Origin of the sequence: Desulfuromonas thiophila, assembly GCF_900101955.1 — a bacterium.
GTDB lineage: Bacteria > Desulfobacterota > Desulfuromonadia > Desulfuromonadales > Desulfuromonadaceae > Pseudodesulfuromonas > Pseudodesulfuromonas thiophila.
In genome coordinates, this window is the sequence record NZ_FNAQ01000004.1 from 114,323 (window position 1) to 222,861 (window position 108,539).

Below are 108,539 nucleotides of genomic sequence, written 5' to 3' on the forward strand. Positions count from 1 at the left end.
GTGCCACCGGCTCAAGGCCCTCGTTTCCTACGCGAAACTTGGCGAAGCTCGCAGCCTCACGCGGATCGCCCTTGGCGAGCGCCTCACGCTGCCGGCGCAGGCCATACTCACTTAAAGCCTTGCCCATATTTACCCCCCCCCTTTTTTACGCATCTCCAGACTGCCCCTGATTAGCGTCGGATTGCGCCAGTTTGCCACCGCTGTTGTTGGTGTTGCCGCCACCACCACTGTTGTTGGTATTGCCACCACCGTTGTTGGCATTACCACCGCCTCCACCACCGCCTCCACCACCTGGCTTGGCCTTCATATTGCCGGCCATCATGAAGACGCGGTTCATGCGCTGTTCTTCGGCGGCTTCGTTGAAGCTGCCAGCGCCGCTGCCGATCCACGCCAGGACTTTTTCGGCCAGGTGGGTGATGATGGAGAACGCTTTGTGCGTGAGGTAAACGAACATGATGGTGGAAAGTACGATGAACGCAAGGATCGATATTGGCCCTAAGATGTGTGTGCCGGTGGCGCTGGCAATGTAAATCTTGAGTCCTTTGGCGACCAGCTGGATCAGGGCGGTGTAGGCCAGCATGGCGGCGAACATGCCGCAGAGCATCAGCGGCGCTCGCAGCAGGACGGCTATTCATGCGACCTCCATCGGCCTTTCAATGATTGACGCCACGCGGTTAAGTTCTTCTTCGGTTTTTTGCAGCTCATCAAGATACTTTGCGATGTTCTGCTCATTTTCCGTTTTTCCCTGCAGCAGCAGCTTGCGTAGCTCGTCAAGGTTTGACGTCCCGTATTTCTGCATCGCGATTTCGCGGCACTCGTTCAGCTCGCGCCTGAACAGATCAACATGCGCCAGAATCTTAGCCGACACCACGCCAAGCTCTGCCGCACGCTTCTTTTCGGCGATAATTACTTCGATAGCTTCTTCCTCGGAAATCCGCCGGTCTGTCATGATACTCTCCTCATGATGCTTTTGCCGCAAGGCAACGACGGCAAGCGGCTGCTCGAAGTTGCGTTGCGGGATTTAAGCGCTGAGCCGTGATTCTTCGGCATTTTCATCTTCCGGGCCGGCCGGGCTGGTTTCGGCCGGCCCGGTCGCGTCTGCTTCCTCGTGCATGTAAGGCAGTTGGGACTCAAACGGTTCCTGCTGCAGGCGATACCACTTGAGCTTGTTGTCGAGCGTCTGCAGCTGATCACTTGTCAGGTGTTTCCGGTCGATGGCGGCGTAAAAGGCTTCCACATTGGCGCCCTCGACATTGACGGCAAAGGAATAGCCTGCGCCTGCCGCGAATTGATTTTTGTTTTTCTCAAGGTATTTGAGCATCACCCCCTGCAGCAGCTTAACGTCCATGCCTTTGACATGCAGGGCAAAGGGCAGGGTGTAATATCCTTCGTCGGCGGGGAGACCCGAAAGTTCCTTTTCTATGGCTCTTAAATTGGCACCTTCGATGTCGCGGCCAAAAAGCATGACGTCGGGATATCTGCCCCACTCGTTGACGATCTTTTGTATCGCGGCGACATCGGCGCCGGGAACATCGCGAGCGAAGAGATAGAGCAGGTATGCCTCTTTCTTCTGCAGGCAGTAGCCGATGATGATCTGCTGCATTTCCGTGATGATCCCAGGCGGAGCGTCCACGCGCCGGGCGAAGTCGTAGGCCCGGAAAGGGTCTTTGGTCTTGCGGATTTCGGCCAATTCCTGGCTGGCCAAATCAAGAGGGATCTTCTCGGGCGTCGGGGTTTTGAGCCGGGATTGATCCTCAAGGGCCGATAGCAGGTTCAGCTGGGCGTGCGGTAAGGAGTCGGTGCCCACTATGTTGGGCAGTATTTTTGCGGGGTCTTCTGCATTGCACCCATAGATGCGGCTGATGGAGTCGCGCAGATGTTGCACCAAGTCCTTACTGTCCCACGGCCGCAGCGCCATATTGAGTTTTTCAAGAGTCGGGATGGCGCGGTGAAGGTTGCGGGCGAGGGCCTGTATTTGCTCTGAGCGAGTGATGTGCAAGTAATCGTTGGTGATGGATTGACGCACAGCAGTGATCAGGTAGGGCAATACCAGCCCCGGCGCCTGCTGCTTGAGAAACGCTAAAGACATGCGCACGATGTTGGCGGCGTCCTCTGCCGCTGCCGAGGTGTTGGGCAGCTTTTCAAGACGAGTGCGCAATGCCGCCACTTCGCCCTTGGTGCGCGGCAACGCTTGGCGCATCTCAAGCAACTCTTCTTTGGTATCCCGCAATTCATAGCGCATATCGGAGAGGTATTGCCGCCGATCCGCGAGGGTTTCCTGGGTCGAGGTCAACCGGCCTTCGAGCTGGCGGGCATAGTTGCGCCATCCGTCGCGGTCATTGACCAGATTGTTGATGGTCTCGTTGAGTTCCCAAATGGTGTTGTCGCGCTGGTTGAGCGCGTTTTGCCACGCCCGTTCATCGTCTATGCGCCTGCCCGCTTCAAGTGCCGCCGCGAGTCCATCCAGTGACATTGTTTGCCTCCCCTAGCAGGTTGTTGAAAAACAATTAGTCCAACCCCTTGATTTTACTATGGTTGAGGTTTGGACTTTGTTATAATTTTCGCATAACTATCTGACATTTCAGGAGAAACGTTATGCGCGGCGACGACCAGAATCAGCAGGCCTTGTTCAGCTATGTCTCACCGGAAGCACGGGTTCCAAAGAATCATCCTTTGCGACCTATCCGCATTTTGGTGGATCATGCCCTGCTGTCGATTTCTTCATCATTGAGCGCGCTATATTCTCATACAGGGCGTCCGTCCATAGCCCCGGAGCAGTTGCTGCGGGCGATGGTGATTCAGATTCTCTACTCCATTCGCAGTGAACGCATGCTGGTTGGGCAGTTGGATCATTTAAATCTAAATGTAAAAATTTTTCAATCAGAATATCTCTTTCTAGGTTGCCAACAAAACCTCGCAGCTCCGACCCTACAAGCAAAAAAATATCGATGTGACAACCTTCAGGTTGAAATAACTTTCATGCCGGGACAACACCTACAGCATGAAGACCCAAGACATTATCTGGGCAGGATTTCGGCACCGTGGAATCATAACCGGGGATAAGGCAGGGAAGACGCGAGGAAGCCAGGGCTTCAAGAACGGGGATGGGCACTGCAGGCATCTGAAAAAAAAAGACCCGGTCGCTTGACCGGGTCTTTATCTTTTTTTGGAGCGGGAAACGAGATTCGAACTCGCGACTTCAACCTTGGCAAGGTTGCACTCTACCACTGAGTTATTCCCGCATGTGCGAGCGGCTTTTTAACAAAAAAAAAACCGCGGGTCAAACAAAAAATCACCGCCACGGCCGGCCGGCGGCTGCTAGCGCGTCAGGAGACGGTAGAAGCGATAGAGGTAGTCGCCGCCGGACCAGAGGGTAAGAACCAGGGAAATATAGAAGAAGAACAGGCCGACGTTGTGCATCTGCACATGGAACAACTCCCACTTCAAACCGAACAGCCAGTAATAATCGTAGTGCAGCAGCAAGGCAACGATTGCTACCATCTGAAAAATGGTCTTGTACTTGCCCTGCGAGCTGGCATCGATAACGATACCTTCGGAGGAGGCTACCGAACGCAGACCAGTAATGAATACCTCGCGGGCGATGATCAGAAAAACGGCCCAGGCCGGCACACGCCCCAGCGGAATCATCATGATCAGGGCGGCCATTACAAGAAGCTTGTCCGCCAGCGGATCAAGAAACTTGCCCAGCACCGTCACCAGCTGCCATTTGCGCGCCAGATAGCCATCAAGCCAGTCGGTAATGCTGGCGAAACCAAAAACAACCGTAGCCCAGAAGCTGAGCAGGCGGCTGTCTTCGAGTAACAACATCACAACCACGGGGACACAGGCCATGCGGGCCATGGTCAGAAGATTCGGCAGATTAAACGGACCTTTTTTCAGCAGCATCAGCTGTCACTTTCCCGGTACAGGCGCTGATAGCGCTTGACCTTGTCAATATAGTTGCGCGTTTCCAGATAAGGTGGCACTCCGCCATGACGTTCGACCACACCCGGACCAGCATTGTAAGCCGCCAGCGCCAGATCGAGATTACCGTTAAAACGGTGCAGCATCTGCCGCAGGTAGCGGCTGCCTCCGGCGATATTCTGTTGTGGATCGTAAGGGTTGTTTACCTGCAGATCCGCGGCGGTTTGCGGATGCAATTGCATCAGCCCCATGGCGCCACGATGCGACAGGGCACGCGGATCGAAATTGCTTTCCGCCCGGATCACGGCCTTGAGCAACGCCGGATCGATGGCATTGTGGGCCGCATAACGGCTGATCAGCGCATCGACCGAACCCACATCGGTCTGCTTATCGCCCGGCTCTGCCAGAAAAAACTGGTACTGGCTGTGCACCGGAACGTTGGAAAAATGCATCCGGCCCTGGGCGTCGACATATCTGTATACCGCAGCCTGCCCCTCCGTGGGAAGCAGACTCAGCACACAAAGCAACAGAACGAATCCTGTGCGTCCAGGCATACGACCTCGCAAAATGACTCAACCGCTGCCGCCAGGAGCGGGCGGCAAAGAACTTGACAGGAGTTGACGCGGTGCAATAATGCCGGCCTGGTAGTTTTGCCGCTGCACCGTTGTTATTTTTTCCGCACCATTCTAGCGCATGGGGGCTGCAATGAAAATCACCTCTGACTTTTTGATTATCGGCAGCGGGATCGCCGGTCTGTCTTTTGCCCTGAAGGTTGCCGATCACGGCCGTGTCGCCATCGTGACCAAGCGCGAACTCAGCGAAACGGCAACCCATTATGCCCAGGGCGGTATCGCCGCCGTTTTTTCCGAAGAAGACTCCTTCGAGGCCCATGCTGAAGACACCATGGTAGCGGGCGCCCAGCTGCCCCACCGCGATATTGTCGATCTGGTGGTTCGCAGCGGCCCGGAAGCCATCAATGAACTGATCCGCATCGGCGCGGCCTTCACCAAAAAGGATGACGGCAGTTACGATCTCACCCGTGAAGGGGGCCACAGCCATCGCCGTATTCTGCATGCTGCCGATGTCACCGGCCGCGAGATTGAACGAGCCCTGGCTCACGCGGTGCGCAGCCATTCGAATATCACCGTCTATGAGGACCACTGCGCTGTCGATCTGATCACCGAAGCCAAGGTTCTGGGTCGGCGGCTCACCCGAAACCGTTGCCTTGGTGCCTATGTCCTCGATGTAAAAGCCAAGGAAGTCATCAGCTTCGGTGCCCGCATCACGGTTCTGGCAACCGGCGGCGCCGGCAAGGTTTATCTCTATACCTGCAACCCCGATATCGCCTCGGGTGATGGCGTTGCCATGGCCTATCGTGCGGGTGCGACCATCGCCAACATGGAATTCATGCAGTTCCACCCCACCACACTGTTTCATCCGCACGCCAAATCCTTCCTGATTTCCGAGGCGGTGCGCGGCGAGGGTGCCATTCTCAAACGGGCCGACGGCACCGCCTTCATGGCCAAGTATCATCCGCTGAAGGATCTGGCACCACGGGATATTGTCGCCCGCGCCATCGACAATGAAATGAAGAGCAACGGCGATGATTGTGTCTTCCTCGACATCACCCACAAGGGCGCCGACTACGTCAAGGATCGCTTCCCCAACATCTATGAAACTCTGCTGGGTTACGGTATCGACATGACGGTACAACCCATTCCGGTGGTACCGGCAGCCCATTATCTGTGCGGTGGCGTACAGGTGGATGACCAGGGCGAGACCGAAATCGAAAACCTCTTCGCCATTGGTGAGGTGGCCTGTACCGGCCTCCACGGTGCCAACCGCCTGGCCAGCAACAGCCTGCTGGAAGGCGCCGTGTTCGGCAACCGTGCGGCCGGCTGCGCCCTCACCCGACTGGATAAATCCTACCCGCCGGCGCCGGCTATCCGGCCTTGGGATTACGGTGAAGCCATCGCCAGCGACGAAGAGGTTATCGTTGCCCACAACTGGCATGAAATTCGTCTGTGCATGTGGAATTATGTCGGCATCGTGCGTTCCACCAAGCGCCTGACCCGCGCGCTGCGCCGCATCCAGATGATCCAGGAAGAGATCGCCGACTACTACTGGGATCACTACATTACCTCGGATCTGCTGGAACTGCGCAACCTGGCCACCGTAGCCGAACTGATCATCCGCTGCGCCCTGGAACGCAAGGAAAGTCGGGGGCTGCACTTCACCATCGACTACCCCCAGACCGACGATGTGCATTGGAAGAAAGACACCCTGATCCGCAAAACCTTCTGACCGGAGAACCGTCTTGACCATCGATGACATCCGCCGGGAAATTGACCGGCTGGACGACGAGCTGCTACGCATCTTCAATCAGCGCGCCGCCCTGGCCCTGCAAATCGGCCATCTGAAAAAAGAACTCGGGCTACCGGTCTACGATCCACAGCGGGAAAAACGCATCTTCGCCAAGATGACCGGAAACAACCCCGGCCCGCTGGACGACCAGGCCATCAAGCGGCTGTTTGAGCGCGTGATCGACGAATCCCGCACCCTGGAACGCATCAAATCGAAGGGAATCTGACCGCCATGCTGATTGTGATGAAAAAACAGGTCCGCGAACAGGATCTGGAACAGGTGAAACAGTTTTTGATTGATCAGGATTTCGACTTTCATCAGTCCACCGGTGCCAACCGCACCATCCTCGGCGTCATCGGCGATACCGCACGTCTCGATCCCCGCACCCTTGAAGCCCTGGCCGGGGTGCATGTGGTATTCCGCATACCCGACGAAGAGACTAGATAGCTGTATGACAAGCGCCGGCCGCAGGGGCCGGCGCTTTTTTAATGTATAAGCCACTTGCACATGAGTGCGGCATCCCTTATCTTCGCGTCGTTTTTGCTCTCCGCCTGAACAAGATAGATAAAAATCGGTTATCTGGTTCATTTTCGGCAAAAATCTAATCCGACAACGACACGTATGATTAACCGGCTGCTGCTTTTTTTTGCTCTAACCGTGCTGCTGGCTGCGGCACAGCCCTGTGCCGCCAGCGCAACACTGCGTTTCGCACCACAACCAACGCTCTCCCTCAGCCTGACAGAACGTAACTTTCGTCCTTTTGTACGTCTACTGGAAGAGATCTTGCAGCGTCCTGTTGAACTGGTACTCAAACGGGACTATGCCGAAATTATTGCCGCGCTGAAAAACGATCAGATCGATCTGGCCTATCTCGGGCCACTTCCTTACGTCATCGCCAGCAACAGCGATCCCGCTCTTGAGCCGCTGTTACGCTTTACCGAACCGGATGGCAGTGCCAGCTATCGTTGCGTCCTTGTCGTCTTTGGGGACACGCCAGCAACGGATCTGCCGCACCCCTGCCGGGTCGCACTTACCCAGCCCTATTCCACCTGCGGCTATTTCATGGCTTCGCAGCTTCTGCAACAAATCGGCCGAAATCTGGAAACCTGCGACTATTCCTATGCCGGCAGCCACGATAGCGCCGCCCTTGAGGTGGTGCGCGGCCACGCCGATCTTGCCGCTCTCAAGGATTCCATTGCCACCGATTACGGCAAGCTTGGCCTCAGGGTCATTGCCCAAAGTGAACCATTGCCAGGGTTCCTGCTGGTGGGCAACCGCCGTACCCTCGATGAAGCCAGCTTCAGTCAGCTGCGCCAGCAACTGCTGACACGACAGGCATTACCCGAAGTGGAACCTCTCCAACTCATTGGTAAAAATCTGATTGCTGTCAAGGCCGCAGATTACGCAACCCTCCGCCAACAATTGCAGCGGCAACCCGTTCCGGGGTTAGGTCAATGAAAGACCGCGTCGCCACATTTGGGTTGTTTACACTGTTGCTGCTGCTGTGCCTTGGTCTGATCTACAGTCGCCATCAAAGCCTGCTGAACAACCAGATGCAACAACGCCTGCGGGGTCAGCAAGCGGTCATTTCCTGTGCCAGCGGCACCTACCAGCTGCTGGCCCAGACCCTCTTCGAAGAGGCTATCCAGCAAGAAGAAATTCTCAGCCTTATTCATGACATGGTCACCACCGAAGAGGCAGAGCGCCGCAACCTGCTGCGTGGCTGGCTGTTCCGCAAACTTGATCCGCTCTATCAGCGCGTTCGCCAGCAACGTATCCGCCAACTGCATTTTCATTATCCTGACGGCCGTTCCTTGCTGCGCTTTCATGCCCCCCAGCTGGCCGACGACAGCCTGGACGGTGTGCGCCCATCAGTCCTGCTGGCCAACCGCCAGCTCCGGGCAGTTCATGGTTACGAAAGCGGTCGCATTTTTCACGGATTCCGCCATGTCTACCCGCTGTTTTACGCCGACCAGCATATTGGTTCCGTTGAACTGAGCACCTCCTTTCTGCAGATTCAGCAGGAAATGCATCAGCTGACTGAAAATCAGCAAACCCGTCTGGCCTTTGTGCTGTACAAGCCGGAGATGTGGGACAAACTGTTTCCGTCGCTACAGCCGTATTATCAGACAACACCGCTGAGTCCAGATTATGTGGTCGAATTCGAACAGCTCAGCAGCATCGCCTGCGACAAGGGCAGCCTCACCGACCCACTGGTCTGGCGCCTGCTGAAAAGATTGGGGGACCAGGCCAGCGCGCATAGGCACTTAAGACAGCAACAGAGCTTTATCCTGCCACTGTGGCATCAGGGTCAACCCTTCTCCGTCGCCTTTCATGCCATCCAGAATACCCTGGGAAAGCATGCCGGCTACATTGTGGCCGCCACACCTGAACCCTTTTTCAGCCAATTACGAATCGACAGCATCACCACCGCCAGCCTGGCCAGCCTGCTGCTGTTGATGGCGCTGCTGTTGCGACTGCGGTTCCTGGCCGGCCGGCGTCAGCAGCAACGCTCCAGCCAGTTGCTGCAGATGGTTTCGGACAGTATCGCCTGCGGCCTGTTTACTGCCGACCCGGAATGCCGGATTACCTATGTCAATGAAACCGCTGCACAGCTGCTCGGACAGGAACCGGCGCAGCTGATCGGCCGCATCGCCCATGAGATTTTCCATCTCGACAATGAGACGAATGAACCCTGCTGCTTCGATACCCTTCTGCAAAAAAAAGGAATCGCCCGCAGCGATACAATCATTGCCTTACACAGTCAGGGCCATCGCTTTCCCGTCGAAATGATCTGCAGCCCACTCCACGATGGCAACAAGCAGATCGGCACCAGCAATATCTTTCTCGACATCAGCACAAGGCGCCGGCAGGAACAGCAGCTGCTGGCCACCCAGCAGCAGCTGGAGCAGGCCAACCGCGAACTTCAGTTGCTGGCACGACGCGATGGCCTGACCGGTATTGCCAATCGTCGCTCGTTTGATGAAGCGCTGGATTCCCTCTGGCGTCAGGCAGCACGGAATCGCCAGCCCTTAAGCCTGTTGATGATCGATATTGACCATTTCAAGGTCTACAATGATCGGTTCGGCCATCCCCAGGGAGACCGCTGTCTGCAGGAGATTGCCCGACTGCTGCAGCAGTGTTGTCTGCGCCCCGCTGATCTGGTATGCCGCTACGGCGGCGAGGAATTCGCCATTCTGCTACCGGAAACCCGTGAAAACGATGCCCTGCAGGTTGCCCGACGCATCCAGCAGCAGCTGCGCCAAAGAGCCCTGCCCCATCCAACCAGCCCGTCGGGATACCTCAGCCTCAGTATTGGGCTCTGCTGCCTTGTACCTGAACCACAACACTGCTACCAGGAGCTCATCGATTGTGCCGATCACCGCCTGTATCAGGCCAAGGCTGCCGGTCGCGATTGTATCTGCGCCTCAGATGGCCCCTAACGATCCGCCACGACCGGTATGCCGTCATTGTGATTCCAAGCCGGGTATCCGCCCACCACAGGAGGGCAAACGGGCCTGCAGCCGCACTACCTCGCCAAACACCAGTACTGCCGGCCGGCAGGCCTGTCGGGCATCTTCCACCAACTGCGCCAGACTGCTGACAATCACCTGCTGGTTGTCACGGGTGGCATTGGCAACAATGGCAACCGGCAGATCAGGCCGTACCTGCCGGGCCAGGGCCGCCTCAACAATCTGAGCGGCAAAACTCAGCCCCATCAGCACCACCGTGGTGTGCTGAGGCAGATGCAACAACTCCAGCCATGCCTGATTGAAACGGTTCCCCGCCAGATGTGCCGACACGACGGAAAAACCGGTGGCATAACCCCGCGCGGTCAGGGCAATCCCAGCCAGCGCCGGCCCGGCCAGGGCCGAACTCAGCCCCGGCACCACCTGTACTCGAATGCCCTGTTGCGCCAGACACAGGGCCTCTTCCGCTCCCCGCCCGAACACATAGGGATCACCGCTTTTCAGTCGTGCCACCCGCAATCCCTGGGAGGCATGGTCGATCAGCAGCTGGTTGATCTCCTCCTGACTGCAGCTGTGCCGGTCCTTCTGTTTGCCGACATAGCGTCGTTTAACCCCTGCCGGTACCAGTGCCAGAATCTCATCGGAAATCAGATGATCGTACAGCACCAGATCCACCAGTTGCAGGGCCTCGTAGGCCTGCCGGGTCAGCAACGCCGCGGCGCCGGGACCGCAACCGATCAGCAGCACCTCACCCAGCAGACGATGGGCTTGAGTACGTAAAGCCATCGCATCGCTGTGTCCGGCCTGGCGGTCACGGCCTGCAACCGCAGTTAGTGCGGCAAGTTCGGCGGGCAGCAAGCGATCAATGCGGTCCCGCACGATCTGCGTCAGTGTCGGACTGGCCCCGCCGCTGGAAACCGCTACCTTGAGGTCACCCCGACGCAGCAATGCGGAAAAATAAAAATCGCAGCGCTCAGGCGCATCCACCGCATTGACCAGCAACAAACGCCGCTGTTTCTCCCGCGCCAGCAGCTGCGCCACCTCGCTGGCACCGGTGGCGTCGACCACCAAGGCAAAATCAGCGAGGTCTGCCGTCTCGATGCCCTTGACAATCCGAACCAGCGGCAGTTCGTCGAACCCAGCGCAGAACTCACGTGCAATGACGCAAAAATCGATCGCGTTATCAAGCAGAACCCGGGCCTTGTGGAGGGCGACGGCACCACCACCCAACAACAGTATCCGGGGATCCTTCAAAACGATGGGCAGTGTTGACATCGACCTTTCCCTGTACGCCCTATCCAGGGCGCAAAAGACAGAGGGCACCTCAACGGGTGCCCTCCAGAAACAATGGCGCTGGCGTGACGCCTATCAGCTGACAAACGCCTCGCGGTTTTCAGCGTACAAATTGGCAAATTCCATCTCCATGGCAGCCAGTTGATCAGCATCAAGCGAAAAATAGGCCGTACCGGCACAATCCACCAGATTGATGGCCTCATCGGGGGCACGACAACCAATGCCCAACTTGCGACAGAGTTCCACAGCCAGATTAACAGTGGCGGCCAAAAGCCGCACCTCCTCCGTCACCGTGCCGGCCGGCGGCAGGATTCTGTGATAGCAAACCGCTTCGACCAAAAGCGGTGCTATTTGCCAGGCATTCAGTACCGCCGCGCCAACCTGATAGTAGGGATAGTCAAAATACTCCGACTCCAGCGCCAGATAATCAAGCCGCTCATCGTTGTAAACCGCCTCGATCAGTTCACGGTAACGCTCCGGCTGATTATTGTTGCGAACTACCTTGCCGAGATTGCTGAACAGGCCAGCCAAAAAAGCCTCATCAGCGTCACCCCGTCCTACCAGCCGGCTGATATAGCGGCCTGCCAAGGCGGCCCCCACCGACTCCTCCCACAACATTTTTTCCAGCAGGCCGAACTTCTTGTTAACGCTGGCCATGCTTGAAGCCAGTACCAGGCTGCGCACGGTGCGCTCGCCGAGGATAACCAACGCATTGTGCAGCGTGGTGATCTGCCGCATCAGGCCATACATGGACGAGTTGGAAATCTTCAACATCCGCGCCGATACCGCCGGATCCAGCGCGATGGTCTCGGCCAGTTTTTTGATCGAGGTATCCGGATCCTGCAACAGCTCAAGAGTCCTGATCGCCACGATCGGCATCGGCGGCAAATCACCGATATTTCCAGCGATATCCTGATAGTTGATCATCACATTCCCTGCCAGAGATCCTAGAACTTGCCAAACTCGTCATCGTCCAGGGCAATGCGTGGCGGTGCAGCCGGCCCGCCCCCCCACTGTTCCGTCGACGGCGCGGGCGCAGCCGGCCGGGCCACGGGGCGTGCCTTGGCAGCCGCAGACAGAGCCCGCGACCGGGCCGGCGGAGCCAGCGACGGCCGGGAAGAGAGGTTCTTGAGTTTGAAATTGGTCAACAGTCCTTCCAACTGAGCGGCCTGGCTCGAAAGTTCCTGAGCTGCCGCCGCACTTTCCTCGGCACTGGAGGTATTCTGTTGGGTCACCTCATCAATCCGGGCCACACCCTCGTTGATCTGAGCAATTCCCTGGGCCTGCTCGTTACTTGATGCGGCAATCTCAGCCACCAGGTCATTGACCTTCTGGATTTCTCGCACGATTTCACTGAATGCTGCAGCCGTGCGGTCGGCAATGGAGGCACCATGCTCGGCCTTGGCGACAGAGTTTTCAATCAGGGCGGCGGTTTCCTGGGCCGCCTTGGCGCTACGGGCCGCCAGATTGCGCACCTCCTCCGCCACGACAGCAAAGCCTTTGCCATGCTGACCGGCACGGGCCGCCTCAACAGCGGCATTGAGCGCCAGCAGATTGGTCTGGAAGGCGATTTCGTCGATTACTTTAATAATCTTGGAAATGTTCTGGCCCGATTCGTTGATATCCGACATGGCGGTAATCATCTGTTGCATCTGATCACTGCCGCGATCAGCGGCCTTTTGCGCCTGGCCTGCCAGTTGACTGGCCTGGCTGGCGTTATCGGCACTGCCGCGGGTCTGTGAGGCCAGTTCGTTCATCGAAGCGCTGATCTGCTCCAGTGAACTGGCCGAACTGGTGGCGCCATCGGACAGCGACTGACTGGTATCGGAAATCTGCGCCGAACCGGCAGCAATTTGGCTGGCACCCTGACGCACCTGTTCGAGAACGTCGTTCAGGTCGGTACTGACCTTTTTCAGCGCCACACGCAACGAATCTTCTTGGTCGCGGGGCTGGATGTCAAAACTCAGATCGCCAGCAGCGAGCTTTTGCAGGGACACCAGTACATCCTGCTGCAGAAAATCAGCAAATCGATCAATGGTACGACCGATATGACCAATCTCATCGTTGCTCTTCATGTTCAGACGACCATCGAAACGGCCAGCTGCCATGTTGTCAAACATCTTCTCGACCGCCACCAAGGGCCGTCGCACCAGCACACCCAGGATAAAAAAGATTGCCAGTGAAGCCAGCAGAATACCCAGCACTCCGGTCAGCGCCATGGTGGTGAAACTCTGCCGCACACCCGCGGCGCGGGATTGTTCAACCTGCTTGCCCACCTGATGTAATTCGCTGAGATCATAGTGCAAATAAAGGACACCCGCCAGGTCGCCAGCCTTGTTGTCGAAATGACATTCCAGGCACTTGGGTTCGAGAATCGAAGCGTGCAGCAGGGTCAGGCGATCACCGGCCTCGTGCATGAATTCGGCATTGCCCAGGGTGGCGGCGCGAGCCTGACGCATCAATTCAGCATCAAACGAACGGCCAATATTCCCCTGCAGACTCGAATAATCAACGGCGCCAGTGGCACTGGCGAGACCAACCTCAGCCACGTTATGAACGGTGCCGAGTTCCTTGAGCAGATCGGCGAACACCTCCATCTCCCCCATCTCCACCGAGGTGCGGGTACCGATGTTCAGGCTCTGGAACACGCTTTTTGCCTGCTGGTGCTCGGCCTGCCGCAGCAGACGCATCTGCTCATCCGCCTGCTGCCGCAGCAGCCGCGATGTCTGCAGGTTGACAACCAGAATTGCCGTTCCCATCACGATCAGCAGCAAAACCGTCAGGATCGCCGCGACCTTGTTCCGAATGCTCATATTGCCCCCCTTGTCACACCACTTTGTGGACACCACCACGCAATAATGCAATCCTCAGCACTGCAATGCATAACAAATGACACGTTTGTGTCGTTAAAGTTCTATCTCTTCCAGATCTGAATCATAAAGCAATTTTGCCACATTTAACAGAATTTTGACACGGTCGCCCATCTTGCCCATGCCCTGGATATACTGGGAACTGCCACCAGCAGTTGAGCGGGGTGGCGGTTCGATATTCTCCGGCGGGATATCGGCAACCTCGTTGACCTTGTCAACCACCAGGCCGACAGAGGTTTCATTGAGCTGAACCACCACGATACAGGTGCGCTCATCGTAATCACGCGGCGGCAGGTTGAAACGGGCCCGCACATCCATGACCGGAATCACCTTGCCACGCAGGTTGATCACACCCTTGATATAGGGGGGCATGTCCGGCACTTCGGTAATTCGCTGAATGCCGATGATCTCGATCACATAGCGGATTTCAATGCCATAATCCTCATCACCCATATGAAAGGTCAAATACTTGCCTTCCTGGGTATCCTCGCGATTGCCGTCTTTTTCCACCAGAACCTGGCTCTCTGTCATCGGCTCCTCCTGCTCCCTGATGGCTCATGCACTGCATTGTGCGACGCAGACAAAAACTGTTTGAAAAACTCTGCGGAGTCTAGCGCAAAATGCTCCTGCCTGTACACTTTAATCTTGCAGAATCATATTCTAAGAGAACCATCGTAAGCCTTCAGGGAAACAGCGGCACCAGATCCAGACCAGCCGTTTCCTCGAAACCAAGCATCAGATTCATATTCTGCACGGCCTGACCAGCCGCACCCTTGACCAGATTGTCGATGGCACTCACAAGGATCACCCGCCCCGTGCGCGGATCAAGCGCAAGGCCGATATCGACATGGTTACTGCCCTGAACATAAGCCGTATTCGGCCAATCACCCGCCGGGCACAGACGAATAAAGGGTTCGTCCTGATAAAAATCGGCTACAACCCGGCGCAGACCGGCCTCGTCGACCGTGCCGCAGCGCTGCGCATAACAGGTGGAAAGAATACCCCGGTTGACCGGCAGCAAATGGGGTGTGAAATTGACCAGAACCGCGCAACCGGCCAATTGAGACAGGGTTTGTTCAATCTCCGGCGTATGACGGTGATTGGCAACGGCATAGGCCTTGAATCCCTCATTGACTTCACAGAACAAACTGGCTGTCTTGGCCGAGCGGCCGGCCCCACTGGCACCCGATTTGCTGTCGATGATCAAGCTGGCCGGATCGATCAGCCCAGCCCGCAGCAGTGGCGCCAGCGCCAGCGCCACACTGGTCGGATAGCAGCCCGGATTGGCCACCAACCGGGCCGGCCGGATCTGCTCGCGGTACAGCTCAGGCAAACCATAGACCGCCTCATCAAGCAACTGCGGACTGCTATGGGACTGATACCAGGCCTCGTAGACAGCCTGATCCCGCAAACGGTAATCAGCCGACAGATCGACCACCCGACAACCCGCCCGCAACAGACCCGGCACAAAATTCATCGCCGTCTTATGTGGCAAAGCAGTAAACACCAGCTGCGCCCGCTGACCCAGTTCTTCTGGCGTCAGTTCTTCGCATGTCAGATCACAGAAACCACGCAGCGAGGGAAAGACCATATCAAGCCGCTGCCCCTCATATTGACGTGAGGTCACTGCCGTGACAACAACCTGAGGGTGACGCGCCAGCAGACGCACCAATTCCACGCCGGTATAGCCCGTCGCCCCAACCACCGCAACCTGTATCATTGCCCTACCTCCCCTGCCAGCCATTCACGTTGGTTCCATCCCGCCGCCTTGGAAGAACGGCGCATCATCAAAAAAAGGGTGACCGTGACCGGCCACCCCTTGGTTGCTTCGGAACGGCCACACAGACCGTTGCGTATCGCAATTAACGCTTGGAGAACTGGAAGCTGCGCCGGGCAGCGGCACGGCCATATTTCTTGCGCTCCTTGATGCGGCTGTCACGGGTGATGAAGCCCGCTTTCTTCAGCACCGCCCGCAGCGACTCATCGACCTCCAGCAGGGCCTTGGTGATGCCGTGCTTGATGGCACCGGCCTGGCCGGAAGGACCACCACCACAGACATTGACGATAACATCGTACTTGCCGATGTTGTTGGTGAGCTCAAGGGGCTGACGAATCACCATCTTGGAGGTTTCACGACCGAAATACTCATCGATATCGCGCTTGTTGACGGTAATGCTGCCAGTGCCCGGTTTCATCCAGACCCGCGCAACTGAGGTTTTTCTCTTGCCGGTGGCATAAAAACGCTGTTCAGGCATAATCAAACGATCTCCCATTACTGAATTTCAAGAACTTTAGGCTGCTGGGCACCGTGCTGGTGCTCAGCACCGGCATAGACCTTGAGCTTCTTAAGCATCTGACGCCCGAGTTTGTTCTTCGGCAGCATGCCACGAACCGCCTTAATAATCAGATCTTCCGGTTTTTTCTGCAGGAGTTTGTCCGCCGTGATGGAGCGGATACCGCCCGGATAACCGGTATGATGGTAATACGTCTTGTCGCTGAGTTTATTGCCGGTCAGCTGCAGTTTTGCCGCATTGACCACAATAACAAAATCCCCCGTATCGACACTGGGGCTGTAAATGGCCTTATGCTTGCCGCGCAGAATCCGCGCGATTTCTGTCGCGATGCGACCAAGAATCTTGCCGTCCATGTCCACGACGAACCAGTCGCGCTTGACATCGGCTGCCTTAGCTGTTTGCGTGCTCATCATTATCCTCTCATCCTGTATAGAAATCTGCAGCTGTACGGGGCTCACAGAGACGTGGAAAATAACCGATCACCCGCTCAGCGTCAAGACATTTCCCCGTCCAGAGCTGTTTTTTCGTACCAGACCTCCATCAGGCACAATCCCTGCGGCGGCGCCGTGCGACCGGCCAGCTGCCGGTTCAGGCCGGCCAGAATCGTGCCGACCTGCTCAGGCGTCAGCCGGCCACGGCCAACATCCACCAGGGTGCCAACCAGTATCCGCACCATATTCTTGAGAAAGCCGCTTCCCCTGACATCAATGAGCAGTTCCGGCGCCTGCTCTGTCAGGATCAGGCTGAAAATTTCGCGCTCCGTGGTTCTGGCGACACAGGAGGAGGAGCGAAAGGCGGCGAAATCGTGCCGACCTTCAAGCAGTGCGGCCGCCTGGCGCATAGCGGCAACATCAAGAGAAGCAGCCACCTGCCAGCTGTAACGGCTAAGCAGGGGAGAACGGTGCGACGAGAGCAGCAACCGGTAGCGATACCATTTGCCGCGGGCATCAAAACGGGCATGAAAGGTCTGCGGCACCTGCCAGACCTGGCGAACCACGATATCCGGCGGCAGCAGGGCGTTCACCCCTTCACGATAGGCCTTGAGCGGCCGCGGTCGGTGTGTATCGAAATGGGCGTGCAGACCACGCGCATGAACACCGGCGTCGGTTCGGCCCGATCCATGAAGCCGCACCGGATGACCACAGATTTGCGCCAGAGCCTGCTCAACCACATACTGCACCGTCCGGTCACCGGCCTGCAGCTGCCAGCCCTGATAGGCCGTACCCTCGTATTCCAGTTGCAGCACAATCCGCGCCATGATCTTCTCCCGCTCCTCTGCCTGTCCCCTGTTCGTTCGCCAGTCCAGACCCTGGATTGGCAACAGCCTTCCCGCAAACCCGGCTGTCAAATCCCGCCCTGACCGACACGGCGACGCCCACCCACACAAACAGTACCATGGGCCACCATGGGCCGAGAACGGCAACAGGGCCGCCGGCATTTCCGGCGACCCTGTTGCACGTCCTCTACAACCTACAACGAATCAGCGTTCGAGCAGAATCCGCACCATGCGGCGCAGCGGCTCGGCGGCGCCCCACAGCAACTGATCGCCACAGGTAAAGGCTGAAACAAACTTCGGCCCCATCTTCATCTTGCGCACCCGGCCAACCGGCACGGCCAGGGAGCCCGATACCGCCGCCGGCGTCAGTTGCGCCAGACTGTCAGCCTTGGTGTTAGGCACCAACTTAACCCAGTCGTTATCAGCCGCCAGCAGGGCTTCAATGTCAGCCAGGGGCACATCCTTTTTAAGCTTGATGGTCAGCGCCTGGCTATGGCAACGCATGGCACCGACGCGAACACACAGACCATCGACCGGAATGGGCTCCCGGGTGCCGAGAATCTTGTTGGTTTCGACAAAGCCTTTCCACTCCTCGCGACTCTGACCGTCTTCGACCTCGCGATCGATCCAGGGCAGCAGGCTGCCGGCCAACGGAAAACCGAACTCTTTCTGCGGCAGGCTGCCGTCGCGCAGGCGCTCCGTCACTTGGCGATCGATTTCGAGAATGGCCGAAGCCGGGTCAGCCAGCAAACCGGCCACCGACGCATGCAAGCCACCCATCTGGGCCAGCAGTTCCCGCATATTGGGAGCACCGGCGCCAGAGGCCGCCTGATAGGTCATGGAGGACACCCACTTGACCAGATCGGCGCGGAACAGCCCTCCCAGCGCCATCAACATCAGACTCACCGTGCAATTGCCGCCGATAAAATCCTTGCCGCCTGCAGCCAAGGCCTTATCGATCACCTGGCGGTTGACCGGATCAAGGATGATAACGGCGTCGGATTCCATCCGCAGGGTGCTGGCGGCATCAATCCAGTAGCCCTGCCAGCCGGACTGTCGCAACGGGCCATGCACCGCCTTGGTATAGTCGCCACCCTGACAGGTCACCACCACATCAAGCTGCTTGAGCGCGGCCAGGTCATTGGCATCCTTAAGGGTGCCCGCCCCCAGGGGCGCATCACCACCCACTTGGGACGTAGAAAAGAATACCGGCTCGATTGCCGCAAAGTCGTTCTCCTGCTGCATGCGCTGCATCAGCACCGAACCAACCATCCCCCGCCACCCGACGAATCCGACTTTCATGTTGAGTTGCCCTCTCGCGTTGTTGTTACTGGCTGCCTGACGTCTGTCGCGTTACAAGGCCGCGACGATGGCGTCTCCCATCTCCACGGTGTTGACCCGTGTCTCACCGGAAGTTCCCTGATAGATATCACCCGTGCGATACCCCTGATCCAATACCTTTTCCACCGCTGCGTCCACCGCGTCGGCCGCCTGCTGCATACCGAAGGAATAACGCAGCATCATCGAGGCCGACAGAATCTGCGCAATGGGATTGGCGATCCCCTGCCCCGCAATATCCGGCGCGCTGCCGCCCGACGGTTCGTACATGCCGAAGCTGCCTTCAGCCAGCGATGCCGACGGCAGCATGCCAAGCGAACCGGTCAACATGGCCGCCTCGTCGGAAATGATGTCACCAAACATGTTGCCGCACAGCAGCACATCAAACTGTTTCGGCCAGCGCACCAGCTGCATGGCGGCATTGTCAACATACATGTGCGACAGGGCCACGTCAGGATACTCCTTGGCCACCCGCTCAACCACCTGGCGCCACAACACCGAGGTCGACAGCACATTGGCCTTGTCGATACTGCACACCTTGCTGGCCCGCTTGCGAGCGATGTCGAAGGCGACACGGGTAATGCGTTCGATCTCCGGTTCAGTGTAGAGCATGGTGTCAAAGCCGCGCCGTACACCATCGACCGTTTCAATACCCTTGGGCTCGGCAAAATAGATCCCGCCCGTCAGTTCGCGCACCACCAGCAGATTAAATCCCCCCTCGATGACCGACTCCTTCAGCGTCGAGCTGCCGGTCAGGGCCGGAAAAATAATCGCCGGGCGCAGGTTGCAGAACAGGCCGAAGATCTTGCGCAGGGGGAGCAGGGCGCCACGCTCGGGCTGCTCGTCAGGCGGCAGGCTCTCCCATTTGGGTCCGCCAACACTGCCAAACAGAATCGCATCGGCCGCCTTGCAGATATCGATTGTGGTCTGCGGCAGGGCCTTGCCTTCCAGATCAATACCGGCACCACCGACGTTGGCATGGCGCCGTTCAAACTGCACGTCGTATTTCTTCTCAATGGCATCAAGAACCTTCAGGGCTTCCGCCATAACCTCCGGTCCGATACCATCCCCCGGCAACACCGCTACCTTAAACGTTTCACTGGCCACGAAACTCTCTCCTTCTGCATCCATGACAAACCCCGCCAGGCCCTGCAAGCAGACAGCCTAACCGCCGGTTTTTGCGAGGTTTCTTCTCATTGAGGCGTTCGCCACTATAGGGACCGGCTCCCGAACTTGTCAAACGAATTAGCCACCGGCACAATTCCGGCGATCCAACTGTGTCATTTGCGTCTCATTCAATTGTGCCAAATCTGGCAGAGGCTGCCTCCACAAATGGAAAAAAGCCGGTAATTACCGGCTTTTCCGCTGCCAGAGAAACTGTTCCGATTCCACTCCGCTTTTCAGTAGCGGGCATCGGCGAATTCGACCCAGCCACCTGCCTGCACCAGCGCCTTATCAAAGGCCGACAGATCAAAGCTGAAGGTTTCCGACGTGCCATCGGCGCCATTGGCCGTCAGACATTGAGCCTCCACATCGACCGCGATCTCGACCTCGGTGCGGAGCGCCAGGGCAAACAACCGGTCGATCTGATCCTTTGGCAGTTCAATGGCCAGCATGCCGCCATTGAACATGTTCTGTCGGAAAATACGGGCATAGCTCTGGGCAATGATGGTGTGAACACCATTGACTTCAAACACCCAAGGGGCATGCTCACGCGACGAACCACAGCCGAAATTCTCCCGGGTTACCACCACCCGGGCACGGCGTACCGCAGGGCTTTTGGGGTCGAACCCCTCCAGTTTCAGATCCTCCAGCATGTAGGGCTGCAGGGCCTCCTTGGTGACCTCGGTCAGATATTTGGCCGGAATGATTTCGTCGGTATTGATATCACTGCGGTCGAGAAACAGGGCCGGACCTTTGAATACTTTTTCCATGGGTTCCTTCATCCTCGTAGCGACTTGGGGTTACAGGCTGCGCGCGTCGGTGATCCGGCCGGTGATGGCAGTGGCCGCGGCCGTGGCCGGACTCATCAGATGCACCATGCCACCCTTGCCCATGCGTCCGTTGAAATTGCGGTTACTGGTCGAGGCGCAGACCTCGCCTTCAGCCAATACCCCGTTGCTCATCCCCAGACAGGCCCCACAGGTCGGATTGGTGACGCAGAAACCGGCATCCATAAAGATCTGGATCAGACCCTCGCTCAGGGCATCACTGAAGATCTTCGGCGTCGCCGGTGACACGATGGCCCGCACCGAGTCGGCAATGCGACGACCTTTGAGCAAGGCAGCGGCCACCCGCAAATCCTCGATACGACCGTTGGTGCAGGTTCCGACATACACCTGATCGACCGGCGTACCGGCCAGTTCCGCCACCGGCTTGACACAGTCCGGCTTGTAACCGTAGGTCACCTGCGGTTCGAGGGCCGACAGATCGAAATCAAGCACCCGGTCATAGACCGCGTCGGCATCGGAATGCCAGCGGGTGAAATCGGCCAGGGCGGCGGCACGGTCAGCATAATCAGCGGCGATGAATGGCCACAGATAGTCAAGTGTGACGGCATCCGGCATACAGATACCGCAGGTGCCACCAGCCTCGATGGCCATGTTGCAGAGAGTCATGCGCGCTTCCATGCTCATGGCGTCGACAATCGGACCGCCGAATTCAATTACCCGGTCGGTCGCGCCATTGACACCCAGTTGGCCAATGACAAACAGGATGACGTCCTTGGCGTAGACCCCCGCCGGCAGGCTGCCATTCAGATTGACACGAATGGTAGCGGGCTTGCGAAAGGCGCAGACCCCCTTGAGAATACCGACTTCGAGATCTGTGGTTCCCACACCGGCGGCAAAAGCGCCAAAGGCACCATGGGTACAGGTGTGACTGTCACCCATGATAACGGTATAGCCGGGCCGGATATAACCCTTCTCCGGGAAAAGGGCATGACAGACGCCATTGCGGCCAACATCGAAGAAATCCTGCAGATCATGGCGGCGGGCCCAGTCCCGCAGCATCTTGGCCTGCAGAGCCGTCTTACTGTCTTTCGACGGGGTGACATGGTCGATCACCGCCTTGATTTTGGTCTTGTCGAAGACCCGATCCTTGCCACGCCATTCCAGATCGGCAATGGCTACCGGGGTGGTGATCTCGTGACAGAGCACACAATCGAGATCGAGCACAAAGGTGCCGGCAAATGGCTCGTCACGCAGATGGCGCTCAAAAATTTTCTCCGCTATCGTCTTCCCCATACCCTCTCCTTGGTCAGTAAATAAAGATGGTGTCGCTAAAAGCTCGCCAACGGCTGCGGCAGTCAACCGGCTGCGGCGGGACACCGGCTCCGGCGCCCCGCCGCAAACTGTCGGGCTATTCTACACAGCCCCCCCTAGAGGTCAACCGCCGTGCGCTTCTGCAGCGAGGCAATCTTGTTCAATGCATTAACGTAGGCCTTGGCCGCTGCGACAATAATGTCGGGATGCGCTCCCTGGCCGAGCTGTTCACGACCCTGCATTTCCAACCGCACGGTACATTCGCCCTGGGCGTCCGTACCCCCGGTGATGGCACCGACAGAAAAATGCAACAACCGGGCATCACTGCGAGTCAGTTTCTTAATGGCCTTGAAGGTGGCATCTACCGGTCCATCGCCCAGCTCGGCCGTCTTTTTCACCTCGCCATCGATCTCCATCTGCACCGTGGCCGTGGGCGCGGCAAAGGAACCGGAGGTCACACTCATCTCCATCAGCTTGAAACGCTCCGGCACACGAATGATCTCATCGGCCACGATGGCTTCGAGGTCCTCGTCAAAGATCTCCTTCTTCACATCGGCCAAGGCCTTGAAGCGCACGAAAGCCTTCTGCATGTCGTCTTTAGACAGCTCGTAACCCAGCTGTTGCAGCCGCTGATTAAAGGCATGGCGGCCCGAATGCTTGCCCAGCACCAACTTGTTCTGGTTCAGACCGATGGATTCCGGTGTCATGATTTCATAGGTACTCTTTTCCATCAGCACACCGTGCTGATGAATGCCAGCCTCATGGGCAAAGGCATTGGCTCCGACAATGGCCTTGTTAGGCTGCACCACAATACCGGTAATGGTGGTCAGCAGGCGGCTGGTGGCGTAGATATGCTCAGTGACCACGTTGGTCCGGTAAGGCAGAATGTCCTGACGGGTGCGCAGCGCCATCACCACCTCTTCCAGCGAACAGTTGCCAGCTCGCTCACCAATACCATTTATGGTACATTCTACCTGACCGGCACCCGCCTGCACCGCTGCCAGGGAGTTGGCCACCGCCAGTCCCAGATCGTTGTGGCAGTGAACCGACAGGACGGCCTTGTCGATGTTGGGCACATTTTGCTTCAGGTAGCTGATGATATTGAAATATTCTGACGGAATGGTGTAGCCGACGGTATCCGGAATATTGACAGTCCGGGCACCGGCGGCAATAACGGCTTCCACCACCCGGGCCAGAAACGGCAAACGGGTGCGCACGGCATCCTCGGCGGAAAACTCAACATTAGGGGTATAACCGACGGCCCGTTTGACGGCGCGGACCGCCGTTTCCACCACCTCGTCTTCCGTCATCTTCAGCTTGTACTTCATGTGGATATCACTGGTGGCGATAAAGGTGTGAATGCGGCCACGTTCGCCAGCATACTGCAACGCCTCCCAGGCCCGGTCGATGTCGGCGTCATTGGCTCGTGCCAGACCGGAAATCTGAGGTCCCTTGATGGTCTGGGCAATTTTCTTAACAGCTTCAAAATCGCCTTCGGAAGCAATGGGGAAGCCCGCTTCCATCACATCGACGCGCATTTTTTCCAGCTGATGGGCAATACGCAGTTTTTCCTCAATGGTCATGCTGGCGCCGGGCGACTGTTCTCCATCACGTAAGGTGGTATCGAAAATAATGATCTGTTTTTTATCTGTCATGATTTTACTCCTTTTTAAGGCAGTGGGCACCCCTGTGCGGAGGGTGCGATACTCTGGATGTCATGTATTCGCTTCCGAAGTTGTCGATAGGCCTGCCGCAGCAGGTCACTCAGGTCCGATTCCACCCAACCACCTCCTCCCGGGTGTCGGGACAAGCAGTCTGCAGCACGACCGCCGCCCGGTTGCAGTAAACAAAAAAAGCTCCCGCCCTTAAAACAGGGGCGAGAGCTGGTTGCTTCGCGGTACCACCCTGATTCCGACCGGATAATGCTGCCTCCAGTCGCTTCATTCGCCATTACGCGGCGCCACGGCAACGGCTGGCGGATCAGCTACGCGGCTGATGCGGTTCACCGTCACGGCTCCAAGGCGAGTTCGGCGTCGTCCTGTACTGGCTTGCAGCAACCGCCAGCTCTCTGAAACAGTCCAGAGCGCCTACTACTCCTCTTCACAGCCTTTTCGTCTATCTGTTGTTCTGGCACCAATACCCCAGCCCGAGCGACAAGTCAACGTCTGCCGCACCGATCAACCACAACGGACGACATTTTTTCAGCCCGGACAAACCCGGTTCGCGGCCACTAAACCCGATTCTGCCGGTATCGGCGCACATAGTTCATCAACGCCACCACCGGGGTAAACAGGATGTAGCTGATAAACATCAGAAACAGCATTTCCTCTGGCTGGGCGACAATCACGATAATCATCACAATGGCCAGCACCAGAATACCGAAGGGGCGCCGTTGCAGCAGTTCAGGATCCTTAAAAGAATAATAGGGCACGTTGCTGACCATCAAGGCCGCCAAGCCATAGATCAGCACCAGCACCGAAACCATGCGGATGGTACCGGTTCCGCCGAGGGAATAAAACAGCAGAACACAACAGGCCACCATGCAGGCTGCTGCCGGAATGGGCAAGCCGACAAAGTGCTTCGATTCCACAGTCGCCACCTGAACATTAAAGCGAGCCAGTCGCAAAGCACCACAGACCACATAGAGGAAAGCAGCCAGCCATCCCAGCCGGCCAAAGGGCTGCAACGCCCAGGAATACATCAGAATGGCTGGCGCCACACCGAAGGCCACCAGATCGGACAGCGAATCGTATTCCACGCCGAACTGACTGGTGGTGCCGGTCAGACGCGCCACCTTGCCGTCAAGGGTGTCAAAAACCGCCGACAGCAAAATAAACCAGGCGGCCACGTCAAAACGGTCGTTCATACTGGCAACCATGCCGTAGAAGCCGGCAAACAGGCTGCCCGTAGTGACCAGGTTGGGCAACACATAGACGCCACGGCGCAGGCCCTCACGCCGCGATTCAGTGCCTGAATTCATGACATCTGTCCCACTATCGTTTCACCACCAACACAGCGGTCCCCCAGGCTGACCTGCAAACGCACATCAGCAGGCATGTACAGATCCACCCGCGAACCGAACCGGATCAGGCCGTAACGCTGGCCACGCTGCAGCAGATCACCCACCACCGGATAGGTAACAATACGACGAGCAATCAGCCCGGCAATCTGCACCACCAGAAAACGCTGACCGGATGCAGTTTCCAGCACCATGCCAGCCTGCTCATTCTCGAGGCTGGCCTTATCCAACGCCGCATTAAGAAACTTTCCTTTATTGTAGAATTGATCCTTCACCGCACCACTGACCGGCACCCGGTTAACGTGCACATTAAATACCGACATGAAGATACTGACCTTACACATCGGCTGATGTAAAAAGCGTTCTTCCTGCACGGTTCCAACGAACACCACCTTGCCGTCCGCCGGGGCCACCACCAGATTCTCGTCCACGGGGATGGTACGATCGGGATTGCGAAAGAAATACACTGTGAACAGGGTCAAAAGCAGCAACAGTACCGCCAGAAAACTCCAGTCCAGCAAAGCGAACACCAGGGTAAGAAAGGCAAATATACCGATAAAGGGGTAGCCCTCAATGGCAACGGGCTGATTCTGATTGCGCATGGTATCCCTCGTCTGCTTCATAAAATTCCACAAAAAAACCGGCGCCTGCTGGCGCCGGCAGGATCAATCGGCCGAGCGCCAACCCTTCGATCCGCGACCAAGCACGATAGGGCCCGAGCGCACCAGCTCCTTGATGCCCAGCGGCCGCAGCAGTTCGATCATGGCATCGATCTTATCCGGCGCACCGGTCACCTCAACAGAAAAGGAGCGCGGCGTGACATCGACCACCTTGCCGCGGAAGATGTCGACGATGCGCAGCACTTCCGCACGCGTCGTCGCTTCTGTACTGACCTTGATCATGGCCATCTCGCGCTCGACAAAAGCCTGGTCGGTAAAGTCAATCACCTTGATGACATCGACCAGCTTGTTGAGCTGCTTGGTGATCTGTTCCAGCACCTGATCATCACCACTGGTAACGATTGTCATGCGGGAAATCGTGGTGTCAAGGGTCGGCGCTACCGACAGGCTTTCAATATTGAAGCCGCGACCGGAAAACAGTCCGGCCACCCGCGGCAGCACGCCAAATTCGTTCTCCACCAGAACGGTAATGGTATGTTTCATCGTTTTGTTCTCTCCTGTGGTCACCAGGGCGGCGCGGCGCGCCCGTCCCTGACGCCATTGCTGTCGGTCCAACCGGCGTTGCCGGTTACCTGCACGTTTCTATCAGGAAGCCAGCACCATCTCGTTCAGACCCGCCCCCGCCGGCACCATCGGCAACACATTTTCCTCACGGGCGATCTTGAACTCCATAATCACCGGCCCCGGTGTCGCCAGTCCCTGGCGGATAACCTCCTCCACCTCGTCGGGATGCGTCGCCTGGAAACCCTTGGCACCATAGGCCTCGGCCAGCTTGACAAAATCGATGGGCAGCTCCATGCAGGTCTGGCTGTAGCGCCGATCGAAAAACAGCTGCTGCCACTGGCGCACCATGCCGAGAAAATTGTTGTTCAGGATCACTATCTTCACCGGCAGACGGTACTGTACCAGTGTCGCCAGTTCCTGGGAGTTCATTTGAAAGGAACCATCACCGGAAACATCAATCACCTGCCGCTTGGGAAAGGCCGCTTGGGCGCCCAGCGCTGCGGGCAGACCGAACCCCATGGTGCCAAGACCACCAGAGGTAATAAAGGTGCGCGGCTGGGTAAAGTCGAAAAACTGGGCCGTCCACATCTGGTGTTGACCAACTTCGGTGGTAATAATGGCGTCATCCTCCGTCAGTTCACGCAGCTTTTCGATGACAAACTGCGGTTTGATGGTGGTTTTGGTCTTCTTGTAGGTCATCGGATGCTGTTCTTTCCACAGCTCAACCTGCTCACGCCAGCCCTGGGTTGCCTCGATGGCGTCCACAAGCCGTTCATTCTGCTGCTGCAGCCCTTCAACCAGCCGGGGCAACACATCAGGCAGCACACCAACCACCGGCAGATCGACACGGACGTTTTTCTTGATTGAAGTCGGATCGACATCGACATGAATAATACGGGCATGAGGAGCGAAGGTGGCAATCTTGCCGGTCACCCGGTCATCGAAACGGGCGCCAAGGGCTATCAGCAGATCGGCATTGGTCACAGCCATATTGGCATAAAAGGTGCCGTGCATGCCGAGCATGCCCAGTGACAGCGGATGTTTTTTGGGAAAGCTGGCCATGCCCATCAGCGTGGTGGTGACCGGCGCCTGTACCGTTTCGGCAAAGCGCAGCAGATCGTCGCTGACATCGGACAGGGTGGCACCACCACCGACATAGATCACCGGTTTGCGAGCGGCCAGAATCATCTCGACCGCTTTTTCCAACTGTCGCGGATTGGCGCTGACCGTCGGTTTGTAGCCGCGCAACTCAACACTTTGCGGATACTCGAAGATGGCGCTGTCAATCTGCACATCCTTGGGCAGATCAATCAGTACCGGCCCCGGCCGACCCGTTCGGGCAATATAAAAGGCTTGCTTGACGATACGGGCCAGATCCCGCACATCGCGTACCAGATAATTATGCTTGGTAATCGGCCGGGTGATGCCGACCATGTCGGCCTCCTGAAAGGCGTCGTTGCCAATCAGCGGCGTCGGCACCTGGCCGGTGATAATGACCAGGGGGATCGAATCCATGTAGGCGGTGGCGATACCGGTGATGGTGTTGGTGGCACCAGGGCCACTGGTGGCGATGGCGACACCTACCTTGCCGGTAGCGCGGGCATAGGCATCAGCGGCATGCACGGCAGCCTGCTCGTGACGCGTCAGGATGTGTTCGATGGGCGAATCCATCAAGTCATCATAGATGTTGATTACCGTGCCGCCAGGATAGCCAAAAACGGTTTCGACACCTTCCAGGCGCAAACATTCCAACAGAATCTGAGAACCGGTTTTCTTCACGTTGTCTCCTTCGTTACGCAGACCCAACAGCAACGTCGGGCTTAACACCTGTTGTCGGTACTGCAACCGCCCCCTTAGCGGGACAGCTGGGCAAGATCGCGCACGGCGCCACGCGCGGCGCTGGTCGTGGTTGCGGCATAGGCCTGCAAGGCAGCACTGATCTGACGCTGGCGACTCGCCGGCCGCCAGGCCTGCGGGCCACGCAGGGTCATTGCCTGCCGGCGGCGCTCCAGTTCGGCATCGCTCAACGCCAGCGTGATACGACGGGCCGGAATATCAATTTCGATCAGGTCACCATCCTCAACCAGGGCGATGGGGCCGCCTTCGGCCGCTTCGGGCGAAACATGGCCGATGGACAAACCTGAGGTGCCACCAGAGAAACGCCCGTCGGTAATCAGGGCACAGCTCTTGCCCAGACCGCGTGATTTCAGATAGCTGGTGGGATAAAGCATTTCCTGCATACCTGGTCCACCCTTGGGACCTTCGTAGCGGATAATCACCACATCTCCGGCAGCCACCTGCCCCTGCAGAATGCCATCGCTGGCATCTTCCTGACTTTCAAAGATACGTGCCGGCCCGGAAAAACTCAGGATTGAAGCATCGACACCTGCGGTTTTGACGATACAACCCTCCGGTGCCAGGTTGCCATACAGAACAGCCAGGCCACCGTCCTGGCTGTAGGCATGAGCCAGATCACGGATGCAACCCGCGCTGCGGTCAAGATCAAGCGACGGCCAGCGTTGCTCCTGGGCAAAAGGCTCCAGACAGGGCTGTCCGCCAGGAGCAGCACAGTAGAAACGCTGCACCGCCGCCTCCGCCGAGCGCCGCACGTCCCAGTGTTCCAGCGCCTCGCCCAGGCTGTCACTGTGAACCGTCATGACCTGGCGGTGTAGCAGGCCAGCCCGGTCCAGTTCGCCCAGAATGCCGAAGATGCCCCCGGCGCGATGAACATCCTCGATGTGATAGTGCTGTACTGCCGGAGCCACCTTACACAGGTTCGGCGTCTGGCGCGACAACCGGTTGATATCCGCCATGTCGAAGGCAACGCCGGCCTCACGCGCCACAGCCAGCAGATGCAGCACCGTATTGGTTGACCCTCCCATGGCGATATCGAGCCGCATGGCATTCTCAAAGGCTTCAAAGGTGGCAATCGAACGCGGCAGAACCCGGACATCGCCGGCCTCATAGTAGCGCCGGGTCAGTTCGACAATACGTTGCGCCGCCGTCACAAACAGACCACGCCGATCGGCATGGGTGGCCACCAGCGTCCCGTTGCCAGGCAAGCTCATCCCCAGGGCCTCGGTCAGGCAGTTCATCGAATTGGCCGTAAACATGCCCGAACACGAACCGCAGGTAGGACAGGAACTGCGTTCATAAACCGCGATATCGGTATCACTGACCCGTGCATCAGCAGCCGCCACCATGGCATCCACCAGGTCCAGCGCCACCATCTTGCCAGCCAGTTCGGCCCGACCGGCCTCCATAGGCCCTCCGGTAACAAAAATGGTCGGCAGATTCAGACGCATAGCGGCCATCAACATACCCGGTGTCACCTTGTCGCAGTTGGAAATGCACACCAAAGCATCAACACAGTGGGCATTGGCCATGTATTCAACCGTATCGGCGATCAGCTCACGCGACGGCAAACTGTAAAGCATCCCCTGATGCCCCATGGCGATACCGTCACAGATCGCCATTGTATTGAATTCCTTAGCAATTCCACCATTGGTAGCGATTTCACGGGCCACCAGCTGACCCAGTTCCTTCAGATGGACATGGCCCGGCACAAACTGGGTAAATGAATTGACAACAGCGATGATGGGCTTGCCAAAATCCGCAGCCTTCACGCCGGTCGCCTGCCACAGGGCCCGAGCCCCGGCCATGTTGCGACCGGCAACAGACTGCGCCGAACGGTATGCTGGCATGTGCATTCCTCTGCTAAATAAAAATGAAAAAGAAAAAGTTACTCCGGACCTGCCGCGCTGGCATCAGCACCACGGCTACCGAAGACGTCCGATCCGGCCAGTTCGACAACACCAGACCACTGTTTTATCCCGGTAAAAAAAAGCAAAAGCAGAAAAAGGGCTTGAGCGAACTCAAACCCTTTTTTACCTTAAAGCGGCGCGGGATTCATCCCCAAAATCACGACGGCTGCAGCCCCCGGATCATGCGTTCCATCTCGTCGCGACCAGCGAGTTTCATTTTCTGGATTTTCTTCTTCTGCAGCTCCTCTTCTACAGACAGATATGGGCTGTTGTTGAGCTGTTCCAGCTGCTTTTCAAGAATATGATGCTCCTCATAAAGCTTGCGAAAGCGGGCATCGTTCTCGAACAGCTGACTTATGATCTCCTGGTTTGCATCCATAGTGCACCTCCCTGAAAGAGTCACGGACAACAGCGTTCCTCATGCGAGACTAACCAATGGCCCAAACCTTGTCAACAATCGCCTTACCTCGGCTGCCGGGCACGCTCGGCGTCGCTGGCACGCACATAGAGAGCCCGCAGACAGGCAGCCGTCAGCAGAGCAAAATCATCTGGCTGCGCATGTACCAACAATGCCGCCGCCGCGGCAGTCGGACCGCCACAGGCCAAGCCGGCAAAGCACTGGCGACCCCCGGCAGTGGCCAGCGCCTCGCCATAAAACCGGGCAGCATCGCCTAGCAGCAGCACATCCTCAGGCAACTGGTACGCCAGCTGCGCCGGTGGCAAAACGCGGGGAGTCACATAGGACAGTGGCTGACCAGGCCGCCAGTAATAGAGCGCAGCATAAACCTCCTGCTTGCGCGCATCAATCAGGGCACAGAGAGGGCGCTCACAGGGGCCGTGCTGAAAGGCCAGAGCCCGCAGGGAATCCACCGCCCGGATCGGCCGCTTGAGGCTCAAGGCCAGCCCCTGCACAGTTGCCAAGCCAACACGCAGGCCGGTAAAGGAACCGGGACCCTGCACTACTACCAGTTCGTCAATGTCACGGGCGGCATAGCCACAACAGGCCAGCAAGGCTTCAGCCTGGGCCAGCAGGTGATCATTATGTCGCCCTCCCACAGACTGCAGGCGGGTCTCCGCCAACACCTGGTCATCCTGCAGCAGCGCGACACTGGCGCGGGGCGTGGAACTGTCGAACGCCAACCGCACGGTCATCAGCTGCCCCCCAGAAACAGGCGACTCAGGTCATTATAAAAGGCCAACAGCATCAGCAACAGCAGCAGGCCCAGCCCAATCTGCTGGGCAACCTCGCGGGCGCGCAGCGACAGAGGACGACGCCAAATCAGTTCAATCAGATAAAAAAACAGGTGCCCGCCATCGAGTACGGGTATCGGCAGCAGATTAAGAATACCCAGCTGAATACTGAGGAAAGCCAGCACCGTCAAAATGGTGCTGAAATCGGTCTGAGCCGCCTGGCCGGCGATCTGCATGACCATGATCGGACCGCCGATATTATCGGCCGGCACATGACCGGCAACCATCTTGCGCAAAAAAACCAGGGTCAGATCGATCAGCTCGGCCGTCCGTTCAAAACCGGCCTTCACCGCCTGACGCAGTGGGTACTGGCGCATTTCCAGAGGCTGTTGCGGCGTGATACCGACCAGCCATATCTGTCGCTTCGGATCCTGCTGTGGACTAAGTTCCACCGTAAAACGACGGCTTCCCCGCTCAATGGTGAACAGGGCGGCCTGGCCCTGCAACTGTTGAATCAGGCCATGCAGATCGTACCAGGAAGTTACCGCCTGACCGGCTATTTCCAGAATCCTGTCACCCACCTGCAAACCGGCCTGATAAGCCGGCATGGAAGGGTTCAGACTGCCGATCAACGCTGGCTGACGTGGCAGCAGGCCAAGGGACTGCAACCCTTCAAGGCTGCCGTTTTCCGCCGCCATGCGCAACTGCCGCGATGTCCCGCCACGTTCAACAACAAAGACCAGCTCCGAACCAACCGCCGGAATCAGCGTTTTGTCCGTCGCTGTCCAGCTATCCACCGCCAGACCATTGACCGCGACAATGCAGTCACCGACAACAAAACCAGCCCGTTCCGCGTCAGAGGCCGGCACCACATAGCCAACACAGGCAGGCTGGTGCAGATAGGCCGGGATCTGTACGCCAATCAGGTAGGCCAGCGGCAGCAGCAGCAGCGGCAGCAGCAGATTCATGGCCGGCCCGGCCGCAACAATCGCCATGCGCTGGCTCACCGGCCGCGAGGAGAAACAGCGGTCGGGCTCGGCCAGCTGGGCCGCGTCCGGCGTTTCCTCCGCCGCGACGCCCTCTCCCAGCATCTGCACGTAGCCACCCAGCGGAATCAGGCTGATCAGGTATTCGGTTTCGCCCCAGGTCCGCCCGAACAACTTAGGACCGAATCCCAGAGAAAACCGCAGAACCTTCACCCCGCACAGCTTGGCGATACAGAAATGTCCCAGTTCGTGAATGAACACCAGCACGCCCAGCATCAAAATGCCTGCGGCTATGGTTACCATCATGCCTGCACTCCCGCTTAAACCAGAAAAGCGATCTGTTCGCGTGCCTGGCGCCGGCATTGGGCATCCAGCGCCAGCACCTCTTCCACCGTAGCCAGTCCTCCACCGCCATGCCGCTGCAGCATTCGGTCGATCAGCCGGGCGATATCAGTAAAACGGATGGCACCGCTCAAAAATGCCTCTACCGCCACCTCGTTGACCGCATTCAGCACCACACAGGCCGATTCATCCGCCGCCAGCGCCTGGTAGGCCAGCGCCAGACAGGGAAACCGCTGTAGATCCGGCGCACAGAAACTCAGATCAGCCATGCGACACAGATCCAGTCGCGGCAGAGCCAGCGGCAAGCGCTCAGGCCAGGCCAGAGCATAAGCGATCGGGGTTTTCATGTCCGGCAGCCCCAGTTGGGCCAGCACCGAACCATCGACATACTCCACCATGGAATGGACAATGCTCTGGGGATGCACCTGCACAGCGATGCGTTCGGCGGGCATAGCGAACAGCCAGCGGGCCTCGATCACCTCAAGGCCCTTGTTCATCATGGTAGCAGAATCGATGGAAATCTTCGGGCCCATGGCCCAATTGGGGTGGGCCAGCGCCTGCTGCGGTGTCACCGCCGTGAGCTGCTCCGGCGCATGATTGCGAAAGGGACCGCCCGAAGCAGTCAGAATAAGACGGTGAATATCTTGCGGCCGTTGCCCGGCAATGGATTGAAAAATCGCGGAATGCTCGCTGTCAATCGGCAGGAGGCGCACCCCGTTGTCCGCCACGGCCCGCATCACCAGAGCACCGGCAGTTACCAGGGTTTCCTTGTTGGCCAGCGCCACATCAATGCCGGCATCGATCGCGGCCAGCGTCGGCAGCAACCCGGCAGCACCAACGATGGCCGACACCACCAGATCGACGCCCGCCAGCCGGGCACAGGCACAGGCTCCTTCCACCCCCGCCAGCACCTCGACTTTTTCGCCTGCCAGACTCTGACGCAGCTCTTGCGCCATGGCCTGATTGGCCACGGAAACCAGTTGTGGTCGAAAGCGCCGCACCTGTTGGCGCAGCAAGGCAAGGTTGGAGCCCGCCGCCAGCGCCGCCACGCGATAACGCTCGGGAAAAGCGGCGACAATTTCCAGGGTGTTGACTCCGATAGAGCCGGTCGCCCCCAGCACAGCCAATGTCTTCATGAAGCGCCCGTCAACCACAGGACATAGAGATAAACGACCGGAAAACTGAACAGCAGGCTATCGAGCCGATCAAGCATGCCACCATGGCCGGGAAACAGATGACCGGAGTCCTTGACACCGGCAGCCCGCTTGAGCAAAGACTCGAACAGATCACCCAGCGGACCAAAGATACCGGCCAAAAGGCCCGCACCGACCGCAGCCAGCCAGGAAATCTGCGGCACCACCGCCCCAAAGAATGCCGCGCCCAGCAGGGCCCCGGCCAGACCGCCAAAAGCGCCTTCGATACTTTTTTTCGGGCTGATCCGCGCGGCCAGCCGCCGGCGCCCCCAGGCGCTGCCGACAAAGTAGGCGGCCGAATCGGACAGCATGGTGGTCAGCAGCACCAGCAGCACCCACAGGCGGCCATGGGGCGCGGCATGCAACAGCACCAGGGAACTCAGCAGCAGGGGCAGATACAGCCAGCAGAAACTCACAGCGCCCAACAGGGGCAGAACCCGTTCGAAACACTGATAACGCGACAGCAGATAGCAGGCACACAACAACAGTGCCAGCACCAGAGCCAGCAGCAACTGGGCAGGCCACCAGACCGCCACCGTGAACAGGCCCAGGCCAGCACCAAGAGTAAGCCCACGCGCACCACGACTAAACAGACCCTCAAACAGGGCCATGGCCTCCTGTAGGGCCAGCAACAGCACCCCAGCAGTGACACAAAAAACCCATTGGCTGTCAAGGGCCAGGGTGACAAACAGCAGCAGGGGCAAAACGATCAGAGCCGTCAGGATACGTTGTTTGATCACGATTCTCCCAGGCGAGAAGTCGGCTCGAAGTCACCGGCCTGTCCGAAACGCCGGCTGCGGCGGGAAAAATCCGCCAGCGCCCGATCCAACGCCGCCACATCGAAATCCGGCCAGTAACAGGAACAGAAATACAGTTCAGTGTACGCCAGTTGCCACAACAGAAAATTGCTGATACGCATTTCGCCGCTGGTGCGGATCAGCAGGTCGGGATCAGGCATCGCTGCGGTATCGAGATAGGATGCCAGCAGGGTTTCATCGAGAGCCTCGGCAGAAATATCCTTGCGCCGAGCATCGGTGAGCAGGCGGCGGACGGCGCGCACCAGTTCGTCCCGCGCACCATAGGACAAAGCCAAGGTCAATACCATGCCGGGGTTGGTCGCAGTGCTGGCGACCTGCTGACGAACTCGCTGTGCCAGAGACGAAGGCAGGCGATCAAGATCGCCAATGACCTGCAGGCGAATACCCTGCTGCTGCAGCAGCGGCAGTTCGACATCCAGATAGTAGTCGAGCAGCCCCATCAGAGCGTCGACCTCTGTCATCGGCCGCTGCCAGTTCTCTGAACTGAAGGCATACAGGGTCAAATAGGCGATACCACGACGAGCGCATTCCTGCACCACGGTGCGGACCACCTTCACTCCCTGCTGGTGGCCGGCAATACGCGGCAACTGGCGCTGCTGCGCCCAACGGCCATTGCCGTCCATGATAATAGCCAGATGCTGTGGCAGACTCATAGCACCGCGCGTCATTTCGGGGAAAGGGGCACCTTTGGCATTGCCATCAGGAACACAAGCGGGAACCTCAGCCGGCGGGATCATACTGACAAGGTACTGACAAGGCTCAAGACAGCCGTTCCGGGCTGCTGGCGTCAAGCGCAGGCCTGCTTTTTAGACTCCCGGACACTAACACGCCGCGGGCTCAGCGGCAAGTCATGGCTGGTGCCACTAACGCCTAGACGAGCACAAACAGCAGCGCCGGGCTCCTGCCACTACGCTGCTGTTAATTTTCCAGGACAGGCGGTCTCTTCCGACAGGAAGATCAGACCTCCATCAGTTCCTTTTCCTTGGCAACAATGACTTCTTCACACAGATGGACATATTTGTCCGTCAGCTCCTGGATCAGCTTTTCACCGCGTTTGAGATCATCCTCGGTGATGTCCTTGTCCTTCTCCAGCTTTTTGAGAGCCTCATTAGCATCACGCCGGGCAGCGCGGATGCTGATCTTGGCATCCTCGGCTTTAGCCTTGATCACCTTGACCATCTCGCGCCGACGCTCCTCGTTCAGCGGCGGAATGACAATCCGCACCAACTCGCCATCCGAGGAAGGCGTCAGACCCAGATCCGACTTGAAAATCGCCTTTTCAATCTGGGGCAGCAGACTTTTTTCCCAAGGCTGAATGGTAATCATGCGGGGTTCCGGCACCACCAGAGTCCCCACCTGGTTGAGCGGCGTCGGCGTGCCATAATAATCCACCCGCACCTCATCAAGCAGATCGACCGACGCCCGTCCGGTGCGCACCTTGCGAAATTCACGCTTGAGGGCATCGATAGCCTTCTCCATGGCACTCTTGGCTTTTTTCTGCACATCCTGAATCATGATTGACCTCCCATGACAAGGGTTCCGATCTTCTCTCCCATGACCGCCTTTTTGATATTGCCCGGATGCGTCAGATTGAATACCAGAATGGGCAGCTGGTTATCCATACACAGGGAGGTCGCTGTTGCGTCCATCACCTGCAGGCCACGCTGCAACACATCCAGATAGGACAAGCGATCGAACTTGACGGCACTGGCATCCTTGGCCGGATCGGCATTGAAGACACCATCGACCTTGGTGGCCTTGAGAATAACTTCGGCACCGATTTCCATGGCCCGCAGGCTGGCCGCTGTATCGGTTGTGAAATAGGGATTACCGGTACCGGCGGCAAAGATCACCACCCGTCCCTTTTCCAGATGCCGCACGGCACGGCGGCGGATATAGGGTTCGGCGATTTCACGCATTTCGATGGCCGACTGTACTCGGGTGATGACTCCAACCTTTTCCAGCGCATCCTGCAGGGCCAGACTGTTCATCACCGTGGCCAGCATGCCCATGTAATCGGCACTGGCGCGATCCATGCCGGCCGACGAGGCCGCCAGCCCACGAAAGATATTGCCACCGCCGATCACCAGGGCCACCTGGACGCCCAGCTCGACCACCTCGCGCACCTCGTCGGCAATGCCATGAATCACCTTGGGATCGATGCCATAGCCGTGTTCACCGGCCAGGGCTTCGCCACTGAGTTTTAGCAGAATCTTGCTGTACTTCGGCCGGAGACTGTCGCTGCTCATAGGTTGCCTTTACCGGAAAGAGGCTCGATGAAATGGAGGAAGAGGCGGAAACCAGCAGGGTCAGGGCAGCATTACCGATTATCCGATGATGCTGCCCTGATCGACAAGCTGGCTACTTCTGCTGGGTCAGAGCGGCCACCTCGGCGGCAAAATCGTCATCACGCCGCTCCAGACCCTCGCCCAGCTGATAGCGGTCATAGCCGGTCAGGCTGACCGCGCTGCCAACCTCTTTAGCCAGGTTGGCCAACAAAGCACTGACACGAGTATCGGGGTCCATCACAAAGGCCTGTTCCAACAAGCAAACCTCGCCAAAGAACTTGTTGACCTGACCTTCAATGATCTTGTCGACAATGTTGGCCGGCTTGCCACTTTCGATGGCCTTGGTCCGCATGATGTCTTTTTCGCGCTCGACGACATCGGCCGGCACCTGCTCGCGGCACAGATACTGCGGATTGGCGGCGGCCACATGCATGGCCAGCTGCCGGGCAACATTCTGCACCGCCGCATTATCAGCCGATTCGGTCTGCAATTCAACCAGCACGCCGATCTTGCCGGCGCCATGGATGTAGGACTCCACCCGGCCCGCCGCGACGGCGCGACTGGCGAAACGACGGATGTTGATATTCTCACCGATGGTCGCAATCTGATGGACCTGTTCCTCACCGACATTGCGGTCGCTGCCAGGGAAGGGCAGTTCCAGCAACGCGGCAACATCCTGCGGCCGGTGCTGGAGGATGATCTCCGCCACGCCCTTGGCAAAGGCGCAAAAGGCGTCGTTCTTGGCCACGAAATCGGTTTCGGCGTTAACCTCGACGATCACACCCGCCGAACCGGCACCGGCAGCCACAATGGCGCCTTCGGCAGCAGCGCGGCCGGACTTCTTGGCCGCTGCGGAAAGCCCCTTCTTGCGCAGATAGTCGATGGCAGCTTCAAGATCGCCGCCCGTCTCGTTCAGCGCCTTTTTGCAGTCCATCATGCCCGCGCCGGTCTTGCTGCGCAGTTCCGCCACCATCGAAGCTGTAATCTGTGCCATCTGTCTCGTCTCCTGTTGTACGGCCGGAACGGGGCACGCTTGCCCCGGCTTCCGGCAAGAAAAAAATGCTCAAGCGAACATGAAAAAGCGACCAGCACGCCGGTCGCTTAAAAAGGTTTTTACAAGCCGCCGATCAGGCCTGCTGCGCAGCACCTTCGGCCGTCTTCTCCTGCTCCTGCTCGTCACGGCAGGCTGCCGCATCGTAGGCCTGACCGCCTTCAAGGCAGGCATCCGCCATGCTTGACACGAACAGTCGGATAGCGCGAATAGCGTCATCATTGCCGGGAATGATATAGTCGATCTCGTCCGGATCGCAATTGGTATCGACCACGGCAACCACCGGGATGCCAAGCTTTTTCGCCTCGCAGACGGCAATGGCTTCCTTTTTCGGATCGATCACGAACATGGCGCCAGGCAGTTTGCCCATGCCCTTGATGCCGCCAAGGTTTTTCTCCAGTTTGAGACGCTCGCGCTCGAGTTGCAGAACCTCTTTCTTGGTCAGCAACTCGAAGGTACCATCCTGCGCCATGGTTTCAATCTTCTTGAGCCGGTCAATACTGCCCTTGATGGTGGCGAAATTGGTCAACATACCACCAAGCCAACGATGGTTGACATAGTACTGGCCGCAGCGCTCGGCTTCCTCGCGGATGGCGTCCTGCGCCTGTTTCTTGGTACCAACAAACAGCACCGCGTCACCCTTCTCGATCACGCTCTTGACAAAGGCATAAGCGGTGCGGAAATAGCGCACGGTGCGCTGCAGATCGATAATGTAGATACCGTTACGGGCGCCAAAGATATAAGGCTTCATCTTCGGGTTCCAGCGCTTGGTCTGATGACCGAAATGAACGCCGGCTTCAAGCAGTTGTTTCATCGTGATTTTGCTGGACATGCTTTCCTCGCTTCGTTTGGAGTGGGTTTGAATCCTCCGCCTGGCCATAACCACAACCGGTCATCCACCCTTGAGTGAACACCCCACCGGCAGTGCGATCCAGGCGTGCGGGATAAAAAAGAAGTGAAACCGCGACTTCATAGCACAGCCGTCCGCCCACCTGCAAGTTAAAACCGAAGGAATCATTTACAATCCCCGTTGTCTGTACTACCATCGCCGGCCTATGCGAAACCTGCGAATCCACCGCTACCTGTTGCGTGAACTGCTGACCAGCCTGATGCTTGGCCTGGGCCTGTTTACCCTCGTCATCCTGTTGGGACGCCTGCTCAAACTGATGGAGCTGGTGGTCGACAGTCCTATCACGTTGACTGCCCTGCTGAGCCTGTTCGGCAGCCTGATGCCCTCCTTTCTGGTGATCACCCTGCCGCTGGCCTTTCTGCTGGCCGTGCTGTTACTGTTCGGTCGGCTCAGCGGCGACAGCGAACTGGTTGCTTTTCAAGCCGCCGGTATCGGTCTTTGGCGGCTGAGTTCTGGCGTGTTGCTGACCAGTCTGGTGGTTGCCCTGCTTACTGGCGGCCTGACGCTCTATGCCGAGCCGGCCGGTCAGGCCCACCTGCAGCGTCAGCTGCAGCAGCTGGCGCTTGAGGGCGTCACCTTGTCTCTCAAAGCCCAGCATTTCAGCCAGCCCCTGGCAGGCCTGACCCTGTATGCCGACCAGGTTGATCGCGCCAGCGGCCAGCTCAGCGGCATTTTTATCAGCGACGCCCGCAGCGGCCGTCAGCCACTGGTCGTGCTGGCCCGGCGCGGCCTGCTTCACAGCGACAGCAGCAGCGGTCATCTGCTGCTGCATCTGGAGCAAGGGGTTCTGCACCGCTCGGACGCTGAACGCTACCAGCTGCTGCGCTTTGCTCGCTACGACATCGACTTGTCACTGCGCCAGCCCGCCACAGACAGCGATGCTGAATCTGTCGACGTGCGCTACCAGAATCTGCCGCAACTGCTGGCCCGACTTCCGCAACTGCCGCCAGAAAAACAACGGAGCTGGCGCGCCGAACTGCACGAACGGCTCAGCCTGGCGTTGTGTCCGCCGGCCTTCGCCCTGCTCGGCATCGCCCTGGCGGTCCGCAACCAGCGCAGTTCACGCAGCGGCGGCTTCACCCTGGCTCTCTTGATTTTTCTGTTGTACTACCTGAGCCTTTCCGCCGCCAAGACACTGGCACTGGAGAAAAACTGGCCTCTTTTGGCCAGCCTATGGGCGCCAAACCTGCTGTTCTATCTGGCTGGAGGCCTGCTGTTTGGACGCGTCTGCCGTGAGCGGCCACTGCTGGGCCGCTGGCGCCGGCCGCGCTCCCTGACGCCGCCCCCCGCACGAAAGCCCGCGCCATGACCCTGATTCAACGCTATCTGCTGAGCCTGTTCGCCCGCGCTACGGGTCTGGCACTGGCTGCTTTCGGTGGTATCTATCTGTTGATCGATTTTTTCGAGAAGGTCGATGACTTTCTCGAACATCAGGCCCGTTTGCCGCTCTATCTTGCCTATTTTGCCAGCAAGCTGCCCCTGATCATCGCCCAGCTGTTTCCCCTGGCCCTGCTGCTGGGGGTCTTTCTGACCCTCGGTCAACTGGCGCGTTCCCAGGAGCTCACTGCCATGCGCGCCGGCGGCATCGGCCTGAAACGTCTGCTCGCCCCACTATTGCTGGCTACGGTGCTGCTGGCCGGCGGCCATTTCGCCCTGAGTGAATATCTGGTACCGGGCGGCGTCAAGCAAGCCAACTTCATCCTGCAGGTCGAGGTCAAGGGCAAAAGCGCCACCCCGACCCAGCGTGAAAACCTGTGGCTACGCAGTCCCACCAGCCTCTGCCACATTCAGCTGGCCCTGCCGGAACAAGCCCGGTTGCAGGGTCTGACCCTGTTTCTGGTTGACGATCAGCTACGCCTGCATGAGCGCATTGACGCGACCAGCGCCTCCTTCGTCGCCGGACAATGGCTGGCCAGCGGCGTTGTCAGCCGCCGATTCGATCCCGCCAGCGGCGGCCTGCTCGATGAGCGCCTGCTCGACCAGCTGATGTTGCCTATCGACTACCAACCCGCTGATTTTGCTGTCGAAAATGCCAAAACAGATGAACTCGACCTGGCCAGTCTGCGCCGGTTAAGTCACAAGATCGCCGCCCAGGGTCTCGATGCCGGCCGCTATCAGGTCGATTTCCACAGCCGCCTGGCAGCGCCTTTCACCTGCCTGATCATGGCACTGCTGGCCATCCCTTTTGCTTTGCAGAAATCACGCAATCTGCACCTGGCACTCGGCATCTCGATCAGCATCCTCATCGGCGCCGGGTATTTCGTGCTGCACTCCACCCTGCTGGCGCTCGGCTATGCCGGCCGGCTGCCACCCCTCGTCAGCGCCTGGGCCGCCAACCTGATCTTCCTGACCCTGGCCGGGCTGCTGATCCTGTCCACCCGCGACTAGCAACCGGCCCCGCAAACCACTAAAACAACCCAGGGGCGTCTGCCTTGCCGGCAGCGCCCCTGGGTTGTTTTAGTTCATGCGCGGATTCCAGAACAAACAGGTGGTTGAAAAACAGTCGGCAGTACCCATGGCTGGGCGACCAAAATCAATCATTGCTCCGTAATGGATTAATTTTGTGAGCAAGACGAAAAAACGCATTTACGGCTTGCGGCGTTGAAAAAGCCCCCGAGGATGACGTTTTCAACATCCGCTAATAGCGGTAATGCTCCGGCTTGTAAGGACCATCCAGCGGCAGGTCAAGATAGGCCGCCTGCTTGTCGGTCAGGCGGGTAAGCTTCGCTCCAAGCTTGGCCAGATGCAACCGCGCCACCTTTTCGTCAAGAATCTTCGGCAGCACATAAACCTGTTTGTCATAACGGGCATGATTCTGCCACAGCTCCATCTGCGCCAGCACCTGATTGGCAAAGCTATTGCTCATGACAAAGCTGGGGTGGCCGGTGGCACAACCCAGATTGACCAGCCGGCCTTTGGCCAGCAGGGTGATGCGTTTACCGTCGGGCCACTCGATCTGATCAACCTGCGGCTTGATTTCGTGCCACTTCAGGCGGGAATCGCCAATCAGGGAATCTACCTGAATTTCCGAGTCAAAGTGCCCGATATTGCAGACAATAGCCTGATCCTTCATCTGGTCCAGATGACTACGGGTAATGACATCGACATTGCCGGTGGTGGTTACAAAGATATCACCCCAGCGGCAGGCCTCGTCCATATCCACGACAGCGAAACCTTCCATGCATGCCTGCAGGGCGCAGATGGGATCAATCTCCGTCACACTTACCAGCGCCCCCATGCCACGGAAAGCCTGAGCGCAGCCCTTGCCGACATCACCATAACCGAGCACAACACAGCGCTTGCCAGCCACCATCACGTCCGTCGCCCGCTTGATGCCATCGATAAGGGATTCACGGCAGCCATAAAGATTGTCGAACTTGCTTTTGGTCACACTGTCGTTGACATTGAAGGCCGGGAACATCAGCTTGCCATCCCGCGCCATCTGATACAGGCGATGCACGCCGGTAGTGGTTTCTTCACTCACACCCATCAGGTTGCGCGCCAGTCGGCGCCAGTACTGCGGATCCTCCTGCAGGGTACGGTTAAGCAGGCGATCGACAATGGCCAGTTCCTCATGGCCGCTGCTGATTGCTGGCATCACACCAGAGGCCTCAAAGGCCTGCTCGCGCTCCACCCCGCGATGCACCAGCAGGGTGGCATCCCCGCCATCGTCGACAATCAGATTCGGCCCGTCGGGAAAGGACAGCGCCAACTTGGTAAACTCCCAGTACTCTTCGAGGGTTTCTCCCTTATAGGCGAACACCGGCACACCACTGGCGGCAATGGCGGCAGCGGCATGATCCTGAGTGGAAAAAATATTGCAGCTGGCCCAGCGCACCTCGGCACCCAGATCGACCAGGGTTTCGATCAATACCGCCGTCTGGATGGTCATGTGCAATGATCCGGCAATACGCGCACCCTTAAGAGGCTTGCTGCCACGGTACTCTTCACGTACGGCCATCAGGCCAGGCATTTCCGATTCGGCAATGGTGATTTCCTTACGCCCCCAGTCAGCCAGGGCCAGATCCCGGACATGATAGGCCGGTCGTTGAGTTGTCATGGGTGTCTCCCTTGGTTACAGGTGATGCCTGCCCGGACAGCCGGACAGGCCAGTAGATAAAAGCCCACAGGGCGCTGGCCAACCAGCACAGCAGAGCCAGCACCGTGGTGGTGGCCGGTGTCCGCGGTTGCCAGCAATCGGCGCTGGGGTGCCGACCGGTCAGCAGCCAGCGGGGATACCAGCCATAGCCAGCCAGTCGCTCCCCCCAGCGACACCAGAAAGCCCTCTGGGAAAAAAGCTGAGCCAGCGATGGAAGTGCCCCGTTGCCAGCGGTCTGCACCGCAGCAGTCGTATAACTGCCCAACCAGGGCCAGAGCCAGTCAGGGCGATCACTGGCAGCCAGCAAAAGCAGCATGGCATTACGCCAGCGCCGTCGCCAATAACCTTCGCGACGGTAACGACAGGCGCGGGTCTGAATTAAAGCCTCAAAACAGAACCAGCGGCCCTGACAACCGAGCCGCTGGGCCAGCTCGGCATCTTCCAGCACCGGCCAATCCTCGGCAAAGCCGCCCAGCCGCTGCCAGCAGGAGCGCTCAAGCATGAACCCCTGATCCCCCAGCACGGCACCGGGAGCCGCTATGGCCGCCTTGCGCGCCAGCTGGTGATAGCGCCAGCCCGGCTCATCGAAACTGAGGCGAAAACGGCCGGCCAGGGGCAGCGCAGGGTACTCCCGCCGCCACGCGCGATAAGCCGCCAGTGCCTGGCACAGCGCGGTGGCATCAGGCCAACGGCTGTCGGCATGCACAAAGAGCAACACGGCGGCCTGACTGTGGAGCGCCGCCCGGTTCAGCTGCGCGGCCCGGCCGCGGGCGCCACACACCAGACGGCAGGAATAGGGACAACGGACGGCAAAATGACGAATCAGCTGACAGCTAGCATCGCTGGAACCGCCATCACTGAACACCAGTTCCAGTGCCACCCCCTGCTGGCGCAGCACCTCATCGAACAAAACCGGCAGAACAACCGCCTCATTCCAGACCGGCACCAAAAGCGCCAGTTCGGGCGGCGCAGCAACCTTCATCAATACGTTCCTGACCCGGGAGGTACAGAAAAGGCGACCTTTGAGGGCCGCCTTGTCTGACTGGTAACCGTCGGCGGCCCGTCAGAGCCCGGCGCGGCTGCGCAGCGATTCGACGCGATCGGTCCGTTCCCAAGTGAAATCCGGCAACTCGCGACCAAAATGGCCGTAGGCGGCAGTCTGGCGATAAATCGGCCGCAGCAGATCGAGGGTACGGATGATGCCAGCTGGCCGCAGGTCGAACTCCTCCAGCACAATACGAGCGATTTCATTGGACGGAATGCGCCCGGTGCCGAAGGCGTTAACCATGACCGAAACCGGCTCGGCGACGCCAATGGCATAGGCCACCTGGACCTCACACTTGTCAGCCAGGCCGGCGGCGACCACATTCTTGGCAACGTAACGTCCCATGTAGGAGGCGCTACGGTCGACCTTGGACGGATCCTTGCCGGAAAAGGCCCCGCCACCATGGGAGCCCTGACCACCATAGGTGTCAACAATGATCTTGCGTCCGGTCAGGCCGCAGTCACCCATGGGGCCACCGATGACAAAGCGCCCCGTCGGATTCACAAAATATTTGGTCCCGCCATCGAGCAGCTGGGCCGGCAGTACCTTTTTGATCACCTCCTCCATCACAGCTTCCTCAATCTGGCGCTGAGAAACCTCGGGCGTATGCTGGGTGGAAAGCACTACGGCATCAATCCGCGTCGGCTTATCGTCAATATACTGGATGGAGACCTGTGACTTACTGTCTGGCCGCAGAAAATCGAGAATGCCTTCCTTGCGCACCTGGGCCAGCCGTTTGGTCAGTTCGTGGGCAAATACAATCGGCATCGGCATCAGCTGCGGTGTATCAATGCAGGCATAGCCGAACATCAAACCCTGATCGCCGGCGCCCTGCTCCAGATGCAGGCCCTGCCCCTCGGTCACGCCCTGGGAGATATCAGGTGACTGCCGATCAAGACTGGTCATCACGGCGCAGGTATCGGCATCGAATCCCATCTGCGAACTGACATAGCCGATTTCACGAATGGTCTGACGCACAACATCGGCGTGGTCGATACGGGCATGGGTGGTGATCTCACCGGCAAGCATGACCATGCCGGTGGTAATCAAGGTTTCACAGGCGACACGGGCTGTTTTATCCTGGGCCAGAATGGCATCGAGAATGGCGTCGGAGATCTGATCCGCCATCTTATCGGGATGGCCTTCACTGACGGATTCGGACGTGAACATGAAATCGGTCATTGGCATGGGCGCAAGTTCCTTTCTGTAGGGAAAATCAGACGGGGAGTATACGGGAACGGGCCGATGCCGGCAACAGCTTAATCGCGCCATCTCGCGAAGAAAAACGTCCCGGCAGCAACCAGCGGCAGTCCGGCCGGAATGGTCAAACAATAACTGGCCGGCGCACGATCCGACACCACCGCGACCTGGGTTTCAGCTGAAATCGCACGGGGACGGCAGCTGCTTGCACATGCTGATCAATCGCTGTCACGGCAGGCCGCCTGCTAATAATCCAGTTCCGGCACCGCCTCGGGGAAGGCACTCGCCAACTGCTGCTGCAGGCAGCGCAGTACATCAGCCGCCGTTTTCTGGCGCAGCAGGGTTTCACGCAAGACGCTGTTGCTGTGACTGTCCCATTGCCGCACCAGCTTTTTCACACGCGAAATACCACTGCTATTCATCGACAACTCACGATAACCCAACGCCAGCAATACAATACTGAACATGGGTTCTCCCGCCATTTCACCGCAGACACTCAGGCCAATACCGGCCTGATGAGCGGCGTCAGCCACCCGGGTGAGAGCACGCAGAATGGCCGGATGGAACGGTTCGTACAGGTAGGCGACATGTTCGTTACTGCGATCAACCGCCAGACAGTACTGAATCAAGTCATTGGTACCTATGGAGAAGAAATCGACCTCTTCGGCCAGAACATCCGCCAGAAAAACTGCTGAAGGGGTTTCCACCATGATACCGACGGGCAACCGGGCATCAAAGGGATGCCCCTCAAGACGCAGCTCCGCCATCACCTCATCGAGCAGGGCGCGACACTGGCGCACCTCAGACAAGCCGGAGATCATCGGGAACATCAGCCGCACCGGGCCCTCGGCCGAAGCGCGCAGGATGGCGCGCAACTGCTGTCGCAGCAGGCGCTGTTCCCATAGCGACAGACGGATAGAACGCAGCCCCATGGCCGGATTGGCCTCATCGGCCAGACAGATGCCGCTGGCAAACTTGTCACCACCGACATCCAGGGTACGGATGGTCACCGGATCGGGCCGGAAGCTGGCCAGAATCTGGCGATAAGCCTGCAGTTGTTCCTCCTCGTCCGGCGGCTGCTGCCGAGCCATGTACATAAATTCGGTGCGCAACAGCCCCACTCCTTCGGCACCATTGCGCCGTGCCGGTTCAGCCTCCTGTAAGAACTCCAGATTGGCCTGTAGGCGGATAGAGGCACCGTCGCGGGTACAGGCCGGTAAATCACGATAGACCTGTAATTGCTTCTGGTAAAACTCGTAGCGCCGCTTTTTTTCCAGGTACTGTCGCAGTGTTTCGGCCGTCGGATAGGCGATCAGCAGGCCACTGCTGCCGTCGATAATCACCGGTGCGCCAGCCGGCAGCTGCTGGGTAACACGTTCAAGGCCAACCACTGCGGGGATATCAAGAGAGCGAGCCAGAATGGCGGTATGGGAGGTACGACCTCCCAGGTCGGTCACGAAGGCGACCACCTGGACACGGTCAAGTTGACAGGTATCGGCGGGTGACAGATCGTGGGCAACAATGACCGAGCGGCGTTCCAGTCGGGCAACGCGCGGCTGCTCGTGACCCTGCAGGTTGCGCAAGATGCGTTCGCCCACCAACTCGACATCACTGCCACGCTCACGCAGGTATTCGTCCGCGATGCCTTCGAAGGTGCGCAGCAACTCCTGCAATACCTGTTTGAGCGCGCCGGCAGCGTTGATCTGCAGCTGACGAATACGCGCGATGGTCGCCTCATAAAGCAGGGGATCACGCAGAATCAACAGCTGGGTATCGATGATATGAAAGGGTTCCTGCTGACAGTTTTGTCGCAGTTGCTCCTGCACCTGTTCTAACTGAAGGCGGGTCAGTTCTACAGCCGCGCTGAAGGCAGCCACCTCGGCATCAAGATGCTCGGGTCCTATCTGCTGTTCCACCACGCTAATCCGCTGGCGGTCGAGCAGATAAACCTCACCAATGGCAATGCCGGGTGAGGCCGCTACCCCCTGCAAACAGAACTGCTCTTTAGTCTTCGCCGAACCGTTCACGAATCAGTGTCTCCAGCGCCGCCAGGGCCTCGTCGGCTTGCGGCCCTTCGGTGCGCACCTGAATGCGGGTCCCTTTGGGTGCGGCCAGCATCAAAATTCCCATGATACTTTTGCCGTTAACTTCAAAATCGTCCTTCTGCACGAACACTTCGGCCTTGAACTGACTGGCCAACTGAACAAACTGGGCCGCGGCACGGGCATGCAGTCCCAGGCGGTTGATGATTTCACATTCTTTTTCAGGCATGTTCACCTTCTTGGTCAAAAACCGGAATCAGCAGCAGGGCCTGGCTCTGTCCTGCCAACCACCAGGCGGCTTCAGTTGCCCCACTGCGACAAGGGAGGTACAGCTTCCGGCAAAAAAAGAATCAGCAGCAACAGCGCCAGCCACCACAGCAGCACAAGCGAAATCCCCCGGCGCAAAACCAGTGCCAGCAACGGAATCAGGGCAGCAAACAACAGCGGCACCAACCAGATCAGCAACCCGTTGGCAAGTTCGAGCTGATGCAGCAACAACGCGCAGCCCGCTCCCAACAACACCAGTGTTGCCTGCTTGCAACGAATTGCCAGATCGGCCAGACGCAGGTGCTGCAACAACATGACCACCTGATGCCCCCGTCCATAACCCTGCAGACTACCAAGCAGCCGCACCAACAGGGTCGGCAGAATAAAGCCGGCCAGAACCACCAGGGGCCAGCCCGGCCAGCCCAGCCAAGCCAGCAGCAAGGCGGCACAGAACACCAGCGGACGCAGACCGCCCCAGAACAACGCATCGCCAACGGCAGCAACCGGTGCCATGACCGCCCGCAGAAACGCCTCCGGCGCCATCAGGGTCGACTGACCCGAGAGGCGCTCTTCGTACAAACGCACCGCCGCCGCCAATACAGCTGGAGCCAGAAAAACATTGGTATTGAAATAACCAGCAAAGGGCTGCAAAGGTTCCTTCTGCTGAACCGTGGCCGGATAACGCAGCTGCCCGCGCAGCAGCCACAGACAGCCAAGCCCCTGGAAGGTCTTGTAATTCCAGCTCAATGGCAACAACAGGCTGGCAGCACTAAACCTTAACCAGCGCCCCAGGTCCTCGGGCAGAAGCCTCATGACAGTCTTGTCTCTCTTCAGCCCAGCAGCGCCAGCAGCAGGCTGGTCGCGGCAAAAGCACCAAAAAACAGCTGCGCGCCCCGCGGTACCGCTAGCTGCGGCACCAAGGCTGCGAGCCCGCACAGCAACAGGACTGTCGCCAACCGGCCATCGGGTACCAGCCTCAGCCAGACCAGCATCTCGCCCAGAAGCCAGGCGGTCAGCAGCCCCAGCAGCAACAGCAATGTAAAACTGCACAGACTGGCAAGAGCGAACAACACCGCGCCCCAGCCGTGGCAACGCAGCGCCGCATGTACCTGCCCAACAGCCAGGCAGTCCTGGGCCCGCTGCGCCAGACGGCCGTTGCAATGGCGGGCGAGAATATCGGGGCAGCGCCCCAAGGGGGCCAGACTGGCACAGAGCAATGCCAGCAGTGCCTGGCTGACAGGATCGGCCAGCGGAAAACTGACCAGGGAACCGGCATGAAGACTCACAGCAGCCAGCGTCGCCTGGGTATCGTCGGGAGCAACGGTGGCACCGACTGGCAAACGCAGCAGCCAAACGGGCTCAAGCAGCATACCGATCAGCAACCCGGCTTGCCAGTTCCCGACAATCAGACCTGCCACTGGGCCACACAACAACGGCCGGCACAGCTGCAACTGGGCCAGAGCCGTGCGATCAAGACCGGCCAGCACCGCCAGCCCCAGCATCAGGCTCCATTGCAGCACCGACATAGCCCTAGTCTCCCAGACAGTGGCACTGGCGGTTCCAGCGTCGAACCCGGTCGGTGGGAATGCACTGCGCCTGCACCGCCACACCAAGCTGCGACAAGCGATCAAACACCGCCATATCGGCTTCGTCCACCGCCAGGGTACAGGACAGGCACTGTTTGCCAGTCATCAGATGCATATTGCCCAAATTAAGTTCAGAAAAATGCAATCCCTGCTCGTAAGCCTGCAGGGCGTCCTGGGGCGTGGCGAACAGAATCAGCAGATTGTGATGATGCTCCAGGTGGCGTTGCACCAGGGCCGCCACCTGACTTTGGGAACAGATTTCAACTCGCAAATGCTGCGGCACCACCGCCAGCATCAGTTGGCTGCGAAACGGGTCGGCGGCCACCGTATCATCGACTACCACCAGGTAATCCGCCCGCACAAAAGGGACCCAGGCCTCCAGCACCTGACCATGAATCAGACGGTTATCAACCCGCGCCAGCACCAGCGCCATCCGTCACTCCCTGCGCCGCAGCACCGTACGGGTGCTGACAATGGCCTCACGGCCGTAACCCGCCAAATAATCAGCCAGCGCCTCAATCTCCATGTCCCCACGACAGGAGGCACACTTGAGCAACATCGGCAAATTGACACCATTGAGGATTTCCATCCGGCGCAACGGCAGATGACGGGCGGCCAGATTAGCGGGCGTGCCACCGAACATGTCCGTCAGCACCAGCACCCCTGCACCGCCGTCGCCAAGTTGCGTCAACAGCGTTTCAAAGCGCCGTTCCAGTTCGGCACTGTCGAGCCCGCGTTCAACCCCCAGCGCCGCCGCGGCCGGCAGCGGCCCGACGATGGTTGCAGCGGTATCGAGCAGGGATTGGGCCAGGGTACCATGGGTGATCACCAGCAATCCGATCATCCGTCCTCCTTGACCAGATCACGATGCACCAGACGCACGGTTGTCCCCTGCTCGGCCAGACATCTGTGCAACTCCTCAACCAGGGCGACACTGCGATGGCGACCGCCGGTACAGCCAATGGCCACCGTCAGGTAGCTCTTGCCCTCCTGCCGGTAATGCGGCAGCAAAAAACCCAGATAGTCGCGCGTGCGCTCAACAAAGGCCCGGCACAGGGGCTGCTGCAGCACAAATTCCCGCACCGGCGCGTCACGACCGGAAAAGGGCCGCAACTGGGGTTCATAATAGGGATTGGGCAGAAAACGCACGTCGATCACCAGATCGGCCTCAAGAGGCAGACCATAGCGAAAACCAAAGGATTCCAGGCGGACCATCAGAGGCACGGCCCGCTCGGCATGACCATGCAACTGGCGCAATACCGCGGCACGCAGTTCATGAACGGTCAGAGCACTGGTATCGAACACCACCGTGGCCTGGCGGCGTAAGGGCTGCAACATACTGCGTTCCCGCTCCAGCGCGGCCGGCAGCCCCTCACTGCCGCTCAGGGGATGGCGGCGGCGGGTTTCGGAAAAACGCCGCAACAGCACCTCGTCGCCGGCATCAAAAAAATAGACCTCCAGCACATAACCGGCCTGCTTCACCGCCGCCAGACCAGTGCCGGCGCCATCCATGAACTGAGGATTGCGCACATCCATCACCAGCGCTACCCCAACTTGGTGCGAAGCACCACCCTCCTGCTGCAACTGGAGAAACTGGGGCAACAACGCCAGCGGAAAATTGTCGATGACAGAAAAACCCTCATCTTCCAGCACCCGCGCCGCTGTCGATTTGCCACTGCCGGAGAGCCCGGTGATCACAATGAAACGCATCCCTTACTCCAGACTGTCACCGATAATCAGATGGGAATGCAGCTGGGCCATTTCGGCCATGCGTTTTTCCAGCCGGTCCTGGAACTCCCGTGCGCTGTTGTAGCCCATTTCCTTAAGGAGTTGGTTGCGGGCTGCCACCTCTATCAGTGTCGAGATGTTGCGACCGGGACAGACCGGTATCTTCAACAGCGGAATACGGATGTCGAGCAGCTCGTAAAACTGCTCATCAAGCCCCAGTCTGTCGTAGCTGGCACCTTCCTGCCATTCCAGCAGTTCGATGGCCAGATCGATCTTTTTACGCTCGCGAATGGCGGCGACACCAAACAGATGTTTGATATTGATGATGCCCAGACCACGCACCTCCATGTGGTAGTGCAGCAGATCACTGCCTTCGCCAAACAACACAGCCGGCAGTTTGGTGCGCACCCGCACCACATCGTCGGCCACCAGGCGATGACCACGCAACACCAGATCAAGGGCGCATTCGCTCTTGCCGATGCCGCTTTGGCCCACCAGCAACACGCCAACACCGAAGACATCGACCAGCACACCATGGACGCTGGTCGAGGGCAACAACCGCTCTTCGAGAAAACGGCTGATCAGGGAGATAAACGCCGAGCTTTTCATCTCGGTACGCAACAGGGGGATGGAATAGCGGGCGGTCTTTTCCAGCAAAACCGGCGGTGCCATCTGCCCCTTGGTAATGACAAAACAGGAAAAACCCAGGGCACACAGCTGCTCAACATTGCTCTCGGCAACCTCGGGCGAGAGTTTTTCCAGGTAGCTCAGTTCGGTGGAACCAAGGATCTGCAACCGATTCGGGTGCAGGTAGTTGTAATGGCCAGCCAGCGCCAGACCCGGCTTCTGAATGCGGTGGGAGGCAATATTCTTGTCCAACCCGTCGAAGCCGGAGAGCACCTCCAGCTCCAGGCCGGTATCCTCCTCCTCCAGCAACGACCGCACCGTCAGCTGTGCCATGATTCCGCTCCCCTTGCCGCTGCGACGTCCTAGGCCGGATCGCCGGTGCGGATGATTTCGTACAATTCCGCGGCGTCGCGGGCCGCCATCAGCTGCGCACGCACCTGCGCGTCCTTGAGCAATTTGGAAATACGCGCCAGGGTTTTCAGGTGAATACTGACCGAATCCTCCGGTGCCAGCAGCAGAAAAAACAGATGCGCCGGTTTGCCATCCATCGAGTCGAAATCAACCCCGGCGCGGCTGCGACCGAAAGCCAGCAAAAGGCGATCGACCGTTTTCAGCTTACCGTGGGGGATCGCCACCCCCTCGCCGATACCGGTGCTGCCAAGCCGTTCACGCTCCCGCAATACCTGCAGAACCGCCTCACGGCCAAGTGCGGGCGCGGCACGCAACAGCACCTCGGTCATCTGCTCCAGGGCCTGGTCCTTGCCCCGGCAACTGAGGTCGGCTTCAACAGCCACCGGGTCGAGCAATTCAACAATACGCATGGCTCATCTACAGAAAAAACGGGCTCCGGCACGCATCGTCCAGAGCCCGTGAGAAACAGATTACTTCTGGGGAACAATCAGGCCATAGTTGCCGTCCGCACGACGATAAATGACATTCACCTCTTCGGTGGCATCGTCGGTAAACACCAGAAAATCCTTGTGCATCAGATCCATCTGCATGACCGCCTCGTCGACGGACATGGGCTTGACAGAAAAGCTGCTGGTTTTGACCACACGCGGCTCGCCGCTGAAATCGTCGATGCTGGCCGCCTCGATAATGCTTTTGGTAACGTCACGGCTCTTGCCCTTGCGCGGCGTATGACTTTTCAGCTTTTCCTTGTAACGTTTGAGCTGGCGTTCGATTTTATCAACCACGGCATCAAGGGCGGCATACATGTCGTCAGTGACCTCGGCCGAAGCCTTGATCGTGATCCCTTTGGCCACCAGGGTCACCTCGGCATTGTGACGGATCTTCTTCTCCACCGTCAGCACAACCTGCGCATCGATGGGTTCATCGATGTACTTGTGAACACGGCCAAGCTTTTCCTCCGCATAGCTGCGCAGGGCATCACTGGAATCCATATGCCGGAACGTGACGGCAATCTGCATAAGGTCAACCTCCTGTCGGGCTTCCCGCAAGGGAAGATTAAAATAAGCGCCTACGCGCCGTTGATGAACGAATTCCCAGCATTTCCCGGTATTTTGTAACAGTTCGGCGGGCGATGTCAATTCCGTCGGCTCTGAGCAGCTCAACGATTTTCTGATCTGAATACGGCTTTTTCGGATTCTCGGCCGCAACCAGGTCGCGAATCCGGCATTTGACCGCCTCTGAAGCAATGGTATCGCCTTCGTCGGTATTGATACTGCTGTTGAAAAAATATTTCAGCTCAAACAGCCCTTGGGGGGTTTGAACGTATTTATTGGTGGTTACCCGGCTGATGGTCGACTCGTGCATCTCGACATCCTCGGCCACATCGCGCAACACCAGCGGCTTGAGATAACTGATGCCATGATCGAAAAAATCCCGCTGGAACTTGACGATACTTTTAGTCACACGGTAGATGGTGCGCTGACGCTGGTGAATACTTTTGATCAGCCACAGGGCACCACGCATCTTCTCCTGAATATACTCGTTGGTCTGCGCGTCAATCTGCTTGCCCGACAGATTGGCATAATAGGAGCTGATCCGCAGATTGGCCAAACCATCGTCATTCAGCGACACCAGGTACTCATCACCCACCTTATGAACGAAAATATCCGGAGTGATGTAGTGCACATCGCCACCGCCGAATTGACTGCCCGGTTGCGGATCGAGGGTGGCCAACAAACGAGCAGCATCAAGCACCTCTTCGACACTAACCCGGCACTGACGAGCAATGGCGCTATAACGGCGTTCCTCCAACTCACGAGCGTGACGACAGATGATGCGCTCGGCCAGGGAATCCTTCAGTCCCAGTGCCCGCAACTGCAACTGCAAACACTCAGCCAGATTGCGGGCAGCCACGCCTGGCGGATCGAACTGCTGCACCACGGCCAGCACCTGCTCCACCTGATGCAGTTCCGCCTGACACTGAGCCGCCAACTCATCAAGAGAGCAGCGCAGGTAGCCATTGTCATCAAGGTTACCGATCAATACCAGACCAATCTGCTGCAATGCGTCCGGCAGACGCGACAGCTTGAGCTGCCACTGCAGATGATCACACAGAGTGGTCTTGGTCGTCAGCAGGTTTTCATAAGACGGATAATCGTCATCGTCAAAATTCTCCGTCATACTGCCACCCTGGCTGAAGCCTTGCAGGTAGCTTTGCCAGTCATCGATCTGGGCCAGGCCGTCAGCTTCGCTGACCTCGCGGGTAGTTTCGGCCGCAGCCGCCTCTTCAGCGGCGCTTACCGCCTCGCCAACCACCGGCGTCTCGTCGCCACGGACGTCATCGTTGTCCTGCTGCTGACCGATTTCCAGTACCGGATTCTCTTCGAGTTCCTGGTTGACCACCTCCTCAAGCTCCAGCCGCGACATCTGCAGCAGCTTGATTGCCTGCTGCAGCTGCGGTGTCATGATCAGCTGCTGACTGAGTTTGAGTTGCTGACGCAGTTCGATGGCCATGGCGCTCCCTTGTTTACCCTCAGCCGGTCCAGGCCGGCGCAGCAAAGCCCATACAGAGCTCCTGCCACCATCCTAGTACGGCACCGCAACTTTTCACAGTCGGAAATCCTGGCCCAGATAGATTTCGCGGGCCCGGTCACTGGCGGCAATCTGCGCGGGCGTTCCCTGTTCCAGCACCGTGCCGGCGCTGAGGATGCAGGCCCGATCACAAACCCCGAGGGTTTCGCGCACATTGTGATCGGAGATCAGCACACCAATTCCACGGCTTTTCAGCCCGGCAATCAGAATCTGGATATCGTTGACAGCCAGCGGATCGATCCCGGCAAAGGGCTCATCGAGCAAAATAAAACGCGGGTCGATTACCAGTGCGCGCGCGATTTCCGTACGTCTTCGCTCACCACCCGACAGCGCGTACCCGTAACTGTCGGCAACCTGCTCCAGGCGGAACTCGCTCAGCAAGGCTTCAAGACGCTGCTGACGCTGCTGGCGATCGGCCACATGATATTCCAGAATGGCCAGCAGGTTCTGCCGCACCGTCATTTTGCGGAAAACCGAGGCTTCCTGCGGCAGATAAGCGACCCCGGCCAAGGCCCGGCGGTACATGGGCCAGTCGGTCATGTCCTGTTCATCCAGCAGGATACGCCCCTGATCGGGTCGTACCAGCCCGACAATCATGTAGAACGAGGTGGTTTTCCCCGCCCCGTTGGGCCCGAGCAGACCGACCACCTCGCCACTATGGAGGCACAGATCGACAGCCTGCACCACGCAGCGCCGGCGATAACACTTGTGCAGACCCTCGGCCCGCAGACAGCTGCGCGACGGCGAAACCGGCATCAGGAGGCGTCCCCGTGCTCCGGCACGAAGAGGGCCCGTACCCGTTGCTGGCTGCCTCCTTCCACCTGGCTGCGCCGCTCGTTGAGGTAGAGGCGGATGGTTTCGCCGGCCACCTCGTTTTCGCCCTGCACCACACGCGGGGCACCGCCAAGCTCAATGCGGGCCTCGGCAACAAAGAACTCGGCCCGTTCCCCATAAGCCACCCGATCAAGTTGCACAATCCGCACAGCCCCTTCAGCCAGTACCCGTTCGATCTGGCGCTTGCTGCCCTGCTGCTGATAGAACACCGTCAGCTTGTCGGCATAAATCGTCGCCTGATCCTGCCGTGCCTGCACCTGACCACTGAACACAAACAGACCGCGCACATCATCGACCTGCAGCTGATTGGCCACCACCTGCACCGGCAAACCGCTATCATGCTGAATCTGGCCCTCTTGTGCCGCCCAGCCGGGCCCGGCCAGCAATCCCAGCAAAACAACCGCCACCAGCCAAAACCGCCGTCGCACAGATTTTCCGCTTCCCATTCGCCCTATCTCCTTGCCTCTTAAGGGCGGGGAACCAGCGTCGCCCGCACCGTCTGTTGCAAGTGTAACTGGCGCTGCGCCAGATCGTAACGCAAACCGCTGCCACTCAATTGCAGTTGCGGCCCACTCAGTTCCACCGCCGCATCGCTGGACAGCTGCCCCTCACTACCAAGCTTGCCTTCAAAGATCAACCGGTCACAGCGTACCCGGTAGCCGTCCGGGCGGGTCAGTTCCACCGCGCCTTCCAGCGTGATCCGCTGTTCGTTCGGCCAGGCCGTGCCGTTTTGCGCCACAAGCCGCAGGATACCGTCGGCCCGCGGCAGAGTCAGTGTCACCGGCTGCAATTCCACCCGGTCCTGCTCCAGCTGGTACAGGGCCGTCTCGCCTTCGAGACTCCAGAAGGTCCGGCCATCACGGATTTCACTGTACTGGAAATGCTGCAGAGCGGCATCGGCCAGGATTTCTCCCTGTTCGACAGGATCAGACAGTGGCGGCACCCGGCGGCCAAGCAGCACCGTCACCAGGGTCGCGCCACAGAGCACAATAAACAGCCACAGCAGCACAAGCCGGACCCGTTGGCGCACCATGGCAGACTACTCCGCGACCTCGGCAAAATAGCGCGCCGTCACCTCGCCCCAGCAGCCGGACTGTTTCAGCAGCAGATCGCAGATTTCGCGCACGGCACCAGCGCCCCCCGGTCGACGGGTGACGTAATCGACATAGGGGAACAGCTCCTCGACCGCATCGGCCACAGTGAAGGCACAACCCACCTGCCGCAAAACCGGCAGATCGATCAGGTCGTCACCGGCATAGGCCACCTGCTCCGGCCGCAAACCGGTCTGCTGCAAAATCCGCCTGAAAGGTTCCAGCTTGTTCTTGGCCCCCTGAAACACCAGCTCGATACCCAGTTCGCGGGCCCGCAGGGCCACCACCTCCGACTGCCGGCCGGTAATGATGCCGACCTGAATGCCGGCCCGTTGCAGCAGTTTCAACCCATGCCCGTCACGCACATGGAACTGCTTGGTCTCCACGCCGTTATGGTCGTAGATGATGCGGCCATCGGTCAGTACGCCATCAACATCAAGCAGCAGCAGGCGGATGTTGCGCATACGTTCACGGATCATCAGACAACTCCCGCCTTGAGCAGATCGTGCAGATGCAGAATGCCGACCGGCCGCCGATCATCCGGCTGATCAAATACAAACAGTGAGGTAATCTGGTATTGTTCCATATGCTGCAAGGCCTTGGCCGCCAGATTGTCGCGCAGAATCCTTTTGGGCTGCCGACTCATGACCTGCTCCATGGTTTTCTCCAGGCAGCTCAGACTGTCCCTGAGACAGCGGCGCAGATCGCCATCGGTAAAAACACCAACCAGCGCGCCCACATCATCAATCACGCCGGTCACGCCCAGTTTTTTACTGGTGATCTCAAACAGCGCCTCCTGCACCGGAGTCTGCAGCCCCACCAGCGGGATGGCCTCACCGCTGTGCATCAGATCCTCCACCCGCAGCAGCAACCTCTTGCCCAGGGTACCGCCAGGATGAAACAGGGCGAAATCCTCCGGCTTGAAATCGTGCAGCTTCAGCAGCGCCACCGCCAGAGCATCACCCATGGCCAGGGTAGCGGTCGTGCTGGCCGTCGGTGCCAGCCCCAACGGACAGGCTTCACGCTCGACGGAGATATCGAGCGTCACATCGCCGGCGCGACCCAGGCTGCTGGCAGGATTACCGGTCATGGCCACCAGTTTCAGGCCCAAGCGTTTGATTACCGGCAGAATGCGGACGATTTCCTCGGTTTCGCCCGAATTCGATACCGCCACCACCACATCACCCTTCATCAGCATACCAAGGTCACCATGAATACCCTCGGCCGGATGAAGGAAAAAGGCCGGCGTGCCTGTCGAAGCCATGGTAGCGGCGATTTTCTGACAGATCAGCCCCGATTTGCCCATGCCGGTGATGACCACCCGCCCTTCACAGGCAGCAAGCAGCTCCACCGCTCGGCAGAAGCTCTCACCGATACGCTGCTGCAGGGCCAGCACGGCCTGTGCCTCGATGCGCAGGGTGTCGCAGGCATTGGTGATCAGCTCATCCCAGGCCATCATAGGCGCTTCACCAGCGCGTCAATCTCCAGCAGTGGCGCCAGTAAGCGCGGAAGATCGCGCAGATAAAGCGAATTTGGCCCGTCGCAGCGGGCGCAGTCGGGATCTTCGTACACCTCCCAGAACAGGCCATCGATCCCCGTGGCCACGGCCGCACGCGACAGAGCGCCAACATAGTCGCGCTGACCGCCGGAACTGCCATCATTGCCGCCCGGCAACTGCACCGCATGGGTGGCATCGAAGACCACGGGATAACCTAGCTGACGCATGATCAGAAGCGACCGCATATCCACCACCAGATTGTTATAACCAAAACTGGCACCCCGTTCCGTCAGAACAATCTGCTCATTACCGGTAGAGGCCAGCTTGCCCACCACATGCTTCATATCCCAGGGCGCCTGAAACTGCCCCTTCTTAACATTGACCACCTTGCCGCTGCGACCAGCCCGCACCAGCAAATCGGTCTGACGGCACAAAAAAGCCGGAATTTGAATCACATCCAGCACCTGTTCAGCACTATCGATCTGGCTGACCTCGTGCACATCCGACAGCACCGGCAAACCGAAGCGCTCCTTGACCTGCGCCAGGATGCGAAGCCCCTCTTCCAGACCGGGACCGCGATAGGCGTTCACCGAGGTGCGATTGGCCTTATCGTAGGAACCTTTGAAGATCAGCGGAATCCCCAAGCGCCCGCATTGCTCCTGCAGCGTCTCGGCGATACGACAGGCGGTATCGAGGTCCTCCAGCACACAGGGGCCGGCAATCAGCACCATCGGCCGGTTGCCGCCAAGGGTCAGCGATCCCACCTGCACAGGCGCGGGCGTGCTCATGACTTGCCTCCGCGACTGCGAGCCAGACAGGCACCGACAAAGGACTCGAACAACGGATGCGGCTCCATCGGCCGCGACCGGAACTCCGGATGAAACTGGCAGGCCAGAAACCAGCTATGGTCCGGCAGTTCGACAATCTCGACCAGGTCGTTTTCCGGGTTCAGGCCGGAGATCCGCAATCCGCCCTGCTGCAGTTGTTCACGATAGCTGTTATTGAATTCGTAGCGGTGACGATGGCGTTCGAAGATGGTTTTCTGGCCATAGATACGGCGCGCCAGGCTGTCCTCCGCCAGATCACACTGGTAGGCACCTAGCCGCATGGTACCGCCCTTGCCCGTCACCCGCTTTTGCTCCTCCATGATGTGGATCACCGGATTCTTGGCCTCGACGCGAAACTCGGCCGAATAGCTGTCTTCAAGTTTGCAGACATTGCGGGCAAACTCCACCACGGCCATCTGCATGCCAAGACAGATACCAAAAAACGGCAGATTGTTCTCGCGCGCATAGCGAATGGCCGCCGTCTTGCCCTCGCTGCCCCGTTCGCCGAAACCTCCCGGCACCAGAATCCCCTGCACATCGGCAAAGATATCTCCGATGCCATGACGCTCCAGTGCCTCGGAATCGACATACTTCAGCTCGACCCGGCAGTCATTGGCGATGCCGCCGTGAATCAACGCCTCGGCCAGCGATTTGTAGCTTTCGGTCAGTTCGACGTACTTGCCAACGATGGCAATGCTGGTGCGACCGGCCGGCTCCTTGATGCGCCGGACAATCTCCTTCCACGGATTCAGATCCGGCGCCTTGGTCCAGATGTTAAGCCCGTCGACGATACGCTCATCGAGCCCCTGATCGTGATAGACCACCGGCACCTCGTAGATAGAGGCAACATCGCGTGCGGTGATAACGGCCTCTTCGCGCACATTGCAGAACAGGGCGATCTTGCTCTTCATGTCGCGCGGTATCTCGCGATCACAACGACACAGCAGAATGTCCGGCTGAATGCCGATTTCGCGCAATTCCTTGACACTGTGCTGAGTCGGCTTGGTTTTGAGCTCGCCGGCACTGGCCAGATAGGGTACCAGGGTCAGGTGAATATAGAGCACATTTTCCGAACCCAAATCCGTCCGGAACTGGCGAATGGCCTCAAGAAACGGGAGCGATTCGATATCGCCAACGGTACCGCCCACCTCGACGATGGCCAGATCGACATCCTGGGCGTTGTCGATGATCTTGCTCTTGATTTCGTTGGTAATGTGCGGAATCACCTGCACCGTACCGCCCAGGTAATCGCCACGGCGTTCCTTGCGGATAACGCTGTCGTAAACCTGACCAGTGGTAAAGTTTGATTTGCGTGACAACCGGGCAGAGGTGTAACGCTCGTAATGCCCTAGATCCAGGTCGGTTTCGGCACCATCGTCCGTGACAAAAACCTCGCCGTGCTGGAACGGGCTCATGGTGCCAGGATCAACATTAATATAAGGATCCATTTTCTGCATGGATACCCGCAGGCCGCGCGCTTCCATCAGGGCGCCGATGGCGGCAGCCGCCAGACCCTTGCCAAGGGACGACACCACTCCGCCGGTTACGAACAGAAATTTTGTTTTCATCACCAGGTTCTCCCGTCTGCCACCATCATGAAAGCGGCCCTGAAGCCGCCTCTTTCGCACAAAGGGTCAAACATACCCGCAAACACGGTAAAATAAAAGCGCCAAAGACCGGCCGTCATCCTCCTCAACCCTGTCGGGCCTGCTCCTCTCGCAACAGCTGCCGTACGCGATCGAGATCCTCCGGTGTATCCACCCCCAAACTGACACAGGTCGTGCGAGCAACATAGATCCGCTCCCCCTGCTCCAGCACCCGCAACTGCTCAAGCTTTTCAACCTGCTCCAACGGCGTTGGTGCCAGATCGGCATAACGCAGCAGAAAATCCCGGCGGTAGACGTACAGGCCGACATGTCGCCCCAGCGCCGGTGCCGCCGCCGCGGCCAGCTGCGTGGGCGCGTCACGTTGCCAGGGTATGGGTGCGCGGGAAAAATACAGGGCGAACCCCCGGCGATCCGTCACCACCTTGACGACATTGGGGTTAAAAAGTTCTTCAGCCGTATGCAACGGGGCCATCAGGGTTCCCATGGTAATCGTTTCATCTGCCAGCAAAGGCGCAATGGCCTCGTCAATCATGGCCGGATCAATCAGCGGTTCATCCCCCTGCACGTTGACAATCAGCTGGGCATCCAGGGTTGCCGCCACCTCGGCCAGACGGTCGGTACCGGTTTCATGATCGGCTCGGGTCATTACCACCTCACCGCCAAACGCACGCACGGCAACGGCAATGCGCTCATCGTCAGTAGCCACCAGCACCCGCTGCACCAGGCGGGCCGAGGCCGTGCGGCGGTAAACCCGCTCGATCATGGTCTGACCAAGGATATCGGCCAGAGGCTTGCCCGGAAAACGCGTCGAAGCATAACGCGCCGGCAGAATGGCAACAACGCTCACAGAGAACTCCAGGGGATAGCAGGGAAGAAAAAGACGCTCAGCGGGTCTGGCATTTGGGGCATAGACCGTAGAGTTCCAGCCGCTGGTGATTGAGATGAAACTGGTGCGCCGACGCCACCTGCTGCAGCAGCTGCTCGATGCGTTCATCCTCGAATTCGACAATCTGGCCGCAACTTTCGCAGATCAGATGATAGTGGTGGTCTTCGCTGGTGCTTGGCTCGTAACGCGTCTGGCGGTCGCCGAAATGACGCTGGGCAGCGATGCCACATTCGGCCAGCAACTTCATGGTGCGATACACCGTGGCGTAGCCGATATTGGGATGCTCCTTGCGCAGGCGCAAATAGAGTTCCTCGGCAGACAGATGTGACGGCGACTGCAGAAAGGCTTCGAGAATTATCTCGCGCTGTCGCGTCACCTTCAGGTTGTGCTTGGCCAGATATTCACAGAACTGTTTTTTAACCGCCCCCATCAATCCCCCTCCGCAACAGCAGCATTCAAACCGCCTGACAAGCTAACAAAAGCTGTGCAGAGCGTCAAGAAAAGGCGCGGTCGCCTTCGGGCGCCGAACTGCAGCCCGGCCCGGATATCTGGCTTCTTCCCCCGGTTTGCGGCGTTACCATGATCTGTGTGCTGATCCGCTCCTTCAGGGCCGGCACATGCGAAATGACACCGATCAGCTTGCCGTCCTGCTGCAGGCCCGCAAGGGTTTCCAGAGCGGTGTCAAGGGCTTCCTCGTCCAGGGTGCCAAAGCCTTCATCCAGGAACAGCGAATCCACCCGGACGTTCTTGCTGGCCATATGGGACAAACCCAGAGCCAGAGACAGGCTGACGATAAAGCTCTCGCCGCCGGAAAGGTTCTTGGTGGAGCGGATCTCTCCAGCCTGGTAGTTGTCGACCACGTTGAGTTCCAGGGGCTGAGCGTCGTCGCGGACAAGCAGGTAGCGATCAGACATTTTCTGCAACTGCCGGTTGGCATGACCAACCATCATTTCAAAGGTCAGCCCCTGGGCAAAATTGCGGTACTTCTTGCCGTCCGCTGAGCCGATCAATGCGTGCAGGTTTTCCCACCTGCGGCACTCTTTTTTCTGGGCCTCGATAGCTGCCTGTTTTTCTTTTATCCGCTCTTTTGCAGCCGTATTCTCACTGAGCTTGTGCTTGAGACCGGCAATGGTGTCACGCAGCTCTTTCAGGGCTTCCTCGTGTTCCTTGAGTTGGGGCTCAAGCTCTTCCAGCGACTTGTCGGTGATCTTGCGGGCCATCTCCGTGGCCAGGCGCGTATCCCGATCCTTCTGTCTGGCTTTCAGGTCTGCCTGACGCTCATCCAGATCCTTGGCCGTAGCCGTCAACTCGGCCCGACCTTCAGAAGGCAATATGGCCGCCAGGAACTGTTCTTCATCTGAAAAGCCAAGGGGCGCGAGTGCTGCGGTGAAATCATTTTCCAGCTTAGTCAGTTCGGGTTCCCGCCCTTCGATGCGTTTCTTCAGAGATTCGACGTGGGCCTTCGCGGTATTCCAGTTTTGCTGGAGCTTACTGTGCCGTTCTCTGGCCTGCTTTTCGGCGCCTTCGGCAGCAGAAACAGCCTTGTTCAAACGGCGCTCCTCATCGTCGGGATTCTTGTCGCCGTACAGTCCATCACGCTCTTCACTGACCGTGGCGAGTTCCTTTTTCAAGGCACCCAGGCGTTCCAGCTTTTCGGCCAGGGCGGTGCTTTGCGTTTCGATAACCGCATCCAGCCGCTTCACCTCGCTGTCGATGTCGGCAATCTGTTTCTCGATGTCCGCCTTGTTCTTGACCTGGGCCTGCCACGCCTTCAGCCGCTTCTTAAGTGATTCTACCAGTGATGAAATGTCCGTTTCAGGGATGTCCGCAATGCCAAGCGGCTGAAGTTTGGTCGTAACGGCCTGCCTGCGTTCGGCAAAATCGGCACGCAGTTTCACCAGGCCGTCCCTCTCCTCGGCCTGGGCTTTCTCGGCAGCCTTCTTGTCATGAGCCGCTGCTGACTCCAGCTTTTCAGCCTCCGTCAGGTTGTTGCGGGCCAGGCTTTCAGTTTTTTCGAGTTTCCTGATGGCGGCTTCCTGATCCTCGGCTTTGCTGATCAGCCTGGTCAGGGAATCGATCTTCTTTTCGGTTTCATCGGCAACAGGGACATTCCCCTCCGCAAACGGGTGCTCGGTTGCGCCGCAGAGTGGACAGGGCTTGCCATCTTCCAGTTTTGCCCGATGATCTTCAAGCTCCGCAATCTTCGCCAGGAAGGCCATTTCACGCAGCAGGGTTTCCTTCTCGGTGCGGTATTCCCGCAGCAAGCGGTCCCCCAGGAGTTGGCTCAAACCATCCTTGCCCTGTTGAAGCTGTTTCGAGGCGTCCTCCAGTTCCTGCTTCCGAATGCCGGATAGCTTCTGACAGTCGTCGAGTGACTTTGCCGCCCGTTCCAGAGTCGTATTGGCGGTTTCTTGAGCGGCCTGTTTTTGAACGATTTCATTTTGCTTGGAGAGCAGGCCTCTCAGCTGTTCTTCAATGCCAGCCAGACCGCCGATCAGCCATTCATCCTGCGCATGCTCCTTGAGGTAGGCGCTCACAAGATCCAGCATTTCATGAGCCTTGGACCGTTTATCCCGTTCTTCAAGCCGGGCTTTTTTGTCAGTGTCAATCTTGGCCGCAGCCTTCTTACAGCCCTCATCTCCTTCCGAAACAGCTTTTTTCTGGTCGGCAAGTTTCTGATCCAGGGAGCGAACCTTCTGCAATGTGGGCGCGGCCGCTTTCAGCTCTTCTTTTGCGCTGGCGGTTTGGTGCTCAGCCGATTGCAGTACTCCGGCCTGTTCCCTGGCGGAGGATTCGATTCCGGGAAGAGCCTCTTGCTCGGTTTTCAGTGCGGCTCTGTCATCCGTCTGCTGCTTACGGGTGGCGGTGAGCGTCGCGAAGGCACCGGAGAGTTCGGCGGCACTTAAAGCCCGGCCCAGCTTTTCACGCTCCGGTTTGAACGCCTCGATATCGCCCTGCAGTTTGCTCGCTTCATCGCCCAGGTTGATGATTTCCTTCTTCAGCCCATCGATGGTGGTGAGCCAGGCAATGGCCTTCCCGGTCAGCGCGGATTCAGCCGCAAGTTCTGTCTCTTCCTTCTGCTTTGTCTCGAGGGCCTGCCGGGTCTCTTGTTCCTGCTCCGGCTCAAGAATCACGATGCCTGCCGTTTCCGCCTGGAGCAGGTTCAGCTTGTCCCGCTCTTGCTGCTTCCGTTCATGGACTCGGATGGATATCCGGCTGTAGATCTCTGTGCCCGTGATCTGCTCCAGGATCGGCGCCCGATCATCCGGCGCCGCCTGAAGAAACGCGGCGAAGCCGCCCTGGGCCAGCAACATGGAACGGGTGAAACGATCAAAGTCCATGCCGGTCGCCGACTCGATCTGGTCGGCTACACCTCTGATCCTGGATTCGAAAATCTCGCCGGAATCGGCATTGGCAATTTCGTGCTTCGGGGCCTGGAGTTCGCCATCCGGCTTCTTGCGTGCCCGGTGTTGGCTCCAGTGACAGCGGTAACGCCCAGACTGGGTTTCGAAGGTCACCTCGGCAAAGCATTCGCCGGTCTGGCGGGACATGATTTCGTTTCCGCTCTTGGTGACCTTATTCAGGCGCGGCGTCCGGCCGTAAAGGGCGAGGCAAACAGCGTCGAGGATCGTGGTCTTCCCCGCGCCGGTGGGACCGGTGATGGCAAAGATGCCATCAGACGCGAAGGCCGGGTGCATCAGGTCGATTTGCCATTCGCCGACCAGCGAGTTCAGATTCTTGAAACGTACCTGCAGTATTCTCATCGCCAGCCTCTCTATTCCGCCTGCACGTCGTCTTCGTAGAGAGACGAGACCGTTTCCTGGCAGGCTCGAAGCAGCTCCGGCCGCTGGTCTTCAGGCACCTCATGGACGGCGAGGCAGCGTTCGAACACGTCGTTCACGTTCAGATCGTCGAGTGTCTCCTCTTCATGGATTTGTCCCAGCACGCGGTCGATGATGCGGTTGTTCCTGATCCGGAGGATTTCCATGTGTGTCCCGGAAACAGCGGCCTCCAGCCGCTCACGCAGGTCGCCAATGACCTCAGTGCCGTCGTAGATGACTTCGAGCCAGAATCCTGGTCGCTCTGGATCGTCTATTGCCGACAATTCAATGATGCGGCTCCGGATACCGTCCCAGTCTCCCTTGATGCGCTCGAGTTTCTGAAACACCGGCACGTCGATCAGCTGTACCGATGCAGCCGTGCTTTTGAACTCAACCTGGCAAACGCTCTTCTGCTGTTTTGCCTCTCCGAACCCCATGGGCAAAGGAGAGCCGCTGTAGCGCATGGTTTCGGAGCCGCCCACCTTTTGCGGGACATGGAGGTGCCCAAGCGCCAGGTAATCAAAAATCGCAGGAAAAATCCCGGCCGTCACCTGAGCCAGGGAGCCGACATAAAGTTCACGCACGCCATCGCCGTCGACGGTTTGCCCGCCTGCGGTGAACAGATGCCCCGTGCCAACGATGGGAATATCGGCCCCGAGTTCCTCACGCTTCTGTTCGGCCAGGGCGGCGACGGTGGCGTAATGAGTGCGGATACCCTCAATAATCTTCCGCTCTTTGTCCTCGACGCTCTCACCAGCCTCCGCCACGCGGATATCCCTGTCGCGGAGGTAGGGCACGGCGCAGACAATCAATTCCGGATCGTCCTGCTCATTACGGAGCACCAGCACCTCGTCTTCCGGCGATGCGGTGCTACTACCGACCACGTGGACATTGAGGGCCTTGAGCAACTCCTTGGGAGCATTGAGAAAGGACGGTGAATCGTGGTTGCCCGCGACGACGACAACATGCCGACAGGACGAAGCAGCCACCCGGCACAGGAACCGGTAATAGAGTTCCTGAGCGCGATGGCTCGGAGCGCTGGTATCAAAGACATCACCCGCCACCAGCAATATCCCAATGTCCCGCTGGTTGATCGTTTTCAGCAGCCAATCAAGAAAGGCGGCGAATTCCTCATAGCGTTTACGACCATAGAGGGTTCGGCCCAGATGCCAGTCGGAGGTATGCAGAATGTTCATGCAGGGGGAAAAACCTTCGGAGAGAAACAGGCCGTGCCAGCAAAGGAAAGGCCCTGATTTCTCAGGGCCTGACACCAACATAAAAACAAACAGATCTCAACAAACAGATACGTGGTGCCCGGGACGGGGGTCGAACCCGTACAGCCTTACGGCCGAGGGATTTTAAGTCCCTTGCGTCTGCCAGTTCCGCCACCCGGGCACTGTTACCATGATGCTTTACTGATTTCGCTGCTCTGTTGAGCCAAAGGCCCGTACCGGCCACTGTCATAAACAACATAGAGAAAACAGAGGGAGCATTCTCGGTGTTTTCCGAACACCTGTCAAGAAAACTGCGCGGCGCTATCTGCCGCCGGTACGAAGCGCAAGGGGACCTGATGGGGCAGCAATCCATGACGCTGGCACAGGGTGAAAAACAGTTCCAGTCCTGCCAGATGGTCTTCGGCCAGATCGTAGGACATGGCTCGCCAATAGTTTTCCAGTTCTGCCGGTGCTATCCAATCGTGCTCTGACGCATACTGGCGAGCCAAGTGCGTCAGATCGGCAAAGGCGTGTTGGCGTGCCTGGTGCAGCTGCCCTGAAAGTTGCTGCAGAGCCGCCAACTGCCGGGTCATCAGATCACGCCGGACAATCCAGAGAGCAAACACAAAGGGCAACCCGGTATGCTCGACCCAAAGCTGCGCCAGATCGTAACAGATGCCGACACCACCCTGCCGCCGTGCCCGCAAGGCCCGATCACCAATCAGCAGTCCGGCCTTGCCCTGCGCCAGCAAATCCTCAACAGGCTGACGCGGCACCTCGGTATCGATCTGGCGCCAGCCATAGAATTCATGCAGCAGTACACGCAGCAGATTGACAGAGGTGGCCGACTCACCCGTCAGATACAGCCGCTGATTCTCCAGCGCCGACAACGGCCGGGGCGAGAAAAACAGGACACTCTGCACCGGCCCAAAGGCACTGATGGAATGACCCGGCAACAGGACATAGCGTTCAGGATCACGAGCGTATTCAAAACAGGACGAGGGACTGGCATCAAGCACTCCCTGAGCCAGGCGAGCATTCAGTTGTGCCGGCACTCCCCGCTCAACGGCCCCCAGAAAACCGGTCGAACGCAGGTAATGAAAAAAGGGAACGCAGTTGAGATAGTCGATATGACCGAGCCGTAAAGCGTTCATGTTATTCAGAAAGGCAGGGGTTCCGGCCCGCCGCCGCCAAGGGAAAAGGCCCTTGACGGGCCTCTTCATCCACAATCCAGTCTAATAAAAAATCGGGAAATATCCGAGGAATGGCCAAGCCATCAGCACCACATACATGCCACACCGTAAAACAGATCTTTAAGCTCACAAGCAGAGTGACGATGAAAGCCGTGTTGCCATTAAGGAATTTCTGCGCCGCCACCAAAACAGCATAGCGGCGCAAGCAACGGGGCAGTGCTGTTAAACCAGTTTTATCCGCTCAAGAAAACCGGTGTCGATCTGGCCCTCAATAAATTCCTTGTTGTTCATAATCTTCTGATGAAAAGGAATGGTCGTCTTGATGCCCTCGATGATGTATTCCTCCAACGCGCGATCCATCCGCCGAATAGCTTCCTCACGGGTCTCGGCATGCACAATCAGCTTGGCAATCATCGAATCATAGTGCGGCAGGACTTTATACTGATCGTACACCGCACTGTCGACCCGCACACCCAAACCACCGGGCGTATGATAACCGTTGATCAGGCCGGGAGAAGGTGTGAATTTTTCCGGATCTTCTGCGTTAATGCGACACTCGATGGCGTGGCCACGAATCTGGATATCTTCCTGTTTGAAACGCAGAGGCTGGCCAGCAGCAATAAGAATCTGTTCTTTGATGATATCAATGCCTGTCACCATTTCGGTCACAGGATGCTCAACCTGCACACGGGTATTCATTTCCATGAAGTAGAAATTGCTGTCCGCATCCAGCAGGAACTCAATGGTACCAACACTGGAATAACCAACCGTCCGGGCTGCCGCCACGGCGCATTCGCCCATTTTGCGGCGCACATCTTCAGTCAGGACACAACAGGGCGCCTCCTCGATCAGCTTCTGATGACGGCGCTGAATCGAACAGTCACGTTCACCCAGATGAATCACATTACCATGCTTGTCGGCCATGATCTGAATTTCGACATGACGTGGCCGCTCGCAATATTTTTCGATATAGACCTCAGGATTGCCAAACCCGGCCTGGGCCTCGGAGCGTGCTGCGGCAAAGGCATTGGGCAGCGAAGCCGGCGAATGAACGATCTTCATGCCACGACCACCACCACCGGCGGTGGCCTTGATGATCACAGGATAGCCGATCTCCCCGGCGATGCAGATGGCCTCGTCAACGGAGGTTACTGCTTCTTTGGTGCCCGGCAATATGGGCACGCCGGCTTTGGTAACCGTTTGGCGGGCACTGATCTTATCACCCATCAAGCGCATGTTCTCCGCCGTGGGGCCGATGAAGGTCAGACCACAATTGGTGCAGATTTCAGCAAATTCAGCATTTTCTGACAAAAAACCGTAGCCTGGGTGGATGGCGTCGGCATCGGTGACCTCGGCAGCGCTGAGAATGGCCTTCATGTTCAGATAGCTGTGGCTGCTCGGGGCCGGACCAATACAGACGCTCTGGTCAGCCAGCTTGACGTGCAACGCCTCGCTGTCGACATCCGAATGAACCGCAACGGTCTTGATGCCCAGTTCCTTGCAGGCGCGCAAAATGCGCAGGGCGATTTCTCCGCGGTTGGCTATGACGACCTTATGAATCATAAATACTCCGGCGAAACAGGCTCAACAGAGCCGTCTGTCAGGTTTGGACTCAGATTTTTTCCACCACAAACAGCACGTCACCATACTCGACCGGCTCGGCATTGGCCTTGACGATTTCGACAACCTTGCATTTGAATTCTGCCTCTATCTCGTTCATCAGCTTCATGGCTTCAACAATACAGAGGGTTTGGCCCGCTTCCACCACATCACCCACCTTGACATAGGGGGGAGACTCGGGTGAGGGCGCAGCATAAAAAGTGCCAACAATAGGTGAGGGAATCCGTTCATAACCATCCGCTACAGCTGCGGCAGGAGCAGTTGGCGCAAGCGGAGCCACTACCGGTGACGCCACGGGCTGAGGCATGGGAGCATACGCCGATGCCGCGACCTGTATGACCTCTTGGCTGCCACGCTTGATAAAAATACGCTCTTCGTCCTGTTCCAATTCAAACTCGGTGATATCGCTTTCCGTCACCAGCTTGATCAATGTCTTGATATCCTTCATTTCCATGCTTCATCATCTCCTGTGGTATGCGACAACATCCAACTGACAGAACGTCTTGGGCAAGCGCGTCAACAAGCGATAGCCATCGCTTGTCAGTACAACGGTATCCTCAATACGAACACCGCCGAGTTCGGGCACATAAATCCCTGGTTCGATGGTAAACACCATCCCTTCAGTCAGCAACACCTCGGAATGCGGCGACAGGGTCGGACCTTCATGAATCGCCAGCCCCACACCGTGCCCCAGACCGTGGCCAAAACAGGCACCATAGCCCTGGCTGGCAATATATTCACGCGCCACACGATCAACCTCACGGGCCGGTATTCCAGGCGTCAATACCGCCAAGGCCAGATCATGGGCCTGCAGTACGATGTCATGCAATCTGCGCAACACGTCCGGCACCGGCCCAAGCGCCAGCGTCAGGGTTTCGTCGGAATGGTAGCCCTGCACGCGGGTACCAAAATCGATGGTCAGCAATTCTCCACTGGCCAACGCCTTGGTCGAGGCCACACCATGTGGACAAGCCCCGCGCACCCCGGAGGCCACGATCAGATCAAAGGCGCGATCTTCGCCACCACCACAGCGCATGGCATGTTCCAGTGCCACGGCCAGATCGACCTCCCGCAGTCCGGGGCGAATCTGGTTCTGTACCGCCGTAAAGGCTTCGGCGTTGATCCGGGCCGCCTGTTCCAGAAACGCAACCTCGGAGGCATCCTTGACTTGTCGCAGGTGGGCCAGATCATCCAGCACCTGCCAGCGAACCGCAGGACAGGCTTTCTGCAACTGATCGAACTGCGTCAGAGTGACATAGTCCCCTTCGCAGCCAACCGCATTGGCCCCGAGTTCATTCAGGGCTTTGCGCACCCCTTGGGGCTTCTGGCGATAGGTCTGTTGTGCATCGGCACGCACCTGTTCACGCGCCTGGGTGGTATAGCGCGAATCGGTCAAAAAAAACGTCTGTGTCAAGCCGACGACCAAAACCCCATCAGAACCGGTAAAACCGGCATAGTAGCGCAAATGCAGCGGATTGAGCAGCACGACAGCATCCAGGCCAGCGTGATTGAGATGGCTGCGCAGGCGGTCAATGCGCAAAGCTAACATAAAGCCTCGTTTTAAAGCGAGAGTAAAAAAGCGGAATTAGAACAGTTTTTTAATTTTTCCGCAGATGGGCAACCAAGGCTTCCAGGCCAAGCAGATAACTATCGGCACCGAAGCCGCAGATCTGCCCCAGACAGACAGGTGCCAGATGGGAATGCTGACGGAACGCCTCGCGCGCATGAATATTGGACAGATGAACCTCGACACAGGGCAGCGCAACGGCGCTGATGGCGTCGCGCAGGGCGACACTGGTATGGGTATAGGCTGCCGGGTTAATGAGCAATCCGCCACAACCGACGTCACTGGCCTGATGAATGCAATCGACCAGGGCACCCTCATGGTTCGATTGAAAGATTGTCAGATGCACATCCAAGATAGCGGCACGTTGTAGCAACCGTTGATTAATCTGCTCCAGAGAAAGCTGACCATAGATACCCGGCTCGCGCCGACCAAGCAGGTTAAGATTGGGGCCATGCAGAACATGAATTTCTATCACAGCAGGACCTACTGGAGCGCCTGGCGCAATGCCAAGGCTTCACGTTTGAGCAAATAACGCGCCTTACCGCTGCAGGCAGCAGATGAAAGCAGGAGCAAAGCAAAATACTCGCCGCTCAGTGGCAAAAACAGAAACTGACGCTCTGTACAGGTCAGACTGACCTCCTGCACAGCACCAACCTCCAGCAGTTCGGCTGTTTGGCGCATCTCGCGCAGAAGACGGGCCAACTCGACAAAAAGAAGCTGAGTCTGCTCATCCGAGGCCAGCGTACCGACCTGTTCAACAGCGATGCCATCGTAACCAAGAACCACAGCGGCATCAACGCCTTCAGCCTCTTCCTGCACGCGGGCAAGTATTTGCCTAAACATGTCTCCTCCTTCGCTCTATGGCCTTGAGCCAGGCGGTCAGTGCCGCAACATAACCCGACGGGTTGTCGCTCACCGAAACCGGTTGTTCGAACCCGTCACCCACCTGATGCCCTTGCAATTGACTAAGCTGATCTCGCCAGCGGGGGTTGTCAGGCTGTTGCTGTATCAACAAACTCAAGGCCGCTTCAGCCTTTTCCGTCAGTCCCTGCCGCAGATACAGATCAACCAGTGTGGCATTAACAAAAGGACTTTGCTCCATCACCGGATCAGAAAAAGCTGTTGCTTGCTGCAGCAGACCACGCACAGCAACGACCTCAGGATGGGTACTGCCCAGCAGAGCCTGCGCCTGCTGCAGTGCACGCTGAGCCCGTTGCAAATGTCCCAGCGCACCATCAAGCCGGGCCAGTCCCAGCATGGCTTCAGCACAATCCGGCACACGGCTAAGCACCTGTTCAAAAAGGGTGCGCGCCTCATCGGGTTCATCGCGCTGCAACAGCACCTGCCCAAGCAGCAACAGCGCCTCGCGCTGATTCGGGTGCTGCTGCAAGCCACGCCGCAACAGATCATTGGCGGCATCCGTCAGGCCCTGTTGCAGATAGCAGCGGGCTAGAGGAATGAAATCCAGCGACGTCGGATCCTGCTGAAAAACCTGCTGATAGTGCCGCAAGCGGGTCAAGGCATCAGCCATGCAATAGCTCCGGCGCCAAGGCCACGGCAAAAACCTCTCCAGGATCGGCTATTTCTACCAGTTTGGCGCTACCGATCCCTTCGTTCAACACCATCCGGAGCCGACCGGCTGTCACCTTTTTATCCCGCAACATAACCTCAAGACAGGCTTCAAGAGACAGCGACGGTGGCTGCAGAGGCAATCCACAGGCCGCTATCAGTTCCCGAATGCGCTGAACGTCCTCCATCCGGCACAGCTGCTGACGCTCGGCAATCCGTGCCGCCACCAGCATTCCCATGGCGACCGCTTCGCCATGCAACACCTGCCCATAGCCACACAGCTGTTCGATGGCATGACCAAAGGTATGACCATAGTTGAGCAGTGCCCGTTGTCCCTGCTCCGTTTCATCCTCCGCCACCACCGCTGCCTTGATTCGGCAGCAACGCAAAACAGCCTCAATCAGAAATTCCTGCTCCAAACGGCGCAGATTGGCGCTGTGTAATTCGAGCCAATGAAAAAAATTCGCATCGGCAATCACCCCATACTTGATGACCTCTGCCAGTCCAGCGGAAAGTTCACGCGCCGGCAAGGTTTGCAATGTCTTGACATCAATCAAGACCAGGCGGGGCTGGTAAAAGGCTCCGATAAGATTTTTTCCCAGGGGGTGATTAATAGCCGTCTTCCCCCCCACCGAACTGTCCACCTGTGCCAGAAGGCTGGTAGGTAGCTGCACAAAAGGAACGCCACGCAAATAGGTTGCTGCGGCAAAACCAGTGATATCACCAACCACCCCACCTCCAAGAGCTACCAACAACGTTTGACGGTCACAATGCGACCTGATCAGAGAGGTATAGATTTGTTCAAGACTGGCGGCGTTTTTGCTGGCCTCGCCATCCGGCAGAATCACCGACAAAACCTGAAAATCCGCTGCCGCCAAACAGCACTCAACAGTTGAGAGGTACAACGGCGCCACTACCTGATTACTGACCAGCATAACGCGACGTGGCAGCTGCAGAGCCTTCAGCCAGTCAGGCAATGCTGTGAGCAGATCCGCTCCGACATGAATGGCGTAGCTGCGCGCACCCAGCCCAACCGTTAATGATTCCATAAATTTATCCTACCTGCAGCAAAACAACTCAAGGCACTCCGCATAGCCAATAGCCGCTAAACGCAATCCGGAACAGACTCCTCTCGAATCAAATGCGGATCAGCCTCCAGGCGTTTAATCAGCGTTTCGACTACCTGCACTGCCGTTAAATTCTGCGTATCGATAACAAAATCAGCCTGACGATACAAGGGCAAACGTTGCCGCCACAAAGCCTGCAGCTGTGCATTGGCACCATCCTGGGCCAGGGGCCGTTGGGACAGGTCGACAAGACGTTGTTGAAGTGTCGGCCAGTCGGCGTGCAAATAAACAATGGTCCCAGCACTGCGCATCAATTGCCAGTTTTCCGGTCGTCCGACAATACCGCCACCAGTGGCCACCACTGCGGATCGACAAGCGGCGTTATCGCTCAGCACCTCAGTTTCCAAAACACGAAATCCCGGTTCGCCAACAGCAGCAAAGATCTGCGGAATTGTCTGCCCCGCCCGGACAATAATCTGTTCGTCCAGATCAATAAACGATCTTTTTAGCCGACGGGCTAGCAACCGACCGACTGTCGACTTGCCAACCCCCATAAAGCCGATCAGGAACAATGTGCCCATAAATATTCCCTCAAGACTGCCACTTAGCAGACAAAAAAAGGACAGGAAAACCTGTCCTTTTTTTGTCTGCTGAAAAATTTCAGCAGCTTATTTGACAATATGTGGTGTAATAAAAATCAAAAGCTCGTTACGTTCACGGCTATCACTATTTGATTCAAACAACCTTCCCAGAAAAGGGATATCTTTCAAATAGGGTGTTCCAGTATTGTTGTTATATTCGGCTTCCACATAAATGCCACCGATAACTGTGGTTTCACCATCCTTAAGAAGAAGTTTAGTTTCAGCCTCTTTCGTGTCAATAGAGGGTGCACTACCAGCTCCAGTCGCCACCGTTGAACCGATAGTACTGTTCGACGCCTTGATTTGCAGTATTACCGTATCATCGGGATTGACCTCAGGTGTCACCTCCAAAGACAGGGTTGCATCCTCAAATTCCGTAGTTGTTCCCTGATCACTGACAGACTGGTAGGGAATCGCGGTGCCCTGTTCGATTTTGGCAGCTTCACCATCAAGGGTCATGATCTTGGGTGAAGAAATCACCTTTGCCTTGCCCGATGCCTCCAAGGCCGACAAGCGCAAATTGATAATGGTCGAATCGAGCCCGACACGGCCAAAATTCAGTACACCGCCAAGGCCTGAGGTGCCCAGAGTGGTCGGCAGCAGAAAGGCGCCGCCCAAGCCCATGGCCATATCGTTGAGGGTATTAGTACCGATACCTATCAGGCTGGTATCTGTCGAACTGTTTTTGTTGCCAGCGCTATCCGTCTGGCTTGTCGTCACGGTTTCAATGCCATCTGTTCGCACCTTGCTAAATTCATATTTATTACCCGCACTGTCGGTTAGCGTATATGAATTATTAATGTCTTTCGTCTTGACATCATTATTATAACTAAAACCCCAGTTTACCCCCAGATCCATGCCTTCGGTTTCGCGCATTTCAACAATCCGCGCTTCGATCATAACCTGCGGAACAGGCTCATCAAGAACTCTGAGCAGATCACGCACCTCAGCCAGCTTGGACGGAATGTCGTTGACCATGATTTTTTTACTGCCTTCGATAACCTTGACCTCGCCCTGATCAGACAGGATGTCATCAATCACATCTTCGAGGGTATCCGTATCCTTATAGGAAACGGAGAAAATCTCGGTCCGCGTTTCTTCGTACCTCTTGATATCCTGCCGCGCCTTAAGCTTTTCAGTTTCCCTTGAGAAATGCTGCTTCTCCGTCATAATGTGGACAATGTTGCCTTTCTGGATCATCTTCAGGTTTTTCAGTTCAAGAATCGTATCCAAAGCCTGGTCCCAAGGCACATCCTGCAACGACAGGGTCAGGCTACCGCTAACACCCTCATCAAGAATAAAATTCTTGCCGCTGATTTCATGCAGAATTGCCATGACATCACGCAACTCGGCATCGGAAAATGTCATGGAAACCGGTTCTCCAGTATAAACCTTTTCCGGCTCCTCCTGGGCTCCGATCACACCAGCGATAGATGGAACGCGAGTAGCTGGCTCACTCAAAGAATCGAAGACAGCATCAAGACCAGCGCCTGTAGAACCGGGGATCGTTGGCACAACCACTGGTCGCTGTTCATCGGCCGTAACTACTTCGGCAAAAGGACCATCCTGGGTTCTGAACACCAGCTGATTTCCTTCCAGCGCCACGCTGTATTCGACCGGACCCTTGAGTTCGGCCGCGAACATGACATTGCGCTGCTGGCCAGGCTGGCTGCCATAGGGTACGATCTGTCGCACCGCACTGGGAAATGCCGAAGCATCAATCACTCGCCGCAAGCTACGGGAAATAACCGCCGGCCGCACACCAAAAAGAATCCGGTCTCCATCGCGACGCGGCGGGATCAGTTCTGCATTGCCTTCAAGAGTCACCAGCAACTGAGACATCCCCTGTCCGCTGCCAAAGTCAACCTGAGTAACCGTTGCCGGCGTTCCCGGAGCAGGAACGACTCCTTTTGCGCCATCGGCCCAATCGACAACAATTTCGCCACCCTCCTGAAACACCCGCGCGGCCGGCAGAGTGCCACGAGCATCAAAAACAAAACGGGTCTTGTTGGGATACAACCCGACCCGCACTGCCGAAAATCCCCCATCAATAGCAAACTGGCGCTGGGTAAATGTCGGCAATGCCCCCTCGACATCCACCACCAGCCGCGCCGGCGCGCCAAGGGTCTGGGTACTGAATGTGACGCCGGCACCACTGACCAGCAGGGATACCGATTGCACCCCCACCTGCACCGAATCAATGCGGCCACTGGCTGCCATGACGACACCAGCCATCATGGCCACCGAAAGCATTCCTGCCAGGACGCCAGACAGCCTCCGTGACAATCCCATTTTACGCATAACCGTCCGTACGCCCATGTTACACCCCTTCCCTCTGCGGCAGCGTAATCCGCTTCACTTCTGTCCGTGTGGCACCGGAGAAATCACGAAAACGCTCTTCGATTATCACTTCCTCGTCCTGGATGGCGGTCACCTCACCCTTGTTACGACCAACCTTGACGCCCTTTGTCAGAGTGTAGGCCTTCTTGTCAGGCGCCAGCACCATCGCACGCGCTTCTCCCTTACCCAGGATTACGGCTATCAATCGCAGTTCCTTAAGGCCAAAATTCTGCAGCGGCGTCAGGGGCTCGTCACTATCCTCCTCCGGCTCACGGATGGTCAGCAACGAAACAAAGGGATCGCGTCTGTCACGCGCCTGATAGCTGAACTCGGGCGGCTGCGTTTCCGGCGTTTTTTCCATCTGAGGTTCGGGTCGCGCCGGCGGTTTCTGAGCCACAGCCCTGGTGCGTGTTTGAACCGGACGGGCCGGCTGCGGAGGAGCATCCTGGCAGGCCGTCAGCAACACCAACAGCACAATAAAAAGAAGGATCAGCCGCGCTGTCATTTTTTCTTCCCTTTCTTTTTATCCCCCGGTGAAGGCGTTGCAGCCTCAACAAACCGATAGGTCACCGCCCGGCAGTTAATTGAGAGCAACGTCTCGCCGTCCACCATTTGTGGCTTGGTGAGCTTGATATCCACCACATTCACGATACGGGCCAGGCGGCTGACTGCCTGACAAAAAAACGCCATCTGATGGTATGTTCCCCGCAAAGCCAGACTGACCGGCACCTCGGCATAAAACTGCTTTACTGCTTCCTTTTCAGGCTTGAACAACAGCACCTCCAGTCCATTATCACGTGCCAGACCGGCAATGCTTTTAAGCAACGAGGGGATTTCCTTCTGATTGGGAAGTTCATTAAGTGCCAACTCCAGTTGCTTCTGCATTTGCTCATATTCCGCCTTAAAGCGCGGCAGATTGTTGGCAATGCGCTGTTTTTCCTGCAACTGCACCTGCAGACGGTCGAGTTCAGCCTGACGTTTGACCAGTTCTTCGCGAGCTGGGTTATATAAAAAGTAAACAAAAGCGGCCACCAGCAGTCCTAAAACAACAAACAACAGGAGAAAACGCTGGTAGAGAGGCAGCTTGAACAATTTTTCCATCTTCGGATTCATGCGTGCCTCCTATTTCCCGGCTGAAAGCTTTTTCGGCTGTTCCATACGACACGAAAGCTCGAAATTCTGCAGCCGCAGCCCGTCCTGCACCTTCTGCTTAGTGACCTTCAATTCGACGCTCCGGTAGTAGGGTGAAGCCTCCAGACGGGTCATGAACGTGGCCACGTCATCTTCGGTCAGACCAACGCCGGCCAGACTGATGCTATCACCTTTCTGAACCAACTGATTCACCCAAAGTTTATCAGGGAGAGCTTCGATCAACTCATCCATAAGGTGCACCGGGCCCGACTTCGATTCCTTCAGATCAGCCAGAACATTAAGCTTATTCTGCAAATCCTCCTGCAATTTTTTATACTTGTTAACCTCGCCAATCTTCTTTTCGAGATTTTTAATCTCAGTGCGGGTGCGACTGATGGTCGCGTCAAGTTGAGCAATCTGACCCTGAAGATTGTCGTACAGAAAATAACAGACACCGCAGGTAACAAGCAGAAAAGCTCCTGCAACAATTATCTGATTGCGTGCTTGTTCCTTTTTCTGGGCAGCCTTGACCGGCAGAAGGTTGATACGAATCATGATTTATCTCCTGCCCTGCGCGTGGCCAGGCCGGCAGCCACGGCAAAAAAGGGAGCTACGGATTTGACATAGGTCAGATCGAATTCTGATTCATGAATGGTCATACGACTAAAAGGATCGAGAATGGCCACTTCCACCCCCAACCCCTCCTGTAGGGCTGACAGCAGCCCCTGCGTCTGCACAACGCCACCTGTTACATAGACCCGCACCACCCGCTCGTCAGCAAAAGTGGCCGAAAAGAAATCCAGTGAACGCCGAATTTCCTGCACTAAGGTAGTGGACACCCGGTCCAGAGCGGCCTGGGCCTGGTCGGCATCAACGCCTTCAAAAGCGCCTCGCAATTTGAGCGCTTCAGCGTCGTCAGAACTCAGGCCAAAACGCTTCTGCAACTCTTCATTGTAGTGGTCCCCACCGATCTGAATTTCACGGGTAAAAACCGCAACGCCCCCCTTGAGAACACTAACTTGAGCACCACTGGCACCAACGTCAATAAGAGCCACCGTATCTGCCGCTTCATCCGGATAAAGTGCACAAAAAATGTTCTCTATAGCAAAACAGTCCACATCCATAATTATAGGATTGAGACCGCTTTCACGAATAACACTGACATATTCATCGACAAATTCACGCTTTGCCGCCACCAGAACAACCTCCATCAAGCCCTGGTCATTCGGATCCGGCCCAAGGATATGGTAATCAAGATATACATCGGCCATCTCAAAGGGAATGTATTGCTCCGCTTCCCACTGGATCGAATTTTCCAGCTCATCCTCAGTCATCAAAGGGAGAGAAATCTTCCGGATGATAACCGAATGACCGGACACCGACGTGACCACATCGGTCGTTTTGATGCCGTTGCGTGCCACGATATCTCGTACCGCCTGCACTACCGCACGCGAATCCATGATCGAACTATCGACCACCGCTTCAGGCGGCAGAGGTTCACGATCAAGGTTCTTGAGCAGATAGCCCGACCGGGCTGTATGCAAGCGCACCAGTTTGACTGCACTGGCACCGATATCGATACCGATAACGTCTTTTTTGGCTCCAAACATAATTTTGATCCCATTCCGAGATGAGCATCGCCCGCTAAAATGATGGGCATTTCTCCAGCGGTATCATTTTGCGTTCTTCGATTATAAAAACTATCGGTTGAGCGTCAACTTCAATTAATAAAAAATTCGGTATTTCCCGTTCCTGAATCAAAAAAACCGTTCAGATCACCAGCAGCCCCAGGTACCAGTCGAGGAGCTGCTGACCATAGAAGAGATAAATGATCGCGGCCAGTGACAAAAAAGGACCAAAGGGGATCGCCAGCCGACTATCCTGCCGCCGGAGCAGCATCAGGGGTATTCCGACCAGGGTCCCCAGTAACGAGCTGAAAAAAATAACCGGAAATACCGCTCGCCAGCCTAGGAACGCACCAATCATCGCCAGCAACTTGATATCGCCCCCCCCCATGCCTTCCTTGCCAGTCAGCAGACTGTACCCTGCCGCAACCAGATAAAGACTGCCCCCACCTAGCAGAATCCCCACCAAAGAGGCCTGCCAGGACAGCCAGGGGATGGCCAACGATGCCAGAAACCCTACCAAGACTCCCGGCAGACTGATTCGATCAGGGATAATCTGGTGATCAAGATCAATCAGTGACACCACAAGCAGGCTGGAAACAAACAGTCCGTAAACCAGGGTCGCCGGTTGCCAACCAAAAAGAGCGAAAACCGCCAGATACAACAGTGCGTTGGTCAGTTCGACCAAAGGATAACGCCAGGACAGCGGCGCATGGCAAAAGGCGCAGCGTCCCCGTAGAAACACAAAGGACAGCAGCGGAATGTTATGGTACCACCGCAAAGGGGTTTGGCAGTGGGGGCAATGGGATGCCGGTCGCACCACCGAACGCCCTAAAGGCAGACGATAGATGCAGACATTCAGAAATGAACCAATTACCGCTCCCACAGTAAAAACCCAAAGTCCCCAACCTCCCGGAAGAACAAGCATCGCCCCTGATATCCCTTTTCTGTTATGGAGCCCGCACAGGCGCGACTACCGCCTAAAGGGCGATTGAAAAACAGCCTGCAGAGCCCATGGATGGGCGACCAAAATCAATCATTACTTCGTAATGGATTGATTTTGTGAGCAAGTCGAAAAAGCGCATTTGCGGCTTGCGTCGTTGAAAAAGCCCCGGATGAGACGTTTTCAACCTCCTGCTAAAGCTGGCGTAAAAAGTCTATCACCCGGGGATCAGCCCAATCGATCGCACCAACCACCCGTTCGACGATCTGTCCATCCCGATCAACAATAAAGGTCTCGGGAAAGCGCGAGACATTGTAGGCTTTCTGCGCATCAGCCTGAGGATCGAGCAAGACGGGAAAGCTGTGTGGATGCTGCCGCAAAAAAGCCGCCGCCGCGACAGCCGCATTTTCTTCAACATTGATCGCCAACAGCTCAACCCCCTCACCATGTAGCTGTCGATAGAGTTCCTCCATCGAGGGCATTTCCTGCCTGCACGGCGGACACCAGCTGGCCCAGAAATTAACCAGCACCACCTGCCCCTTCAGATCCGTCAGGCGCACCTGGCGACCGTGCAGATCCGACAAACTGAAATCCGGTGCGGGTTGCAAAGTCTTCGCTTCCATCAAGCGCTCTGCCGTCGGCAGTGAGGGTGCCTGCCACCACAACCAGCCAGCACCCACCAGCAAGATCAGCAGAAGAGCGAGAAAAAGTCGCTTCATCGGTTCTCCTTTGCTATAAAGCGCACGACAGTTACCCTGACCGGTACTGCCAGCCAATCCCTACTCATTTCCTTTTTGTGCATGGAGCTCTATCATGGGTCGTCTGTTTACCCCGTTTTGCGTTGGGGACTGCTTTGAAATCATCCCTCCCCAAGACCAAGCCCAGCAACCGCAGCGCACCACCTTGGTGATGGCCGAAGGCGCTTTCGGCTCCGGAGAGCATGAAACAACCGCCAGTTGTCTCGAAATCATTCCCGAGTTGCCTTTGCAGAATGCCGACATTCTCGATCTGGGCTGCGGCACCGGCATTCTGGCCATAGCGGCCCTCAAACGCGGCGCTCGACAAGCCCTATGTGTCGATATCGAGCCAGCCGCCATAAACAGCTGCCGCATTAATGCCCGGCTCAATCAGGTGGAATCGCGAATCAGCGTCCTGTGCGGTGAATTACATCAGCTCGAAGCGCAGCTGCACCCCTGTGATCTGATATTCGCCAACATCTATGGCGACATCCTTCTAACTGTGGCGGAAACCCTTGTTCAATACACCAAGCCAGGTGGGCTGCTTCTGCTATCGGGCATTCTCTACGAATACAACTTCGATGTCCGTGAATGCTACCAGCGGCTGGGATGTCAGTTACTAAAAAACCGTTTGCTCATGGAATTCAGCACCCTACTGCTACGGCGCCTGCCCGACTAAAACGAAAGGCCTAAAGACCCAACTTCTGCAGACGATACCGCAAAGAGCGGAAGCTCAATCCCAACAGCCGGGCAGCTCGGCTGCGCACACCTTGACAGCGCTGCAACGCCTGATCAAGCAATTGCCGTTCCACCTGTTGCAGATAGTCTTCCAGTTGCAGCCCCTCGGGCGGCAAGCGCACCAAAGGTGGGCTCTGACTCCGGCCACAAAGGTCAGGCGGCAAGCACTGTACCCCCAGCACCTCGGCACTGTCGAGAATCAGACAGCGCTCAAGCACATTTTCCAGTTCACGAACATTGCCGGGCCAGTCGTAATCCAGCAGATGGCGCATCAATTCCGGTGCGACAGCGATCTTGCGCTGTGGTGCCAGCTTCTGGCACAAAGCCTCGACTAAAAGCGGAATGTCCTCCGGCCGCTGACGCAGTGGTGGCAATTGCAGATGCACCACGTTCAGACGATAAAACAGATCCTGCCGAAAACTGCCTTGCTCCACCCGGCTGGCCACGTCCTGGTTGGTCGCCGCCACCACCCGGACATCGACGGCATGCTCGTCTGCCGCCCCAACCGGGCGAATCCGCCGCTCCTGCAGCGCCCGCAACAGCTTCACTTGCATATGCGGTGGCAGCTCTGCGACTTCATCAAGAAAGAGAGTACCGCCGCTGGCCTGATCAAACAGGCCATTTTTTTTGTGTACCGCTCCGGTGAAAGCCCCCTTTTCGTGCCCAAACAGCTCTGTTTCGAGCAGCTGTTCCGGAATGGCGCCGCAATTGACAGCGACAAAGGAACCAGGGGCACGCGGGCTGTGTTCATGAATCGCCCGCGCCACCAGTTCCTTGCCTGTACCGGATTCACCGGTAATCAACACACTGGCACTGGTCGGCGCCACCCTTTCAATCAGCTGATACAGTTGACACATGGCCGGACTTTTCCCCACCAGCTGATCAAACCGGTGACGCTGATCCAATACCTGGCGCAAACGCAGGTTTTCCAGACGCAGGGCTTGGTGGCCAAGTGCCTTACGAATCACCAAGCGCAGTTCATCGTTCTTAAAGGGTTTGATCAGGTAGTCGTAGGCACCCTGCTTCATGGCCTCCACCGCCTGTTCCGCAGTGGCATAGGCCGTCATCAACACCACCAGGGTATCGGTACGCAACCGCTGCACCTGGCGCAACAGTTCCAGACCATCCGTCCCCGGCATACGCAGATCGGTCAGCACCAGATCGTACGCCTGCTGTTCAAGCCGTTGCAGAGCCTGCGCACCATCGGCCGCACTATCGACTTGGTAGCCCTCTCCTTCGAGCATCAGGCAAAGGAATTCACGCAGACTGACTTCATCATCCACCACCAGCAAATGGGGGGCTTGCCGCTGCAAATTGGTTTCAGCCGGCATACACCCCTCCGACACCATTCAGCCTGTCCGCCTCACTGAAGGTTACCCGGAAACAGGCCCCCCGACCCTGAGCAATGACCAGTTCAAGCCGGGCCTGTTGGGCGGCCAACAAACCATGAGCGATAGAAAGGCCCAGTCCTGTGCCCTGATTGCGCGTGGTATAAAAAGGCTCGAAAATCCGTTCCCGATCGGCTTCAGTGATTCCGGGGCCTTCATCTTCAATCCAGAAACAGCGCTGCAGCGGCCGGGCAACACAAAAAATCCGCCCTCCAGGCGGACTGAACTGGGCAGCATTCAGCAGCAGATTCCAGACCGCCTGACGCAACTGCTGCTCATCGAGCATCATCTGCCACTGGTCGGGCAAATCGAGTTCAATCCGCAGGCCAGTAAACTCGGGAACACAGGCCAGTTGCTCGCAGAGCTCACTCAACAGACCCGCCAGGTCCAGCAGCCGCAATTCCGGCGGCCGGGGCCGGGCAAATGACAGAAAATCATTGAGCAGTCGATTGAGACGCTCACTTTCCCGCACCAGAATGGCGAGTAATCGTTGCTGCCCGGCATCAGGACTCTGCTCCTGCAGCAGTTGGGCACTGCCACTAAGAGAAGCCAGCGGATTGCGAATTTCGTGAGCCAGACCGGCGGCCAAGGCTCCTACCGCCGCCAGACGCTCACGACGCTGCAAATGACGCTCAAGTTCTTTTACCCGGGTCAGATCCTGAAATGTCAGCAGCACATGGTGCTGCTGTTCCTGCTCGAAGGCCGTCACGCCGTAACCAATGATGCGAGGATGACCATCCGGATGAACAAACTCCAGTTCGGCGCGTTCCAGTGGCAGATGGCTAAAAGGCCAGGGCAAGACGAAAACCTCGTTCAGCGGATGACCAACCAATTGTTCCGGTGCCAGTCCACGGATTGCGGCAGCAGCAGAGTTACAGGACCGTATCCGCCCCTGACAATCAACAACGATCAGACCACTGGTCATATGCCGAAGAATCTGCTCGTTAAACCGTTCCAGATCAGCATGTTCTATCTGTTGGCGATGCAACTGGCGCGCCTGCTGGCGCAAACGCACTGCCAGCAACACACTCAGCGCTCCGGCCAAGGCAAAGGCGCACAAATTGACCAATAGCGCGCCAAGCATCTCGCGCGGGACTGGCATCTCACCCGGCAAAGGAAGATAACCGCCATACTGCAGCAGCACCAGTCCACCATAAAGCAGCAGACTGGCCAACAGCGTCGCCATCACCTCGGCAGGTCGGGAAACAAAGGCGCTGCCCAGCAACACGAAAATGAACAAAAAGGCAAACTGGCTCTGCAAACCGCCAGTTACATAGACGATGGCGGCGCACAGCAGCAAATCCCACACCAGTTGTACCTGGACAAACCTCGGCGAAAAACCAAAGCGCAGCAGCCAGAACAGTGCCGAGCAGATCTGCAACAATGTCAGTGACAGCAGGATCAGCAGCGGAATGATGGCCAGCAGCCCTTGGGCAGCACCGCCAGCCGAGCCGAACACCACCGCAGCGCCAAGAAACAGGGATGCAACAAAAAAACGCGCCAACACAAACCACAGCATTGTCGGCGACAGTGGCCGCCTCCGGCGTGATGTCAAAGGCATCTACCCGCCAACGGTTCCCGCCAGTTTAAATATCGGCAGATACATGGCAATTACCAGGCCACCAACAGTCGTTCCCAGGAACAGCATCAGCAGGGGTTCCATCATGGCCGTCAGATTCGCCACCGCGTCATCCACCTCATCATCATAGAAATCGGCGATCTTGTTGAGCATGGTATCAATGGAACCGGACTGTTCACCAACGGCGATCATCTGACAGACCATGGGCGGAAACACCCCAGATTTGGTCAAGGGATCAGCAATCGTATTGCCCTCACTGATGCTCTTACGCACTTCGATGATGGCGTTTTCGATGATCTTGTTGCCAGCCGTCTTGGAGGTAATATCCAGACCGTCAAGAATAGGCACACCACTCGACACCATGGTTCCCAGGGTGCGGGTGAACTTCGCCACCGATACCTTGCGAATCAGTATACCGAACACCGGCAGGCGCAGAGCCAGTCGATCCATCACCAGACGCCCCTTCCGGGTGGCATAGGTTTTTTTGAAAGAAAATACCAGCAGAATAAAAAAACCGACGATAAACAGGATGTAGTCCTGAATGAAGTTGCTCATATTAATGACGATCTGGGTCGGTGCCGGCAGAGCCCCGCCAAAGTCGGCAAACATTTTTTCAAAAGCCGGAATGACAAAGACCAGAATCACACCAATGACGATAACAGCAATGGAAACAATGGTTGCCGGATAGGTCATGGCGCTTTTGACCTGTTTCTTAAGTTTCATGGCCTTTTCAAGATAGGCAGCCAGACGGTTGAGAATGGTATCAAGAATACCCCCCACCTCACCGGCAGCCACCAGGTTGACAAACAGCTCGTCAAAGGCCTTGGGATGCTTGCGCAAGGCATCAGCAAAGGTGGAACCGGATTCGACATCACTCTTAACCTGCAGCAGCACCGTTTTGAAGGTTTTATTATCCTGCTGACCGGAAAGGATATCGAGACATTGCACCAAAGGCAGACCGGCATCGATCATGGTGGCGAACTGGCGGGTGAAAACCACCAGATCCTTGGTGGAAACCCGCTGCTCGAAGCCGGGAATCCGGATTTCCACATCCATCCCCTTGCCACGCTGGCGGATTTTACGGGCCAGTATCCCCTGCCGCCGCAGCTGCGCCTGAACCGCCGCCTCGTTCGGCGCTTCCATTTCGCCCTTTTGCTTCTGACCGCTGCGGGTAGTACCTTCCCAGGAAAACTTTGCCATAACCAACCCCATAAAAAACGAGAACGCCACCTCGCCCAACACTGTTGATGCCTGACGACGAAACGGACACATCCGCTTCTGTCAGCGACAAGGTTTACCAACGATTTTCAGCCCACACCCTGGGCCAATTGGCTGATTAGCCCGTCACGCCCGCGGCCCCGACGGTGTCATCTTGACCGCCGTCGCCGGATTCGCAATCATCTGCCTGAGTTCATCGGGTTCCGGTGAACGGGCCATCGCATCGTCAAGGCTGATTAGCTTCTTGTGAAACAGACTGAACAACGACTGATTCATCGTCTGCATGCCATATTTTTCCTGCCCCATCTGCATCTGTGAATAAAGCTGATGAACCTTGTCGTCACGAATCAGTGCCCGGATAGCCACATTGGGGACCATGACCTCGAGCGCCAGGACGCGGCCCTTGCCGGAAGCCCGCGGAATCAGAGTCTGAGACAGGACACCTTCAAGAACGAAAGACAATTGGGTGCGAACCTGGGCCTGTTGATTGGTCGGGAAAACATCGACAATACGGTTAATGGTCTGCACGCAGCCGTTGGTATGCAGAGTGGCGAAACACAGATGACCGGTTTCGGCAATGGTCAGGGCTGCCTCGATGGTTTCAAGATCACGCAGCTCCCCCAACAGCACCACATCGGGGTCCTGCCGCAGAATCGATTTGAGCGCCCGCTTAAACGAGACCGTATCACTACCAACCTCGCGCTGGTTGACGACACAATTCTTGTGCGGATGAATGTACTCAATAGGATCTTCGATGGTGACAATATGTTCGTGCCGTTCACGGTTGATGGCATCAATCATAGAGGCCAAGGTTGTGGTCTTACCGCTGCCCGTCGGCCCGGTCACCAGCACCAGTCCTCGTGGCCGATGCGAGATGCGTTCAACAACCGGCGGCAGACCCAGCTGCTCGAAACTGAGGAACTCATAGGGAATACGACGGAACACGCCAGCGATGGCCCCTCGTTGCACAAAAATATTGCCACGAAAGCGGGCCAAGCCTTTAACACCAAAGGACAGATCGAGTTCGTTTTCCTCTTCCAGTTTACGCTTCTGGGCATCCGTCAGGATGCTGTAACACAGATTTTTGGTATCAGTGGGCATCAGAGGCGGGTGGTTGAGCGGGCGCATCGCCCCATCAATACGAATCTGCGGCGGGATCCCTGTGGTGACATGCAGATCGGAGGCCCCGGAATCAACCATGAACTTGAGAAACTCATGAATACTGGCCATGGCTCGCCCTGTCTCCTTTTATCGAACGGTTTGGCTAAGCGTTGCTTCCGTCAACATGCAGCGAATCTAACACAGCGAGACAACACGTCCAGCCGCGAAAAAGAAAAAAACAAATTTGTTCAGTCGTCAGCCACCGTACAGCGCAGGACCTCTTCGAACGAGGTAACCCCCTCCTTGAGTTTGCGCAGCGCTGACTGACGCATGGTGCGGACCCCCAGCCGCATGGATTCGCGCTTGATTTCCGCCGTATTGGCCCCCGCCAACACCATTTCGCGAATCTCATCGAACATCGGCATCACCTGATAGATGCCAACCCGGCCTCGGTAACCGCTGTCGTTACAGTTGCTGCAGCCACGACCGCGATAGCAAACAAAATCATCCACCTCATCGGGCGACACCCCGGCATCGAGCAACGCCTGTTTGGAAATCTGTTCCGGCTCCTTGCACTGACTGCACAGGCGCCGGCCCAGCCGTTGGGCGGTAACCAGATTAACCGCCGAGGCCACCAGAAAAGGCTCGATGCCCATATTAAGCAAACGATTGATGGTGGATGGCGCATCATTGGTGTGCAGGGTCGAAAGCACCAAGTGACCGGTCAGGGCCGCCTTGACTGCGATTTCAGCCGTCTCGAAATCACGAATCTCGCCGATCATGATGATATCCGGATCCTGCCGCAGAAAGGCCCGCAGGGCGCTGGCGAAATTCAGGCCGATCTCCTCGTGCATCTGCACCTGGTTGATGCCGGCGAAGTTAAACTCCACCGGATCCTCCGCCGTCGAAATATTCTCGGTGGTCTTGTTGAGCTCACTTAAGGCCGAATAAAGAGAAACCGTCTTGCCACTGCCCGTGGGGCCGGTGACCAGAACCATCCCGAAGGGTTTGCTGATCTCCTGCTTGAACCATTTCAGGGCATCCTCTTCATAGCCCAGTTTGGTCATGTCCAATTGCAGGTTCGATTTATCCAGCAGCCGCAAACAGACCTTTTCACCAAATAGGGTCGGCAGGCAGTTGACACGATAATCCATATCCTTGCCGCCGGGCAGCTTGATCTTGATGCGGCCGTCCTGCGGCAGACGCCGTTCGGCAATATCCATCTCCGCCAGAATCTTCAGGCGTGAGGTAATAGCATTCTTGAGCTTGATGGGTGGCTTCATCACCTCATAAAGCACGCCGTCAATGCGATAGCGCACGCGAAAGAGCGTTTCATAGGGCTCGATGTGAATATCCGAGGCCCCCTTCTTGATGGCATCGGTCAGGATCAGGTTAACCAGCTTGACTACCGGCGCTTCCTCGGTGGCCATCTGCAGGGCATTGATGTCGACATCGTCATGCTCGTCGACCACCTCCAGGGCAATATCCTCCAGGTTGCCCATCACATCGGCCAGGGTGGCAGACTGGTCGTAATACTTGTCAATCGCCTTTTTGATGGCTGAATCCGTCGCCACCACCACCTCGACATTGTGACCGGTCATGAATTTGATGTCGTCGATGGCAAAAATATTCGACGGATCGCTCATGGCAACGATCAGGGTGGATCCGGCCCGGTTGATGGGTACCGCATGGTATTTCTGCACCACTTCGGCGCTGATCAACCGCACGACACCCGAATCGACCTCGAATTCCTCAAGATTGATCGACGGGGCACCGTACTGACGCGACAGGAAAGCCGCCAGATCCTCCTCGCTGATGTACTTGAGCCGCACCAGCGTGGCGACAAAGCGCTCCTTGTGCAGCTTCTGTTCGGCGATGGCCTTGTCGACCTGCTCCGCCGTCAGCAGTTTGTTACGAATCAGCAGATCGCCCAAACGATTCGTCGCCATAGCCATACATTCATTCCCTGAAAAAACGTCTCAAGCGTCCGTCAGGCCAGAGCCTGACGCAATAAATTCCCTGGATCGCGGCCGGTCCAGAGGGTAAAAGCCAGCTGTCCCTGTCCGATCAGCATGCCCAGACCGTCACAGGCCCGCAGACCAGAGGCGCGAGCCCGGGCCACCAGCGGCGTGTCTTGCGGAGCATAAACCGCGTCATAAACCCGCAGATGGGGTGGAAACAGGGCCCAGGGCAAAAAATCACAGTCCTCACCCCGCAAACCCAGCGTACTGGTATTGAGCAGCAGATCTACCTGCGGCGCCCAGTCAGCCAGCGCCGCCGGCGTCAGAGGACAGACCCGACAGTCCAGCTGCGGATCATAGCGGCACAACAACGCGCGGAGCTCCTCGGCCCGCGCCAGCGTACGATTGGCCAACACCAGACAGGCTGGCCGGCGCTGTGCCAAGGCCAGGGCCGCACCACGCGCCGCACCGCCCGCCCCCAATAAAAACAGACAGCGCCCGTCCGGCTCGAAATCCAAATCCTCAAGCAAGGAACGCACCAGCCCGGGGCCATCGGTATTGTACCCCACCAACCGGTCTCCGTCACGCACCAGGGTATTGACAGCACCGCACAGGCGGGCAAAGTCATCCAGTTCGTCCAGCAGAGGAACGATGGCCTGTTTATGTGGAATCGTGACATTACCTCCCCGCACCCCCAAAGCACGCCAGCCAGCCACCGCCATCGCCAGATGGGCCGGGGGCACGGCAAAGGGCACATAGACAGCATCCAACCCCAGGGCAGCAAAAGCAGCGTTGTGCATCCGCGGCGACAGCGAATGCCGCACCGGGTCGCCCAGGATTCCATAAACGGCTGTGCTGCCACGAATGAGCTGACCACTCATCATGCCGGCTCCTGTGGCGCAGCCAGATATTCGCGATACTCCACCAGAGGTGTCGCTTCCAACAGCTGCCGCGCGCAGGCGATATCACCGTTAATCGCCTGCTGCAAAGCAACCGCATCGGCAAAGCGCCGTTCATCACGCAAACGGGCAATAAAATACAAGCGCAGCCGCCGGCCATAAAGATCGCCGGCAAAGTCGAGCAGATGGGCCTCAATCGTGATCTGACGCCCGTCAAAGGTCGGCCGCCAACCCAGATTGACTACAGCCTGATATTCAGCTTCGGCGTCGCAATCCTGAGGCCCTCCGTCCGGCGGCAACAGGCGCACCCGCGCCGCGTAGACACCGGCAGCGGGCAGCAACTCCTTGTCGGTCTCCAGATTGGCGGTGGCAAAGCCCAGCTGCCGGCCCCGACCATCGCCCGCCACCACACGCCCTTCGAGATTAAAATGGCGTCCCAGCAGCGCCACTGCGGCGGCCACATCTCCCCGCAACAGCGTCTGACGCACCAAGGTCGAACTGAGAACCTGGCCCTGTAATTGTACCGGGCCAAAGACATCGACGCTGAAACCCTTTTCGCGGCCCTGGCGCTGCAGAAAGGCCACCGAACCCGACCGCCCGCGACCAAAAGCATAGTCATAGCCCACAATCAGATGACGCACGCCCAGGCAACGGCACAGCACCTCGTCGACAAAGCGTTCCGGTGGCAAGGCGGCAAATTCCGGCGTGAACGGTATCGACAACAACACATCCACCTGTGAAGCCGCGATCAACCGCTGTTTCTCGGCTGCGGTATTGATCAGCCGCGGAGCCTGGGAGCCGGCCAGCAGTTTGAGGGGATGCGGATCGAAGGTGCAAACGATGGCGGTCCCCTGGCGTTGACGAGCGCAGGCTACCAATCGTCGAAAAATGGCGCGATGGCCCAGATGTACACCATCGAAATTACCCAGGGTCACCACCGCTTCGGTAAATGGCCGTGTCACAGCCGCCAGATCGCGAATCAGCTTCATCCCTGTTTACCCCGTGACAAACGCCGACGCGAGGCCTGCGGTGTTGGTCTTGGCACCAGATCGGCCAGGACAAAATCGATCTCCCGACCTTCGAGCCGTACCTGCCACAACACCACCTCGACCGCCTGCCCCAAAGTAAAACGCCGGCGGCGGCGCTGGCCCGTCAGGCTGTGGGTCTGAACGTCATACTGATAGTAATCGTCACTGAGATGGCGAACCGATACCAGCCCCTCAATAAAAAAATCATCCAGTTCGACAAAAAAACCGAAGTCGGTAACCGCCGAGACAAAACCACTAAACCGTTCACCAATTCGATCCTGCATGAACTGACAGCTGCGCAAGGCCACCACCTCGCGTTCAGCCTCCATGGCCCGCCGTTCGCACTGGGTACAGTGCAGTCCCACCGGCTCCAGCGCCGCCGGCGCCACAGCAGTCGTGGTCCAGCCCAGGTGACGTTTGAGCAGACGATGCTGCACCAGATCGGGATAACGCCGGATCGGCGAAGTGAAATGGCCATAACAAGCACTTGCCAAACCGAAATGGCCAACATTGTCAGCACTGTAGCTGGCCTGCCGCATACTGCGCAGCAGCAGTCGATGAATACTGAAGGCCTGCGGAGTCGCCGCTGCCTGGCGCAGCACCTCTGCCAGTTCCCGGCCATCCGGCCGCAGCGGATCAAGATTGAATCCCAGGTTGTACAGAGCGATGAACTGCTGAAAATCGATCAGTGCCTGGGCATCCGGCGCTTCATGGACACGATACAGGGCACCCGTGTTTTCATCATCGGTCAGCAGGGCCGCGACAGCCTCGTTGGCCAGCAGCATGCATTCTTCCACCAGACGGTGAGCCAGCAATCGCGGTCGGCGGCCAACAAAGCGTACCCGACCATTGTCATCCAGCCGGATATCAGCCTCCGGCAGATCAAAATCAAGTGCGCCTCGCTGAAGACGCCGCTGGCGCAGCTGATCACAGAACACCGCCAACTGCGGCAGCATCGCCGCCACCGTCTCATCAAGCCCGGCCGCGCCATCGCTGGTGGCGTTATCAAGGCAATGTTGTACCGCTTCATAGGTCAAGCGGGCCCGACTGCAGATCAAGGCATTATGTACCCGGGTCTGGCGCAGCCCCCCCTGACCATCGCAATCAAGTTGCAGTACCAGGGCCAGACGGTCCTGCTGCGGCATCAGGGAGCAGATCCCGTTGCTCAAAGCCTCGGGCAACATGGGCAGACAGCTGCCCGAAAAATAGACACTGGTGCCCCGCTGCCAGGCTGCCGCATCCAGGGCACTGCCACTGGCGACATAGTGGCTGACATCGGCAATGGCCACCCACAACCGCCAGTAGCCACCGGGCTGCGCCTCCAGGGCAATCGCGTCATCGAAATCACGGGCGTCGGCACCATCAATGGTAACCAGCGGCAGGTGGCGCAGGTCAGTGCGTTGCGCCAGCTCCGCAATAACAGGCTGCGATGCAGCGGCCTGGGCTTCCGCCAGCGCCGCCGCATCGAACTGCAGCGGCAACTGGTGAGCCAGAGCAATACGCGGCAGATCGGTCCAGGGATCGTCGGCAGCGCCCAGTACCGCGACCAGTTCCGCCAAGCCGGGGCTGTCGAATGTCGGGTAGCGCTGTATCCGGGCCTGAACCACCTGATCAACCAGATCTTTTGGCGCGCTGTCTGGTGGCAGCTGCAGCTGGTAGCGCTGACCATCGCTATCGGCCAGCAGCCAGCAACCGGTGGCACCACGGCTGGCCTGACAGCGCCCCACCACCTCCGTTTGTTGATGCCGCAAAATATCCACCAGCAGCACCTCGGCCCGGCGGCGCTGTCGCTGAGGCAAAAGCAAGGCATTGACCTGATCACCGGACAGAGCCGCCAGCGACTGATGTGGCGCCAGAGCATAGAGTTGGCCATCGGTGCCAGCCAGTTGCAGCGCATTGCCGCGCCGCTGCAGTTGGCCCTCAAGCCGTTGCAGCGGTCGAACCAGCAGATAGCTGCCCCGTCGGCTGCGGCGTAACAAACCAAGAGCCACCAGGGTGTCGAGCTGGTTTAACAAAGGACGGCGCATCGTCCGTGACCAGCCGGCCCGGTCAAGAATCTCGGCAGGACTGAACGGGCCTCGCGGCAAGGCACTGATCTGTTCAAGGAGCCCGTTCAGCGTCAGTTCAGGAGAGGTCACAGGCGCTCCGGCGCAAGGCTGCGATAGCGGTCGCTGTGCTCAACAGGTCGCGACAGGAGTCGCGTCCAGAGGACAGGCCAGCAGCCGGGAAGGAAAAGGAGGACAGACAAAAGTACTGGCCGGCGGCAATTTGACCTGAGCGCGGGCCTGTTCACGTAGACTCAGGATGGCCGGCGGCGCAAACAGAAAAGCTGCCACATAGCGGCCCTGACGAACCGCCGCGAAGGCCGCCGCCGCCGACAGACAGGGCGGTAAACGGTCAAAATCATCCAGAGCCAGGGGTTCAAAGCCCAACGCCTGCTCCACCACCAGCCGTTCGAACACGCCAGCAAGGCAGAGTTCGTTGATACGCGGCGCCCCCAGTTCCAGGCCTTCGAGCCGTTCCGCCTGCAAGGCCAGGCGATAGGCGCGATCACCGCCGGCATAGAGCAAAAAGGCCGGCGCCGTGCCGGCCTGCTCTGCCAGACGACGCAACAGACGTTGCTGATCCGACGGACAGGCGGCGTTTACCGGCCAGTCCTCCACGTCGAACCAGGCACCAAGGCGCCCGAGCAACAAGGGCAGATCGCTCAGCAAACCAGATTGCAACAGACGATGGCCCGGCCGCAGATGCACACCCAGCTGATCGAGATTGGTCAGCGCCAACATCAGATAATTGAAGCCTTCCCTGCCGCTGTAATCCCCCTGCTGCAGGCGCAGCTGGTCGCGGTAGCGCAGGGCAGCTTCATAAAAAGCCTGACCACTGGCCAAAAGCAGCGACTTGCGATCAAAAACAGCCCGCACACGACTGATAAAGGCGGCATCGCTCACCTGCCACAGGCGGCAGCGCAACTGCGGTCCACAGGCATATTCGGCCAGCGGCGGACGCTGTTTTTCAGCAGCGGACAAGGCTTCGAGCACACAGCAGGTATCCGAATAGAGTGCGACCGGTATCTGGGTTTGCAGTGCTCTGTCCCTGAGGGCAGCGAATTCCTCGGCCACGTCGGTCGGCCGCGACCGTTCGTGAGACAGAACCACGCCGGCGGAAAAATCCTCCAGCCGCACTCTGGCGATTACACCGCTGTGACAGCATCGGACCGCCGCATCGCTGCCACACCGCAACTCGTACAGAAACAGACCACTATCAGCCAGAGGCCGCAGCAGATCATCGGGCAGCCCGATGGCACCACCTGTCAGTGACAAGCCAGCGACATCGGAGGTTTTCGTCAGCAGAGCTGCCGCCAACGCCTCTTCATGACAGGGCGGCAGCAAAGCGGCCGCTGGCGGGGCATCAACGATGCGCTGCCATGCGGTGAAAGGAAGAACCTGTGCCATAATCTCCTATTCGGCCTTCAAGCAGCCTGGCAGCTGCCGGAACTGAGGGCCACGGACAACTATTTGCCTCGCAACCCGTGGAAAATTAGGCTAGAATCCGCCCCGGCAAACGTGCGCATCATATAAACAGACCGCCGTTTGAGTTGCAAGCAAAAAGCCCGGCCGGCCACGCCTCAGACTCCAGCGCCAGCCAGCGAAACACAGGAACCCGCATGGCCGACCACCCGATTGATCCCCTTGCCTTGTTGCAGAAATACTACCCGCCCCATAGCCGCGCTGGCACCATCCTGCTCAGCCACAGCCGCTGTGTCGCCCGGCGGGCGCTGGCCATCGCTGCCACGCTGCCACAACTGGATGCCAGCGAGCGAGCGTTTATCGAACAGGCCGCCCTGCTGCACGATATCGGTATTTTCTGCTGCCATGCGCCGGGGCTGGGCTGTTACGGCAGCGAACCCTACATCCGTCACGGTCTGTGCGGCGCAGCGATTCTGCGGGACGAGGGTTTGCCGCGCCATGCCCTGGTGTGCGAGAATCATATCGGTGTCGGCCTGACAGCCGCCGACATTGTCCGGCAGAAGTTGCCTCTGCCGGTCCGCGACATGGTGCCAACGGATCTGGCTCAACAGCTGGTGGCCTATGCCGACCTGTTCTATTCCAAAAACCCGCAGCAGCTGCAACACAGCCGCACCGCAGCGCAGGTTTGCGCCAGCCTGGCCAGCTTCGGCAACGACAAGGTGGCCCTGTTCCACACCTGGCAGCACCGTTTTGAACCTCAAACCGCAGGGGAGCCTGCATGATCCAGTTGTGCAATATTGGCAAGGTTTACGCCAACGGAGCCCCGGCTTTGCATGACGTCAGCCTGAAAATTCCCGCCGGCGACTTCGTCTGTCTCACCGGCGCGTCCGGCGCCGGCAAATCGACCCTGCTGCGCCTGCTCTACTGTGCTGAACGGCCCAGCCGGGGGCAGATTTTGCTGGGCGAACGCAACATCACCCGTCTGCGCCCGCGCCAGATCGCCCTGTTGCGGCGACAGATTGGCTTCGTGTTCCAGGATTTCAAGCTGCTGCTCAAGCGCAGCGTGTTCGAGAACGTCGCCCTGCCGCTGCAGGTGCAGGGTCTTGACCGGCAAACCATCCACAGCCGTGTCTACAAGATGCTGCAGTACGTCGGCCTCGAATACAAACTGCAGCGCACTCCACTGGAGTTGTCTGGCGGCGAGCAGCAGCGCGTTGCCATCGCCCGGGCCATGATTGGTCAGCCGCGTCTACTGCTGGCGGACGAACCCACCGGCAATCTCGACAATGAGCTGGCCGGAGAGATCATGGAAATGTTTGAACGCATCAACCTTCTCGGCACCACGGTGCTCATCGCCAGCCACGACCGGGAACTGGCCCAACGCTTTGTCCGCCGCACCATCGTCCTTAAGGACGGCCACATCCTCAGCGATCAGCGTCTGGCCCAGGCCCGCCCGCAGAACAGGGAGGACTGATGGAACGCCTGCGCTATTTTCTGCGCCGTACCCTGCTGAGCATGCGGCAGAGCCCCCTGTTGTGCGGCGCCACCATCGGCACCGTCACCATCGCGCTGATGCTGCTGGCCTTCTTCACGCTGGTAGTGCTCAACATCCAGACCCTCACCCGCCAGTGGAACCGCGATATCCAAGTGGTGATCTACCTTGATCAGGTGCCGGCCGGCGACAGTCTCGACCGCTGGCAACAGCAGATCGCCGCTTATCCCGAGGTCGAACGGGTTCAATACGTCTCCCAGGAAGAAGCCTTCGACCGTTTTCGCCAGCGCCTCGGCCAGAACGCCGACCTGCTCGACGGCCTGCTGCCTGAAATCCTGCCGGCTGCCCTTGAGGTGGAGCTGACCCAGCAGGCTCGCAACCGGGCCATGGCCGAGGCCTTGGTGGAACGATTGCGCCAGCAACCGGCCTTCAGCGACCTGCGTTACGGCCAGCAATGGCTGGAACGCTACGATGCCTTTTTGTTCCTGCTGCGGCTGACAGGCGCCCTGGCTGGCGGTTTTCTCCTGTTCGCCACCCTGTTTGTCATCGCCAACACCATCAAGCTAACCATCTACGCCCGCCGCGACGAACTGGAAATTCTCAGTCTGATCGGCGCCACGCCCCTGTTCATAAAGATCCCCTTTCTGGCCGAAGGCGCTCTGCAGGGCGCCCTCGGCGCCCTGCTGGCATTGGGCGGCTGCCATGCCCTGTACTACTTCTTCTTAAAGAAGGGCCTCAGCGCCCTACTGACCACGGCGGCAGCCGGCAATATCCATTTTCTGCCGCTGTCACTGCAACTGGGACTGGTCGGTCTCGGGCTGTTGCTCGGCCTGCTCGGCAGCATGCTACCGCTGCGCCGCTTCCTGCGGATCTGACCATGATCAGGCTTCCTTCTGGCCGCCACCGGCGCCCATTTTTATGCCAGCTGTTGTTGCTCGCCTTGCTGCTTGTACCCAGTCTGAGGCCGCCGCTGGCCGCCGACGAACTGGCCAGCAAGCAAAAGCAGCTGAAGCAGATGCAGCAGCAAATCAGCGCCACCAGTGGTCAGCTGGCCCAGAAAACCCGTGCCGAACACTCCACCCTGCAACAGCTGGAACAGCTGCAGAACCGGGTGACCGGCAGTCAGCGGCAACTCGATGCCGCCAGCACCGAACTGGCGCAGCTGCGCCAGCAGGTCAGCGAAGCCCAGCTGCAGATCGACCAATACGAACAGGTTCTGCAACAGGCCCGCGGCGCGGTGGTCAAACGCCTGCGTGCCCTCTACACCAGCGATGACAGCAGCAGTCTGTGCCTGCTGTTTTCCACTGAATCTCCCCTGACGCTGGCGGAAAACGCCGATTTTTTGCGCCGCATCACCGCCCACGACCAGGCCCTGCTGCACAGCTACCGTGACCAGTTACAGCAAAGCCGTCAGGTTCGCCAGACCCTGCAACAACAGCTCGAACGCCAGCAACAACTGCTCGACCAACAGCAACGCCAGCGACAACAACTGCTGGCCGATCAGAAAGAGAAGGAGCAGCTGATCCGCCAGATCCGCAATGACAAGGCCAGTCTGGCCGGTGTTCTGGCCGAGTTGGAAGAACGCTCACGCAGTCTGGCCAATCTGGTCGATACCCTCAAACAACGCCAGCGCGACAGCTACCAGCCACGTGGGCAGCGCTTTGCCCAGGCCCGCAGCCAGCTGCCCTGGCCTTCAACTGGCAAGGTCCGCCAGGAATTCGGCACCTTCACCCAGCAGGGACTGGGCACCGGAGTCAAGAGCAACGGTCTGGAAATCGCTGCCCTGCCGGGCAGCCCTATCAAGGCCGTCTGGCCCGGCCAGGTGGTCTTTGCCGGACCGTTCAAGGGCTATGGCGAGCTGTTGATCGTCGACCACGGCGACCAGTATTACAGCCTCTACGCCCAGACTCGCGACCTGCGGGTCGGCAAGGGGGATCGGGTCGACAGCGGCACGGTTCTGGCCCTGTCCGGCTACGACCAGCGCGACAGCTATCATTTTGAAATCCGCCACCGCGGGACCCCGGTCAACCCGCGGCAATGGCTCAAACCCCGTTGACCGCGAATCTTCTCAGGTATCCAACCATGAAACTCTCCGGAACAAACCGGCTGGCGAGCAACCACCGCTCAACCGCTGTCGTGTTGGTCGCCATGCTGGTCATCAGCCTGCTGCTGGGCCGGCCGCTCTCGGCCACCGCCCAGACCGTTGATGATTACGCTGCCCTCGACCTGCTGGCTGACATCCTTTTTCTGGTGCAACAAAACCATGTCGACGCCCACAAGCTGGATCAGCTGGTCGATGGTGCCGTCCGCGGTCTGCTGACCAGCCTCGATCCCCATTCCGAGTACATGAATGCTGACGAATTCAGCGAGGCCCTGATCGACACCGAAGGCAGCTTTAATGGTCTGGGCATTGAAATCAGCGTCAAGGACGACAGTATCATCATTATTGCCCCCATCGATGGCACGCCGGCCCAACGCGCCGGCATCCGCCCCGGCGACCGCATCAGCGCTATTGACGGCCTGGCCACCAGTCAGATGGGCATTCATCAAGCCCTGCAGAAGCTGCGTGGCCCCATCGGCAGCGTCGTCCGTCTGCAACTGCAGCGCGATCAGCAAAGTGCTCCTCTTGATCTGGAACTGCGCCGGGAAAAAATCGAGCTGACCAGTGTTCAGGGCCGTCTGCTACCGGCAACGCCGGGCGGACCCGCCGCCATCGGCTACCTGCGCATCAGCCAGTTTCAGAAGAACACCGCAGCCCAGCTACTTCCTGAGTTGCAACGTCTGCGCCAGCAGGCTGGCAACCAATGGCTCGGGCTGATTCTCGATGTCCGCAACAACCCTGGTGGCCTGCTGGATCAGGCAGTGGCCATCACCGATCTGTTTCTCGACGGCGGGCTGGTCGTTTCCACCCGCGGCCGCCGGCCACAGGACGAACTCCAGTTCACCGCCGAAAAAACTGCCACCGAACCGGATTACCCGCTGGTGGTCCTGATCAATGAAGGCAGTGCCAGCGCCAGCGAAATCCTCGCCGGCGCCCTGCAGGATCATCGCCGGGCGTTGATCGTCGGTGTCACCAGCTTCGGTAAGGGCTCGGTTCAGGCGCTGATTCCACTCAGCAATGGTGGCGGCCTGCGGCTGACCACGGCCTATTACTACACGCCCAATGGCCATTGTCTGCAGGCCCGTGGCATCATTCCCGATCTCGTCGTACCCCAGGGCCAGTGGCAGACCAGCGCCGCCGGCCCGCCCGTCCGTGAAGCCAATCTGCCGCAGCCGACAGCCGTTCGGCCGGCCGAACTCTATCCACAGATCACCACCAGTGATCCAGCGGACACGGAGCTGTTGCGCCAGGATTTTCAGCTGTTTTCCGCGATCAACCTGCTGATCGGCTGCCAGCGGCTGACCGGTGAGGCGCCCAGCCGGGCACCAGGCGGGCAGCCATGAGTTCGCCAAACAAGAACAAACCAAAAAAGTCGCGGGCAAGCCGGCGGCGGCGTAAAAGTCGCCTGCTGCGCCGCTGGACACCGACCCGCCTCAGCCTCGCTGTCATCCTGCTGCTGACCGCCGTCTTGCTGGCCATCTTACTGTGGCTGGCTGGTCGCCCCCAGCCCGCGCGACATTCCGTGCCAACGCCGGCAGCCCCCGTGATCACCCCGGTCAGGCCGTTCATTGCGCCGCCTCCTGCCAGCCCGGCCGTCGTCATCCCGCCACCGGCAACCGTGCCTGCGCCGGTCCTTTCACCCTGGCCGGAGGAACCGCCGGCTAGCGAAATCGAGCCGCCACCAGACCCGGCTCAGCTGCCGCTCGCCCCCGCCACTCCAGCCACACAGGTGATCAAGCCACCGCCTGCCACACCACCGCTGGTCCTGCCGTCACGCGGCAGCACTCCGGTGCGGCTGGCCATCATCATGGACGATGTCGGTGAAAACCTGCAGCGTGCCCGTCAGGTGCTGGCATTGAATCTACCGGTCACCCTGTCCATCATTCCCGGCCTGAGCCACTCCCGCACCATCATGGAACTGGCCCAGCGTCAAGGACACGAAGTCATGGTACATCTGCCCATGGAGCCACTGGGCTATCCGCAGACGGATCCCGGTCCCGGCGCCCTGCTGCTCAGCCTGGACGGCACCGAAATCAGACATCGTACCCGCGCCTTTCTGTCCCAGCTACCAGCGGCAACAGGGTGCAACAACCATATGGGTTCGGCCTTCACCCAGGATGCCGCCTGTATGCAGGCCGCGCTGGAAGAGATCGCCAGGGCCGGACTGTTCTTCATCGACAGCCTGACCAGCCCGGCCTCCGTTGCCGCGGATCAGGCCCGCCAGCTGGGCATCGCTACCGCCCGACGGGATGTATTTCTTGACAATGTGCAGGATGTTGCCGCCATTAGCCGGCAGCTCGATCAGCTGCTGCGCCGTGCCCGGCAGCAGGGTCAGGCCATCGGCATCTGCCATCCCCACAAAGAAACCGTGCTGGCCCTGCAGGCGTTTGCCCGTCAGGTGCGCCACAGCGATATCGAGGTGGTCCCCGCCTCGGCACTGGTGCATTAGCCGGAGGTTGAAAACGTCCCGCCCGGGGCTTTTTTCAACGACACCTGCCGGAAATGCGCTTTTTCGTCTTGCTCACAAAATCAATCCATGACGGAGCAATGATTGATTTTGGTCGCCCAGTCATGGTTTTTACAGGCTGTGTTTCATTAGCCGGTTAGCCAGCAAGGCTAAGGCTCCACCAGAACCCAGGAGGATTGTTCATGCCACCCTGCCCGTCCTCTACGCTGCCACCCGACACACCTATACTCAGCGTCAGCCGCCTGGTCGATCTGCTCAAGGAGGTAATCGAGGACAATCTGGCGCAGGTCTGGCTGCGCGGCGAACTGTGCAACCTGTCCCGTCCGGCTTCAGGCCACTGGTACTTTGCCCTCAAGGACGACACCAGCCTGATTCGTGCGGTGATGTTCCGTTCAGCCAACCGCACCGTCAGCTTCTTGCCGGCCAATGGTCAGCAGGTACTCTGCTGTGGCCGGGCCAGCCTTTACCGCGAACGGGGAGATGTCCAGCTGCTCATCGACCGAATGGAACCCGACGGTATCGGCAGCCTGCAGCTGGCCTTCGAGCAACTTAAAGCCCGCCTGCAACAGGAAGGGCTATTTGCCACAGAACGCAAAAAACCGCTGCCGCCCTACCCCGGGAGTATTGGCCTGATCACCTCGGCCAGTGGCGCGGTACTGCACGACATCCGCACCGTATTGCGGCGACGCGCCGCCGGTGTGCGCCTGATCCTGCGACCAGTGCTGGTCCAGGGCGAACAGGCGCCAGAGCAGATCTGCCAGGCGCTGGCCGATTTCAACCGCTTGGCCCAAACCGATGTGCTGATCCTGGCGCGCGGTGGCGGCAGTCTCGAAGATCTGCAGGCCTTCAACGACGAGCGGGTAGCACGGGCCATTGCGGCCTCACGCCTGCCGGTGATCAGCGCGATTGGCCACGAGACCGACTACAGTATCGCCGATTTTGTCGCCGATCTGCGCGCGCCGACGCCCAGCGCCGCCGCCGAACTGGTGGTGCGCAATCGCTGTGAACTGGAACAGCATCTCGATCAACTTGACGGCCGGCTGCGCCGCGGCCTGCGCGGTCGCCTGCAGCAAACCCGCCAGCAGCTTGACGCCCTACAGCGTCGCCTGCGTCATCCCCGCCAGACCCTGCAATGGCAGCGCGACCGTCTGCACTGGCTGCGGGCAGGATTGCAGCAGGCGCTGCAGCAACAGCTTGACCGGCGCCATCAACAGCTGGCGCTGGCCTGCCAGCGCCTTGATGGGCTCTCGCCCCTGCGAATTCTGGCGCGCGGTTACACACTGGTTGAGCAGGATGATGTTCAGGCCAGACCCCTGAGCCGGGCAACGGGTCTGCTTGCCGGGCAACGGGTCTGGCTGCGTTTTCACGATGGCCGGATTCCCGCCCGCCTGGAACAGGACGGCCCAGCGCAGCACCCTTGACGGCACCGCTGTGCTGCTGCCATAATTGCAGCTTATGCCTGACGGGCGAACACCCCCGATTCCGTTGCGATCATTTTGGGCAGGACGCTGAAATAAATGACGCCTTCGGCAAAAGCATCCGGCTGAAGGGGACAACCGAACCGGCTCCATCCAGGCATAAGCTTGGTGAACAATGAGGTAGTCTTCGCGAGGCCAAAGCCACAAAACGATGGCAGCAGTGAAGCCTTTGATGTGTTGGCGTGCCGCTATCTGCATCTCAATCAGCCTGATTCCGGGAGGACACCGGCCATGGCCAAAACGGTCCGTTTTGAAGACGATCTACAACAGCTGGAACGCTGCGTCAATCAGCTTGAGGACGCCGAGCTGTCACTGGAAGAGGCTCTGAAGCTTTATGAAGCCGGCGTCAAATGCGCCGAACGCTGCCGCAAAGCCCTGGCACGGGCCGAAAGCCGCCTGGAACTGCTTGACCGGCAAGACGACGGCCAGCTGATCTGCCGCCCGGCAACCGATCCCGATGAGGAACTTCGCTGATGGATTTGACCGCTTACCTCAACGAACAACAACAACAGATCGACGCCGCCCTCGATGCCCGGCTGCCACAACCACAGCAACGCCCAGGCCGCCTGCACGAAGCGATGCGTTATTCGGTGTTCGCCGGCGGCAAACGCCTGCGGCCGATTCTGATGATTGCCGCCTGCCAGGCGGTCGGCGGCCAACCGAACCAGGTGCTCGACGCAGCCTGCGCTCTGGAAATGATTCATACCTATTCGTTGATTCACGACGATCTGCCCGCCATGGACGATGATGATCTGCGCCGTGGTCGCCCGACCAGCCACCGTGTCTATGGTGAAGCCTTGGCCATTCTGGCCGGCGACGCCCTGCTCAGCGAAGCCTTTGTCTGGCTGACACGGCCCTGGCCGGGAATCGCCGCCGAACGCCAGTTGCGCGCCACCCAGCTGATTGCCAGCGCCTCGGGCGCTGCCGGGATGGTGGCGGGGCAGGTCGCCGACATGGAAGCCGAAGGACAGGCCGTTGATCTGGCAACCGTCGATTTCATCCATCACCACAAAACCGGCGCCCTGATCCGCGTCGCGCTGCAGGCTGGGGCACTGATCGGTGGCGTCGACGAAACCGGCCTGAAACAGCTGAGTCTGTTCGGCGAAAAAGCCGGCCTGGCTTTCCAGATCGCCGACGATCTGCTCGACGTCGAGGGCCAGCAGGAACAGCTCGGCAAGGATACCGGCCGCGACGCCGCCCGCGGCAAGGCCACCTACCCGGCAGTGCTCGGCATCGCCGAATCCCGCGCCCGGGCCAGCCAGCTGCACAACCAGGCACTGGCCCTGCTTGAACCCTTCGGGCCGGCAGCCGAACCGTTGCGCGCCATATCCGCCTACATCATCGAACGCCGACATTGATCAAAGTACCGGCACTTCCGGTTTTTCGCGGGAATCTCTCATGTCCACATTGCTCCGACAACTCAAGGGTCCGCAGGATCTCAAACAGATGACGCTGGTCGAGTTGCACCAGCTGGCCGATGAACTGCGCGGCCAGATCATCGACACCGTCTCCAGAACCGGCGGCCATCTGGCCAGCTCTCTCGGCATTGTCGAACTGACCCTGGCCCTGCATTATGTGTTTAATTCACCCGACGACCACCTGGTGTGGGATGTCGGCCATCAGGCCTACGCTCACAAGTTACTTACCGGCCGGCTGGAGCGTTTTGACAGTCTGCGCCAGCTTGACGGCATCAGCGGCTTTCCCAAACGGGCCGAGAGCCCGCACGACTGCTTCGATGTCGGTCATTCGAGCACCTCGATCTCGGCGGCCCTCGGCATGGCGGTGGGCCGCGACAGCAAACGCAAGCACAACAAGGTGGTGGCAGTCATTGGTGATGGTTCCCTGACCGCCGGTCTGGCCTTCGAGGCTCTCAACCATGCCGGTCACCTCGACCGCGACCTGATCATCATCCTCAATGACAACGAGATGTCGATTTCAGCTAATGTCGGGGCGTTGTCATCGTTTTTAAGCCGCAAGATGACCTCGCGTTTTTTCGTTCGCTTTAAACGCGAAACGGAAAACTTCCTCAACAGTGTGCCGCGTTTCGGCAAGGATCTGGTGCAGCTGGCCAAACGCACCGAGGATTCATTCAAGGCCTTTGTTACCCCGGGCATGCTGTTTGAGGCCTTCGGCATCGAATATGTCGGCCCTATTGACGGTCATCAGCTCGACGAGGTCATCGAAACCCTGCAGAATGTCTCGGCGCTCAAGGGGCCGACGCTGGTGCATGTGCTGACCCGCAAGGGCAAGGGCTATCTGCCGGCAGAACAGAACCCGTCACTGTTCCACGGGGTCGGCCCATTCGACAAACTCAGTGGTCAGGTGGTTGAAGCGTCGGATAAAAAACCTAGTTATACCGATGTATTCGGTGACTATCTGTGCCAGCTGGCCAGTGAACAGCCACGTCTGGTTGCCCTGACCGCCGCCATGTGTACCGGCACCGGCCTGGTACCTTTTGCCAAACGTTTCCCGGAACGCTTCTTCGACGTCGGTATTGCCGAGCAGCATGCCGTTACCTGCGCCGCCGGCATGGCCTGCGAGGGACTCAAACCGGTGGTGGCCATTTATTCAACCTTCCTGCAGCGGGCCTACGACAACGTGCTGCACGATGTCTGCCTGCAGAATCTGCCGGTCATCTTCGCGCTGGATCGCGGTGGGCTGGTCGGGGCCGACGGCCCGACCCATCACGGGGTGTTCGATTTCAGCTTTCTGCGCCACATCCCCAACCTGACACTGGTTGCCCCGCGCGACGAGATCGAACTCAAGCGTGCCATGCTCAGCGCTCTGGCCAGCCCCGGTCCCTACGCCTATCGTTATCCGCGAGGCGAGGTGCGCGGGCTGGCCGAGCCGGAGGCCATCAGCCCCCTGCCCAATGGCAAGGGTGAGCTGCTGCGCCCCGGCACATGCGCCTGTCTCGTCAGCCTCGGCACCTGCGCCGAGGAGGCTCTGGCGGCTGCCGAACTGCTGGCCACCGAAGGTCTTGAGCTGGCCGTGGTGGATGCCCGGTTCCTCAAACCCCTTGATGAAGAACTTATTCTGGCGCAACTTGATACCTGCGGCGCGCTGATTACACTGGAGGAAAACGTGCTGGCCGGCGGTTTCGGCAGTGCCGTACTCGAACTGCTGGAACAGCACGGCCGTTATGAACCGCTGTTGCGACTGGGGCTGCCCGACCAGTTCGTCGAGCAGGGCAGTCAGAGCCAGCTGCGGGCCCGCTACGGACTCGATGCCACGGGCATTGCCCGCCAGATAAAGGATTTTCTGGCCCGGCTGAATCGGCCGGCTAAAGGAGGTCGTCCATGAATGCCGCTGCCCTGAGCCATATCCGCACGGTCAAACAACTGGTGCCGCCACGCGGTCTGTCTCAGGAAATCATCCGTGTGGTTACCGACGACCAGGCTGATCTGGTTGATCTGGTCAGCATCATCAATAAGAGTCCGACCATCGCCGCGCGCCTGCTGCGCTGCGCCAATTCCGCCTATTACGGTCAGCGTGGCGAAATTGCCACAGTGCGCGAAGCCATCATTCGGGTGCTGGGCCTGAGCATTACCCGCAGCCTGACCCTGGCCATGGCCCTGACCAGCGGACTCAATACCCGCACGGTGAAAAGCTTCGATCAACAACGCTACTGGTTCACCGCCGTGACCACTGCAGCCCTGGCGCAAGGCCTGTCGCATTACCTGCGCCAGCGGGAAAAACCCTCGCCAGCAGTGGCCTACACCACCGGCCTGATTCATAACATCGGACTGCCGGCTCTGGTTCACTGCTTTCCCGATATTCTTGAGCCACTACTGCAGGACAATCATCGGCCCTTGAGTGAGCGACTCCGTCAAACACTGGGTTTCGATCATCGACAAGCCTCGGCCGTACTGGCGCGCAGCTGGGATCTGCCGGCCAGTATTGTCATCGCCCTGGAAGGCACCAGCGCCGACGCGGTCCAGGATGCCGGTTGGGCTCTGGCCCAGGTGACCGATCTGGGAACCCGTCTGGCCGAGGCCCTTTATCAGGGATCGTCCATTGATCCAGCCAGCTTCTACACCGATCCCGCACTGCTCGACCTAGCCCAGTTGCGCAAGGTCGTACACGAGGTGGAAGGTCAGCTGGAGAGCTTCAGCGAAATGGCCCAACTCATCGCCGGAGGCGAATCCGCATGAAACCTCCGCTATTGCCGCTGACCGATGCGGTCATCGATCTGTCAACCACCTTCGATGAACTGCTGTTCTCGCTGTCGGCCCTTCAGCGACTGGCGGAACTGCCGGTTCATCGTTTCGACCGTCAACAGTTGCTGCACCAGGCTCTACTTATTGCCTTTGACAGCTTTCAGGCCCAACGGGCCGCCTACTACACCCTGCCCGGTCAGCCCCAGGCGCGAATCGGCACCGTGCTGGTGATGCAGCAGGGCACTATACCGGCCCAGGAACCCTGCGACTGCATGGAGGAATATTGCATCCAGCAAGTACTGGAAACCCAGAAAATGCAGAACAGCCTGGCCTGTGCCAGCACAATGGACTGTCCGCAACAGGATCTGAGCCGCCACCTGCTCGGCATCCCCCTGCTTTGCCAAGATACCCTCGGGGGCGTGCTGTTGCTGAGCCGGCCAGCAGCGGTCCCGTTCAACGACTGGGACCAGCGCCTGATCCGCTTGTTCTGTCTGTTGCTCGGCCAGCAATATGGCCTGTGCCAGCAAAGCGGCTAGGCACACCAAAGCCCCGACGTAGCTCTCGCTCCTATTTGACTCTGTTTCAGACAAAACAACCCGCCCTGGATAAACCGGAGCGGGTTGTTTTGTTTTCTGCAGTACGGCTTGCCAAGGCTGGCGTTCTAACCAACAGGACGACCCTGCTAGCCCTGCGCCGCGATACAGGCCTCGGCAGCAGCCACATCCTCGCGACAGCCAATGAACACCGGGGCGCAGTCATCGATTTTCTGGGGTACCAGATCAAGAATCGGCCGATGTCCGTCCGACGCGGCACCACCGGCTTGCTCGACCAAAAAGGCCATCGGATTAAGTTCATAGAGCAGCCGCAGCTTGCCCCGCGGCCGGTTTTGCAAATGGGGGTAGAGAAATACTCCCTTACCCTTGATCATCACCTGATTGATATCGGGGACAAAACCGCCGCTATAACGCAGCTTGTAACCTCGCTCCTCCAGTGAGCGGACAAAGGCTTCGGTGCCAGGAGTGTAAAGATTGCGCTGGCCACCGGGCGAGTAGATGCCACTGCCACCATCAATGCGCACATGCTCCTGCACCAGGGAATATTCCATCAGCTGGTTCATGGCAAATTCATGCACGCCGTTGCCGGTGGAATACATGAGAGTGGTACGTGGGCCATAGAGAATATATAGGGCGGCAACCTGCTGGCGACCAGGCTGCAGCAGATTGTCACCGGCATAAATGGACACGATGGTGCCAACCGCCAGATTGACATCCACCAGCGAGGAACCATCGAGAGGATCGTAAGCCACCGAGTAGTACGGCCCCTCCTGCTCCGGGTGAAAACGAAGGATATCACCGCTTTCCTCCGACACCAGCGAGGCCACCACGCCGGAATACTTCAGGCGTTTTTCCAGGATGCGATCCGCCAGCACATCCAGTGCCAGCTGCTGCTCACCATAGAGATTCGAGGTGCCGGCCACGCCCAGATCGCCGGTACGGATGGAGTTGATGATATACTTCGATGCCTCGGCAATCTCGGTAATCAGACGGGTCAGATTGCGGTCAACCGCCTGTTCACGCAGATGGCGGCGCAGATCGATCTGGAATTTGGTCTGTCCTCGTTCGGCCATGGGGTCTCTGTCTCCCGGTCTCAAGGGTGGGAAAAAGGGGATAGGGTCAAGGGGTCAGTGGGCTGGCGGGTGCTGAAGCGGCAGACCGCTGCACAGCAAGGTGGCGGCCACTACCGCCAGCGGAATGGTCAGCAATTGGATCAGCGGCACCAGCAGCAGGGCGAACACGGCCAGGGCAAACCCCAGCCATAAACCACGGCGGCGAGCGACAAAACGCCGCTGCACGGCAAAACCAAGAGCCTTGCGACCAAACACAAATCCCGTGTACTCGATGACCAGAAAATACAGGGTCAACAACAGGGAGCCGGCTGCCGACAGGGGCGCGCCCAGCAGCGGAATCAGCGCCAGCGACAGACACAGCACCAGCGCAATGACAAACAGTGACAACTTACGCACTTCATCAAACAGACTGCGACCGGCATCACGCAACAACCGCCGCAGCGAAAAGGGCGTGTCTGCCTCGGCGCCACTAAGCAGTTGCTCCGTACGCTCGGACAGCAGTTCGTTAAAGGGCGCGGCAATCAGGTTGCCCACCAGGGTGAAGCTGAAAAACACCAGCACCAGTGTCACCAGGGCCGCCAAAAGCGTCACCAGCCAATCCAGCACCTGCCACCACCAGCCTTCGTGCCCGCTGAGATAGCGTGCCGTCAGCTCATCGAACAAGCCGGCCCCGAAATAAAACACCAGGGCAAAGGTCAGCACATTGATGACAAAGGGTGTTGCCACATAACGCAGCAACGCTGGATGGGCGCGCAAAAAACGCGCAGCCTGTAGCGGTGCTGTCAATCCATGCACCAGATCAGCTATAAAGAGCGGTGGTTTCACTGTCCATCCTTTCCTGCGGATTACTCAGACTGACAATCTTGTAGCGGAACCGGTTCCCTGGACAGAAGTTTAGCTTACGCCGCCTGACGGATTTCATCGGGTGATCTGAAGCCGTTTTTCTCAACACGCCATTCGCTGTTGTAAAGCTCCACGAAGGTCATCACGGCTTCGCGAACGTCGGTGATGTTACGGAAAACCCGGCCATAGATGGCCTGCTCTTTCAAGGTGCGGTTGAACCGTTCGGCAACTCCATTGGTCTGGGGTTCGGCAACAAAGGCAAAGCTGGGAGTGATCCCCCAGAACTTGATCTGGTTCTGAAAATGGTCTGAGAGGTACTGGGTGCCGTGATCCATGCGCAGGGATA

108 protein-coding genes, 2 tRNA genes, 1 pseudogene and 1 other annotated feature (1 of these 112 cut by a window edge) are annotated in these 108,539 nt (G+C 58.3%); of the genes and pseudogenes, 21 read left to right on the top strand and 90 right to left on the bottom strand.

Annotation, left to right across the window (positions count from 1 at the left end):
• From BLR80_RS13075 to BLR80_RS05780, 4 genes are all read right to left on the bottom strand, one after another.
• Positions 1–127: the 5' portion of a hypothetical protein gene (locus tag BLR80_RS13075; protein WP_092077178.1), read on the bottom strand. Its footprint begins 752 nt before the window's first position; the window shows 127 of its 879 coding nt (coding positions 1–127); it begins with the start codon at positions 125–127; its stop codon lies off the left edge, out of view.
• Between the two features lie 18 nt (positions 128–145).
• On the bottom strand, positions 146–604 hold the full coding sequence (locus tag BLR80_RS12895) for a hypothetical protein (RefSeq protein WP_092077180.1): 459 nt from the start codon (positions 602–604) through the stop codon (positions 146–148).
• A 27-nt stretch (positions 605–631) separates the two neighbouring features.
• A complete protein-coding gene (locus BLR80_RS05775; protein ID WP_092077182.1) occupies positions 632–949 on the bottom strand; it encodes a hypothetical protein in 318 nt (105 codons plus the stop codon).
• A 72-nt stretch (positions 950–1,021) separates the two neighbouring features.
• Positions 1,022–2,473 (bottom strand): hypothetical protein, encoded by a 1,452-nt coding sequence (locus BLR80_RS05780; protein WP_092077184.1) that lies wholly within the window; start codon positions 2,471–2,473, stop codon positions 1,022–1,024.
• Between the two features lie 122 nt (positions 2,474–2,595).
• Here BLR80_RS05780 and BLR80_RS05785 point away from each other — a divergent pair.
• Positions 2,596–2,850 (top strand): annotated as a pseudogene (locus BLR80_RS05785) (transposase); the annotation flags it as partial.
• A gap of 317 nt (positions 2,851–3,167) precedes the next feature.
• On the opposite strand, the gene BLR80_RS05790 reads toward BLR80_RS05785, so the two are convergent.
• From BLR80_RS05790 to BLR80_RS05800, 3 genes are all read right to left on the bottom strand, one after another.
• A tRNA-Gly gene (locus BLR80_RS05790) sits at positions 3,168–3,242 on the bottom strand.
• A gap of 76 nt (positions 3,243–3,318) precedes the next feature.
• Positions 3,319–3,906, bottom strand: coding sequence for a CDP-diacylglycerol--glycerol-3-phosphate 3-phosphatidyltransferase (pgsA, locus tag BLR80_RS05795; RefSeq protein WP_092077186.1), 588 nt, complete (start codon positions 3,904–3,906; stop codon positions 3,319–3,321).
• Positions 3,906–4,478: a transglycosylase SLT domain-containing protein gene (locus BLR80_RS05800; RefSeq protein WP_092077188.1), complete on the bottom strand. Its 573-nt coding sequence runs from the start codon at positions 4,476–4,478 to the stop codon at positions 3,906–3,908. The genes pgsA and BLR80_RS05800 overlap by 1 nt, the downstream gene beginning before the upstream one ends.
• Before the next feature lie 151 nt (positions 4,479–4,629).
• Here BLR80_RS05800 and nadB point away from each other — a divergent pair, with 151 nt between their 5' ends.
• From nadB to BLR80_RS05825, 5 genes are all read left to right on the top strand, one after another.
• Positions 4,630–6,228, top strand: coding sequence for an L-aspartate oxidase (gene nadB / locus BLR80_RS05805; protein WP_092077190.1), 1,599 nt, complete (start codon positions 4,630–4,632; stop codon positions 6,226–6,228).
• A gap of 13 nt (positions 6,229–6,241) precedes the next feature.
• Positions 6,242–6,514 (top strand): chorismate mutase, encoded by a 273-nt coding sequence (locus BLR80_RS05810; RefSeq protein ID WP_092077192.1) that lies wholly within the window; start codon positions 6,242–6,244, stop codon positions 6,512–6,514.
• Between the two features lie 5 nt (positions 6,515–6,519).
• Positions 6,520–6,735 (top strand): hypothetical protein, encoded by a 216-nt coding sequence (locus BLR80_RS05815; RefSeq protein ID WP_092077194.1) that lies wholly within the window; start codon positions 6,520–6,522, stop codon positions 6,733–6,735.
• A 174-nt stretch (positions 6,736–6,909) separates the two neighbouring features.
• Entirely contained in the window at positions 6,910–7,746 is an 837-nt protein-coding gene (locus BLR80_RS05820; protein WP_092077196.1) for a PhnD/SsuA/transferrin family substrate-binding protein, read from the top strand.
• On the top strand, positions 7,743–9,731 hold the full coding sequence (locus tag BLR80_RS05825; protein WP_092077198.1) for a diguanylate cyclase: 1,989 nt from the start codon (positions 7,743–7,745) through the stop codon (positions 9,729–9,731). The genes BLR80_RS05820 and BLR80_RS05825 overlap by 4 nt, the downstream gene beginning before the upstream one ends.
• Before the next feature lie 24 nt (positions 9,732–9,755).
• Here the strand turns inward: BLR80_RS05825 and cobA are convergent, their stop codons facing one another.
• From cobA to rpsB, 28 genes are all read right to left on the bottom strand, one after another.
• Positions 9,756–11,033, bottom strand: a complete 1,278-nt coding sequence (gene cobA / locus BLR80_RS05830; protein WP_092077200.1) for a uroporphyrinogen-III C-methyltransferase — start codon at positions 11,031–11,033, stop codon at positions 9,756–9,758.
• A 93-nt stretch (positions 11,034–11,126) separates the two neighbouring features.
• Positions 11,127–11,978, bottom strand: a complete 852-nt coding sequence (locus tag BLR80_RS05835; protein ID WP_092077202.1) for an HDOD domain-containing protein — start codon at positions 11,976–11,978, stop codon at positions 11,127–11,129.
• A gap of 20 nt (positions 11,979–11,998) precedes the next feature.
• Positions 11,999–13,864, bottom strand: coding sequence for a methyl-accepting chemotaxis protein (locus BLR80_RS05840; protein ID WP_245691362.1), 1,866 nt, complete (start codon positions 13,862–13,864; stop codon positions 11,999–12,001).
• A gap of 93 nt (positions 13,865–13,957) precedes the next feature.
• Complete coding sequence (locus tag BLR80_RS05845) at positions 13,958–14,452, bottom strand: chemotaxis protein CheW (protein WP_092077204.1); 495 nt, start codon at positions 14,450–14,452, stop codon at positions 13,958–13,960.
• Between the two features lie 151 nt (positions 14,453–14,603).
• Positions 14,604–15,641, bottom strand: coding sequence for an N-acetyl-gamma-glutamyl-phosphate reductase (gene argC / locus BLR80_RS05850; protein WP_092077206.1), 1,038 nt, complete (start codon positions 15,639–15,641; stop codon positions 14,604–14,606).
• Between the two features lie 142 nt (positions 15,642–15,783).
• The gene (rpsI, locus tag BLR80_RS05855; RefSeq protein WP_092077459.1) at positions 15,784–16,176 is read right to left on the bottom strand and encodes a 30S ribosomal protein S9; all 393 of its coding nucleotides are present in this window, start codon (positions 16,174–16,176) and stop codon (positions 15,784–15,786) included.
• A gap of 17 nt (positions 16,177–16,193) precedes the next feature.
• The gene (gene rplM / locus BLR80_RS05860; protein ID WP_092077208.1) at positions 16,194–16,628 is read right to left on the bottom strand and encodes a 50S ribosomal protein L13; all 435 of its coding nucleotides are present in this window, start codon (positions 16,626–16,628) and stop codon (positions 16,194–16,196) included.
• A gap of 80 nt (positions 16,629–16,708) precedes the next feature.
• A complete protein-coding gene (gene truA / locus BLR80_RS05865) occupies positions 16,709–17,473 on the bottom strand; it encodes a tRNA pseudouridine(38-40) synthase TruA (RefSeq protein ID WP_092077210.1) in 765 nt (254 codons plus the stop codon).
• 222 nt (positions 17,474–17,695) lie between these two features.
• Complete coding sequence (gene asd, locus BLR80_RS05870) at positions 17,696–18,793, bottom strand: aspartate-semialdehyde dehydrogenase (RefSeq protein WP_092077212.1); 1,098 nt, start codon at positions 18,791–18,793, stop codon at positions 17,696–17,698.
• A gap of 51 nt (positions 18,794–18,844) precedes the next feature.
• On the bottom strand, positions 18,845–19,936 hold the full coding sequence (gene leuB / locus BLR80_RS05875) for a 3-isopropylmalate dehydrogenase (protein WP_281241606.1): 1,092 nt from the start codon (positions 19,934–19,936) through the stop codon (positions 18,845–18,847).
• A gap of 293 nt (positions 19,937–20,229) precedes the next feature.
• Entirely contained in the window at positions 20,230–20,763 is a 534-nt protein-coding gene (locus BLR80_RS05880; RefSeq protein ID WP_092077214.1) for a 3-isopropylmalate dehydratase small subunit, read from the bottom strand.
• 30 nt (positions 20,764–20,793) lie between these two features.
• Positions 20,794–22,074 carry a 3-isopropylmalate dehydratase large subunit gene (locus tag BLR80_RS05885; RefSeq protein ID WP_092077216.1) on the bottom strand — a complete coding sequence of 427 codons (1,281 nt, stop codon included), beginning with the start codon at positions 22,072–22,074 and terminating at the stop codon, positions 20,794–20,796.
• Between the two features lie 134 nt (positions 22,075–22,208).
• A complete protein-coding gene (locus BLR80_RS05890) occupies positions 22,209–23,747 on the bottom strand; it encodes a 2-isopropylmalate synthase (protein WP_092077218.1) in 1,539 nt (512 codons plus the stop codon).
• Positions 23,748–23,961: 214 nt separating this feature from the next.
• Positions 23,962–24,205: a binding site (T-box leader), on the bottom strand.
• A 117-nt stretch (positions 24,206–24,322) separates the two neighbouring features.
• Positions 24,323–25,072 carry a CDP-diacylglycerol--serine O-phosphatidyltransferase gene (pssA, locus tag BLR80_RS05895; RefSeq protein ID WP_092077220.1) on the bottom strand — a complete coding sequence of 250 codons (750 nt, stop codon included), beginning with the start codon at positions 25,070–25,072 and terminating at the stop codon, positions 24,323–24,325.
• Positions 25,069–25,713, bottom strand: a complete 645-nt coding sequence (locus BLR80_RS05900; protein ID WP_092077222.1) for a phosphatidylserine decarboxylase family protein — start codon at positions 25,711–25,713, stop codon at positions 25,069–25,071. The genes pssA and BLR80_RS05900 overlap by 4 nt, the downstream gene beginning before the upstream one ends.
• 63 nt (positions 25,714–25,776) lie before the next feature.
• Positions 25,777–26,274 (bottom strand): acetolactate synthase small subunit, encoded by a 498-nt coding sequence (gene ilvN / locus BLR80_RS05905; RefSeq protein ID WP_092077224.1) that lies wholly within the window; start codon positions 26,272–26,274, stop codon positions 25,777–25,779.
• A gap of 102 nt (positions 26,275–26,376) precedes the next feature.
• Positions 26,377–28,074: a biosynthetic-type acetolactate synthase large subunit gene (gene ilvB / locus BLR80_RS05910; RefSeq protein WP_092077226.1), complete on the bottom strand. Its 1,698-nt coding sequence runs from the start codon at positions 28,072–28,074 to the stop codon at positions 26,377–26,379.
• A 74-nt stretch (positions 28,075–28,148) separates the two neighbouring features.
• Positions 28,149–29,999 (bottom strand): dihydroxy-acid dehydratase, encoded by a 1,851-nt coding sequence (gene ilvD / locus BLR80_RS05915; RefSeq protein ID WP_092077228.1) that lies wholly within the window; start codon positions 29,997–29,999, stop codon positions 28,149–28,151.
• A gap of 217 nt (positions 30,000–30,216) precedes the next feature.
• Positions 30,217–30,438, bottom strand: a complete 222-nt coding sequence (locus BLR80_RS05920; RefSeq protein WP_092077230.1) for an HP1242/YdcH family protein — start codon at positions 30,436–30,438, stop codon at positions 30,217–30,219.
• An 83-nt stretch (positions 30,439–30,521) separates the two neighbouring features.
• The gene (tsaB, locus tag BLR80_RS05925) at positions 30,522–31,211 is read right to left on the bottom strand and encodes a tRNA (adenosine(37)-N6)-threonylcarbamoyltransferase complex dimerization subunit type 1 TsaB (protein WP_092077232.1); all 690 of its coding nucleotides are present in this window, start codon (positions 31,209–31,211) and stop codon (positions 30,522–30,524) included.
• Positions 31,211–32,542: an RIP metalloprotease RseP gene (gene rseP, locus BLR80_RS05930; RefSeq protein WP_245691364.1), complete on the bottom strand. Its 1,332-nt coding sequence runs from the start codon at positions 32,540–32,542 to the stop codon at positions 31,211–31,213. The genes tsaB and rseP overlap by 1 nt, the downstream gene beginning before the upstream one ends.
• A gap of 14 nt (positions 32,543–32,556) precedes the next feature.
• Positions 32,557–33,714 (bottom strand): 1-deoxy-D-xylulose-5-phosphate reductoisomerase, encoded by a 1,158-nt coding sequence (locus BLR80_RS05935; protein WP_092077234.1) that lies wholly within the window; start codon positions 33,712–33,714, stop codon positions 32,557–32,559.
• Positions 33,711–34,511, bottom strand: a complete 801-nt coding sequence (locus BLR80_RS05940) for a phosphatidate cytidylyltransferase (protein WP_171906338.1) — start codon at positions 34,509–34,511, stop codon at positions 33,711–33,713. Before BLR80_RS05940 ends, BLR80_RS05935 begins: the two co-directional genes overlap by 4 nt.
• Positions 34,508–35,257 (bottom strand): undecaprenyl pyrophosphate synthase, encoded by a 750-nt coding sequence (locus BLR80_RS05945; RefSeq protein ID WP_245691366.1) that lies wholly within the window; start codon positions 35,255–35,257, stop codon positions 34,508–34,510. The genes BLR80_RS05940 and BLR80_RS05945 overlap by 4 nt, the downstream gene beginning before the upstream one ends.
• Positions 35,258–35,546: 289 nt before the next feature.
• Positions 35,547–36,104, bottom strand: a complete 558-nt coding sequence (frr, locus tag BLR80_RS05950) for a ribosome recycling factor (protein ID WP_092077240.1) — start codon at positions 36,102–36,104, stop codon at positions 35,547–35,549.
• Complete coding sequence (gene pyrH, locus BLR80_RS05955) at positions 36,101–36,838, bottom strand: UMP kinase (RefSeq protein ID WP_092077242.1); 738 nt, start codon at positions 36,836–36,838, stop codon at positions 36,101–36,103. The genes frr and pyrH overlap by 4 nt, the downstream gene beginning before the upstream one ends.
• Positions 36,839–36,950: 112 nt before the next feature.
• On the bottom strand, positions 36,951–37,871 hold the full coding sequence (gene tsf / locus BLR80_RS05960) for a translation elongation factor Ts (protein ID WP_092077244.1): 921 nt from the start codon (positions 37,869–37,871) through the stop codon (positions 36,951–36,953).
• Between the two features lie 133 nt (positions 37,872–38,004).
• A complete protein-coding gene (gene rpsB, locus BLR80_RS05965) occupies positions 38,005–38,760 on the bottom strand; it encodes a 30S ribosomal protein S2 (RefSeq protein ID WP_092077246.1) in 756 nt (251 codons plus the stop codon).
• 223 nt (positions 38,761–38,983) lie between these two features.
• On the opposite strand from rpsB, the gene lptF reads away from it, so the two are divergent.
• Complete coding sequence (gene lptF, locus BLR80_RS05970; RefSeq protein ID WP_092077248.1) at positions 38,984–40,147, top strand: LPS export ABC transporter permease LptF; 1,164 nt, start codon at positions 38,984–38,986, stop codon at positions 40,145–40,147.
• Positions 40,144–41,226 carry an LPS export ABC transporter permease LptG gene (gene lptG, locus BLR80_RS05975; RefSeq protein WP_092077250.1) on the top strand — a complete coding sequence of 361 codons (1,083 nt, stop codon included), beginning with the start codon at positions 40,144–40,146 and terminating at the stop codon, positions 41,224–41,226. The genes lptF and lptG overlap by 4 nt, the downstream gene beginning before the upstream one ends.
• A 250-nt stretch (positions 41,227–41,476) precedes the next feature.
• Here lptG and ahcY read toward each other — a convergent pair whose 3' ends face one another.
• The 43 genes from ahcY to BLR80_RS06185 form a co-directional block, all read right to left on the bottom strand.
• Positions 41,477–42,898 (bottom strand): adenosylhomocysteinase, encoded by a 1,422-nt coding sequence (gene ahcY, locus BLR80_RS05980; RefSeq protein ID WP_092077252.1) that lies wholly within the window; start codon positions 42,896–42,898, stop codon positions 41,477–41,479.
• Positions 42,849–43,919 (bottom strand): glycosyltransferase, encoded by a 1,071-nt coding sequence (locus BLR80_RS05985; RefSeq protein ID WP_092077254.1) that lies wholly within the window; start codon positions 43,917–43,919, stop codon positions 42,849–42,851. Before BLR80_RS05985 ends, ahcY begins: the two co-directional genes overlap by 50 nt.
• 81 nt (positions 43,920–44,000) lie before the next feature.
• Entirely contained in the window at positions 44,001–45,170 is a 1,170-nt protein-coding gene (gene metK / locus BLR80_RS05990; RefSeq protein ID WP_092077256.1) for a methionine adenosyltransferase, read from the bottom strand.
• Between the two features lie 257 nt (positions 45,171–45,427).
• Positions 45,428–47,209: a phosphoenolpyruvate--protein phosphotransferase gene (gene ptsP / locus BLR80_RS05995; protein ID WP_092077258.1), complete on the bottom strand. Its 1,782-nt coding sequence runs from the start codon at positions 47,207–47,209 to the stop codon at positions 45,428–45,430.
• Entirely contained in the window at positions 47,187–47,453 is a 267-nt protein-coding gene (locus BLR80_RS06000) for an HPr family phosphocarrier protein (RefSeq protein WP_092077260.1), read from the bottom strand. The genes ptsP and BLR80_RS06000 overlap by 23 nt, the downstream gene beginning before the upstream one ends.
• Before the next feature lie 71 nt (positions 47,454–47,524).
• On the bottom strand, positions 47,525–48,304 hold the full coding sequence (locus tag BLR80_RS06005; RefSeq protein ID WP_092077262.1) for a PTS system mannose/fructose/sorbose family transporter subunit IID: 780 nt from the start codon (positions 48,302–48,304) through the stop codon (positions 47,525–47,527).
• Between the two features lie 17 nt (positions 48,305–48,321).
• Positions 48,322–49,017, bottom strand: coding sequence for a PTS sugar transporter subunit IIC (locus BLR80_RS06010; RefSeq protein ID WP_092077264.1), 696 nt, complete (start codon positions 49,015–49,017; stop codon positions 48,322–48,324).
• Between the two features lie 4 nt (positions 49,018–49,021).
• Complete coding sequence (locus tag BLR80_RS06015; protein ID WP_092077267.1) at positions 49,022–49,510, bottom strand: PTS sugar transporter subunit IIB; 489 nt, start codon at positions 49,508–49,510, stop codon at positions 49,022–49,024.
• A 3-nt stretch (positions 49,511–49,513) separates the two neighbouring features.
• Positions 49,514–49,921 (bottom strand): PTS sugar transporter subunit IIA, encoded by a 408-nt coding sequence (locus BLR80_RS06020; protein ID WP_092077270.1) that lies wholly within the window; start codon positions 49,919–49,921, stop codon positions 49,514–49,516.
• Positions 49,918–50,787: an RNase adapter RapZ gene (gene rapZ, locus BLR80_RS06025; protein ID WP_092077273.1), complete on the bottom strand. Its 870-nt coding sequence runs from the start codon at positions 50,785–50,787 to the stop codon at positions 49,918–49,920. Before rapZ ends, BLR80_RS06020 begins: the two co-directional genes overlap by 4 nt.
• Before the next feature lie 3 nt (positions 50,788–50,790).
• Positions 50,791–51,765 carry an HPr(Ser) kinase/phosphatase gene (hprK, locus tag BLR80_RS06030; protein WP_092077276.1) on the bottom strand — a complete coding sequence of 325 codons (975 nt, stop codon included), beginning with the start codon at positions 51,763–51,765 and terminating at the stop codon, positions 50,791–50,793.
• Positions 51,766–51,794: 29 nt separating this feature from the next.
• Complete coding sequence (locus BLR80_RS06035; protein WP_092077279.1) at positions 51,795–52,253, bottom strand: PTS sugar transporter subunit IIA; 459 nt, start codon at positions 52,251–52,253, stop codon at positions 51,795–51,797.
• Between the two features lie 60 nt (positions 52,254–52,313).
• Positions 52,314–52,862 carry a ribosome hibernation-promoting factor, HPF/YfiA family gene (gene hpf, locus BLR80_RS06040; RefSeq protein WP_092077281.1) on the bottom strand — a complete coding sequence of 183 codons (549 nt, stop codon included), beginning with the start codon at positions 52,860–52,862 and terminating at the stop codon, positions 52,314–52,316.
• Between the two features lie 37 nt (positions 52,863–52,899).
• Complete coding sequence (gene rpoN / locus BLR80_RS06045) at positions 52,900–54,357, bottom strand: RNA polymerase factor sigma-54 (RefSeq protein ID WP_092077284.1); 1,458 nt, start codon at positions 54,355–54,357, stop codon at positions 52,900–52,902.
• Positions 54,358–54,450: 93 nt separating this feature from the next.
• Entirely contained in the window at positions 54,451–55,191 is a 741-nt protein-coding gene (gene lptB, locus BLR80_RS06050) for an LPS export ABC transporter ATP-binding protein (protein ID WP_092077287.1), read from the bottom strand.
• On the bottom strand, positions 55,191–55,715 hold the full coding sequence (lptA, locus tag BLR80_RS06055) for a lipopolysaccharide transport periplasmic protein LptA (RefSeq protein ID WP_092077290.1): 525 nt from the start codon (positions 55,713–55,715) through the stop codon (positions 55,191–55,193). The genes lptB and lptA overlap by 1 nt, the downstream gene beginning before the upstream one ends.
• Before the next feature lie 20 nt (positions 55,716–55,735).
• A complete protein-coding gene (gene lptC / locus BLR80_RS06060) occupies positions 55,736–56,302 on the bottom strand; it encodes an LPS export ABC transporter periplasmic protein LptC (protein ID WP_092077293.1) in 567 nt (188 codons plus the stop codon).
• Positions 56,303–56,308: 6 nt separating this feature from the next.
• Positions 56,309–56,839 carry a KdsC family phosphatase gene (locus BLR80_RS06065; protein WP_092077296.1) on the bottom strand — a complete coding sequence of 177 codons (531 nt, stop codon included), beginning with the start codon at positions 56,837–56,839 and terminating at the stop codon, positions 56,309–56,311.
• Entirely contained in the window at positions 56,839–57,819 is a 981-nt protein-coding gene (locus BLR80_RS06070; RefSeq protein WP_092077299.1) for a KpsF/GutQ family sugar-phosphate isomerase, read from the bottom strand. Before BLR80_RS06070 ends, BLR80_RS06065 begins: the two co-directional genes overlap by 1 nt.
• On the bottom strand, positions 57,816–58,646 hold the full coding sequence (gene kdsA, locus BLR80_RS06075) for a 3-deoxy-8-phosphooctulonate synthase (RefSeq protein ID WP_092077302.1): 831 nt from the start codon (positions 58,644–58,646) through the stop codon (positions 57,816–57,818). The genes BLR80_RS06070 and kdsA overlap by 4 nt, the downstream gene beginning before the upstream one ends.
• Positions 58,643–60,253, bottom strand: a complete 1,611-nt coding sequence (locus tag BLR80_RS06080) for a CTP synthase (RefSeq protein ID WP_092077305.1) — start codon at positions 60,251–60,253, stop codon at positions 58,643–58,645. The genes kdsA and BLR80_RS06080 overlap by 4 nt, the downstream gene beginning before the upstream one ends.
• Positions 60,254–60,377: 124 nt before the next feature.
• The gene (gene kdsB / locus BLR80_RS06085) at positions 60,378–61,139 is read right to left on the bottom strand and encodes a 3-deoxy-manno-octulosonate cytidylyltransferase (RefSeq protein WP_092077308.1); all 762 of its coding nucleotides are present in this window, start codon (positions 61,137–61,139) and stop codon (positions 60,378–60,380) included.
• A 37-nt stretch (positions 61,140–61,176) separates the two neighbouring features.
• The gene (locus BLR80_RS06090; RefSeq protein WP_092077311.1) at positions 61,177–61,608 is read right to left on the bottom strand and encodes a Fur family transcriptional regulator; all 432 of its coding nucleotides are present in this window, start codon (positions 61,606–61,608) and stop codon (positions 61,177–61,179) included.
• Positions 61,609–61,672: 64 nt separating this feature from the next.
• Entirely contained in the window at positions 61,673–64,942 is a 3,270-nt protein-coding gene (locus tag BLR80_RS06095) for an AAA family ATPase (RefSeq protein WP_092077314.1), read from the bottom strand.
• Positions 64,943–64,953: 11 nt separating this feature from the next.
• Positions 64,954–66,195: an exonuclease SbcCD subunit D C-terminal domain-containing protein gene (locus tag BLR80_RS06100; RefSeq protein ID WP_092077317.1), complete on the bottom strand. Its 1,242-nt coding sequence runs from the start codon at positions 66,193–66,195 to the stop codon at positions 64,954–64,956.
• Positions 66,196–66,307: 112 nt separating this feature from the next.
• Positions 66,308–66,394, bottom strand: a tRNA-Leu gene (locus BLR80_RS06105).
• Between the two features lie 121 nt (positions 66,395–66,515).
• Complete coding sequence (locus BLR80_RS06110) at positions 66,516–67,367, bottom strand: menaquinone biosynthetic enzyme MqnA/MqnD family protein (RefSeq protein ID WP_171906339.1); 852 nt, start codon at positions 67,365–67,367, stop codon at positions 66,516–66,518.
• A 1-nt stretch (position 67,368) separates the two neighbouring features.
• Positions 67,369–67,611 (bottom strand): hypothetical protein, encoded by a 243-nt coding sequence (locus BLR80_RS12900; RefSeq protein ID WP_171906340.1) that lies wholly within the window; start codon positions 67,609–67,611, stop codon positions 67,369–67,371.
• Positions 67,612–67,628: 17 nt separating this feature from the next.
• The gene (accC, locus tag BLR80_RS06115) at positions 67,629–68,969 is read right to left on the bottom strand and encodes an acetyl-CoA carboxylase biotin carboxylase subunit (protein ID WP_092077323.1); all 1,341 of its coding nucleotides are present in this window, start codon (positions 68,967–68,969) and stop codon (positions 67,629–67,631) included.
• A gap of 49 nt (positions 68,970–69,018) precedes the next feature.
• The gene (gene accB / locus BLR80_RS06120) at positions 69,019–69,480 is read right to left on the bottom strand and encodes an acetyl-CoA carboxylase biotin carboxyl carrier protein (RefSeq protein WP_092077326.1); all 462 of its coding nucleotides are present in this window, start codon (positions 69,478–69,480) and stop codon (positions 69,019–69,021) included.
• A gap of 6 nt (positions 69,481–69,486) precedes the next feature.
• Entirely contained in the window at positions 69,487–70,575 is a 1,089-nt protein-coding gene (locus BLR80_RS06125; protein ID WP_092077329.1) for a M24 family metallopeptidase, read from the bottom strand.
• 49 nt (positions 70,576–70,624) lie between these two features.
• Positions 70,625–71,065 carry a type II 3-dehydroquinate dehydratase gene (gene aroQ, locus BLR80_RS06130; RefSeq protein WP_092077468.1) on the bottom strand — a complete coding sequence of 147 codons (441 nt, stop codon included), beginning with the start codon at positions 71,063–71,065 and terminating at the stop codon, positions 70,625–70,627.
• An 11-nt stretch (positions 71,066–71,076) separates the two neighbouring features.
• Positions 71,077–71,436 carry a roadblock/LC7 domain-containing protein gene (locus BLR80_RS06135; RefSeq protein ID WP_092077332.1) on the bottom strand — a complete coding sequence of 120 codons (360 nt, stop codon included), beginning with the start codon at positions 71,434–71,436 and terminating at the stop codon, positions 71,077–71,079.
• Entirely contained in the window at positions 71,429–72,124 is a 696-nt protein-coding gene (locus tag BLR80_RS06140) for a tetratricopeptide repeat protein (protein WP_092077335.1), read from the bottom strand. The genes BLR80_RS06135 and BLR80_RS06140 overlap by 8 nt, the downstream gene beginning before the upstream one ends.
• Entirely contained in the window at positions 72,117–73,211 is a 1,095-nt protein-coding gene (aroB, locus tag BLR80_RS06145; RefSeq protein WP_092077338.1) for a 3-dehydroquinate synthase, read from the bottom strand. Before aroB ends, BLR80_RS06140 begins: the two co-directional genes overlap by 8 nt.
• Positions 73,212–73,267: 56 nt before the next feature.
• A complete protein-coding gene (locus BLR80_RS06150) occupies positions 73,268–73,810 on the bottom strand; it encodes a shikimate kinase (RefSeq protein WP_092077341.1) in 543 nt (180 codons plus the stop codon).
• Between the two features lie 87 nt (positions 73,811–73,897).
• A complete protein-coding gene (locus BLR80_RS06155; RefSeq protein WP_092077344.1) occupies positions 73,898–76,189 on the bottom strand; it encodes a type IV pilus secretin PilQ in 2,292 nt (763 codons plus the stop codon).
• A gap of 1 nt (position 76,190) precedes the next feature.
• On the bottom strand, positions 76,191–76,715 hold the full coding sequence (locus BLR80_RS06160; RefSeq protein ID WP_092077347.1) for a pilus assembly protein PilP: 525 nt from the start codon (positions 76,713–76,715) through the stop codon (positions 76,191–76,193).
• Positions 76,712–77,323, bottom strand: a complete 612-nt coding sequence (locus BLR80_RS06165; protein ID WP_092077350.1) for a type IV pilus inner membrane component PilO — start codon at positions 77,321–77,323, stop codon at positions 76,712–76,714. Before BLR80_RS06165 ends, BLR80_RS06160 begins: the two co-directional genes overlap by 4 nt.
• 9 nt (positions 77,324–77,332) lie before the next feature.
• On the bottom strand, positions 77,333–77,896 hold the full coding sequence (locus BLR80_RS06170; RefSeq protein ID WP_092077353.1) for a PilN domain-containing protein: 564 nt from the start codon (positions 77,894–77,896) through the stop codon (positions 77,333–77,335).
• Positions 77,893–78,951: a type IV pilus assembly protein PilM gene (gene pilM, locus BLR80_RS06175; RefSeq protein ID WP_092077356.1), complete on the bottom strand. Its 1,059-nt coding sequence runs from the start codon at positions 78,949–78,951 to the stop codon at positions 77,893–77,895. Before pilM ends, BLR80_RS06170 begins: the two co-directional genes overlap by 4 nt.
• A gap of 160 nt (positions 78,952–79,111) precedes the next feature.
• Positions 79,112–79,894, bottom strand: a complete 783-nt coding sequence (locus BLR80_RS06180) for a prepilin peptidase (protein ID WP_092077359.1) — start codon at positions 79,892–79,894, stop codon at positions 79,112–79,114.
• Between the two features lie 209 nt (positions 79,895–80,103).
• Complete coding sequence (locus BLR80_RS06185) at positions 80,104–80,628, bottom strand: TlpA disulfide reductase family protein (RefSeq protein ID WP_092077362.1); 525 nt, start codon at positions 80,626–80,628, stop codon at positions 80,104–80,106.
• A 94-nt stretch (positions 80,629–80,722) separates the two neighbouring features.
• Between BLR80_RS06185 and BLR80_RS06190 the strand changes: the two genes are divergently transcribed.
• Positions 80,723–81,325 (top strand): 50S ribosomal protein L11 methyltransferase, encoded by a 603-nt coding sequence (locus BLR80_RS06190; protein ID WP_092077365.1) that lies wholly within the window; start codon positions 80,723–80,725, stop codon positions 81,323–81,325.
• 10 nt (positions 81,326–81,335) lie between these two features.
• Here the strand turns inward: BLR80_RS06190 and BLR80_RS06195 are convergent, their stop codons facing one another.
• The 9 genes from BLR80_RS06195 to BLR80_RS06235 form a co-directional block, all read right to left on the bottom strand.
• A complete protein-coding gene (locus BLR80_RS06195; protein ID WP_092077367.1) occupies positions 81,336–82,715 on the bottom strand; it encodes a sigma-54-dependent transcriptional regulator in 1,380 nt (459 codons plus the stop codon).
• Positions 82,705–84,291, bottom strand: coding sequence for a two-component system sensor histidine kinase NtrB (locus tag BLR80_RS06200; protein ID WP_171906341.1), 1,587 nt, complete (start codon positions 84,289–84,291; stop codon positions 82,705–82,707). Before BLR80_RS06200 ends, BLR80_RS06195 begins: the two co-directional genes overlap by 11 nt.
• 42 nt (positions 84,292–84,333) lie before the next feature.
• The gene (locus tag BLR80_RS06205) at positions 84,334–85,551 is read right to left on the bottom strand and encodes a type II secretion system F family protein (protein ID WP_092077373.1); all 1,218 of its coding nucleotides are present in this window, start codon (positions 85,549–85,551) and stop codon (positions 84,334–84,336) included.
• 144 nt (positions 85,552–85,695) lie between these two features.
• The gene (locus tag BLR80_RS06210; protein ID WP_092077377.1) at positions 85,696–86,799 is read right to left on the bottom strand and encodes a type IV pilus twitching motility protein PilT; all 1,104 of its coding nucleotides are present in this window, start codon (positions 86,797–86,799) and stop codon (positions 85,696–85,698) included.
• Between the two features lie 119 nt (positions 86,800–86,918).
• A complete protein-coding gene (pilB, locus tag BLR80_RS06215) occupies positions 86,919–88,619 on the bottom strand; it encodes a type IV-A pilus assembly ATPase PilB (RefSeq protein WP_092077470.1) in 1,701 nt (566 codons plus the stop codon).
• 41 nt (positions 88,620–88,660) lie between these two features.
• On the bottom strand, positions 88,661–89,512 hold the full coding sequence (gene aroE, locus BLR80_RS06220; RefSeq protein ID WP_092077380.1) for a shikimate dehydrogenase: 852 nt from the start codon (positions 89,510–89,512) through the stop codon (positions 88,661–88,663).
• On the bottom strand, positions 89,512–90,519 hold the full coding sequence (locus tag BLR80_RS06225; RefSeq protein ID WP_092077383.1) for a bifunctional riboflavin kinase/FAD synthetase: 1,008 nt from the start codon (positions 90,517–90,519) through the stop codon (positions 89,512–89,514). Before BLR80_RS06225 ends, aroE begins: the two co-directional genes overlap by 1 nt.
• Complete coding sequence (rnr, locus tag BLR80_RS06230) at positions 90,516–92,696, bottom strand: ribonuclease R (RefSeq protein WP_092077387.1); 2,181 nt, start codon at positions 92,694–92,696, stop codon at positions 90,516–90,518. The genes BLR80_RS06225 and rnr overlap by 4 nt, the downstream gene beginning before the upstream one ends.
• A 39-nt stretch (positions 92,697–92,735) precedes the next feature.
• Positions 92,736–94,010: a DUF1015 family protein gene (locus BLR80_RS06235; protein ID WP_092077390.1), complete on the bottom strand. Its 1,275-nt coding sequence runs from the start codon at positions 94,008–94,010 to the stop codon at positions 92,736–92,738.
• 212 nt (positions 94,011–94,222) lie between these two features.
• On the opposite strand from BLR80_RS06235, the gene BLR80_RS06240 reads away from it, so the two are divergent.
• From BLR80_RS06240 to BLR80_RS06295, 12 genes are all read left to right on the top strand, one after another.
• Positions 94,223–94,807 (top strand): phosphohydrolase, encoded by a 585-nt coding sequence (locus BLR80_RS06240; protein ID WP_245691369.1) that lies wholly within the window; start codon positions 94,223–94,225, stop codon positions 94,805–94,807.
• Positions 94,804–95,499 carry a cell division ATP-binding protein FtsE gene (gene ftsE, locus BLR80_RS06245; protein ID WP_092077393.1) on the top strand — a complete coding sequence of 232 codons (696 nt, stop codon included), beginning with the start codon at positions 94,804–94,806 and terminating at the stop codon, positions 95,497–95,499. Before BLR80_RS06240 ends, ftsE begins: the two co-directional genes overlap by 4 nt.
• Complete coding sequence (gene ftsX, locus BLR80_RS06250) at positions 95,499–96,392, top strand: permease-like cell division protein FtsX (RefSeq protein ID WP_092077396.1); 894 nt, start codon at positions 95,499–95,501, stop codon at positions 96,390–96,392. Before ftsE ends, ftsX begins: the two co-directional genes overlap by 1 nt.
• A gap of 2 nt (positions 96,393–96,394) precedes the next feature.
• Positions 96,395–97,573, top strand: coding sequence for a murein hydrolase activator EnvC family protein (locus tag BLR80_RS06255; RefSeq protein ID WP_092077398.1), 1,179 nt, complete (start codon positions 96,395–96,397; stop codon positions 97,571–97,573).
• Between the two features lie 26 nt (positions 97,574–97,599).
• Entirely contained in the window at positions 97,600–98,961 is a 1,362-nt protein-coding gene (locus BLR80_RS06260) for a S41 family peptidase (RefSeq protein WP_092077401.1), read from the top strand.
• Positions 98,958–100,067: a divergent polysaccharide deacetylase family protein gene (locus BLR80_RS06265; protein ID WP_092077404.1), complete on the top strand. Its 1,110-nt coding sequence runs from the start codon at positions 98,958–98,960 to the stop codon at positions 100,065–100,067. Before BLR80_RS06260 ends, BLR80_RS06265 begins: the two co-directional genes overlap by 4 nt.
• Before the next feature lie 200 nt (positions 100,068–100,267).
• Entirely contained in the window at positions 100,268–101,506 is a 1,239-nt protein-coding gene (xseA, locus tag BLR80_RS06270) for an exodeoxyribonuclease VII large subunit (protein WP_092077407.1), read from the top strand.
• Between the two features lie 288 nt (positions 101,507–101,794).
• Positions 101,795–102,037, top strand: a complete 243-nt coding sequence (gene xseB / locus BLR80_RS06275) for an exodeoxyribonuclease VII small subunit (RefSeq protein ID WP_092077409.1) — start codon at positions 101,795–101,797, stop codon at positions 102,035–102,037.
• On the top strand, positions 102,037–102,921 hold the full coding sequence (locus BLR80_RS06280) for a polyprenyl synthetase family protein (protein WP_092077412.1): 885 nt from the start codon (positions 102,037–102,039) through the stop codon (positions 102,919–102,921). The genes xseB and BLR80_RS06280 overlap by 1 nt, the downstream gene beginning before the upstream one ends.
• Positions 102,922–102,961: 40 nt before the next feature.
• Positions 102,962–104,866: a 1-deoxy-D-xylulose-5-phosphate synthase gene (dxs, locus tag BLR80_RS06285; protein WP_092077415.1), complete on the top strand. Its 1,905-nt coding sequence runs from the start codon at positions 102,962–102,964 to the stop codon at positions 104,864–104,866.
• Complete coding sequence (locus BLR80_RS06290; RefSeq protein WP_092077418.1) at positions 104,863–105,717, top strand: HDOD domain-containing protein; 855 nt, start codon at positions 104,863–104,865, stop codon at positions 105,715–105,717. The genes dxs and BLR80_RS06290 overlap by 4 nt, the downstream gene beginning before the upstream one ends.
• Positions 105,714–106,259, top strand: coding sequence for a GAF domain-containing protein (locus tag BLR80_RS06295; protein WP_092077421.1), 546 nt, complete (start codon positions 105,714–105,716; stop codon positions 106,257–106,259). Before BLR80_RS06290 ends, BLR80_RS06295 begins: the two co-directional genes overlap by 4 nt.
• A 146-nt stretch (positions 106,260–106,405) precedes the next feature.
• Here the strand turns inward: BLR80_RS06295 and BLR80_RS06300 are convergent, their stop codons facing one another.
• From BLR80_RS06300 to BLR80_RS06310, 3 genes are all read right to left on the bottom strand, one after another.
• A complete protein-coding gene (locus BLR80_RS06300; protein ID WP_092077424.1) occupies positions 106,406–107,350 on the bottom strand; it encodes a class 1 fructose-bisphosphatase in 945 nt (314 codons plus the stop codon).
• A gap of 54 nt (positions 107,351–107,404) precedes the next feature.
• Entirely contained in the window at positions 107,405–108,175 is a 771-nt protein-coding gene (locus BLR80_RS06305) for an EI24 domain-containing protein (RefSeq protein WP_171906342.1), read from the bottom strand.
• 74 nt (positions 108,176–108,249) lie between these two features.
• On the bottom strand, positions 108,250–108,539 hold a 290-nt coding region (locus BLR80_RS06310), incomplete at its 5' end, for an integrase core domain-containing protein (RefSeq protein WP_143012090.1).

Excerpts from the sequence above, each read along its gene's own strand:
- BLR80_RS12895 (WP_092077180.1), bottom strand. The coding sequence starts at position 604 with ATGCTCTGCGGCATGTTCGCCGCCATGCTGGCCTACACCGCCCTGATC.
- BLR80_RS05775 (WP_092077182.1), bottom strand. The coding sequence starts at position 949 with ATGACAGACCGGCGGATTTCCGAGGAAGAAGCTATCGAAGTAATTATC.
- BLR80_RS05780 (WP_092077184.1), bottom strand. The coding sequence starts at position 2,473 with ATGTCACTGGATGGACTCGCGGCGGCACTTGAAGCGGGCAGGCGCATA.
- pgsA (WP_092077186.1), bottom strand. The coding sequence starts at position 3,906 with ATGCTGCTGAAAAAAGGTCCGTTTAATCTGCCGAATCTTCTGACCATG.
- BLR80_RS05800 (WP_092077188.1), bottom strand. The coding sequence starts at position 4,478 with ATGCCTGGACGCACAGGATTCGTTCTGTTGCTTTGTGTGCTGAGTCTG.
- nadB (WP_092077190.1), top strand. The coding sequence starts at position 4,630 with ATGAAAATCACCTCTGACTTTTTGATTATCGGCAGCGGGATCGCCGGT.
- BLR80_RS05815 (WP_092077194.1), top strand. The coding sequence starts at position 6,520 with ATGCTGATTGTGATGAAAAAACAGGTCCGCGAACAGGATCTGGAACAG.
- BLR80_RS05820 (WP_092077196.1), top strand. The coding sequence starts at position 6,910 with ATGATTAACCGGCTGCTGCTTTTTTTTGCTCTAACCGTGCTGCTGGCT.
- BLR80_RS05825 (WP_092077198.1), top strand. The coding sequence starts at position 7,743 with ATGAAAGACCGCGTCGCCACATTTGGGTTGTTTACACTGTTGCTGCTG.
- cobA (WP_092077200.1), bottom strand. The coding sequence starts at position 11,033 with ATGTCAACACTGCCCATCGTTTTGAAGGATCCCCGGATACTGTTGTTG.
- BLR80_RS05835 (WP_092077202.1), bottom strand. The coding sequence starts at position 11,978 with ATGATCAACTATCAGGATATCGCTGGAAATATCGGTGATTTGCCGCCG.
- BLR80_RS05840 (WP_245691362.1), bottom strand. The coding sequence starts at position 13,864 with ATGAGCATTCGGAACAAGGTCGCGGCGATCCTGACGGTTTTGCTGCTG.
- BLR80_RS05845 (WP_092077204.1), bottom strand. The coding sequence starts at position 14,452 with ATGACAGAGAGCCAGGTTCTGGTGGAAAAAGACGGCAATCGCGAGGAT.
- argC (WP_092077206.1), bottom strand. The coding sequence starts at position 15,641 with ATGATACAGGTTGCGGTGGTTGGGGCGACGGGCTATACCGGCGTGGAA.
- rpsI (WP_092077459.1), bottom strand. The coding sequence starts at position 16,176 with ATGCCTGAACAGCGTTTTTATGCCACCGGCAAGAGAAAAACCTCAGTT.
- rplM (WP_092077208.1), bottom strand. The coding sequence starts at position 16,628 with ATGATGAGCACGCAAACAGCTAAGGCAGCCGATGTCAAGCGCGACTGG.
- truA (WP_092077210.1), bottom strand. The coding sequence starts at position 17,473 with ATGGCGCGGATTGTGCTGCAACTGGAATACGAGGGTACGGCCTATCAG.
- asd (WP_092077212.1), bottom strand. The coding sequence starts at position 18,793 with ATGAAAGTCGGATTCGTCGGGTGGCGGGGGATGGTTGGTTCGGTGCTG.
- BLR80_RS05880 (WP_092077214.1), bottom strand. The coding sequence starts at position 20,763 with ATGGAAAAAGTATTCAAAGGTCCGGCCCTGTTTCTCGACCGCAGTGAT.
- BLR80_RS05885 (WP_092077216.1), bottom strand. The coding sequence starts at position 22,074 with ATGGGGAAGACGATAGCGGAGAAAATTTTTGAGCGCCATCTGCGTGAC.
- BLR80_RS05890 (WP_092077218.1), bottom strand. The coding sequence starts at position 23,747 with ATGACAGATAAAAAACAGATCATTATTTTCGATACCACCTTACGTGAT.
- pssA (WP_092077220.1), bottom strand. The coding sequence starts at position 25,072 with ATGAATTCAGGCACTGAATCGCGGCGTGAGGGCCTGCGCCGTGGCGTC.
- BLR80_RS05900 (WP_092077222.1), bottom strand. The coding sequence starts at position 25,713 with ATGCGCAATCAGAATCAGCCCGTTGCCATTGAGGGCTACCCCTTTATC.
- ilvN (WP_092077224.1), bottom strand. The coding sequence starts at position 26,274 with ATGAAACATACCATTACCGTTCTGGTGGAGAACGAATTTGGCGTGCTG.
- ilvD (WP_092077228.1), bottom strand. The coding sequence starts at position 29,999 with ATGCCAGCATACCGTTCGGCGCAGTCTGTTGCCGGTCGCAACATGGCC.
- BLR80_RS05920 (WP_092077230.1), bottom strand. The coding sequence starts at position 30,438 with ATGGATGCAAACCAGGAGATCATAAGTCAGCTGTTCGAGAACGATGCC.
- tsaB (WP_092077232.1), bottom strand. The coding sequence starts at position 31,211 with ATGACCGTGCGGTTGGCGTTCGACAGTTCCACGCCCCGCGCCAGTGTC.
- rseP (WP_245691364.1), bottom strand. The coding sequence starts at position 32,542 with ATGATGGTAACCATAGCCGCAGGCATTTTGATGCTGGGCGTGCTGGTG.
- BLR80_RS05935 (WP_092077234.1), bottom strand. The coding sequence starts at position 33,714 with ATGAAGACATTGGCTGTGCTGGGGGCGACCGGCTCTATCGGAGTCAAC.
- BLR80_RS05945 (WP_245691366.1), bottom strand. The coding sequence starts at position 35,257 with ATGACGCGCGGTGCTATGAGTCTGCCACAGCATCTGGCTATTATCATG.
- frr (WP_092077240.1), bottom strand. The coding sequence starts at position 36,104 with ATGATTCAGGATGTGCAGAAAAAAGCCAAGAGTGCCATGGAGAAGGCT.
- pyrH (WP_092077242.1), bottom strand. The coding sequence starts at position 36,838 with ATGAGCAGCGACAGTCTCCGGCCGAAGTACAGCAAGATTCTGCTAAAA.
- tsf (WP_092077244.1), bottom strand. The coding sequence starts at position 37,871 with ATGGCACAGATTACAGCTTCGATGGTGGCGGAACTGCGCAGCAAGACC.
- rpsB (WP_092077246.1), bottom strand. The coding sequence starts at position 38,760 with ATGTCCAGCAAAATCACGATGAAACAACTGCTTGAAGCCGGCGTTCAT.
- lptF (WP_092077248.1), top strand. The coding sequence starts at position 38,984 with ATGCGAAACCTGCGAATCCACCGCTACCTGTTGCGTGAACTGCTGACC.
- lptG (WP_092077250.1), top strand. The coding sequence starts at position 40,144 with ATGACCCTGATTCAACGCTATCTGCTGAGCCTGTTCGCCCGCGCTACG.
- ahcY (WP_092077252.1), bottom strand. The coding sequence starts at position 42,898 with ATGACAACTCAACGACCGGCCTATCATGTCCGGGATCTGGCCCTGGCT.
- BLR80_RS05985 (WP_092077254.1), bottom strand. The coding sequence starts at position 43,919 with ATGAAGGTTGCTGCGCCGCCCGAACTGGCGCTTTTGGTGCCGGTCTGG.
- metK (WP_092077256.1), bottom strand. The coding sequence starts at position 45,170 with ATGCCAATGACCGATTTCATGTTCACGTCCGAATCCGTCAGTGAAGGC.
- BLR80_RS06000 (WP_092077260.1), bottom strand. The coding sequence starts at position 47,453 with ATGCCTGAAAAAGAATGTGAAATCATCAACCGCCTGGGACTGCATGCC.
- BLR80_RS06005 (WP_092077262.1), bottom strand. The coding sequence starts at position 48,304 with ATGAGGCTTCTGCCCGAGGACCTGGGGCGCTGGTTAAGGTTTAGTGCT.
- BLR80_RS06010 (WP_092077264.1), bottom strand. The coding sequence starts at position 49,017 with ATGTCGGTGCTGCAATGGAGCCTGATGCTGGGGCTGGCGGTGCTGGCC.
- BLR80_RS06015 (WP_092077267.1), bottom strand. The coding sequence starts at position 49,510 with ATGGCGCTGGTGCTGGCGCGGGTTGATAACCGTCTGATTCATGGTCAG.
- BLR80_RS06020 (WP_092077270.1), bottom strand. The coding sequence starts at position 49,921 with ATGATCGGATTGCTGGTGATCACCCATGGTACCCTGGCCCAATCCCTG.
- rapZ (WP_092077273.1), bottom strand. The coding sequence starts at position 50,787 with ATGCGTTTCATTGTGATCACCGGGCTCTCCGGCAGTGGCAAATCGACA.
- hprK (WP_092077276.1), bottom strand. The coding sequence starts at position 51,765 with ATGGCACAGCTGACGGTGCGGTCGTTGCTGGAGGAGGAGGATACCGGC.
- BLR80_RS06035 (WP_092077279.1), bottom strand. The coding sequence starts at position 52,253 with ATGCGTATTGTTGAATTGCTCGACCCGGTGGCTGTTGAAGCCGACCTC.
- hpf (WP_092077281.1), bottom strand. The coding sequence starts at position 52,862 with ATGCAGATTGCCGTCACGTTCCGGCATATGGATTCCAGTGATGCCCTG.
- rpoN (WP_092077284.1), bottom strand. The coding sequence starts at position 54,357 with ATGGCCATCGAACTGCGTCAGCAACTCAAACTCAGTCAGCAGCTGATC.
- lptB (WP_092077287.1), bottom strand. The coding sequence starts at position 55,191 with ATGCCGGTTTCGCCGTCGCGCAGCTGTCTGCGGGCCGAGGGTCTGCAC.
- lptA (WP_092077290.1), bottom strand. The coding sequence starts at position 55,715 with ATGGGAAGCGGAAAATCTGTGCGACGGCGGTTTTGGCTGGTGGCGGTT.
- lptC (WP_092077293.1), bottom strand. The coding sequence starts at position 56,302 with ATGGTGCGCCAACGGGTCCGGCTTGTGCTGCTGTGGCTGTTTATTGTG.
- BLR80_RS06065 (WP_092077296.1), bottom strand. The coding sequence starts at position 56,839 with ATGATCCGTGAACGTATGCGCAACATCCGCCTGCTGCTGCTTGATGTT.
- BLR80_RS06070 (WP_092077299.1), bottom strand. The coding sequence starts at position 57,819 with ATGATGGCCTGGGATGAGCTGATCACCAATGCCTGCGACACCCTGCGC.
- kdsA (WP_092077302.1), bottom strand. The coding sequence starts at position 58,646 with ATGAGCACGCCCGCGCCTGTGCAGGTGGGATCGCTGACCCTTGGCGGC.
- BLR80_RS06080 (WP_092077305.1), bottom strand. The coding sequence starts at position 60,253 with ATGAAAACAAAATTTCTGTTCGTAACCGGCGGAGTGGTGTCGTCCCTT.
- BLR80_RS06090 (WP_092077311.1), bottom strand. The coding sequence starts at position 61,608 with ATGGGGGCGGTTAAAAAACAGTTCTGTGAATATCTGGCCAAGCACAAC.
- BLR80_RS06095 (WP_092077314.1), bottom strand. The coding sequence starts at position 64,942 with ATGAGAATACTGCAGGTACGTTTCAAGAATCTGAACTCGCTGGTCGGC.
- BLR80_RS06100 (WP_092077317.1), bottom strand. The coding sequence starts at position 66,195 with ATGAACATTCTGCATACCTCCGACTGGCATCTGGGCCGAACCCTCTAT.
- BLR80_RS06110 (WP_171906339.1), bottom strand. The coding sequence starts at position 67,367 with ATGAACGCTTTACGGCTCGGTCATATCGACTATCTCAACTGCGTTCCC.
- accC (WP_092077323.1), bottom strand. The coding sequence starts at position 68,969 with ATGATTCATAAGGTCGTCATAGCCAACCGCGGAGAAATCGCCCTGCGC.
- accB (WP_092077326.1), bottom strand. The coding sequence starts at position 69,480 with ATGGAAATGAAGGATATCAAGACATTGATCAAGCTGGTGACGGAAAGC.
- BLR80_RS06125 (WP_092077329.1), bottom strand. The coding sequence starts at position 70,575 with ATGTTAGCTTTGCGCATTGACCGCCTGCGCAGCCATCTCAATCACGCT.
- BLR80_RS06135 (WP_092077332.1), bottom strand. The coding sequence starts at position 71,436 with ATGTTTAGGCAAATACTTGCCCGCGTGCAGGAAGAGGCTGAAGGCGTT.
- BLR80_RS06140 (WP_092077335.1), bottom strand. The coding sequence starts at position 72,124 with ATGGCTGATGCCTTGACCCGCTTGCGGCACTATCAGCAGGTTTTTCAG.
- aroB (WP_092077338.1), bottom strand. The coding sequence starts at position 73,211 with ATGGAATCATTAACGGTTGGGCTGGGTGCGCGCAGCTACGCCATTCAT.
- BLR80_RS06150 (WP_092077341.1), bottom strand. The coding sequence starts at position 73,810 with ATGGGCACATTGTTCCTGATCGGCTTTATGGGGGTTGGCAAGTCGACA.
- BLR80_RS06155 (WP_092077344.1), bottom strand. The coding sequence starts at position 76,189 with ATGGGCGTACGGACGGTTATGCGTAAAATGGGATTGTCACGGAGGCTG.
- BLR80_RS06160 (WP_092077347.1), bottom strand. The coding sequence starts at position 76,715 with ATGACAGCGCGGCTGATCCTTCTTTTTATTGTGCTGTTGGTGTTGCTG.
- BLR80_RS06165 (WP_092077350.1), bottom strand. The coding sequence starts at position 77,323 with ATGAATCCGAAGATGGAAAAATTGTTCAAGCTGCCTCTCTACCAGCGT.
- BLR80_RS06170 (WP_092077353.1), bottom strand. The coding sequence starts at position 77,896 with ATGATTCGTATCAACCTTCTGCCGGTCAAGGCTGCCCAGAAAAAGGAA.
- pilM (WP_092077356.1), bottom strand. The coding sequence starts at position 78,951 with ATGTTTGGAGCCAAAAAAGACGTTATCGGTATCGATATCGGTGCCAGT.
- BLR80_RS06180 (WP_092077359.1), bottom strand. The coding sequence starts at position 79,894 with ATGCTTGTTCTTCCGGGAGGTTGGGGACTTTGGGTTTTTACTGTGGGA.
- BLR80_RS06185 (WP_092077362.1), bottom strand. The coding sequence starts at position 80,628 with ATGAAGCGACTTTTTCTCGCTCTTCTGCTGATCTTGCTGGTGGGTGCT.
- BLR80_RS06190 (WP_092077365.1), top strand. The coding sequence starts at position 80,723 with ATGGGTCGTCTGTTTACCCCGTTTTGCGTTGGGGACTGCTTTGAAATC.
- BLR80_RS06195 (WP_092077367.1), bottom strand. The coding sequence starts at position 82,715 with ATGCCGGCTGAAACCAATTTGCAGCGGCAAGCCCCCCATTTGCTGGTG.
- BLR80_RS06200 (WP_171906341.1), bottom strand. The coding sequence starts at position 84,291 with ATGCTGTGGTTTGTGTTGGCGCGTTTTTTTGTTGCATCCCTGTTTCTT.
- BLR80_RS06205 (WP_092077373.1), bottom strand. The coding sequence starts at position 85,551 with ATGGCAAAGTTTTCCTGGGAAGGTACTACCCGCAGCGGTCAGAAGCAA.
- BLR80_RS06210 (WP_092077377.1), bottom strand. The coding sequence starts at position 86,799 with ATGGCCAGTATTCATGAGTTTCTCAAGTTCATGGTTGATTCCGGGGCC.
- pilB (WP_092077470.1), bottom strand. The coding sequence starts at position 88,619 with ATGGCGACGAATCGTTTGGGCGATCTGCTGATTCGTAACAAACTGCTG.
- aroE (WP_092077380.1), bottom strand. The coding sequence starts at position 89,512 with ATGAGTGGTCAGCTCATTCGTGGCAGCACAGCCGTTTATGGAATCCTG.
- BLR80_RS06225 (WP_092077383.1), bottom strand. The coding sequence starts at position 90,519 with ATGAAGCTGATTCGCGATCTGGCGGCTGTGACACGGCCATTTACCGAA.
- BLR80_RS06235 (WP_092077390.1), bottom strand. The coding sequence starts at position 94,010 with ATGGCACAGGTTCTTCCTTTCACCGCATGGCAGCGCATCGTTGATGCC.
- BLR80_RS06240 (WP_245691369.1), top strand. The coding sequence starts at position 94,223 with ATGGCCGACCACCCGATTGATCCCCTTGCCTTGTTGCAGAAATACTAC.
- ftsE (WP_092077393.1), top strand. The coding sequence starts at position 94,804 with ATGATCCAGTTGTGCAATATTGGCAAGGTTTACGCCAACGGAGCCCCG.
- ftsX (WP_092077396.1), top strand. The coding sequence starts at position 95,499 with ATGGAACGCCTGCGCTATTTTCTGCGCCGTACCCTGCTGAGCATGCGG.
- BLR80_RS06255 (WP_092077398.1), top strand. The coding sequence starts at position 96,395 with ATGATCAGGCTTCCTTCTGGCCGCCACCGGCGCCCATTTTTATGCCAG.
- BLR80_RS06260 (WP_092077401.1), top strand. The coding sequence starts at position 97,600 with ATGAAACTCTCCGGAACAAACCGGCTGGCGAGCAACCACCGCTCAACC.
- BLR80_RS06265 (WP_092077404.1), top strand. The coding sequence starts at position 98,958 with ATGAGTTCGCCAAACAAGAACAAACCAAAAAAGTCGCGGGCAAGCCGG.
- xseA (WP_092077407.1), top strand. The coding sequence starts at position 100,268 with ATGCCACCCTGCCCGTCCTCTACGCTGCCACCCGACACACCTATACTC.
- xseB (WP_092077409.1), top strand. The coding sequence starts at position 101,795 with ATGGCCAAAACGGTCCGTTTTGAAGACGATCTACAACAGCTGGAACGC.
- BLR80_RS06280 (WP_092077412.1), top strand. The coding sequence starts at position 102,037 with ATGGATTTGACCGCTTACCTCAACGAACAACAACAACAGATCGACGCC.
- dxs (WP_092077415.1), top strand. The coding sequence starts at position 102,962 with ATGTCCACATTGCTCCGACAACTCAAGGGTCCGCAGGATCTCAAACAG.
- BLR80_RS06290 (WP_092077418.1), top strand. The coding sequence starts at position 104,863 with ATGAATGCCGCTGCCCTGAGCCATATCCGCACGGTCAAACAACTGGTG.
- BLR80_RS06295 (WP_092077421.1), top strand. The coding sequence starts at position 105,714 with ATGAAACCTCCGCTATTGCCGCTGACCGATGCGGTCATCGATCTGTCA.
- BLR80_RS06300 (WP_092077424.1), bottom strand. The coding sequence starts at position 107,350 with ATGGCCGAACGAGGACAGACCAAATTCCAGATCGATCTGCGCCGCCAT.